The 115,343-nt window shown below is 37.7% G+C and carries 117 protein-coding genes and 1 riboswitch (2 of these 118 only partly in view); of the genes, 86 read left to right on the top strand and 31 right to left on the bottom strand.

Annotation, left to right across the window (positions count from 1 at the left end):
• From DKG77_RS09925 to DKG77_RS09895, 7 genes are all read right to left on the bottom strand, one after another.
• Window positions 1-150, bottom strand: partial view of a Riean_0653 family protein gene (locus DKG77_RS09925; RefSeq protein ID WP_109662607.1) — the 5' portion only. Its footprint begins 369 nt before the window's first position; only the first 150 of its 519 coding nucleotides appear in the window; it begins with the start codon at window positions 148-150; its stop codon lies beyond the left edge, outside the window.
• Window positions 151-529: 379 nt separating this feature from the next.
• Window positions 530-1,345, bottom strand: coding sequence for a mechanosensitive ion channel family protein (locus tag DKG77_RS09920; RefSeq protein ID WP_109663725.1), 816 nt, complete (start codon window positions 1,343-1,345; stop codon window positions 530-532).
• A gap of 145 nt (window positions 1,346-1,490) precedes the next feature.
• Window positions 1,491-2,030: a DUF4252 domain-containing protein gene (locus DKG77_RS09915; protein ID WP_109662605.1), complete on the bottom strand. Its 540-nt coding sequence runs from the start codon at window positions 2,028-2,030 to the stop codon at window positions 1,491-1,493.
• Between the two features lie 104 nt (window positions 2,031-2,134).
• A complete protein-coding gene (locus DKG77_RS09910) occupies window positions 2,135-2,677 on the bottom strand; it encodes a DUF4252 domain-containing protein (protein WP_109662604.1) in 543 nt (180 codons plus the stop codon).
• A gap of 6 nt (window positions 2,678-2,683) precedes the next feature.
• Complete coding sequence (locus DKG77_RS09905) at window positions 2,684-3,226, bottom strand: DUF4252 domain-containing protein (RefSeq protein ID WP_109662602.1); 543 nt, start codon at window positions 3,224-3,226, stop codon at window positions 2,684-2,686.
• Window positions 3,227-3,236: 10 nt separating this feature from the next.
• Window positions 3,237-3,656 (bottom strand): hypothetical protein, encoded by a 420-nt coding sequence (locus DKG77_RS09900; protein ID WP_109662600.1) that lies wholly within the window; start codon window positions 3,654-3,656, stop codon window positions 3,237-3,239.
• A complete protein-coding gene (locus DKG77_RS09895) occupies window positions 3,643-4,152 on the bottom strand; it encodes an RNA polymerase sigma factor (RefSeq protein WP_109662598.1) in 510 nt (169 codons plus the stop codon). The genes DKG77_RS09900 and DKG77_RS09895 overlap by 14 nt, the downstream gene beginning before the upstream one ends.
• A gap of 211 nt (window positions 4,153-4,363) precedes the next feature.
• Here DKG77_RS09895 and DKG77_RS09890 point away from each other — a divergent pair, with 211 nt between their 5' ends.
• On the top strand, window positions 4,364-5,806 hold the full coding sequence (locus DKG77_RS09890) for a S41 family peptidase (RefSeq protein ID WP_109662596.1): 1,443 nt from the start codon (window positions 4,364-4,366) through the stop codon (window positions 5,804-5,806).
• Window positions 5,807-5,853: 47 nt separating this feature from the next.
• Here DKG77_RS09890 and DKG77_RS09885 read toward each other — a convergent pair whose 3' ends face one another.
• Window positions 5,854-6,792 carry an ABC transporter substrate-binding protein gene (locus DKG77_RS09885; protein WP_109662595.1) on the bottom strand — a complete coding sequence of 313 codons (939 nt, stop codon included), beginning with the start codon at window positions 6,790-6,792 and terminating at the stop codon, window positions 5,854-5,856.
• A 17-nt stretch (window positions 6,793-6,809) separates the two neighbouring features.
• A complete protein-coding gene (locus DKG77_RS09880) occupies window positions 6,810-8,672 on the bottom strand; it encodes a TonB-dependent receptor plug domain-containing protein (RefSeq protein WP_109663723.1) in 1,863 nt (620 codons plus the stop codon).
• Window positions 8,673-8,745: 73 nt separating this feature from the next.
• A riboswitch (cobalamin riboswitch) is annotated at window positions 8,746-8,976 on the bottom strand.
• A gap of 55 nt (window positions 8,977-9,031) precedes the next feature.
• Between DKG77_RS09880 and DKG77_RS09875 the strand changes: the two genes are divergently transcribed.
• The 6 genes from DKG77_RS09875 (at window position 9,032) to DKG77_RS09850 (ending at window position 14,343) form a co-directional block, all read left to right on the top strand.
• Window positions 9,032-10,189, top strand: coding sequence for an ABC transporter substrate-binding protein (locus DKG77_RS09875; RefSeq protein ID WP_109662593.1), 1,158 nt, complete (start codon window positions 9,032-9,034; stop codon window positions 10,187-10,189).
• Window positions 10,190-11,221, top strand: coding sequence for a FecCD family ABC transporter permease (locus DKG77_RS09870; RefSeq protein ID WP_109662592.1), 1,032 nt, complete (start codon window positions 10,190-10,192; stop codon window positions 11,219-11,221).
• Window positions 11,221-12,000: an ABC transporter ATP-binding protein gene (locus DKG77_RS09865; protein WP_109662590.1), complete on the top strand. Its 780-nt coding sequence runs from the start codon at window positions 11,221-11,223 to the stop codon at window positions 11,998-12,000. Before DKG77_RS09870 ends, DKG77_RS09865 begins: the two co-directional genes overlap by 1 nt.
• An 83-nt stretch (window positions 12,001-12,083) precedes the next feature.
• On the top strand, window positions 12,084-13,427 hold the full coding sequence (locus DKG77_RS09860; protein ID WP_109662589.1) for a DNA recombination protein RmuC: 1,344 nt from the start codon (window positions 12,084-12,086) through the stop codon (window positions 13,425-13,427).
• A 3-nt stretch (window positions 13,428-13,430) separates the two neighbouring features.
• Complete coding sequence (locus tag DKG77_RS09855; RefSeq protein WP_109662587.1) at window positions 13,431-13,796, top strand: 6-phosphogluconate dehydrogenase; 366 nt, start codon at window positions 13,431-13,433, stop codon at window positions 13,794-13,796.
• A 1-nt stretch (window position 13,797) separates the two neighbouring features.
• On the top strand, window positions 13,798-14,343 hold the full coding sequence (locus tag DKG77_RS09850) for an acyl-CoA thioesterase (protein ID WP_109662586.1): 546 nt from the start codon (window positions 13,798-13,800) through the stop codon (window positions 14,341-14,343).
• On the opposite strand, the gene pgl is transcribed toward DKG77_RS09850, so the two are convergent.
• A complete protein-coding gene (gene pgl, locus DKG77_RS09845; protein WP_109662584.1) occupies window positions 14,340-15,053 on the bottom strand; it encodes a 6-phosphogluconolactonase in 714 nt (237 codons plus the stop codon). The two genes, DKG77_RS09850 and pgl, sit on opposite strands and share 4 nt — an antisense overlap.
• Before the next feature lie 24 nt (window positions 15,054-15,077).
• Window positions 15,078-16,610 carry a glucose-6-phosphate dehydrogenase gene (gene zwf / locus DKG77_RS09840; protein WP_109662583.1) on the bottom strand — a complete coding sequence of 511 codons (1,533 nt, stop codon included), beginning with the start codon at window positions 16,608-16,610 and terminating at the stop codon, window positions 15,078-15,080.
• Between the two features lie 184 nt (window positions 16,611-16,794).
• Between zwf and gndA the strand changes: the two genes are divergently transcribed.
• From gndA to DKG77_RS09735, 21 genes are all read left to right on the top strand, one after another.
• Window positions 16,795-18,204 carry an NADP-dependent phosphogluconate dehydrogenase gene (gene gndA, locus DKG77_RS09835; protein WP_109662582.1) on the top strand — a complete coding sequence of 470 codons (1,410 nt, stop codon included), beginning with the start codon at window positions 16,795-16,797 and terminating at the stop codon, window positions 18,202-18,204.
• Window positions 18,205-18,234: 30 nt separating this feature from the next.
• Complete coding sequence (locus DKG77_RS09830) at window positions 18,235-18,741, top strand: hypothetical protein (protein ID WP_109662581.1); 507 nt, start codon at window positions 18,235-18,237, stop codon at window positions 18,739-18,741.
• A gap of 46 nt (window positions 18,742-18,787) precedes the next feature.
• Window positions 18,788-19,363: a Crp/Fnr family transcriptional regulator gene (locus DKG77_RS09825; RefSeq protein WP_109662579.1), complete on the top strand. Its 576-nt coding sequence runs from the start codon at window positions 18,788-18,790 to the stop codon at window positions 19,361-19,363.
• 66 nt (window positions 19,364-19,429) lie between these two features.
• Complete coding sequence (locus tag DKG77_RS09820; RefSeq protein ID WP_109662577.1) at window positions 19,430-19,870, top strand: carboxymuconolactone decarboxylase family protein; 441 nt, start codon at window positions 19,430-19,432, stop codon at window positions 19,868-19,870.
• Between the two features lie 115 nt (window positions 19,871-19,985).
• The gene (locus tag DKG77_RS09815; RefSeq protein ID WP_109662575.1) at window positions 19,986-20,681 is read left to right on the top strand and encodes a helix-turn-helix transcriptional regulator; all 696 of its coding nucleotides are present in this window, start codon (window positions 19,986-19,988) and stop codon (window positions 20,679-20,681) included.
• A 73-nt stretch (window positions 20,682-20,754) separates the two neighbouring features.
• Window positions 20,755-21,081 (top strand): hypothetical protein, encoded by a 327-nt coding sequence (locus tag DKG77_RS09810; RefSeq protein WP_109662573.1) that lies wholly within the window; start codon window positions 20,755-20,757, stop codon window positions 21,079-21,081.
• A gap of 26 nt (window positions 21,082-21,107) precedes the next feature.
• The gene (locus DKG77_RS09805; protein WP_109662572.1) at window positions 21,108-21,611 is read left to right on the top strand and encodes a YdeI/OmpD-associated family protein; all 504 of its coding nucleotides are present in this window, start codon (window positions 21,108-21,110) and stop codon (window positions 21,609-21,611) included.
• A gap of 127 nt (window positions 21,612-21,738) precedes the next feature.
• Complete coding sequence (locus tag DKG77_RS09800; RefSeq protein ID WP_109662570.1) at window positions 21,739-22,062, top strand: ArsR/SmtB family transcription factor; 324 nt, start codon at window positions 21,739-21,741, stop codon at window positions 22,060-22,062.
• Window positions 22,059-22,520: an SRPBCC domain-containing protein gene (locus tag DKG77_RS09795; RefSeq protein WP_243414904.1), complete on the top strand. Its 462-nt coding sequence runs from the start codon at window positions 22,059-22,061 to the stop codon at window positions 22,518-22,520. Before DKG77_RS09800 ends, DKG77_RS09795 begins: the two co-directional genes overlap by 4 nt.
• A gap of 147 nt (window positions 22,521-22,667) precedes the next feature.
• The gene (locus DKG77_RS09790) at window positions 22,668-23,258 is read left to right on the top strand and encodes a hypothetical protein (RefSeq protein WP_109662566.1); all 591 of its coding nucleotides are present in this window, start codon (window positions 22,668-22,670) and stop codon (window positions 23,256-23,258) included.
• A gap of 95 nt (window positions 23,259-23,353) precedes the next feature.
• Window positions 23,354-24,205, top strand: coding sequence for an ABC transporter ATP-binding protein (locus tag DKG77_RS09785; RefSeq protein WP_109662565.1), 852 nt, complete (start codon window positions 23,354-23,356; stop codon window positions 24,203-24,205).
• Entirely contained in the window at window positions 24,189-24,941 is a 753-nt protein-coding gene (locus tag DKG77_RS09780) for a hypothetical protein (protein ID WP_109662563.1), read from the top strand. The genes DKG77_RS09785 and DKG77_RS09780 overlap by 17 nt, the downstream gene beginning before the upstream one ends.
• Before the next feature lie 2 nt (window positions 24,942-24,943).
• A complete protein-coding gene (locus tag DKG77_RS09775) occupies window positions 24,944-25,312 on the top strand; it encodes a GntR family transcriptional regulator (RefSeq protein ID WP_109662562.1) in 369 nt (122 codons plus the stop codon).
• Complete coding sequence (locus DKG77_RS09770) at window positions 25,299-25,859, top strand: GIN domain-containing protein (RefSeq protein ID WP_109662560.1); 561 nt, start codon at window positions 25,299-25,301, stop codon at window positions 25,857-25,859. The genes DKG77_RS09775 and DKG77_RS09770 overlap by 14 nt, the downstream gene beginning before the upstream one ends.
• A 55-nt stretch (window positions 25,860-25,914) precedes the next feature.
• Window positions 25,915-26,355 carry a hypothetical protein gene (locus DKG77_RS09765; RefSeq protein WP_133248444.1) on the top strand — a complete coding sequence of 147 codons (441 nt, stop codon included), beginning with the start codon at window positions 25,915-25,917 and terminating at the stop codon, window positions 26,353-26,355.
• Between the two features lie 42 nt (window positions 26,356-26,397).
• Window positions 26,398-26,664, top strand: a complete 267-nt coding sequence (locus tag DKG77_RS09760) for a hypothetical protein (RefSeq protein WP_109662557.1) — start codon at window positions 26,398-26,400, stop codon at window positions 26,662-26,664.
• A gap of 31 nt (window positions 26,665-26,695) precedes the next feature.
• Window positions 26,696-27,382, top strand: a complete 687-nt coding sequence (locus DKG77_RS09755; RefSeq protein ID WP_133248443.1) for a DUF4386 domain-containing protein — start codon at window positions 26,696-26,698, stop codon at window positions 27,380-27,382.
• A gap of 31 nt (window positions 27,383-27,413) precedes the next feature.
• Entirely contained in the window at window positions 27,414-28,247 is an 834-nt protein-coding gene (locus tag DKG77_RS09750; RefSeq protein WP_109662554.1) for a DUF2306 domain-containing protein, read from the top strand.
• 135 nt (window positions 28,248-28,382) lie between these two features.
• Window positions 28,383-29,000: a DUF7151 family protein gene (locus DKG77_RS09745; RefSeq protein ID WP_109662553.1), complete on the top strand. Its 618-nt coding sequence runs from the start codon at window positions 28,383-28,385 to the stop codon at window positions 28,998-29,000.
• 78 nt (window positions 29,001-29,078) lie between these two features.
• Window positions 29,079-30,152 (top strand): TMF family protein, encoded by a 1,074-nt coding sequence (locus tag DKG77_RS09740; protein ID WP_109662551.1) that lies wholly within the window; start codon window positions 29,079-29,081, stop codon window positions 30,150-30,152.
• Between the two features lie 202 nt (window positions 30,153-30,354).
• Complete coding sequence (locus DKG77_RS09735) at window positions 30,355-31,179, top strand: hypothetical protein (RefSeq protein ID WP_109662549.1); 825 nt, start codon at window positions 30,355-30,357, stop codon at window positions 31,177-31,179.
• A gap of 9 nt (window positions 31,180-31,188) precedes the next feature.
• Here the strand turns inward: DKG77_RS09735 and carB are convergent, their stop codons facing one another.
• Together carB and rpmH are read right to left on the bottom strand one after the other, a co-directional pair.
• Entirely contained in the window at window positions 31,189-34,041 is a 2,853-nt protein-coding gene (gene carB, locus DKG77_RS09730) for a carbamoyl-phosphate synthase large subunit (RefSeq protein WP_109662548.1), read from the bottom strand.
• A gap of 102 nt (window positions 34,042-34,143) precedes the next feature.
• Window positions 34,144-34,302: a 50S ribosomal protein L34 gene (gene rpmH, locus DKG77_RS09725; protein ID WP_082433296.1), complete on the bottom strand. Its 159-nt coding sequence runs from the start codon at window positions 34,300-34,302 to the stop codon at window positions 34,144-34,146.
• 154 nt (window positions 34,303-34,456) lie between these two features.
• Here rpmH and DKG77_RS09720 point away from each other — a divergent pair, with 154 nt between their 5' ends.
• The 3 genes from DKG77_RS09720 to DKG77_RS09710 all read left to right on the top strand — a co-directional run bounded on the left by DKG77_RS09720 (window position 34,457) and on the right by DKG77_RS09710 (window position 36,426).
• On the top strand, window positions 34,457-34,972 hold the full coding sequence (locus DKG77_RS09720; protein WP_109662546.1) for a hypothetical protein: 516 nt from the start codon (window positions 34,457-34,459) through the stop codon (window positions 34,970-34,972).
• 185 nt (window positions 34,973-35,157) lie between these two features.
• Window positions 35,158-35,739: a Crp/Fnr family transcriptional regulator gene (locus DKG77_RS09715; RefSeq protein ID WP_109662544.1), complete on the top strand. Its 582-nt coding sequence runs from the start codon at window positions 35,158-35,160 to the stop codon at window positions 35,737-35,739.
• Between the two features lie 63 nt (window positions 35,740-35,802).
• Entirely contained in the window at window positions 35,803-36,426 is a 624-nt protein-coding gene (locus tag DKG77_RS09710) for an FMN-dependent NADH-azoreductase (RefSeq protein ID WP_109662542.1), read from the top strand.
• A 92-nt stretch (window positions 36,427-36,518) separates the two neighbouring features.
• Here the strand turns inward: DKG77_RS09710 and DKG77_RS09705 are convergent, their stop codons facing one another.
• Together DKG77_RS09705 and DKG77_RS09700 are read right to left on the bottom strand one after the other, a co-directional pair.
• Window positions 36,519-37,478 (bottom strand): lytic transglycosylase domain-containing protein, encoded by a 960-nt coding sequence (locus DKG77_RS09705; protein WP_109662540.1) that lies wholly within the window; start codon window positions 37,476-37,478, stop codon window positions 36,519-36,521.
• Between the two features lie 34 nt (window positions 37,479-37,512).
• Window positions 37,513-38,190, bottom strand: a complete 678-nt coding sequence (locus DKG77_RS09700; RefSeq protein ID WP_109662538.1) for an alpha/beta fold hydrolase — start codon at window positions 38,188-38,190, stop codon at window positions 37,513-37,515.
• Window positions 38,191-38,352: 162 nt separating this feature from the next.
• Between DKG77_RS09700 and DKG77_RS09695 the strand changes: the two genes are divergently transcribed.
• Window positions 38,353-38,646: a GNAT family N-acetyltransferase gene (locus DKG77_RS09695; RefSeq protein WP_109662536.1), complete on the top strand. Its 294-nt coding sequence runs from the start codon at window positions 38,353-38,355 to the stop codon at window positions 38,644-38,646.
• A gap of 46 nt (window positions 38,647-38,692) precedes the next feature.
• Here the strand turns inward: DKG77_RS09695 and mtaB are convergent, their stop codons facing one another.
• From mtaB to DKG77_RS09675, 4 genes are all read right to left on the bottom strand, one after another.
• The gene (gene mtaB / locus DKG77_RS09690) at window positions 38,693-40,021 is read right to left on the bottom strand and encodes a tRNA (N(6)-L-threonylcarbamoyladenosine(37)-C(2))-methylthiotransferase MtaB (protein WP_109662534.1); all 1,329 of its coding nucleotides are present in this window, start codon (window positions 40,019-40,021) and stop codon (window positions 38,693-38,695) included.
• 248 nt (window positions 40,022-40,269) lie between these two features.
• Entirely contained in the window at window positions 40,270-41,055 is a 786-nt protein-coding gene (locus DKG77_RS09685; protein WP_109662533.1) for an SDR family NAD(P)-dependent oxidoreductase, read from the bottom strand.
• 11 nt (window positions 41,056-41,066) lie between these two features.
• Window positions 41,067-41,528 (bottom strand): SRPBCC family protein, encoded by a 462-nt coding sequence (locus DKG77_RS09680; RefSeq protein ID WP_109662531.1) that lies wholly within the window; start codon window positions 41,526-41,528, stop codon window positions 41,067-41,069.
• A 23-nt stretch (window positions 41,529-41,551) separates the two neighbouring features.
• Window positions 41,552-41,842, bottom strand: coding sequence for a DUF1330 domain-containing protein (locus DKG77_RS09675; RefSeq protein WP_109662529.1), 291 nt, complete (start codon window positions 41,840-41,842; stop codon window positions 41,552-41,554).
• Between the two features lie 101 nt (window positions 41,843-41,943).
• Between DKG77_RS09675 and DKG77_RS09670 the strand changes: the two genes are divergently transcribed.
• Complete coding sequence (locus tag DKG77_RS09670; protein WP_109662527.1) at window positions 41,944-42,369, top strand: winged helix-turn-helix transcriptional regulator; 426 nt, start codon at window positions 41,944-41,946, stop codon at window positions 42,367-42,369.
• Window positions 42,370-42,394: 25 nt separating this feature from the next.
• Here the strand turns inward: DKG77_RS09670 and DKG77_RS09665 are convergent, their stop codons facing one another.
• Both DKG77_RS09665 and DKG77_RS09660 read right to left on the bottom strand, forming a co-directional pair.
• The gene (locus DKG77_RS09665; protein ID WP_109662525.1) at window positions 42,395-43,570 is read right to left on the bottom strand and encodes a GlmU family protein; all 1,176 of its coding nucleotides are present in this window, start codon (window positions 43,568-43,570) and stop codon (window positions 42,395-42,397) included.
• A gap of 81 nt (window positions 43,571-43,651) precedes the next feature.
• Window positions 43,652-43,921: a type B 50S ribosomal protein L31 gene (locus DKG77_RS09660; RefSeq protein WP_109662524.1), complete on the bottom strand. Its 270-nt coding sequence runs from the start codon at window positions 43,919-43,921 to the stop codon at window positions 43,652-43,654.
• Between the two features lie 163 nt (window positions 43,922-44,084).
• On the opposite strand from DKG77_RS09660, the gene DKG77_RS09655 reads away from it, so the two are divergent.
• Window positions 44,085-44,603 (top strand): DUF4199 domain-containing protein, encoded by a 519-nt coding sequence (locus DKG77_RS09655; protein ID WP_109662522.1) that lies wholly within the window; start codon window positions 44,085-44,087, stop codon window positions 44,601-44,603.
• Between the two features lie 42 nt (window positions 44,604-44,645).
• Entirely contained in the window at window positions 44,646-45,593 is a 948-nt protein-coding gene (locus DKG77_RS09650; RefSeq protein ID WP_109662520.1) for a glycosyltransferase family 2 protein, read from the top strand.
• On the opposite strand, the gene DKG77_RS09645 is transcribed toward DKG77_RS09650, so the two are convergent.
• Entirely contained in the window at window positions 45,590-48,229 is a 2,640-nt protein-coding gene (locus tag DKG77_RS09645; protein WP_109662518.1) for a T9SS type B sorting domain-containing protein, read from the bottom strand. The two genes, DKG77_RS09650 and DKG77_RS09645, sit on opposite strands and share 4 nt — an antisense overlap.
• A 152-nt stretch (window positions 48,230-48,381) precedes the next feature.
• Between DKG77_RS09645 and DKG77_RS09640 the strand changes: the two genes are divergently transcribed.
• From DKG77_RS09640 to DKG77_RS09595, 10 genes are all read left to right on the top strand, one after another.
• Entirely contained in the window at window positions 48,382-50,088 is a 1,707-nt protein-coding gene (locus DKG77_RS09640; protein WP_109662517.1) for a phospho-sugar mutase, read from the top strand.
• Window positions 50,089-50,092: 4 nt separating this feature from the next.
• Window positions 50,093-51,919 (top strand): ABC transporter ATP-binding protein, encoded by a 1,827-nt coding sequence (locus DKG77_RS09635; RefSeq protein ID WP_109662515.1) that lies wholly within the window; start codon window positions 50,093-50,095, stop codon window positions 51,917-51,919.
• A 49-nt stretch (window positions 51,920-51,968) separates the two neighbouring features.
• A complete protein-coding gene (locus tag DKG77_RS09630; protein ID WP_109662513.1) occupies window positions 51,969-52,511 on the top strand; it encodes an RNA polymerase sigma factor in 543 nt (180 codons plus the stop codon).
• A 102-nt stretch (window positions 52,512-52,613) separates the two neighbouring features.
• Window positions 52,614-53,054 (top strand): hypothetical protein, encoded by a 441-nt coding sequence (locus DKG77_RS09625; RefSeq protein ID WP_133248442.1) that lies wholly within the window; start codon window positions 52,614-52,616, stop codon window positions 53,052-53,054.
• Window positions 53,044-53,493: a hypothetical protein gene (locus DKG77_RS09620; RefSeq protein ID WP_243414902.1), complete on the top strand. Its 450-nt coding sequence runs from the start codon at window positions 53,044-53,046 to the stop codon at window positions 53,491-53,493. Before DKG77_RS09625 ends, DKG77_RS09620 begins: the two co-directional genes overlap by 11 nt.
• Before the next feature lie 110 nt (window positions 53,494-53,603).
• The gene (locus DKG77_RS09615; RefSeq protein ID WP_109662509.1) at window positions 53,604-53,954 is read left to right on the top strand and encodes a DUF6515 family protein; all 351 of its coding nucleotides are present in this window, start codon (window positions 53,604-53,606) and stop codon (window positions 53,952-53,954) included.
• Window positions 53,955-54,142: 188 nt separating this feature from the next.
• Window positions 54,143-55,228, top strand: coding sequence for a GNAT family N-acetyltransferase (locus DKG77_RS09610; RefSeq protein WP_165819377.1), 1,086 nt, complete (start codon window positions 54,143-54,145; stop codon window positions 55,226-55,228).
• A complete protein-coding gene (locus DKG77_RS09605) occupies window positions 55,218-56,453 on the top strand; it encodes a GNAT family N-acetyltransferase (protein WP_109662505.1) in 1,236 nt (411 codons plus the stop codon). Before DKG77_RS09610 ends, DKG77_RS09605 begins: the two co-directional genes overlap by 11 nt.
• Window positions 56,454-56,488: 35 nt before the next feature.
• Window positions 56,489-57,946 carry an MBOAT family O-acyltransferase gene (locus DKG77_RS09600; protein ID WP_109662504.1) on the top strand — a complete coding sequence of 486 codons (1,458 nt, stop codon included), beginning with the start codon at window positions 56,489-56,491 and terminating at the stop codon, window positions 57,944-57,946.
• Window positions 57,903-58,892 (top strand): alginate O-acetyltransferase AlgX-related protein, encoded by a 990-nt coding sequence (locus DKG77_RS09595; RefSeq protein WP_243414901.1) that lies wholly within the window; start codon window positions 57,903-57,905, stop codon window positions 58,890-58,892. Before DKG77_RS09600 ends, DKG77_RS09595 begins: the two co-directional genes overlap by 44 nt.
• Window positions 58,893-58,940: 48 nt before the next feature.
• Here the strand turns inward: DKG77_RS09595 and DKG77_RS09590 are convergent, their stop codons facing one another.
• Together DKG77_RS09590 and DKG77_RS09585 are read right to left on the bottom strand one after the other, a co-directional pair.
• The gene (locus DKG77_RS09590; protein WP_165819376.1) at window positions 58,941-59,915 is read right to left on the bottom strand and encodes a GNAT family N-acetyltransferase; all 975 of its coding nucleotides are present in this window, start codon (window positions 59,913-59,915) and stop codon (window positions 58,941-58,943) included.
• 145 nt (window positions 59,916-60,060) lie between these two features.
• The gene (locus tag DKG77_RS09585) at window positions 60,061-61,092 is read right to left on the bottom strand and encodes a WD40/YVTN/BNR-like repeat-containing protein (protein WP_109662499.1); all 1,032 of its coding nucleotides are present in this window, start codon (window positions 61,090-61,092) and stop codon (window positions 60,061-60,063) included.
• Between the two features lie 73 nt (window positions 61,093-61,165).
• Here DKG77_RS09585 and DKG77_RS09580 point away from each other — a divergent pair, with 73 nt between their 5' ends.
• A complete protein-coding gene (locus tag DKG77_RS09580) occupies window positions 61,166-62,380 on the top strand; it encodes an RsmB/NOP family class I SAM-dependent RNA methyltransferase (protein WP_109662497.1) in 1,215 nt (404 codons plus the stop codon).
• A gap of 4 nt (window positions 62,381-62,384) precedes the next feature.
• On the opposite strand, the gene DKG77_RS09575 is transcribed toward DKG77_RS09580, so the two are convergent.
• Entirely contained in the window at window positions 62,385-63,989 is a 1,605-nt protein-coding gene (locus DKG77_RS09575) for a zinc-binding metallopeptidase family protein (protein WP_109662495.1), read from the bottom strand.
• 162 nt (window positions 63,990-64,151) lie between these two features.
• Here DKG77_RS09575 and DKG77_RS09570 point away from each other — a divergent pair, with 162 nt between their 5' ends.
• The 8 genes from DKG77_RS09570 to DKG77_RS09535 all read left to right on the top strand — a co-directional run bounded on the left by DKG77_RS09570 (window position 64,152) and on the right by DKG77_RS09535 (window position 72,537).
• Window positions 64,152-65,060, top strand: a complete 909-nt coding sequence (locus DKG77_RS09570; RefSeq protein ID WP_109662494.1) for a helix-turn-helix domain-containing protein — start codon at window positions 64,152-64,154, stop codon at window positions 65,058-65,060.
• An 88-nt stretch (window positions 65,061-65,148) separates the two neighbouring features.
• Complete coding sequence (locus tag DKG77_RS09565) at window positions 65,149-65,910, top strand: SDR family NAD(P)-dependent oxidoreductase (protein ID WP_109662492.1); 762 nt, start codon at window positions 65,149-65,151, stop codon at window positions 65,908-65,910.
• Between the two features lie 133 nt (window positions 65,911-66,043).
• Window positions 66,044-66,553, top strand: coding sequence for a DinB family protein (locus DKG77_RS09560; RefSeq protein ID WP_109663719.1), 510 nt, complete (start codon window positions 66,044-66,046; stop codon window positions 66,551-66,553).
• Between the two features lie 149 nt (window positions 66,554-66,702).
• Window positions 66,703-70,371, top strand: a complete 3,669-nt coding sequence (gene purL, locus DKG77_RS09555; protein WP_109662491.1) for a phosphoribosylformylglycinamidine synthase — start codon at window positions 66,703-66,705, stop codon at window positions 70,369-70,371.
• Between the two features lie 29 nt (window positions 70,372-70,400).
• Window positions 70,401-71,060 carry a DinB family protein gene (locus DKG77_RS09550; RefSeq protein WP_109662489.1) on the top strand — a complete coding sequence of 220 codons (660 nt, stop codon included), beginning with the start codon at window positions 70,401-70,403 and terminating at the stop codon, window positions 71,058-71,060.
• Window positions 71,061-71,062: 2 nt separating this feature from the next.
• A complete protein-coding gene (locus DKG77_RS09545; protein ID WP_109662488.1) occupies window positions 71,063-71,518 on the top strand; it encodes a GNAT family N-acetyltransferase in 456 nt (151 codons plus the stop codon).
• Window positions 71,519-71,529: 11 nt separating this feature from the next.
• Complete coding sequence (locus DKG77_RS09540) at window positions 71,530-72,117, top strand: Crp/Fnr family transcriptional regulator (RefSeq protein ID WP_109662486.1); 588 nt, start codon at window positions 71,530-71,532, stop codon at window positions 72,115-72,117.
• Between the two features lie 57 nt (window positions 72,118-72,174).
• Window positions 72,175-72,537 (top strand): DUF4406 domain-containing protein, encoded by a 363-nt coding sequence (locus DKG77_RS09535; RefSeq protein ID WP_109662484.1) that lies wholly within the window; start codon window positions 72,175-72,177, stop codon window positions 72,535-72,537.
• A 23-nt stretch (window positions 72,538-72,560) separates the two neighbouring features.
• Here DKG77_RS09535 and DKG77_RS16990 read toward each other — a convergent pair whose 3' ends face one another.
• Window positions 72,561-72,710: a hypothetical protein gene (locus DKG77_RS16990; protein ID WP_165819375.1), complete on the bottom strand. Its 150-nt coding sequence runs from the start codon at window positions 72,708-72,710 to the stop codon at window positions 72,561-72,563.
• Between the two features lie 266 nt (window positions 72,711-72,976).
• On the opposite strand from DKG77_RS16990, the gene DKG77_RS09525 reads away from it, so the two are divergent.
• Window positions 72,977-74,749, top strand: coding sequence for an AMP-dependent synthetase/ligase (locus DKG77_RS09525; RefSeq protein ID WP_109662481.1), 1,773 nt, complete (start codon window positions 72,977-72,979; stop codon window positions 74,747-74,749).
• Between the two features lie 260 nt (window positions 74,750-75,009).
• On the opposite strand, the gene DKG77_RS16985 is transcribed toward DKG77_RS09525, so the two are convergent.
• A complete protein-coding gene (locus tag DKG77_RS16985; RefSeq protein ID WP_165819374.1) occupies window positions 75,010-76,626 on the bottom strand; it encodes a BspA family leucine-rich repeat surface protein in 1,617 nt (538 codons plus the stop codon).
• Between the two features lie 150 nt (window positions 76,627-76,776).
• Between DKG77_RS16985 and DKG77_RS09515 the strand changes: the two genes are divergently transcribed.
• Genes DKG77_RS09515 through DKG77_RS09500 form a run of 4 tightly spaced genes read left to right on the top strand, consistent with a single transcriptional unit; the run spans window position 76,777 to window position 82,670 of the window.
• The gene (locus DKG77_RS09515; protein WP_109662480.1) at window positions 76,777-77,226 is read left to right on the top strand and encodes a MarR family winged helix-turn-helix transcriptional regulator; all 450 of its coding nucleotides are present in this window, start codon (window positions 76,777-76,779) and stop codon (window positions 77,224-77,226) included.
• Window positions 77,227-77,239: 13 nt separating this feature from the next.
• Window positions 77,240-79,645: a 3-hydroxyacyl-CoA dehydrogenase/enoyl-CoA hydratase family protein gene (locus DKG77_RS09510; RefSeq protein WP_109662478.1), complete on the top strand. Its 2,406-nt coding sequence runs from the start codon at window positions 77,240-77,242 to the stop codon at window positions 79,643-79,645.
• A gap of 1 nt (window position 79,646) precedes the next feature.
• Window positions 79,647-80,837 carry an acetyl-CoA C-acyltransferase gene (locus DKG77_RS09505; protein WP_109662477.1) on the top strand — a complete coding sequence of 397 codons (1,191 nt, stop codon included), beginning with the start codon at window positions 79,647-79,649 and terminating at the stop codon, window positions 80,835-80,837.
• Between the two features lie 21 nt (window positions 80,838-80,858).
• Window positions 80,859-82,670 (top strand): acyl-CoA dehydrogenase family protein, encoded by a 1,812-nt coding sequence (locus DKG77_RS09500; protein WP_109662475.1) that lies wholly within the window; start codon window positions 80,859-80,861, stop codon window positions 82,668-82,670.
• A gap of 69 nt (window positions 82,671-82,739) precedes the next feature.
• Here the strand turns inward: DKG77_RS09500 and DKG77_RS09495 are convergent, their stop codons facing one another.
• A complete protein-coding gene (locus tag DKG77_RS09495; RefSeq protein WP_109662474.1) occupies window positions 82,740-83,981 on the bottom strand; it encodes a hypothetical protein in 1,242 nt (413 codons plus the stop codon).
• A gap of 81 nt (window positions 83,982-84,062) precedes the next feature.
• On the opposite strand from DKG77_RS09495, the gene DKG77_RS09490 reads away from it, so the two are divergent.
• On the top strand, window positions 84,063-85,499 hold the full coding sequence (locus tag DKG77_RS09490) for a pyridoxal phosphate-dependent decarboxylase family protein (RefSeq protein ID WP_243414900.1): 1,437 nt from the start codon (window positions 84,063-84,065) through the stop codon (window positions 85,497-85,499).
• Here the strand turns inward: DKG77_RS09490 and DKG77_RS09485 are convergent.
• Window positions 85,492-87,291, bottom strand: a complete 1,800-nt coding sequence (locus DKG77_RS09485) for a glycoside hydrolase family 15 protein (RefSeq protein WP_109662470.1) — start codon at window positions 87,289-87,291, stop codon at window positions 85,492-85,494. The genes DKG77_RS09490 and DKG77_RS09485 overlap by 8 nt on opposite strands.
• 99 nt (window positions 87,292-87,390) lie before the next feature.
• Between DKG77_RS09485 and DKG77_RS09480 the strand changes: the two genes are divergently transcribed.
• The 13 genes from DKG77_RS09480 (at window position 87,391) to DKG77_RS09420 (ending at window position 102,653) form a co-directional block, all read left to right on the top strand.
• Window positions 87,391-89,598, top strand: a complete 2,208-nt coding sequence (locus DKG77_RS09480; RefSeq protein ID WP_109662469.1) for a bifunctional alpha,alpha-trehalose-phosphate synthase (UDP-forming)/trehalose-phosphatase — start codon at window positions 87,391-87,393, stop codon at window positions 89,596-89,598.
• Window positions 89,598-90,785, top strand: coding sequence for a nuclear transport factor 2 family protein (locus DKG77_RS09475; protein WP_109662467.1), 1,188 nt, complete (start codon window positions 89,598-89,600; stop codon window positions 90,783-90,785). The genes DKG77_RS09480 and DKG77_RS09475 overlap by 1 nt, the downstream gene beginning before the upstream one ends.
• 110 nt (window positions 90,786-90,895) lie before the next feature.
• Window positions 90,896-91,393 (top strand): VOC family protein, encoded by a 498-nt coding sequence (locus DKG77_RS09470; protein WP_109662465.1) that lies wholly within the window; start codon window positions 90,896-90,898, stop codon window positions 91,391-91,393.
• A 9-nt stretch (window positions 91,394-91,402) separates the two neighbouring features.
• On the top strand, window positions 91,403-92,737 hold the full coding sequence (locus tag DKG77_RS09465) for a M28 family peptidase (RefSeq protein WP_109662464.1): 1,335 nt from the start codon (window positions 91,403-91,405) through the stop codon (window positions 92,735-92,737).
• 16 nt (window positions 92,738-92,753) lie between these two features.
• On the top strand, window positions 92,754-94,376 hold the full coding sequence (locus DKG77_RS09460; RefSeq protein WP_109662462.1) for a M1 family metallopeptidase: 1,623 nt from the start codon (window positions 92,754-92,756) through the stop codon (window positions 94,374-94,376).
• 18 nt (window positions 94,377-94,394) lie between these two features.
• Window positions 94,395-95,201, top strand: coding sequence for an arginase family protein (locus DKG77_RS09455; protein WP_109662460.1), 807 nt, complete (start codon window positions 94,395-94,397; stop codon window positions 95,199-95,201).
• A complete protein-coding gene (locus DKG77_RS09450; protein ID WP_109662458.1) occupies window positions 95,198-95,974 on the top strand; it encodes a hypothetical protein in 777 nt (258 codons plus the stop codon). The genes DKG77_RS09455 and DKG77_RS09450 overlap by 4 nt, the downstream gene beginning before the upstream one ends.
• Window positions 95,975-96,019: 45 nt before the next feature.
• Window positions 96,020-96,946: a carbon-nitrogen hydrolase family protein gene (locus DKG77_RS09445; protein WP_109662456.1), complete on the top strand. Its 927-nt coding sequence runs from the start codon at window positions 96,020-96,022 to the stop codon at window positions 96,944-96,946.
• A gap of 2 nt (window positions 96,947-96,948) precedes the next feature.
• Window positions 96,949-97,992 carry a zinc-dependent alcohol dehydrogenase family protein gene (locus DKG77_RS09440; protein WP_109662455.1) on the top strand — a complete coding sequence of 348 codons (1,044 nt, stop codon included), beginning with the start codon at window positions 96,949-96,951 and terminating at the stop codon, window positions 97,990-97,992.
• 3 nt (window positions 97,993-97,995) lie between these two features.
• Window positions 97,996-98,577 (top strand): YdeI/OmpD-associated family protein, encoded by a 582-nt coding sequence (locus DKG77_RS09435; RefSeq protein ID WP_109662453.1) that lies wholly within the window; start codon window positions 97,996-97,998, stop codon window positions 98,575-98,577.
• The gene (locus DKG77_RS09430) at window positions 98,574-100,001 is read left to right on the top strand and encodes an amidohydrolase family protein (protein WP_109662452.1); all 1,428 of its coding nucleotides are present in this window, start codon (window positions 98,574-98,576) and stop codon (window positions 99,999-100,001) included. Before DKG77_RS09435 ends, DKG77_RS09430 begins: the two co-directional genes overlap by 4 nt.
• A gap of 10 nt (window positions 100,002-100,011) precedes the next feature.
• Window positions 100,012-101,400, top strand: coding sequence for an amidohydrolase family protein (locus tag DKG77_RS09425; RefSeq protein WP_109662450.1), 1,389 nt, complete (start codon window positions 100,012-100,014; stop codon window positions 101,398-101,400).
• A gap of 5 nt (window positions 101,401-101,405) precedes the next feature.
• Complete coding sequence (locus DKG77_RS09420; RefSeq protein WP_109662449.1) at window positions 101,406-102,653, top strand: metal-dependent hydrolase family protein; 1,248 nt, start codon at window positions 101,406-101,408, stop codon at window positions 102,651-102,653.
• 74 nt (window positions 102,654-102,727) lie between these two features.
• On the opposite strand, the gene DKG77_RS16980 is transcribed toward DKG77_RS09420, so the two are convergent.
• Both DKG77_RS16980 and DKG77_RS09415 read right to left on the bottom strand, forming a co-directional pair.
• Complete coding sequence (locus DKG77_RS16980) at window positions 102,728-102,892, bottom strand: hypothetical protein (RefSeq protein ID WP_165819373.1); 165 nt, start codon at window positions 102,890-102,892, stop codon at window positions 102,728-102,730.
• Between the two features lie 65 nt (window positions 102,893-102,957).
• Window positions 102,958-103,152: a hypothetical protein gene (locus tag DKG77_RS09415; protein ID WP_133248441.1), complete on the bottom strand. Its 195-nt coding sequence runs from the start codon at window positions 103,150-103,152 to the stop codon at window positions 102,958-102,960.
• A gap of 208 nt (window positions 103,153-103,360) precedes the next feature.
• Here DKG77_RS09415 and DKG77_RS09410 point away from each other — a divergent pair, with 208 nt between their 5' ends.
• From DKG77_RS09410 to DKG77_RS09345, 13 genes are all read left to right on the top strand, one after another.
• Window positions 103,361-106,573, top strand: coding sequence for a WD40/YVTN/BNR-like repeat-containing protein (locus DKG77_RS09410; RefSeq protein WP_109662445.1), 3,213 nt, complete (start codon window positions 103,361-103,363; stop codon window positions 106,571-106,573).
• Entirely contained in the window at window positions 106,570-107,271 is a 702-nt protein-coding gene (locus tag DKG77_RS09405; protein WP_109662444.1) for a DUF2490 domain-containing protein, read from the top strand. Before DKG77_RS09410 ends, DKG77_RS09405 begins: the two co-directional genes overlap by 4 nt.
• A gap of 9 nt (window positions 107,272-107,280) precedes the next feature.
• On the top strand, window positions 107,281-108,501 hold the full coding sequence (locus tag DKG77_RS09400) for a bifunctional alpha/beta hydrolase/OsmC family protein (protein ID WP_109662442.1): 1,221 nt from the start codon (window positions 107,281-107,283) through the stop codon (window positions 108,499-108,501).
• A gap of 453 nt (window positions 108,502-108,954) precedes the next feature.
• Complete coding sequence (locus DKG77_RS09390) at window positions 108,955-109,536, top strand: superoxide dismutase family protein (protein WP_109662439.1); 582 nt, start codon at window positions 108,955-108,957, stop codon at window positions 109,534-109,536.
• Window positions 109,537-109,613: 77 nt separating this feature from the next.
• Entirely contained in the window at window positions 109,614-109,832 is a 219-nt protein-coding gene (locus DKG77_RS09385; protein WP_109662437.1) for a (4Fe-4S)-binding protein, read from the top strand.
• A 3-nt stretch (window positions 109,833-109,835) separates the two neighbouring features.
• Window positions 109,836-110,135, top strand: a complete 300-nt coding sequence (locus DKG77_RS09380) for a GNAT family N-acetyltransferase (RefSeq protein ID WP_109662436.1) — start codon at window positions 109,836-109,838, stop codon at window positions 110,133-110,135.
• Between the two features lie 72 nt (window positions 110,136-110,207).
• Window positions 110,208-111,515: an MFS transporter gene (locus DKG77_RS09375; RefSeq protein WP_109662434.1), complete on the top strand. Its 1,308-nt coding sequence runs from the start codon at window positions 110,208-110,210 to the stop codon at window positions 111,513-111,515.
• A gap of 75 nt (window positions 111,516-111,590) precedes the next feature.
• Window positions 111,591-112,064: a nuclear transport factor 2 family protein gene (locus DKG77_RS09370; protein WP_109662433.1), complete on the top strand. Its 474-nt coding sequence runs from the start codon at window positions 111,591-111,593 to the stop codon at window positions 112,062-112,064.
• Between the two features lie 41 nt (window positions 112,065-112,105).
• A complete protein-coding gene (locus tag DKG77_RS09365; protein WP_109662431.1) occupies window positions 112,106-112,477 on the top strand; it encodes a VOC family protein in 372 nt (123 codons plus the stop codon).
• A gap of 50 nt (window positions 112,478-112,527) precedes the next feature.
• Entirely contained in the window at window positions 112,528-113,055 is a 528-nt protein-coding gene (locus tag DKG77_RS09360) for an RNA polymerase sigma factor (RefSeq protein WP_109662429.1), read from the top strand.
• 3 nt (window positions 113,056-113,058) lie between these two features.
• Window positions 113,059-113,853, top strand: a complete 795-nt coding sequence (locus DKG77_RS09355) for an anti-sigma factor (protein ID WP_109662427.1) — start codon at window positions 113,059-113,061, stop codon at window positions 113,851-113,853.
• An 84-nt stretch (window positions 113,854-113,937) separates the two neighbouring features.
• Window positions 113,938-114,942, top strand: coding sequence for a bifunctional helix-turn-helix transcriptional regulator/GNAT family N-acetyltransferase (locus DKG77_RS09350; protein WP_109662425.1), 1,005 nt, complete (start codon window positions 113,938-113,940; stop codon window positions 114,940-114,942).
• A gap of 36 nt (window positions 114,943-114,978) precedes the next feature.
• Window positions 114,979-115,343: the 5' portion of an RNA polymerase sigma factor gene (locus DKG77_RS09345; protein WP_109662423.1), read on the top strand. It continues 910 nt past the right edge of the window; the window shows 365 of its 1,275 coding nt (coding positions 1-365); the start codon lies at window positions 114,979-114,981; its stop codon lies beyond the right edge, outside the window.

Genomic DNA, 115,343 nt, shown 5'->3' with positions numbered 1-115,343 from the left:
AAAAAACGGTTTCCCATTGATCAGGCAAGCAAAGGTGTTCTCGCCGGTCTGGGTTATGGGCGGGAGAGCATCCACGGGATTTACGGGTTGGTCGTCGTTGCTACAGGCCTGTAGGGCCAATAGACATAGGGTAATCAGTAATTTTCTCATTTTCAAGTAGATTAAAGTTTATTGATTTGGGGGATTTGTCTTAATTATATTATATGTTATCCAATTGCATTCATGATTTCTTAAATAAACAAACAGGTTGCCAACTGGTCTGTGAGGTAAGAAAAAAAAGTCCTTACCCAAGGAGGTTGAAAATGAGAGGTTGAAAAATTTTCAATGAGGTTATCTGACTAGCAGGCTTGAAAATTAATGGCCTTATTGTTGGAACCTGAAAGAAATCCCTAAAGGCTTTAGATGTTTAAATGTAGTATTTTTATTGTTATGGTAAAGTCCTCAATCTAATTTATGCAGTTTTTTTACATAAAAAATGCCCCAAAGTAAAGATTGGGGCATCAATTTGTTTTCCGGTTTTTTGCTTCCTCTAACCCTCCTTGTGTATTTCAACAGAATGTGGATAAGGAATTTCTATTCCAGCTGCATCCAACGCTATTTTTGAGTTTTCGTACGTAGCAAAATACACATCCCAATAATCTTCTGGTTTGCAAAACGGACGTACGGCAAAATTTACAGAACTATCTGCCAACTCCATAACATTAACAGAAGGTGCAGGGTCTTGCAACACTTGAGGATTGGATGTTAAAACATTCATTAACACTTCTTTCGTTTTTTTGATGTCCTCATCATAACCAACACCGATCACAGTGTCTACACGAATCCTACCTTCGGCTGTATAGTTAACAATGTTCCCATTTGCCATGGCTCCGTTGGGCACTATGGCAAGTTTGTTTTCTGGTGTTGTAAGCTTAGTGGTGAAAATTTCAACCTCCTTTACTACCCCCAAAACTCCTTGGGCTTCGATTAAGTCGCCAATGCGATAGGGTTTAAAAATCATGAGCAGAACTCCACCGGCAAAGTTGGAAAGAGAGCCTTGCAGTGCCAAACCAATTGCCAAGCCAGCCGCTGCTATGACCGCGGCAAAAGTGGTTACGTCCACTCCCAGTCTTGAAATTACAATGATGATCAAAAACACTTTTAGTGACCAAGAAATTAGATTTAATAAGAATCGTTGCAAGGATTCGTCATACTTGCTTTTGGACATTACTTTACCTGTGGCGCGAGTAATCTTTTTGATTATCCATGAGCCTACAATATAAATGAGAATTGCTGTAACTAATTTGGGGCCGAACTCTTTGGCCAATTCCAATCCGTAGTTCATCCACTCTTGTGCTTTTTCCATAGTTTTCAATGATTTGTTAGTGTTCTTGTTTTGAGACACTAAGATAAAAATTAGGTCACAAAATTTCCTGAACCGAAAAGTTTTAAACAAAAAAATCCTGAACAACCTAGATTGTTCAGGATTTACTATTTGGATGGTTTGGTTGTTATCCCTTTAGAAAAGCCCCAATTTCACCTAATCCCTCTCCATTATAATCAGACTTCTGAATAGCTTGCATTAGTTGCACTATATGTGCAGGATTCATATCCTTTCCTAAAACTCTGACTAAGGCAAAGCCTTTGTCCTTGCTATCGCCATAAATGATCACCTCATCAATGGCAGTTTCATCTCCCAAATATTTTATCACTCCTTTTCCGTACTGTGAATTAATTTTCATCAATTCTACAAACTCATCATCTTTAAGGATTTCTTTGACCTTTATTTTCTCAGCCTTGTATTCAGCTACATTATCTGCCGTTTTCCTAAATGCCAGGAGGTTAAACTTCTTCAATGATTCAATAGCTTTTGATTGGGTGTCTGATAGATCCACTCCATCCATTTTCAAGATACTTGCAGGAACATCCAATGCGATAAAATTTGGATTTTCCGAGTTGTCCACATAATACTCTTGTAAACTCTGCTGAGAGGAACAAGATGCAAGTAAGATCGTACCTGCAACCAATATGCTTTTAATAATATTCTTCATCTGTTCTATTTTTTGATTGATTTCTTTTAATGGTGTTTAGCTATTGGTCATCTTGTTGCTCAATTTGTTACAAAATTTTACGGACCTTAACCGCTACCAAAAATTTATTGTTTCTTCACCTTCTTCAATCCCTTATGAAGCTTCATTTTATTGGTCAATGTTCCAACCTTGGCAAGGTCAATATTACCCGTCATTGTCAATAAAACCGTTTCAAAATGGAAATCTGAATGTTTGTTCTTCTTTTCTTCAATTCCCGTTGCAAACATCAGTAATTCTTCTACATGATCATCATCCTTTCCATACTTAACATAAAACTTAAGGTTAGTGTCTCCATCTTTCACCTTCATCAGCTCTTCCAACTTTGATGATCTTACATACTGTTTCATTGTAGTTGCCATATCTGCAGCTGCTCCTTCATCTTCAGAAAGAAATATTTTAATGTTGTTGATATTCCTTGCGATTTCAACAAATTCTTGATTTTCTGGATCCGAATCATTTTCCATCATTTTAGAAACAATGTCCAACATCCCTTTGTTAATGGTCACTGATCCTATCCTATCAGAATCTTCAAACTTATCGAATATGGACTGTGAATTTCCTAAAAAGGGAGCACAAGCGCATAGTATAATTATCAGTAGTTTTTTCATGGCGCTCTAGTTTCCTTTTTTACCTGCCTTGTTTAACTCCTCAGGCAAATTCATTTTGTTGGTCAACGAATTGATCTTATTTAAATCAATATCTCCCGTTAAGGAAAGTAGTACTGTTTCAAATTTTCTTCCGTCCGTTTCAACATCTTTCAAACCAGTAATAAACATTAACAATTCGCTTACATGGTCATCATCTTTACCTTGCTTGATATAAAACTTTACATTGGCATCCTTATCCTTCACGCGCATTAGTTCTTCCATTTTTGAAGACTTTAGGTAACTGCTTACAGAAGACTTCATATCGTCTCCAATCTGTTTGTTATCCGTAGTGAACACCTTTAGGCTTTTAAGACTGCTGGCAACATCCATAAAATCTTGTGCCTCAGCATCATCCACCTCTACATCTATTTTTGCCAATAGGTTGAACATGCTCTTGTTGACCACCACAGAGGTAACATCATCCAAATCTTCGTACTTATCGAACAAAGACTGTGAAAACCCTGTAAGTGGCAGTACTGCCATTAATAATATTAAAATATACTTTTTCATTTTTTACGATTTAATTATTGTTATAAATTTTTTGTTTTGCTGTTTCAAACTCTTGCAAGTAGGCAACCTTTTCCGTTCCTTTTCCAAAATTTGTTGCTAAGAGTTCAAAAGCCTTTTTAGTTTCTTGGTATGCGTATTTAGCTTTTTCTCTTTCTTGATACTCATTACCAAAATAAATGCCAAAGGTCAATACTGCTACGGCCGCTACGGAAATCCATTTATAATAGTTCTTTCTAGGTTTTAATGGAACCTGCTTCGTATACCGTTCTTCCTTGGCGTTGGAAAAATAACTGAACATGGGTTTATATTGCTCTAGATGTGTTGCTACACTTTCTTGAGAAAAATAAGTTTGCAGTTCTTTTTCTTCGGCAACTGTTGTAGTTGCCTCAAAATACTTTTCCAATAATTTTTCTATGTTATCCAATTCCATAGCTATGTTTTTTTACTAATTCTTGTCTTACTACTTTTCTTGCTCTAGAGAGTGCTACGCGCACCGCTGTTGGTTTCATATCGAGCAACTCACATATCTCCTCAAACTCGTATTGTTCAACATCTCTCAGTTGTAATACCATTTTTTGTTGTTCTGGAAGCTCATCCATAATTCTTTCCATCCACTTAACACTGTCTTCTGCTTCTAGTTGCCGTTGTAAAGAAGTGCTTTCATCACTGTAATTGCTATGAACCAACTTTAAATTACTGGCTTGCTTGGATTTTAATCTGTCCAAACAGAAATTCTTCGTCATGGTCATTGCGAAGGCCTCAACATTCTTATACTGTTCCATGGTTTCATTCTTTGACCATAGTTTTAGCAAAATTTCCTGAGTGGCATCCTCTGCTTCTTCCTTAGAAACCAACAACCGTTTAGCCAGTCTATATAGTTTGTCCTTAAAGGGCATTACTACATTTAAAAATTCGGCCTGTTTCATTTGGTTTTCTTAGTTGTTTATAAACTATTTAAGTTCGTCTACATAATCACGACGACACATATCGAATTTTGTTACAAAAAATTTGAATTCTCCACTTATGTATCTATTTTGTAGTCCAAAATTGTAAGAATTTAAAAAATCATACCACCAACCTACTACACTTTCCTAATTATATGGAATGATAATTGATTGCTCTTATTAAAATTTAGCTATGAAAAAATACTTATTTCTATTTGTTGGACTTGGAATTTTACTAAACTCTTGTAAAAGTGATGATGACGCAAATATACCCACTGATGTTGTTGTACAAAACTTTATGTGGCGTGCTATGAATCTATGGTACTTCTGGCAAGGTGAGGTTCCCAACTTAGCAGACAACAGATTCTCCTCTGATGCTCAATACAACGAATTCCTGGAAGCAACCCCTGATCCTTTGGATTTTTACAATAGTATTCAATTTACTGAAGATAGATTTAGTTTCTCAAATGAGGATTACACCACATTGGTCAATGGCCTTAATGGAATATCTAAAAGCAACGGTCTCGAGTTTGGATTAGTGCGCTTTGGCAGTGGAGATGATGTTTTTGGTTATGTGCGTTACATTATTCCAAATTCGGATGCCGCAACCAAAGACATTCAACGGGGCGATATTTTTACCCGAGTTGATGGTCAGCAATTGACCGCTGCTAATTTTGGAGATTTATTATTTGGTGATAACGATACTTATGTGTTAGGGCTTGCAACAATTAGTGGTAACACAATTAGCGATTCTCAGGAGGAAGTTAGCTTAACTAAATTTGAAGGGGTAACAGAAAATCCAGTGCTCGTTGCCAGTACATTGGACATCAGTGGCCAAAAAATTGGGTACATCATGTACAACGGTTTTACACGTGGTTTTGATGAAGAGTTGAACAATGCTTTTGGCCAATTTATTGCAGATGGTGTTACCGACTTGGTTTTAGATATGCGCTATAACCCAGGCGGATCGGTGAATTCTTCTAGATTACTGGCCAGTATGGTTTACAGTACAAATACCAATGAACTTTACATAAGACAACGATGGAATGATAAAATACAATCGCAATTCAGCGCATCTCAGCTTGAAGATTACTTTGCTGCGACCACCAATGATGGTAGTGCTATAAATACGCTAAACCTAAATAGGGTATATGTAATTGCCACCAATAGTTCTGCTTCTGCCAGTGAGTTGGTCATGAACGGTCTTGCTCCCTATGTTGATGTTATCCATATAGGCGAAACGACACGAGGTAAAAATGAATTTTCCATAACTATGGTGGACGATCCGGATAACGACTACATTTTTAATGCTCAAAGGGAAAATCAAATAAATCCTGAAAACAGTTGGGCCATACAACCTTTGGTGGGCCGGAACGAAAATGCAGATGGCTTTTTTGATTATACAGATGGTTTGGCTCCAAATATTTTTCTTGCCGAGGATTTTGGCAACTTAGGGGTTTTGGGCAATCCTTCAGAACCACTTTTGGCAAGAGCCATTCAGGAGATTACAGGGGTAACCGCTAAAGCAAGCTTTACCCCGAAAATGACAGGGAAAGTGCTTATGGGGTCAGAAATGGCAAAGCCTGGCAAAGACAATATGTTTTTGGACAAACCCATCAAACTAAATTACAAATAAAAAAAAGCGGCTTAATGAGCCGCTTTTTTTATTTGTAGGAATCAGTCTTATTGTTGAACTACCTTTATACTAAATGGTCTATACTTTTCAGAAAGCCTTTTAGGAACTTCCAACACATCTGGGTGAAAAAGACCTGCTAACAATTCTATGCCATCTACCAAAGTATTGGCCGAGGATTGGGTAAACATATCAAAATCCGCAATAAAAACGGTATTTTCCTGAACCGCTTTTAAATTGTTCCAGCCTTCCTTTTTGGTTAAAATGTGCATTTCTTCCAATGTACGCTCCACGGTAAATCCACAAGGAGCAATAACCAAGATCTCAGGGTCATACTTTACTATTTTATCCCAAAGCGTTACAATACTGTCCCCTGAAGGATTGGAAAGCATATCTATACCTCCGGCATACGCTATTTGATGCGGAATCCAATGACCACAGTTAAATATTGGGTCCAACCATTCCATTAGCATAATCCTTTTGGGCAATGCCTTTGCTTCTCGCAGTTTGTCTATTACCGTATCAATACGTTTGTACAATCCATTCAAATAAGTGTATGCTACTTCCTCCTTGCCCATTGCTTTAGCAATGGTAATTGCAGATTGAAAAACATCTTCCAACGATTCTGGGCTAATGGAAATCAACTCCGGTTGTTTTTCCAGGTTAGCTACCGCTGCAGCGGTACATGCAGTATCAATTTGGCAGATATCGCACATGTCTTGTGTGAAAATGATATCTGGAGAAATTTGTTCCAAAAGTGGTTCATCCACATAGTACAAATCTTTTCCCTGATGTTTACTAGCAGAAAAAAGCGCATCTATTTCTTGGCTTGATAAGTTTTTTCCTTCCAAAATGCACCGTACAACTGGTTTTTTCTCCTTTAACGCTTGTTGCGGACATTCAAAAGTGACTCCATATAAATGCCCATCCAGACCCATATCATAAATCATCTGGGTAACAGCGGGCATAAAAGAGCAAACCTTCAACATAACAACAAGTTAGCCAATTATAATTGGAGATTAAACCCTGCGCTAATGTTTCTACCTCTGGTAGTAAACCCGATTACTTCGGTAAATTCCTCGTTCAATAAATTGTTGCCATTTATAAAAAGCTTCAGTTTGTTGGGCATTAACTCATGTTCTACGTACAGATTCACCAATGAAAAAGCTTCTAGCGAAACATCTGTGAAACTGCTAAAATCTGTATCAATCCTGTCTCCAGTGTAAGCATAATTAAGTGAGATGTTGGTGGTGTTGCAAACTTGATATCCCAAAGTAAGGTTCACTTTATGTTTTGGAATACGAATAGCATTATCACCTTTACGCTCCGTAAATGTATAGTTGGCATCCAAAGTAAACTCCTCAATTGGAGACCAAGATGTCTCAACCTCAAAACCATTCGCATCAATTTCATCTGCAACGTTGATGCTGGTAAAGTTTTGGTCAAAACCAATGGTGTTCTTTTCATTTCGGTCAAAATAAATGGCGCTTATCCTAAGCTTATCATTTACAAAATACTCCACCCCACCTTCAATTGTTCTATTCTCCTCAGGTTCCAGTTCTGGATTAGCACCAAAATCTCCAAATAGTTGAATCAAATTGGGTGTGATGTAAGATGTGGCATACGAACCTAAAACTTTTACATACCCATTATCTGTTGAAAAAGCATAAGACGGATTAAGATTGTATACAAAGTGGTTTCCATATTCCGAGTGAGTATTGAGCCTTACCCCGGTATTTAGGTTAAATCCAAAATCTGATACATATACCAAATTGGCATAAGGATCTAGAATGGTAAAATCTGCTTCACTGGTAAAAACAGCTTTATCCTTAATATAGTTTACACCCAATATGGTATGCCATTTTTCATCAAAAATGTATTTGTTATAGATATCGAAAACAAAATTCTCGCCATCAGAAATGCTCTCGCCAAAAGTGCTTTTAGAATCGGTTTCATAATCCGTATATGCTGTATTTACGTGAATCGACCCCTTTGTATATTTAAATGCTGTTGAAAGGCCCACTCTATCTTGACTTACTTTGGAACGATTGGGTGCCTCTGCTAAAGCTGCATCAAACTCATTATTGATTTTTGTTTGATTGCCATAAAGGGACAATTCAAAATTCTTGGAGAATTGATATCCAAACTTTACATCAGTGCTAAAATGTGAAAAAGTATCCTCTTCATTTTCTGGAGTTACTGCGGCAGAAAGCCCACTGGAATAACGATTGGAAAAACCAACACCATAAGAAAACTTGTTTAATGTTCCATTTACTGAAGCAGCATTGGTAAAACTCCCCAGGTTGTAATTTTGATCTTCGGAGGTTTGATTGGTTCCAACCGTTGATTGAAAATTCCCAGCAATCTTCTCCTTGGTGTTTTTCTTTGTGGTAATGTTGATAACTGCAGTAGCTGCATTGGTTCCATACAAAGTACTCGAGGCACCTTTTATAATCTCAATAGATTCAATGTTGGCAGTGGAAAGTAGTCGTAAATCATATTCCTGCGAGAACGAAGACGGGTCGGAAACACGCACACCATCTACAATAACCAAAGCTTGTCTGCCCCTACCACCTCTGGCAAAAACTCCAAAGACAGAACCGTCCCTGCCCCTACTTCCAGCAATTTCAATTCCGCTTTTGGTATTGATAAGTTCCGCAACGGTTCTACCTTGATTTCGTTCCAGTTCTTCCGAGGAAATCTTAATAACCGTCTTACCTGAATTTTCTCGCTTTAATTCAAACCGAGAATCACTTACAACAACTTCTTGCAGCTGTTGAATTTGAATAGCATCTTGCTGCACATCTTGTGCAGAAAGACCTGTGCCTGCTAAAACTGCAGCGCATAACCATAAATGACTTTTTTTCATTTCGTTTACTTCAATAAACGGGAGAATAGTATGTCTGTACCCATACGTAAACCTTTTACCCGAAAGTTTAACATGTTTTTGTTTGAATTGGGCAGGTCTCCTGACTTGCGTCCTGCCTACTACCTTCCCGCTCTTAAATGCAGTGGTCTTGAAGTTGTGGCAAGCACCTATTATCATTGATTTTAAAAATCAATACAATCTAGGCGTAGCTTACAGTTGCGGGAACAGTTCCGGATTCTCACCGGATTCCCTTTTAATCATGCAAAGAAAACTCCCTGCATGAACCAAAATTCGGCACGAATGTAATCATTCTGTTTAATCTTTTTTTGTAAAAGTTAAATAATCTTACATTTGGGGCTATGTCCAAAAAACTGCTTTCAACGCTTCTTTTCATTACTCTGACCATCTTTTTTCTTTCCAATTGTGCAGAAAAAAAGAAGCCACTTCCTGTTGAACAAATCGAAACAAAAATTAAAATTGAACATGCTACAGGCTTCACTATAGAGCAAAATGGAAGTTTTACAGTGATTGAAGTTAAATCCGCCTGGCCCGGTTCAGAAACAAGTTTTAAGTACGCGTTGATTCCCAAAGAAAAACTGGCCACAATTACGCTTCCCAATGATGCATTTGATGCTATAGTTGCTATCCCCGTAGAAAGAATGGTAGTGACTTCGACAACCCATATTCCTTCTTTAGAGGAATTGGGAGTATTAGGTTCTGTTGTAGGGTTTCCCAATATGGACCTAATTTCATCGACCGTGGCTAGAAAACGAATTGATTCTGGATTGATCAAAGAATTAGGAACGAATGAAAACATCAATACTGAAATTGCCTTGGAATTGAACCCAGAAGTTGTTGTAGGCTTTGGAATAAATGGGGTTAATAGAGCATATGAAACACTAAAACAATCCAATATTCCTATTGTTTATAATGGTGATTGGACAGAGTCAACACCTTTGGGAAAAGCAGAATGGATTAAGTTCTTTGCTCCCTTCTTTCAAAAAGAAGCCGTTGCAGATAGCATTTTTAAAGGGATTCAAGAATCCTATAACAAAACCAAACTTTTAGCTAAAAAGGCGACACAAAAACCAACAGTTTTAACTGGTGGGCTATACAAAGATGTGTGGTACGTATCTGGTGGGGAAAGCTGGATGGGGCAATTTTTAAAAGATGCCAATGCCAAATTCCTTTGGGCAGATACTGAAGTAAAAGGAAGTATTGGATTAAGTTTAGAAGCTGTTTTAGAAAAAGGGCAACAGGCTGAATTTTGGTTTAACCCGTCTTTGCATACGTCATATACAGAATTGGAAGAGGTCAATGCACATTATAGACAATTTGACGCATTTTTAAATAAAAAAGTTTTCTCAAATGCTATAAACAAAGGAACTACGGGCGGACTTCTTTTTTATGAACTGGCCCCGCAACGTCCAGATTTGGTACTCAAAGATTTAATATCAATTCTGCACCCAGAACTTCTCCCTGATCATAAACCACGCTTTTATATGCCATTGAACTAAATGCAGCAAGCCAAATCATATCGCATTTCTTTTGTGCTGATTCTTTTAGCATTGTTTTGTGCATGGATACTAAATATCAGTTCTGGCTCTGTAACCATTCCTTTTGAAGCCATATTTTCTTCTCTATTTGGGGGAGAAGTTAAAATTGATTCATGGAATTACATTATCTGGAACTATCGCATTCCTAAAGCTTTTACCGCTATTTTGGTAGGAGGCGGACTCTCTATAAGTGGCTTATTGATGCAGACACTCTTTCGCAACCCTTTGGCAGGTCCTTTTGTTCTGGGCATTAGTTCCGGAGCAAGTCTAGGAGCAGCGCTACTTTTAATGGGTGCATCGTTCATTACCGGTCTTACTTCTTTTGTTTTTTTGAGTGATGTTTCATTGGCAATTGCGGCAAGTATGGGAAGTTTTCTTGTCCTTTTTGTAGTAACGTTAGTGGCAAATCGTATAAAAGATACCATGGCATTACTGATCATTGGTTTAATGTTTGGTAGTATTACAGCTGCCATTGTTAGTGTATTGGCATACTTTTCAACAGCAGAAAACTTGCAGCGCTTTATTTTTTGGTCTTATGGTAGTGTGGGTAATCTGTCATCACAACAAGTTATCCTTCTAGCCGCAATTGTTGGTACAGGAGTAATCCTGAGTATCCTTTCCATTAAAAAACTAAACGCATTTTTGTTAGGAGAAAACTATGCGCAAAGTTTGGGAGTTCCTCTAAAAAAATCAAGGTTGATCATTATCATTGCTACTGGCCTACTGGCAGGAGGTATTACTGCATTTGCAGGACCTATTGCTTTTGTAGGATTGGCAGTCCCCCACCTGACCAGACAAATATTTGATACCATGGAACACCGAGTTTTAATTCCATCGGTATTTCTTTATGGGGCTATTTTAATGTTATTGTGTGATACTATTGCCCAATTGCCAAATTCCGCCAATGTGCTGCCGATAAATGCAATAACTTCGCTTGTTGGAGCACCCGTGGTTATCTGGTTGTTGGTGCGAAAACGTAAAATGCTATTTTAATGTCCAACCCAAAAACCCATACCATATCAATTAATAACTTAGCAATTGGCTATACATCCAAAACCGTTGCCAAAAACATCAATTTTTCTTGTCATTCAGGTGAATTATGTGCCATTATTGGTGTAAACGGAGTAGGGAAATCAACACTGCTACGTACCCTTGGAAACCTTCAACCAGAATTATCAGGATCTATTACAATTAAAGGTGAAAATCTAGCAGATTACTCATCCCCAAAATTGGCTCAAGAACTCAGCGTAGTATTAACGGAGCAACCATCATCCAAAAATCTTACAGTTGAAGAGTTAATCGCACTGGGAAGACAACCCTATACCAATTGGATTGGCACATTATCCCCATCTGATAAAACTCTTATTCAAGATAGTTTAGCTGCATTTTTATTGAATGACCTAAGGCACAATAAATGTCATGAACTCAGTGATGGCCAACTACAACGCGTATTGATTGCAAGAGCCATGGCACAAGATACTCCTCTCATTTTATTGGACGAGCCCACTACCCACCTAGACCTGTACCATAAAGTGCAAATTCTAAAATTGCTGCAACAACTAGCGCACAATGAGCAAAAGACCATTCTCTTTACCACTCATGAAATTGATTTGGCCATTCAGTTGTGTGACAAAATTTTGATATTGGATTGTGCGGAAAACCCCTTTGGAGAACCATGCGAGTTAATTGAACAAAAACATTTTGAACACCTATTCCCTTCTGAAATGGTCGTGTTTGATGCTAAAACAGGTTCCTTTAAGGTGAATAAATAAGCTTTTAGCATTCAAAATTGTCTTCATGAGCCTATCAAAGGAAACATCGGAATCCTTTATCTTTATCCAAGGAAATTAATTCTATGAGTAGCACATTGATTTATCTAATTGTTGGGATACTGGCCATAGCCATTGGCTTGTTTTTGGGTATGTATATTCAAAAACTAAAAACAAAGTCCAATGAAAGTGTTTGGAACGAGCGGGAACAGCAATTGAAAGGCTCTATCAAAGCTTTAAATGATAAGTTGCTATCTGGTGACGAAGAAAAAAAACAGCTTCAATCTGAAAAAGAGCTACAGAGCAACCAAATTGTGCGCTACCAGGCTGATTTAGAAAACCTTCAGCGGATCAACACAGAACAAAAAGAAGAAGTAGAAAAATTGCAAGAGAAATTCACCAAAGAATTTGAAAATTTGGCCAACAAAATTCTTGATGAAAAAAGTTCAAAGTTCACTGAACAGAACCAAAAGAACATCAAACAGATTTTAAACCCACTCCAGGAAAAAATACAATTGTTTGAGAAAAAGGTTGAGGCCACCCAAAAAGAAAATATCAGCATTCATTCAGCTTTAAAAGAACAATTGCTCAATCTTCAAAACCAGAATCTTAAAATCACCCAAGAGGCTGAAAACTTGACGAAAGCCTTAAAAGGTGATAGCAAAATGCAAGGAAACTGGGGCGAACTGGTCTTGGAGCGTGTTTTGGAAAAATCTGGTCTGGAAAAGGATAGGGAGTACAGCGTACAACAAAGCTTCACCCTTGAAGATGGAAGCCGTGTTTTACCAGATGTCATCATCCATCTTCCCGATGGTAAAAAAATGGTAGTGGATTCCAAAGTTTCATTGACTGATTATGAACGCTATACCAACGCAGAAGACGAATTGAAAAAAAGGCATTTAAAGGATCATATTAATTCCCTTAGAAAACACGTAGAACAACTTTCTGCCAAAAAGTACGAGGATTTATATGAGATGGAAAGTCCAGATTTTGTTTTGCTTTTTGTTCCCATAGAACCTGCATTTGCGGTTGCAATAAACCATGACAACTCGTTGTACAACAAGGCGTTTGAGCAAAACATCGTGATAGTTACTCCATCTACCCTATTGGCCACGCTGCGAACCATAGATACGATGTGGAACAATGAAAAACAACAAAAAAATGCCATTGAAATTGCTCGACAAGCGGGAGCGCTTTATGATAAATTCGAGGGGTTTGTCACCGATTTGACCAAGGTTGGCAAAAAAATGGACGAGGCCAAAATCGAATATCGTGGAGCAATGAACAAATTGGTTGAAGGTAGGGGTAACATTGTGACCAGTATTGAAAAACTTAAAAAAATGGGGGCAAAAGCAAAAAAGTCCATTCCAGAACCTATTTTAAAACGTGCCGAGGAAGATGATTATGAAGAACCAAAACTTGAGCTGTAACCAATGAGAAAAATTCTGTTTATTGGCATTTCTGTTATTCTACTAGGGATTTCCGCCTATTTTGCTTTTATCTACTATGTTCCTTTTAGCGAAGGCTATCGTTCTGGTGAATTGATAAAATTCAGTAGAAAAGGAGTATTGGTAAAAACTTGGGAAGGGCAGATAAGTCAAGGGGTATCAGGAACGAACATTTTTTCCTTTTCGGTTGAGGATAGCCAAGAAGAAGTCATTGAACAAATGAAGGAATACCAAGGACAATATGTAAAAGTGACTTATAAGGAAAGGTATTCCACTTTTTTCTGGCTGGGCGATACCAAATACTTTATTACTGAAATACAACCTGAAACATCTCCACATTTTAAGAACTAAAATGAAAAAGTTCAAAACCGCAAAAGAATCCAACGTTTCCATAACAGAACTTATGCTTCCTTCCCATTCCAATTTTGGAGGTAAAGTGCATGGAGGGCATATTTTAAACTTAATGGATCAAATTGCCTTCGCTTGTGCCTCAAAACATTCACAGGCCTATTGCGTTACGGCATCTGTAAATCGAGTGGATTTTTTAAATCCAATTGAAGTTGGTGAGTTGGTCACTTTAAAGGCCTCTATTAATTATACAGGAAGAACGTCAATGGTTGTAGGGGTTCGCGTAGAGTCGGAAAACATTACTACAGGCAATACCAAGCATTGTAATTCCTCCTATTTTACTATGGTAGCCAAGGACAATGCTGGAAAAAACATTATTATTCCAGGTTTAATTTTGGAAAATGAACATGGTATTCGGCGTTTTGCACGAAGTTTAGAGCGAAAAGCTTCAGCCAGTTCGCGAGATAGCAAGTATGAATCGACAAATTTTAAAGTGAATGAATACTTGGAGTTTCTTGATGGACAGAATGTAAAACTGGATTTGGACTAATGCTGTCCAGAAGCAGCATCTTCATCCATAAACCAAACTAAATTTCCGGAGTTTGGATTGACCAAGGATGCAGGATATGCTTCAGACCCTTCTGTTTTTTTAATAATTGCATTTGTTTTTTCCGCTTTCCCGGCTCCAGTAACCAGAAAGGCCACCTCCTTTGCGGCATTTATTACCTTGCCATTAATGGATACTCTTTTTTGTCCCGAATCTGGATGCGTTGCAACCACACAATGGTCTTCGGAATTCCACAATTCAATTTCATGTGGGAAAATAGAGGCCGTATGGCCATCATCCCCCATTCCCAAAATAACCAAATCAAATTGTGGGATGGCATTAACCTTATCCAAATTTATTTCTAGCAAATTGGAATAGCGCATGGCCTCCGAGACTGGATCATTTTCACCTAAAACACGATGAATGTTTTGTTCAGGTACATCTATTTTGGAAAAGAGATGATCCACAGTCATTTTATAATTGCTTTCATTATCTGTTGGAGGCACGCAGCGTTCATCTCCCCAATAAAAATGGATTCTGTCCCATTCAATTTTAGAGGAGAATTCTTCAGCCAGTACATCAAACACAATTTTGGGGGTGCTCCCACCAGAAAGTGCAACATGAAACTCTGACTTTCCTTCAACCATCTTGGCAAAATATGCCGAAAACTGTTGAGCTACTTCGTTTTTATCTTTATATACTTTTATTTCCATATTAAAATAGTAATCACATAGAGATTAACAGATTACACAATAGCCAGGGTCATCCGCTAAATTTGAACTCGGATTTCGCCAAAAACCTAAATCATCTATCAGTTCATCCGCATTTTCGGGGCCCCATACACCAGCTGCATAACCATACATTCTAACATCCTTTCCGTTCTTCCAGTAGTTTAAAATAGGGTCAACAAACTCCCATGCTGCTTCTACTTCATCCGCCCTAGCATACAATGTGGCATCACCTTGCATAGCATCCAGTAAGAGTCGCTCGTAGGCTTCCATTACATAGGTCTGCGCCAAACTGGAATAGTAGAAGTCCAAATTGGCCCGTTCTACTTTAAATCCTTGCCCTGGCACCTTTACTCCAAACTTAATCAGAACTCCTTCATCTGGCTGAATTCGGATAATCAACTTGTTATCCTTGTTATTTACACCAGAATCCTTGAAAATTTGATGGTGCGGTGATTTAAAATGAATGATCACCTCAGTTACCTTGGTGGGCATCCGTTTTGCAGTTCTCACGTAAAAAGGAACACCTTCCCATCGCCAGTTATCCACAAAAAATTTGATGGCGGCATATGTCTCAGTCGTAGAATTTGGGTCAACCCCATCCTCTTCTCTATAGCCTTTTACCTTTTCCCCATTAATCTCTGAAGCTACGTATTGTGCACGAATTGTATTGTCAAAAAAGGTTTTCTCATCCTTCATGATTCTAAGGGACTTCAGCGCCTTCACTTTTTCGTTTCTAATTTCCTCCGGTTGGTCTCCAATAGGTGGCTCCATTACCACCAAAGAAACTATTTGCATTAAATGGTTTTGGAACATATCGCGCAGCGCACCCGATTTATCATAATAGCCTCCTCTTTTTTCAACACCTACACTCTCTGCGTTGGTAATCTCAACATGATGAATATAATTTCTATTCCAAAGTGGCTCAAAAATACTGTTAGAGAATCTTGTTACCAGAAGGTTTTGTACGGTTTCCTTGCCCAAATAATGATCAATTCTATAGATCTGTGGTTCTTTAAAATATTGCTGAAGGCCAGTGTTCAACTTTTTGGCGGTCTCCAAGCTATATCCAAAAGGCTTTTCCACGATAACCCTTTTCCACCCCTCCTCTTGACTGTTAAGCCCTACATCTGCCAAATTCTTGGCAATTGGCTCATACAAACTTGGCGGAGTGGACAAATAGAACATATAATTGTTATCCGTACCGTTTGCAACATTCAGAGTGCTTATACGTTTTGCCAAACTGGTATATTCGGCGGTATAATCACTGCCCAAATCTTCGTAGAAAAGCCTGTCTGCAAATCCTTTTATATAGTTTTCCTTAAGGTGCTCAATCTTTGCCTTTAGGTATGGACTTTGGTAAACTACCTTATTACGAAACTGTTCATCCGTAAGGTTACTTCTACTTGCGCCCAAAACCACAAAGTTTTTGGGCAGTTGTTTGGCCACATATAAATTAAACAAAGCTGGGATGAGTTTTCTTGCAGTTAAATCTCCAGAAGCTCCAAAAATTACGAGCATTTGGTTGTTGGTCTTTTTCATAAATTCTTAGTGTGCTTGTATGAATGGCTCAAAAAACCCACATTTAAAGTGCTTTTTCTTAAAAAACAATTTAACCTGTCCATTTAATTTTGAGCATAACGAATATAACGTTTATTTTAGGTTCGGAATTCAACAAATAGCTTACTTAGCGTTGACTTAACAAAAGAAAGGAAAAACAAAGAACATGGTAAACACATATGATTTTGGTCTCGTAGGCCTTGGGGTAATGGGACGTAATTTTATTCTTAATGTTGCAGATAATGGTTTTACCGCCTTTGGTAATGATTTAGATGAAGAAAAAGTAAATGCGCTTATTGAAGAAGGAGGAAATGAGGAAAAAGTAAATGCCACTTCGAGTGTTGCCACTTTTGCACAGGGGCTCAGTACACCCAGAAAAATAATGCTGCTCGTTCCGGCGGGCAAAGTAGTTGATATTGTTATTGACAATCTACTTCCGCATTTAGACAAGGGAGACATTATTATTGATGGTGGAAATTCCTTTTTTACAGATACAGACAGAAGAGAAGCCTACTTGCAAGAGAAAGGTATTAACTTCTTTGGTGCCGGGGTCTCTGGTGGCGCAAAAGGTGCCCGAAAAGGCCCAAGTATTATGCCAGGAGGTTCCAGAGATGCCTACCAGCATGTAAAACCCATTTTTGAAGCGGTTTCTGCTAAATATAAAGGTGAACCCTGTGTTGCATATCTAGGCCCAAAATCTGCAGGGAACTACGTAAAGATGGTTCATAATGGTATTGAATATGGATTAATGCAATTGACATCAGAGATTTATGACCTTTTAAAAAAAGCCGGGGATTTAACCAATGAAGAATTGCACCGGACCTACGCATCATGGAATGCAGGGCGATTGCAATCGTTTCTAGTTGAAATTACTTCGGAAATCTTTGAGCAAAAAGACGATTTGGGTGATGGGCATTTAGTTGATAAGATACTGGATAAGGCAAAACAAAAAGGCACAGGAAAATGGACCTCACAAAATGCAATGGATTTAGGTATTCCCGTCCCTACCATCGATGTTGCGGTAAGCATGCGTGAAATTTCCGCGCTGAAAGAAGAAAGAGTAAAAGCAGATGAGCTTTATGGGCGACCTATACCGGAATCTGTAGTCAAGAAAACTTTGGTGAACAAGGCGGAAAGTGCGCTCTACTTTGCCTTTATCATCACCTATGCACAAGGTATGCATCAATTGGCAGATGCTTCAAAGGAATATGGATATGAACTGGAACTGGGTGAAATTGCCAAAATCTGGCGAGCAGGTTGTATTATCCGCGCTGCGCTTTTAGCGGACATTACGCAAGCGTTTAAAGCTGATGCTGGATTACAAAACTTGCTCCTCTCCCCTTCTTTTTTGGATAAAGTACAAGAAACTGTAGGTGCCACACGTGAGTTAGTGGCTTATGGCGCAACAAACGGTATCCCGTTACCTGGACTCTCCAATGCCCTTACCTATTTTGACGCTTACACCAGTAGCAGACTGCCTTTAAACTTGATACAAGCGCAACGCGATTACTTTGGTTCTCATACCTATGAACGATTGGACAAAGAAGGAATTTTTCATACGGAATGGGAGGATTGAGTTGAGATAATTTTTAATACAAGTTAATACATGGAAAACAACCTGTGTCCTGAATGTAAAAATGACAACAATGAACCTAGAGATGTTTGCATGTATTGTCAGTTCCCATTTAAAGGAAGTGAAAAAGAAAAAGCAGTCCATATTGGTGCTTTTATAAGTAAACAGGGAATCATTACGGATTCATCTGATTCTATAATAAAAAGTAAAAAAATACTTTTTGCAGTCTCCGCAGTGAACATCGTTTTTTTAATTGTAAGCTTTTTTCTTGGAAATAAGTTGAACCTCGATTTGGCCCTCACATTTTTAATAACCTTGATAATTTTTTTGTGTGGACTTTTTATTGAGAAAAACCCGCTCCTATTAACCATAGTCCCTTTGTTCCTAATAGTTGGGATAATGATATTGAATACTATGCTTGATCCTTCATCATTTTTTAATGGATTGGTTATCAACCTAATTATAATAGGGTCTTTAGTCTATAGTGTGATTCTCATTCAAAGTGCAAAAGCATTCAAAAAAAAATATAGGACCGGTTAGTTAACTCCTCCAATTATGAATTTCTACCATATTGATTACATGAAAAATGTCAAAACAACTATTTCACCACATTAATAAGTACGTAGCAATAACTGAAGAAGAGTTTCAAACCATGTTTCCTTTTTTTGAGCTCCGTACATTAAAGAAAAAGGAGCTTCTTGTTGAAGCTGGCTCTGTTTGTAACCAAAACCATTTTGTGTTGGACGGCTGCCTGCATATGTTTTTTATAAATGACAAAGGCACAGAGCGTACGATACAATTTGCTATTGAAAACTGGTGGATGACGGATGATTTGGCCTACCATAATCAAACCGTAACGGATTTTTCCATTCAGGCGGTTGAAAACACGCGACTCCTTGCCATTACTCATGACAAACAAGAGCAATTATTAAAGGAATTTCCGCAGCTTGAAAAATATTTTCGTACCATCTATCAAATCTCTTACGGCGCTGCATTGGTTAAAATGAAGTATTTATTCGGCCTTACAAAAGAAGAAATCTATTTTCATTTTACAACACAGTTCCCACAATTTGCCCAGCGCGTCCCCCAATATCTAATTGCCTCATTTTTAGGTCTTACTCCCGAATATGTAAGTGAAATAAGAGCCAAGAAGCGTTCTTAAACGGGTTTAAGTTTTTTGAGGATCGATACACATAGTTTTGTATCAGAAATCAAAAACATAGTACAAATGAGTGAAAGAATTCAAATCGACGCAACGGAACCTTTAGCCTACAAAGCCATTTTTGGTTTAGAGGATTATATGAATCAAAGTGGATTGAGCAAAATGCATTATGAGCTTATTAAAATTAGAGCTTCGCAGCTAAATGGGTGTGCTTTCTGCATAAATATGCATACAAAAGAAGCCTTAAAAAATGGCGAAAGCCAACAACGTCTTTTCTTATTGGATGCTTGGCGAGATGTTGATGTGTTTACAGAAGAAGAAAAAGTTATTCTCCAAGTTACAGAAGAGGTCACAATGATCCATAAAAATGGCCTGACCGATGAAACATATCAAAAAGCCATTGAAAAGTTTGATGAGCACTACTTTTCACAAATAATAATGGCCATTAGTGTCATAAATGTTTGGAACCGAGTTGCAATAAGCACCCATAAACCGCTTTGGGATTAAATGGTAAATGTGAAGCTGAAACGGTTTGGAAAAAATCCAGACCGTTCTTTAACCGTATCTCAGTATTTTTAAAAATAAAACGTCTAGCAATACGCCAAAGCTCCAGCACAAAAAAATGAACAGACTCACAAGAATTACGGCCATATTGGTTAAACTGCAGTCCAAACGCGTAATCACCGCAAAGGAAATAGCTGCTAGTTTTGATATTAGTTTGCGTACCGTTTACCGAGATATAAAAACACTACAAGAGTCAGGAGTGCCAATTGGATCTGAGGCAGGTATTGGGTATTTTATTGTGGATGGTTATAACTTACCCCCTGTCACAATTACAGAGGAAGAAGCAAATGCACTGGTCACAGCTGAGAGGTTTGTCCATCAAAATGCAGAAAGTTCTATTATAAAAAATTATGCCTCGGTTTTGACCAAAATAAAGTCAGTTTTAAAAAATGGACAAAAAGAAAAGGTGGAGTTACTGGAAAGTAGGATAATCCATCATCATAAAAATGGGGGATCGCCCACTAGCAAGTTTCTATCAGAAATCCAGAAAACAATAACCTCTTTTGGTTTACTGGATATCACCTATCATACCATATACAATGATAAGGTAACCAAACGTAATGTAGAGCCGTTGGGGCTTTACTTCAATGACGATTCTTGGATTTTGATTGCCTTTTGCCGCCATAGGGAAGAGATTCGTAACTTTCGATTAGATAGAATTCTAGAATTGAAAACGCTACCCTCCACTTCTGAAAAAGCTAAGTCGTTCAGTCTACAAGAATACTTTAATTCGCAATTGGAAAATTATTCTTGATACTACTGACATAGGGTTGACACCCATCTACTTTATCTTTATTTCGTAAGTAAAAAATCACAACCATCAAAAGATGAATAGAAACAGACCGCTGTTGGAATGGGCTCCTTTTACCATCAAAAAAGGAATTACCGAGGATGATCTAATGAAAGCTTCAGAAGCGCTACAAAAGGATTTTCTCCAAAATCAAAAAGGTTTTGTAAAAAGAGACTTACTCGAAAAATTTGATAGAAACTATATAGATTTAGTGTACTGGGAAACCATTGAAGACGCAAAAAATGCTTTAGAAAATGCGGAAAAGAACCCAGCCTGCCTTGCGTATTTTAAACTTATGGAAGAAGTAGATCAATCACAGCCAGAACAAGGCGTTTCTCATTTTGAAATACTTCGGAGCTATTAAGGCCAGTAATCAAATCTCCTGAAAAAGTGAAAAAGGAAAAGGCACTTGTAAATGAAGAATACCTACTTCAAAAATTTCCAGGTAAAGGAGGATGGACCTACGCGGCCATTCCAGAGGTTCTCCAAAGTAAAAACACTCCATTTGGATGGGTAAAGGTCAAAGGCTCCATAGACGACCATCCACTAAAACAATACAAGCTTATGCCAATGGGAAATGGGCAGCTCTTTCTTCCCGTTAAGGCTGCAATTAGAAAAAAAATAAACAAAAGAGAAGGTGATTATATAAAGGTGATACTCTACGCTGACAATTCTTCTTTTGAAATTCCAGATGAAATTCTAGCATGCTTTAAAAATGAACCCAAGCAGGTTCTAACAACTTTTAATTCCTTAACCGAAGGCAAACAAAAAACGTATATAGATTGGATATATGCTGCCAAATCTGATGAAACCAAAGCAGCCCGTATTCTGAAGATGATGGATCGGTTGACAAAAGGTTTAGGCTTATACGACCAGGAGGTTGAGGTTCCGTAACTTCGGTAAAGCACTTTTTTAATTACATTTTACCGCCTTTCAAGCACAGCTCAAATGGCTTTTTAAAAAACATTTGTGTAATCAATTGGTTACACTTATATTTGTAACCAATTAGTTACATATTAGTATGAGACGAGATGTTTTTCAAGCAATAGCAGATCCAGTACGCAGAGAAATTATACAGATATTATCCAAGGAAGCGCTAACAGTAAACACTGTTGCCGAAAAATTTGATGTAAGCAGGCCAGCCATATCAAAGCATTTAAAAATATTGGAAGAATGTGGCATTGTAACTTTTGATCAGCAAGGGCGAGAACGGTATTGCATGATTCAGCCCAAAAAACTTATTCCCGCTTTTTTATGGATAGATCAGTATAGAGATCTATGGGAAGAAAAGCTAGATTCTTTTGAAAATTATCTAATCCAATTACAGAATAAAAAACAAAAATGATGAGTAAAGTAAACAATCCCAAAAACAGAACCTTGACCTTAGAAAGAACTTTTGAAGCTCCCATTGCATTGGTATGGGAGGCATGGACGCAACCAGAGCATGTTGCACAATGGTGGGGTCCAAAAGGGATGGAAACCAAAGTACTGGAACATGACTTTAAAGTTGGCGGAAACTGGAAATATGTTATGCGAATGCCAGACGGTAACGAATTTATTGCAGACGGAGTGTATTCGGAAATAGTCATGCACAAAAAAATAATATCCACTGCAAACTTTAAACCTATGACTGAGGGAGTGGAAATACAAGCAATCTTTAAAGCAGATGGTGATAAAACCCATTTTACCTTTAATTGTGTGCATGAAACCGAAGAATACTGCAAACAACAAGAGCAAATGGGCTTCTACAATGGTTGGGGGTCAGTTTTTGAAAGGCTTCATGAATTTTTACAGAACAGTTAAAATACAAGCCCCTGCCATAGGGGCTTTTTTAATGGAACATTTCATATCTTTTGGTGTTTTTGTGAAAGGCTTTTAAAAATTCAAATAAACCCGATTACAACATTGCGTAGCAATAATCGTTTTCATAATCAACAACCAACTTCCAACATGAAAAAACTCTTCGCCATTCTGCTTCTAACCATTTTAGGTTTTTCCTTGACCTCCTGTATAGATTTCAAAGTAAAAGAGAAAGAAGGCACTTCTGATATCGCAAATTTCAATCAGGTAGAAATAAACGATGAATATCAAGTAAGCCTTCCAAAGTATATGCGAAAAACATCAGATCTTAATGATGATGCCTCTTTGCAATATCAGAATGTTTTTAAAGAAACGTATGTTATAGTCATTGATGAATCCAAAGACGAATTTGTTGAAATTTTTAAAGATTTGGACGAGTATAATGACAACTACTCCATCGCGGAGAACTACCGGGATGTTCAATTGCAACTATTTGCTGAAAGCATGAACATAGAAAAAGAAACCACTCCCGTAAGTTTGGACATCAACGGTCTGGATGCCCAAATGGTGGAAATTGATGGTAAAGTTGAAGGTATTGAGGATAAAATCTGCTATTTCCTCTCTTTTATTGAAGGCGATAAAAAGGTTTATATGGTCATGGCATGGACCATGGTAAGTAGAAAAAATACCTACAGAGCCGACTTTGAAAACATAACCAAGTCCTTTGCGCTGATCAACTAAGTACACTTCAAAATCATTAACTTTTTAAAAAAATATTTGGTAGAATAGAATTTTTGAATACATTTGTAGTGTTCTAGTTATCTAATACACTATAAATGTTAACCGTCAGACAATTAAGTTTTAACTACCCCAACAGCCGTCCGGTCCTCAAATCCATTGACTTGGATTTTGAAACAGGTAATATTTATGGGTTATTTGGTAAGAATGGCGAAGGCAAAAGCACCCTGATGAAGATTATGACGGGATTGCTCTTCCCTAAATCAGGCACTTCCACTCTGCATGGAGACAACGTGAAAAAACGCAATGCAGAATCTTTACAACACGTGTTTTTTGTCCCCGAGGATTTTGAATTGCCCAGTTTGTCCATCGCTACTTTTGAAAAGGTACAATCACCTTTTTATCCGAAGTTTTCCAAGGAAAAGTTCTACGAACTCATAGAAGAGTTTAAACTTTACCCCACCAACATAATTTCAAAACTGTCTTTTGGACAGAAGAAAAAAGTGCTTATGGCATTTGGATTATCTACCAACACCAAAGTACTCCTATTGGATGAGCCAACCAATGGTTTGGATATTCCATCCAAAAGTCAGTTTAGAAAAGTTATGGCTTCCGCTGTTGATGAGGGGAAATGTATCGTTATTTCCACCCATCAAGTGAGAGATTTGCATAGCCTAATCAATCACGTAGTTATTTTGGACAATGCCAGTGTGATTTTTGACCAACCTTTGGAAACCGTTTCAGAAGGTCTTTGGTTTGGAAAAGCCTCCAATCCCGATGAGTCTTCCATTCTTTATTCTGAATCCTCTTTTGGAGGCAAAACTATTTTGGCAAGAAATGATATGGAAGAAACCGAAGTAGACCTTGAGCTCTTATTCAATGGCGTGTTGAGCCAACCGAACAAAATAAATGCAATTCTAAAAGATTTCCATCATGGCCCAAGAGTTTAGTTTGCCAAGAATTGGCCAGTTTATAAGACGTGATTTAACCATTCATAAAGGAACTTTTGTAACAGGCCTTTTGGTCTCTGCCGTGCTACTCTTTTTATTTTGCACACTAAACATGGTTTGGGATAAAAAGTTGGCATTGGAAGAGTTCTTTGGCATTTTTGGGGTTTTCTATATCCCCATGGGAGTTTTGTTCACTTTCTCGCTTTTTAAAGAGTTCAACGATACCAAATCAAATCATTTATACCTGTCTCTTCCTATATCAATACCGGAAAGGCTTGCTGCCAAATGGTTTACATTAACAGTAATTTATACTGCCGTGTTTTCATTGTTGGCAATACTCGTTGGCATGTTGGCCATTACCGTGGGCACCGTAATTTTTAGCGCGGACTTTAATGTACTATCAATCTTTACCGAACACTATTGGAATGTGATAAAAGTATATTTTGTTATTCAACCTATATTTTTGGTTGGGGCCATCACTTTTACAAAAAACAGAATTGGGAAGACCGTATTATCCTTGGGTTTACTTGCCCTAGTTTTCTTATTGTTCAATTTTATCCTTTTTGCAATATTTAATCACAGTTATGGAGTTTTTTCAGGTAATGCCATAGGTTCTGATGCAATTGATAATGTTGGTGAAGATTTTTCTATGATGGGCAAATGGTTTTACGGCTTAATATTCGGACCCATAATGCTTGTCGTAGCCTATTTTAAAATGATTGAAAAGGAGGTGTAAATATGGATTTTGATAATGGCAAACCTATTTACCTGCAGATCGTGGACTTTTTTTACGAAAACATTCTGATGAAACGCTGGATGGAAGATGAACGAATTCCATCTGTACGGGAGGTTGCAATGATGGTAGAAGTAAATCCAAACACCGCCATACGTGCCTTCAATCATTTGCAAGATCTAGAAGTGATTTACAACAAACGAGGGATTGGATACTTTGTATCTGAGGATGGATACACAAAAGTATTGGACATTAAAAGAAGGGAATTCATGGAACAAATGCTACCTGATGTTTTCAAAAAAATGACCCTTTTGAATATTTCCATGGATGATTTGAAAAACACATACAACCAACAAGAAAATGAAAAAAAGTAATCTTATTCTATTGAGCGCATTGGGTGCTTTGCTCTTTTTTTCTTTGGCGTTCCAACTGTCTGTTCACAGCTATGTTAGAAAAGCAGACGCCAACAAAGTTCCAACAAAAATAATTGTTGAAAATAGGGAAGTATCTAGTTTTAATGGTATTTCAGTTAATAGTAGAATTAAAGTCTTATTCAAGCAAACAGATGTTCCTAGCCTAACCGTTGAAGCGCCAGATCATCTTATCGATTCTATAAGCACTTCTGTCTTAAATGAAAAATTGGTTATTGAAATTATCAAAAAAATGAATAGAAAAGACAGCATTACCATTCGTGTTAACAATCCAGAACTCGTTTTATTAAAGTTGGGGTCAGAGGCGCATTTTAAAACCGTGGGTAAGATATCTGGAGAGGAATTAAACCTAATGTTCACAGATGAAAGCTCAGCAGATATGGAGCTATCTTATGATTTTTTGAAACATGAGAACACATCAACCGGTATAGTAAACATTAAAGGAAAAATCAATCATGTTGAATTTAGCAATAAAAACGAAGAAGAATAAAACAGTTGAATAATCAATAAACGAACAATCATCATCAATCAAAAAACGAACAATCATGAAATCAACCACAAAAGAAAAATCGCGGAAAAAACTTTCCAAGTTTCGATTGCTGCTCATGAGAGGGCTGTATTTACTCACATTTATTGGACTTGCGTTTCAAGCATGGGAGTATATACTTTTTCCAGGTGAACCTATCGATTACATCACAGGTATTGCCTTTAGTTTTTGGGCCTCCTATGCCACCTTGATGGGCATAGGGATCCGTTATCCAGTAAAAATGCTACCCTTAATTTTTCTGCAATTGGCATACAAGGCCACTTGGGCCCTTGGCATTTATTTACCAATGAAAAAAGCATCTTTGGTAACACCAGAAGCAGAGTCTTTCTTCTGGATTTGTGTGACCGCGGTCGTCTTGGACATTATCGTTATTCCTTGGAAATACGTCTTTAACAATTATATAGTCCCCTTTTTTAAATTTAGAACAGTTTCCGTTTAAGGGAGTTTTTAGTCATCAATCATCATCAAAAATCAAACAGTCATGAAACAACAAAAAAGCATCTATGCAGGTGCCTCAATACCAAGAATTAGCTCCAAACCAGTCTTTCCCTTACTAGTAGGTCTTCTAACCCTTGCCATAGTTATACTCTCAAGCATTTACAATAAGAGAAAAAGAGATACAGCATTTGCATATCAAGAAACAAGAAGGGCTTTAAATCTTTTGACATCAAATATGACTAAAGGAGTTGAAAAGATGGCTTATTTAAAAGAATTTGAAGTTGCAAAACAGAAAATTTACAGCTACTAATAAAAGAAAAACAATTAAAAAACGAACAATCATGAAATCAAATCAAAAAACAGGCAGAACTGTTGGCTTTTTATTGCTGTTAATAATGGCCTTAGGAATTCCATCTGTAGTGCTAAGAGGATTATCCACTTCAATGGTAACATCCCCGGATTTTTTAAATGAAATTTTTCAAAATTCTTTTCAAATGAGAATTGCGGTTCTCTTGGATATACTTACCAGTGCGCTTTGGCTGCTTATTGCCTTATTGCTCTTTCCAATCATAAAAAAGTACAAAAACAGTTTTGCCCTATGGTTTTTTGGCATCTGGCTCGTACAATTTGCAGTTATTATATTCAGTAATATCAGTCACTTGAGTCTGTTGTCTTTAAGTAAGGAGTTTGTTATAGCTGAAGGAGCGGATACCGGATATTTTTCCACTCTGGGACTCTTACTCATAGAAGAGTATTTTTGGGCACATTTTATGAGTTTGATGCTCTTTGCTACTGCAGCTTTTTCCCTCTACTACTTTCTGTTCCAAACTAAACTTGTTCCCCGGTTTTTGTCTGTCTGGGGCATGGTAGCAATCTCTTTGGTATTCTTGGCAAGCTGGCTTAACATTTTTGAGGTAAACACCAGCTTTTACTTCTATTCCCAAAACGGAATATTTATGGTCGTCTTTATGGGGTGGCTAATAGCAAAAGGTTTTAATCCAAACGAAGCTATACCCAAAGAGGGATAGCCAACTTTTCATCAATCACAAAAAAACAATCATGATTACAAAAACGAATAGAATCGGGACCGTTGGACCAGAAAGAACATGGCCCTCTAGAATGTTGAACTTTTCAGCACAGCTTTGGTTTATCGTAACAGTTCTGGGCATGTGGATTTTTGCCTTCTATGTTGCTTCCTTTTATGGAGGTGCCGCCATTGATGGAGACTTTATGAAATGGAACCGAGTCTTACCACATGGCTATGTTCAAGGACAAACTATGGGAAATTTGGCGGTTGCCATTCACTTACTGTTGGCTGTCATTGTAATGGTGGGCGGGCCAATACAGTTTGTTCCACAGCTTAGAAAATATGCCCCTGCCCTCCATAGATTAAACGGTCGCTTTTACATTACCGCAGCTTTTATTATAAGTTTGAGCGGTGTTTACATGGTAATTTCCAAAGGAACCATTAGCGGTCTAGTTGGTGATATTAGCGTAAGCATCAATGGGATCTTGATAATGCTTTTTGCATATCTAGCGATACACAATGCCATTAAAAGAAATATAAAAGCACACCAACGTTGGGCACTTAGATTATTTCTTGTTATGGCAGGAGTTTGGTTCTTTAGAATAGGATTAATGTTTTGGCTATTTATAAATAAAGGCCCTGTTGGTTTTGATCCAGAAACATTTAGAGGTCCTTTTCTTGTTTTTTTAGGATTTGGTCAGTATTTAATTCCTATTGCCATTCTTGAACTTTATTTTCTTGCTAAAAAAAAGAATACCAACACAACCCAAGTTCTAATGTCGCTGGGATTGCTCTTATTTACTGGTATTACGGCAGTAGGTATTTTTGCAGCTACCATGGGCATGTGGTTGCCTAGGATTGGTTGAAGCTAATGTTTAACTTACCATATAGAAAATTCGATGCATTTTATCTATTATTTTACACTTTACCACGCTAAACCAATATCTTATTAAAATGGTTTCCTACTTTTGCTCTTAGCGAGTTTAAGAGATTAGAAACCTATGAAAAAGTTTAGTTTATCCAAAAAAGTTAGCTTACTAGCAATCATTATGATTTCCTTTATGGCATGTAGTCCTGAGGATGGCACTGATGGGACCAATGGCACAAATGGAACCAACGGAACAAATGGAACAGATGGAACGGATGGCCTAAACAGTTTAATTACGACACTTATAGAACAACCTGGAGGCAACTGCACCAATGGAGGGTTTAAAATAGAGGTCGGTATTGATTTAAATGATAACGGAGTATTAGAAGTTTCTGAAGTGGATTCATCTGAATTTCTTTGTAATGCAGATGCCACCGGACTTTCCTATTTATCGTATGTGTCTTTACTAAATCAAACCGGCACAAATGATCCTCAAAGTTCCGTGCTGGAAAATACACTTGAGTTAAATATTGTCTGGACAAGGGAATCTCAAGGAAAATATGTTGGTGCATTGGATAGCACAATTGATATTGGAAAAACAGTAATCTTTTATACAACTCCTACTACCCATACAGGGGTAAGAGGTGAAATTGTAGGAAATAATCAAGTACGAATAGAATTACAAAATGGCATTAATGCCTTTGCAGATGATTTTACCAATTTATCATTTGAGCTAAGAGAATACGAATAACAGTACTTTCTATTTGGGCTTAATTACATATGTTCTTCAATTATTAGATTTAATAGATAACCTTTTGGCATTTAGGTAATGAAAAAAACATTTTTATTTAACATCTCCGTTTTCTTTCTCTTTAGCATTTTCACTTTTGGGCAAAATTCCTTTCCTGCATCCGGCAATGTAGGCATTGGGACCTTGACTCCTGAGTACAATTTAGAAGTTGTTGGTTCTATTAATGCTACCGAACTTCTTCTTAACGGAACAACATTACAGAATTCTCCATGGAATACTTCTGGGAACAACACATTTTATAATATAGGAAACGTTGGGATAGGGACAAACAATCCAAACTTCAATCTTGACATAGCAGGGTCTCTTAACGCTACCAGTATCTTTTTGAACGGATCGGCCATTGAAGGTCCGGTATGGAGTTTAAACGGAAATAATTCGTTTTATAACACTGGAAATGTTGGAATAGGAACAAACACCCCGAATTTTACTTTGGATGTGGATGGATCTCTCAATGCAACCAGTATCTTTTTAAACGGATCGGCCATTGAAGGTCCGGTATGGAGTTTAAACGGAAACGATTCGTTTTATAACACTGGAAATGTTGGAATAGGAACAAACACCCCGAATTTTACTTTGGATGTGGATGGATCCCTCAACGCTACTAGCATCTTTTTAAATGGATCTGCGGTCCAAAGTTCTCAATGGGTCACTACGGGAAATGATGTTTCTTATAGTTCCGGAAATGTGGGTATAGGCATAACAACCGTTCCCACAGGATATTCCTTAGCTGTAGTTGGAAGTATCATTTCTGAAGGAATTACAGTAAAATTACAGAGTGATGGATGGCCAGATTTTGTGTTTGAAAAAGACTTTCTGTTGCCAAGCCTACGGAGTATTGAAAAATATATTCAAAGAAATGGTCACCTTCCCAATATACCAAGCGCAATAGAAATTGGCAGGAACGGGATTAATTTGGGGGAAATGGATGCTCAATTACTTCAAAAAATAGAAGAACTAACCCTTTATACTATTCAGCAACAAAAGGAAATTGATGACCTTAAAAATGCTAATCAAGCTCTAATTGAACAAAATGAGCTAGTTAAAACTCTTACCAAGCGGATAGAAAAGATGGAGGAATCCTTAAAAAATTAAGTGTTTAAAACTCAAAAGTGCTTTGATCAGGAGTCGTTTATATCAATTGAAAGCATGAGATTTTGAGTGTTTCCAACTGCACCAATTCCTTGTTCTTCAAAATAAAAGAGCCATTCAAAATTTAATTGAATAAGCTTGGTTTTTGACAATCTGTATACTTTACTGACCTCTATTTCGTTATTTATCAGAAAATCAACAGATTATGAACAAGAAGCACTATTTTAAGTATCTGCTTTTGACACTCTTAGTTTTTGCCTGTTCTACAGATAATATAGAACCTCTATTATCCAATGAAGAATCTTCAGAAGAAGAAAGTGAAAACAATCCAAATCCTGAAGACACTAATAATGACTTTACAACTGACAGCTTTGACGGAACCGGAGATTTAGTTGATTACATTACTAACAATTCAACAGCTTTGCCGTTAGTGAATAGGACAAATGGAAGATATAGGGCTGAGCTAACCGATAACACAGATAACGTAACACTCCATTTCAATGATGAGCAAGGAAGGTTGGATGCGAAATTACTGAATTTTCCTTTTGAATTTATTGCCAGAAATATTGGCATTGGCACTTTGAATGATTCTCAAATTGCACCAAACCCTTTGAATTCACTTTATATATTTTCTGGAGTACAAGTTCATGTGGAAACTCTTGATTCCTTCAATTCTGCACATGTAGTTGTTGGTCATAGAGGTAACACCTATTTTACTATTGAAGGTAAAAATACAGTTGATGGCAACTCCTCTGTCAATGATATTGGTGCCAATACTGTTCCAGATGGTAGGGCTGACATCAGAATAGTAGGTAATCAAGACCAAACTATCGCAGTATATTGGCAAAACCCAAACCTAAACTATGAAACAGAGATGGATAGCTGGCAGCTATACAACGAAACAGGAAATCTTCCAGGTATTGCACCCACTTTTGAAAGCAATGTATATGTAGGACTCATAACCTATGCATTTGGCACAAATGGAATCCCATTTGTTGGCACTTGTGATGCGATTCAAATTATTAACTGACCACTACTTTTATTTACTTAAATACATTTTTCTTCGGGAATATAAGTTATAGAATTCATCGTCTTTTAGACTATCTATAAATAGGATGCTTTCCCCTGTACTTTTCATTTCTGGACCAAGGTTCTTATTGACGTTTGGAAACTTGTTAAAAGAAAAAACAGGTTGTTTTATGGCATATCCATCCAAATGTGGTTTAAAGTCAAAATCTTTAATTTTCTTCTCGCCCAGCATCACTTTGGTTGCAAAATTTACGTAAGGCTCTCCATACGCTTTTGCAATGAATGGTACCGTACGAGAAGCCCTTGGGTTTGCTTCAATTATGTAAACCATATCATCTTTAATGGCAAATTGAATGTTGATTAGACCAACAGTATTCAATTCTAAAGCAATTTTATGCGTATGGTCTTTAATTTGTTGCATTACAAACTCTCCTAGATTGAATGGTGGTAATGTGGCATTTGAGTCACCAGAGTGTATTCCACACGGCTCAATATGTTCCATTATACCAATGATGTAGACTTCTTCCCCATCACATATTGCATCTGCCTCTGCCTCAATAGCTCCATCTAAATAATGATCTAGCAGTAATTTATTGTTTGGGATTTTTCCCAATAAGTCAATAACATGGGCTTCCAACTCCTCTTTATTGATGACAATCTTCATCCCTTGTCCTCCCAATACATAAGAGGGTCTTACCAAAAGAGGGAAATTTAGTTCATCTGCAAGTTCCAAGGCTTCATCAGCAGTTTCTGCAACACCAAATCTTGGATACGGAATGTTGTTGTCCTTTAAAAGGGTGGAGAAACTTCCTCTATCTTCTGCCAAATCCAAAGATTTAAACGTGGTTCCTATAATATTGATGCCGTATTTATCTAGTTTCTCTGCAAGCTTCAATGCGGTCTGTCCTCCTAATTGAACAATTACACCTTCGGGTTTTTCATGACGGATAATGTCATAAATATGTTCCCAAAATACAGGTTCAAAATAAAGTTTATCCGCTGTGTCAAAATCGGTTGACACCGTTTCGGGGTTACAGTTGATCATGATAGTCTCATAACCGCATTCCGCAGCGGCCAAAACCCCATGAACACAACAATAGTCAAACTCTATACCCTGACCTATTCTATTGGGTCCAGAACCCAACACCACAATTTTCTTCTTATCGGTTACTTCGCTGTCATTGGCAACATACCTTGTACCATCTGCGGTTTCTATTTCTTCCTCAAAAGTGGAGTAATAATAGGGTGTCATGGCCTTAAACTCTGCAGCGCAGGTGTCCACCAATTTATACACTCTGTTAATGCCAAGGTTGGTACGTTTGCTATGCACTTCGCTCTCATAACAATCCAACATGTGGGCTATCTGCCTATCAGCAAAGCCTTTCTGCTTGGCCTCCAATAAAAGAGTCTTTGGTAAACTCTCTACTGTGTATTTTGAAATTTCCTGTTCAAGAAAGTGTAGTTCTTCATATTGCTTTAAGAACCACATATCTATTTTCGTAATGTCGTGGATTCTTTTAAGCGAAATCCCTAGTTGAATGGCATCATAAATAACGAATACTCTATCCCAACTTGGAACTTTCAATTTATGAATTATTTTGTCGTAATCCGTATAACCTTTGCCATCGGCTCCAAGACCATTGCGTTTTATTTCTAACGACTGCGTTGCCTTGTGCAGGGCTTCTTGAAAGGAACGACCGATACCCATTACCTCTCCCACTGATTTCATCTGAAGCCCTAAGGTCCTGTCTGACCCTTCGAATTTGTCAAAGTTCCATCTTGGGATCTTTACAATAACGTAATCCAAAGTAGGTTCAAACAAAGCAGATGTGGATTTGGTAATCTGGTTTTCCAACTCATCCAAAGAATAGCCAATAGCCAGCTTAGCCGCTATTTTTGCAATGGGGTATCCTGTTGCTTTTGAAGCTAAAGCTGATGATCTAGATACCCTAGGATTGATCTCAATGGCTATAATATCCTCTTTTTCATCTGGACTTACGGCAAATTGTACATTACATCCCCCGGCAAAATCACCAATACTGCGCATCATATGTATCGCCATATCCCGCATACGCTGATAAGTACGATCTGAAAGTGTCATAGCCGGAGCTACGGTAATGGAATCCCCTGTGTGAATTCCCATTGGATCCATATTTTCTATGGCACATATGATAACCACATTATCATTTTTATCTCGAAGCAATTCTAGTTCATATTCTTTCCAACCCATCAAAGCCTTGTCAATCATTACTTCATGGATAGGTGAAACCTCCAGTCCATGACTTAACAAGTCATCAAAATCCTCTGGATCATAAACAATGGACGCCCCTGCCCCACCAAGTGTAAACGAAGCTCTTATCACCAATGGGAACCCAAACTCCTGTGCAATTTCTTTCCCTTTTAAAAATGATGTTGCCGTTGCCTGCGGTGCCATGCCAATGCCAATTTTGAGCATGAGCTCTCTAAACTTCTCCCTATCCTCAGTAATATTGATCGCATCAATATCAACCCCAATAATTTCAACACCAAAGTCTTCCCAAATACCTTTTTCATCAGCCTCAATACAAAGGTTCAGGGCCGTTTGCCCTCCCATTGTTGGTAACACTGCATCGATATTGGGGTGTTTTTTTAAAATCTCAATAATCGATTTTGTTGTTAATGGTTTTAGATATATATGGTCCGCCATTACTGGGTCGGTCATAATAGTAGCTGGATTGCTATTGATCAAAATGGTTTCAATCCCGTCTTCGCGAAGCGAACGAAGGGCTTGGGAACCAGAATAATCAAACTCACATGCCTGGCCAATGATGATGGGGCCAGAACCAATAATCAAAATGGATTTAAGATCTTCTCTTTTTGGCATTCTATATAGGGTTACTCGTTTACAAATTTTTCAAAATTAGGTCAAAAAAAAGGTGCTAAACTTGAAAAAGTAGCACCTTTATTAAAAAGTTATTTACAGTCATTATTTTTTATGACGTGGTTCTGATGAGACAGTTAGTTTTTTTCTTCCTTTTGCTCTCCTTCTCGCAAGAACTTTTCTACCATTGGCAGTCGCCATGCGCTCTCTAAAACCATGTTTGTTTCTTCTCTTTCTTTTTGACGGCTGATACGTTCTTTTCATTTCTTACGGATTATAAAAAAGCCAAAAGACTTTCTGAAATTCTGGGCGCAAATATACAAAGAGTTTTTACTTTGACAAGCACTAAAAGAAAATATTTAAATTAGTTTTTAGTACTTTTGCCTCCTCTTAATTTAAGGTAAAATCTCTACTACATATGTTCAACAAAAATATAAAACTTGTTATAGCCGTTCTAATTATTGCGTTTGCAGTTTATCAATTTATTGAAGGCTACATTGGCAATGGCATAGCGTTGATTTTTTTATCTCTGGTATTCATTTTTCTTTATTTTAGAAATGAACTTATTCTTTTGTCCTTTCTAAGAATGCGTAAACAAGATATGGAAGGTACCCAAAAGTGGTTGAGCAAAATAAAGAATCCAGAATCTGCATTGATCAAAAAGCAACAAGGGTACTATAATTATTTACATGGCATTATTTATTCCCAGAAAAACCTGACCCAAGCGGAAAAGTATTTTAAAAAGGCACTGAAATTAGGTTTGACCATGGATTATGATGTAGCCATGGCCAAATTGAGTCTTGCAGGTATTTCCATGCAAAAACGCAGAAAACGCGAAGCTACACAGCTGTTGAAGGAAGCAAAAAAGCTGGATAAAAACAATATGCTTACCGAACAGATCAAGATGATGCAGCAGCAGATGAAGAAAATTTAAGCTTTTACGCGCTTCTTTCGTTTATTATCTCTTCTTCAAATGTTAATTTCATCCAATGTATCAAATTGATGGATATACCCATCAAGTCAACCTAGCATTTCAAAATAAAATCCTTTAACTTCACTTGTCGTTGGATATAATTCATTTAAACGAATTCATGTCCTTTAAAGTTGGCAACAATTTGAATGAAAGAACAACTAACCAATTCAATTTCAAAATACATTAAGTTAAGTTCTGAAGAAGAAAATTTAATTGAGACTTTTTGGGCAGAGAAAACCCTTCAAAAAGGGGATTATCTTTTAAGAAATGGAGAGACTTGTGGAACTGATAATTTTGTTGTTAACGGAACATTGAAGGCTTTTTATATAAACCCAGAAACAGGAAAGGAAGAGATCCTATATTTTGCAATTGAAAATTGGTGGGCAACAGATATTGAAAGTTTTCAAAAACAAAGCCCTTCGATTTACAACATTCAAGCCATTGAACATACCACACTGCTACAAATCCGCTACGACTCTTTTCAAGAAATGTTGAAGCAAATCCCGAAACTTGAGCGCTTTTTTAGAATTATCCTTGAAAATTATCTTGGGAGTTTACAGAGGAGAATAATCTTAAATAACATTCTTGATGCAGAACAACGATATATGGATTTTTTGAAAAATTACCCGAAAATTTCGGAGAAAGTGCCAAATTATTTAATTGCATCTTATTTAGGAATTACTGCCGAATTTTTGAGTAGAATCCGTAAAAAAATCAAAGCATCTTAAACTACATCAATTTTTTTTCCTTTCTCAATTCGGAACTTTGTTTCATAATCAAAATTTAAGACCATGAACAAAGTTTTAATCATCAATGCAAGTGTAAGAAAAGAGAAATCTCACAGTAGAAAACTAACGGAACTTTTTGAGGATAATTGGAAAAAGAAAAATCCTAACGACAATTTTACTCATCGAGAAGTTGGGTTAGAGGAAATCCCGCCCATAAATGAAAAATGGATTGCAAGCGCATTTATCAAACCAAATGAAAGAACAAAAGAAAACCAGTCGGGTGTTGAGTTTAGCAATGAATTAGTTAAAGAGTTTAAGGAACATAATATTTATGTTTTGGGAACGCCAATGTACAATTGGTCAATTCCCAGTGGATTAAAATCTTACATCGACCAACTTATGAGAATCAATGAAACTTGGAAATTCCGTTCAGGCGAGCCAGACGGAGATTATGTTGGAATTCTTGAAAACAAAAAAATGTTCATTCTGTCAAGTCGTGGAGACACAGGCTATGGGGAAAACGAGAAAAACGAACATATGAATTTCCAAACAACCTACTTGAAATTTGTTTTCGGGATTATGGGAATAAAAGACATTTCTATAATTTCATTGGACAATGAAGAGTTTGGTGGAGAAATATTTGAGAGCTCTAAAAAAGAAATCTACCAGAGGATTGAACAGATTTAAAAAACTGTGTTGCCCACAACATGTAGTTAATTGTTTGTTCTGTGTGTACTCGGAAAATCCTGTGTTTAAAACAAAAAATGGTCAGGCAAAAACTACTGCCCAGGGCTGGTGTTGCGGTAATACCCTTTGTTAGGGATTTCAATCACATACTTTTTACCAGAGGCATTGTTTAAGTGAGGTTCTCTCAGCCAAGGATTGTGTCTTTTTAAAACCTTGTAGTTGATTTCATATTCGTGAGCAAAATCCGCCCAACTGCCCACAGCAGCATCTACTTCCACAGAAAAAGTGGGCACTGCATTATAAAAATCATCCTTTTCAACAGCAAAACCGTACTTGTCAGGATTGGAAATAATCTCTTTTATCGCCAAAATTCTAAAAACGTACCGTCCAGTTTCCTCTCCTAATAACAGATCATAGTAATCATCCGCTTTCTGAATGTTCATATATTTTCGGATGCCACCAGGACCGGCATTGTACGCTGCGGCAGTCAACGTCCAGCTACCAAAGCGTTTTTTCCATTTTTTAAGATAGTCACACGCTACTTGGGTAGATTTTTCAATATGATAGCGTTCATCAACATTGGAGTTCACCTCTAGTCCATACTCTTTGCCTGTTGCCTTCATTATCTGCCAAAATCCTGTAGCACCGGCATGAGAAACAACATTCTGTAAGCCACTCTCAGCAACTGCCAAATATTTAAAGTCATCTGGGATTCCATTTTTTGCCAAAATTGGTTCTATAATAGGAAAGTATTTATTAGCACGTTTCATTAACAACAAAGCGTTGGATTGCCAATAGGTATTCACCAAAAACTCTCTATCTACCCGTTCCATGATTTCAGGGTCCTCAAAAGGCACCTGCTCTCCTGCAAAATTTAAATCTTCTGGAATCTCAATAGCACTTATTTTATATCCGTCCGAGATGTTTTTTTCAGTATCAGCAGCTCCATCATTTTCCACCTTATGCTCTGGACCAGACTGAACCGCGAAAATAAGACTGCCAATTACTACTACTAATCCAATAGCTGCTAAGATATTTTTAATATGTTTCATGCCAAATCTCTTAAATGTATGTTATGTAAAGATACTATATAGAACTACCTTCTTCTAAAATAATTGCAGGCAGGTTCTCATTAAACCACTTTGCCCTATGAATTATCATGGCATGGGTGCCGTTTTTGACCGTAATACAATCTTTAATATTGGTTATTGGGAACACAGTATCTCTTTCACCTTGAATATGAACAAGGTTTTTAGGTGCATTGGCCTGTTCCCAGTTTACAATGTTATCTATGGCCCAATCTATATACCGCTTATCTCTAATGGAAAGGTATTTTTCATAGAGTTCTATACGTTTGGTTACTGTTTCGCCAAAGGCATACTTGGCCAAGAGTTCCACATTGTTCACCAAACCTGTTGGGAGTAATTTGTGCACTTTGGTATATTTTGCAAAAATCATTCTTTTAGGTAACTCAGTGCTTTTTTTTACACAAGAGACAGCTATTATTTTGGATACTTTTTTATGCTTTGCTATCTCCTGAGCTAAAAGACCTCCAAATGAAACCCCTAACAAAACGGGGTTCTCATGAGTAATCTTTTGTATCATTTCTTTGGCATAGGCTTCCAAGGTCATTCCTTTGTCAGGTATAAACCATTCTAATTTGTGGCTTTCAAAGGTTTCCGGAGGTAATCTAATTGCATCAAATATTGATGAGTTGGCGGCCATTCCTGGTATAAGGTATACATGTATTTTGTTGTCGGGCATTTCTCACCGAATATCGATTAGGCTAGGAAATTAACAAATTTTTGACTAATTTTGTGTCCCTTTTGCAATTAGCCCCGCTTAATATTACATATGCATCTTAAATGGGAACAATAAAATTACCACTTCGGTAATTAGACAGTGTCAATTTTAAAATAATTCTATATGACAGAAATGGAAGTTAATGACAATAGTTTCTTGCGCCAATTTGAAACTAAGTTGAATGGGCATTTAGCTAAAATTGAGTACTCTTCACAAGAACGCAAAGTATTTTTAACCAAACTTGTAATTCCTGAAGAAATTACACAAGAAGGCTTTAAAGAAACTTTTATCAAAGCCGTTTTACATCAGATACAAGAGAAAAACCTTAGGGTTGTTCCTACTAGCCCGCACATTGCAGGCTTTTTGAGAAAGAACAGACAGTATAAAGAGATGCTTCCGGTTGGAATACGCATCTAACTAAAAAACTGATTTTTTTAAAACCTCTCAATTGAGAGGTTTTTTTTTATGCCAAAACTTTTTCTGGAACAAATTTAAAACGAACCAATCCGTCTTCATCAATTCTGGTGAGCTCCACTTTATGCAATTGGTTAATCAATTCTGGATTCCATGGTGCCTTTACCTTTACATAGTTTTCCGTGAAACCATGAATGTACCCCGACTTATTTTCGCCTTCAAACAAAACAGTGCGCACACTTCCAATTTGACTCTCATAAAATGCTCTTCGCTTTTTTACAGAAAGTCCACGTAGCATTTTACTGCGTTTGTTCCTAATGTTTTTTGGAACCACATCTTCCATTTCTGCTGCCAAGGTATTGTCACGTTCTGAATAGGTAAAGACGTGCAAATAGGAAATATCCAGCTCGTTCAGGAAATGATAGGTTTCTAAAAAATGCTCATCTGTTTCCCCTGGAAAACCAACAATAACATCTACTCCAATGCAGGCATGTGGCATAGCTCGCCTAATTTGGCTTACCCTATCAACATATAGATTGGATAGATACCTGCGCCGCATCAATTTTAGAATAGCATCACTCCCGCTCTGCAAGGGAATATGAAAATGTGGCACAAACGAATTGCTTTTGGAAACAAAGTCTATTGTCTCATTTTTTAAAAGATTGGGTTCAATAGATGATATTCTTAAACGATGAATTCCTTCTATTTCATCCAAAGCTTTTACCAAATCCAAAAAAGTGTGTTCGTGCTTTTTGTTCCCAAACTCCCCTTTGCCGTAATCTCCAATATTGACTCCGGTAAGCACAATTTCTTTAATGTTCTTAGCGGCAATTTCTGTTGCATTTTGCAGCACATTTTGTAAGGTATCGCTACGAGAAATACCTCTGGCCAATGGTATGGTACAGTACGTACATTTATAATCGCAACCATCCTGTACTTTTAAAAATGCCCTGGTCCTGTCTCCAATGGCATAACTTCCAACATAAAAATCGGCATCCTCAATTTCACAAGAATGGACTTCTCCCCTATCATTTTTGGTAAGGTCGTTTAAGTAATCCGTTATTTTAAACTTTTCCGTAGCACCCAATACTAAGTCTACACCATCAACGGCGGCCAACTGCTCTGGTTTTAGTTGTGCGTAGCATCCAACAGCGGCTACAAAGGCATCTGAATTGCTTTTTTGCGCTTGCTTTACAATCGTTTTAAAACGCTTATCTGCATTTTCTGTAACGGAACAAGTATTAATCACATAAATATCCGCCTTTTCCGAAAAGTCCACACGATCAAAACCTTCTCCTTCAAAACTTCTCGCTATGGTAGAAGTTTCGGAGAAATTAAGCTTACAGCCCAATGTATAAAAGGCAACTTTCTTGTTCATGGACACATCCCTGATTTTAAGGGGTGCAAAGTTACTAAATTGATTTGAGGTTTGGTAGCAAGAAAGTCTTACACAATAAACCTCTCTTACTAAACGAAAATTGATTTTTAAACAATGATATCATCTCTGATCATAGTTCTTCTCTTTAGAACCTGTTTCAGAATTAATGCTAAAAGGTATCCTATAGGTTATGAAACCATAATTCACTCTGCCAATTAACAGATCGAATTATATACTTTTTTCAACTATTATTCTAATATGTGTCCCACGGATTGGTTTAAGATAGTTCCAGTCATGTAATTTGCTAATTCAGATGCCGCCAACACCACTACGTTTGCTGTATTCTCTGTGGAAGGAAGTTTTTTCATAGCTGTTTTATTTTCCACTATAAATTGCTGCATTTCATCTCTGCTCATTCCCATATTTAACCCCATGGTGGCAAAAGTATAGTCAATTGTAGGGGAGTCTGGCATTGCCTCTGTTCTTACCCCAATTACCCTTACACCTTCTGCACCCCACTCGTTAGCCAAACTTTTTAGCAAACCTTCAGTAGCTGCATGGGACGCCGTTAATGCGGGACTCCATGGAGAGCCTACCTTAGCCAAGGTAGATGTAATGAAAATAATAACTCCTTGTCCTTGTTTAGACATAATTGGGTAGGCGGCTTTAGCGGTAAGAAACTGGCAAGCGGTAGTAGATTTCAAAGGCATCATAAATTGCTCTAAGGATACTTCCATCGCAGGTTTTCCGTGATTATATTCTGCGGGATTTGAAGCACTTAAATTAATTACAATATCTACATTTACATTCTCCTTTTTAAACCAGTCAAAATATTCCAAAACAGCAGCCTCATCTAAAGTATCCAGCTTCCGTACTTGACCTAATTCCGATTCCTCGGCAAGGCCCTCTACGTTAATATCGGACATATAAATAGTGGCTCCTTGCATTTTTAATGCCTTTGAAACTTGCTTTCCCGTAGCTCCTTTAGCCCCAAAAACAAGTGCATTCTTGTTTATTAGTAATTGATTGTTCATATAATTGAGTATTAATTTTTAGTATTAACCAGGTTCGGGATTCCAGTTCCTGTTTCTAAATATTGTTTAAGGCTATTGACTATAAAGTGGGTCCATCCGGCATTACAAATCTCATAGCAATTTAAATCTGGTGTCAATCCTTTGTGAGTAAACGAGAGTTGTACCATATTGTCCTTCTGTACTTTACACACAAATATTATCTCACTATTAAGCCACTCCTCTTTAATGCCTTTAAGCCCTGAAAACGAGTGGTTTGCATAAATGCACTTCCAGGTTACATGGCTAAATTCCCTCAGTTCTGAAATCACAAACCGCCATTCTGTATTCTCTTCAAAAAAGACAGAAAACTCACTCCCAATTTTATTTGCCATTTTGTTATCTACATTTCCCCACCACTTGTTGACATCTGTTGTTATTGCCTTAAAGACTTTTTCATTTGATGTTTTAACGTTAATTGTTTTTTTAAAATCCATATTCAAATAGTGTTAATTTAGTTTTAAGCATATTCTGGAGCTATACATACCCAGCCATATGTGGTGTTTTCATATAGTTTTTTATATTCCTCATACTCCTTAGAATTATAAAATTCATCAGCATTGTCAACAGATTTAAATTCTATGACTATAACAACTTCTAGTGGTGCTCCCAATAAAGTTTTAGCTTTTGGTGTTGCCACTAAAAATTTTCCGTTAAACTTTTTCAGCATTTCATTGATCGTTTTTACGGGAGGGATGTAATTCCTCTTATCTATTACAGTGTAATTTTCAATTAGATAACCTCTGTTCATGAGTCTGAATTTTCATGTATATTTGACTAGTTGCAAAAAACAACTTCTCAAATATATCAAACTAATTTCATTTTGCAACTAGTTTTAATATAAAACTTGATATGAAAGAGCTAAAATCATCATGCCCAATAAATCAATACCTTGAAGTCTTTGGGGATAAATGGACCCTGTTGATAATCAGGGATATCATGTTTGATGGAAAACGGTACTTTAATGAAATTAGGGAGTCTGATGAGAAAATTGCCAGTAACATTTTAACCGACAGGCTTAATAAACTGGAGGAATCAGGAATTATTATTAAAACAAACGACTCCAAGCACAAACAAAAAAATATATACACATTAACCAAAACAGGTATTGACTTAATGCCTATTATGATAGCAATGTCATTATGGAGTTTAAACCATAGAAAAGTTTCTGAAAAAGATAGAATACATGTCTCAGAACTTGTAAAAGGAGGCAAAAAATTACAGGACAAAATGAGCGCAGCCCTTTTAAAAGAGTATGAAGCTGTTACTAAAAACTAGATTACATGTTTGCGTAAAAACTCCTTTAATAATTCCTCCACTTTTTGGTCAATTCAAATACATGCTCTAAAATACGGGCTTCTTTTTCATCAAACTTCACCCCTCTTCGCTCCATCATTACCGCTGCTGCCTCAAAAGCCTTTTTGGGCATATATGTGGTAAACCCAGAAGCGCCCCCCCAACTAAAGCTTGGTACAAAATTTCTTGGGAAACCAGGAACATATATATTTGAATTTACTCCAATTACCGTTCCCGTATTGAGCATTGTATTTATTGCCGTTTTGCTGTGATCACCCATCATTAGTCCACAAAACTGTAAGCCCGTATGGTCGAACTTTTCTGTGGCATAGTTCCATAAACGTACTTTGGCGTAGTTGTTTTTTAAATTGGAGTTGTTGGAGTCTGCTCCTATATTGCACCACTCGCCCAATACTGCATTTCCTAAATAGCCATCATGGCCTTTGCTTGAATATCCAAAAATAACCGAGTTGTTGACCTCACCACAAACCTTTCCGTAAGGACCTATGGTGGTTGGACCATACATTTTAGCTCCCATTTTCACTATGGCGTTCTCGCATAGTGCCAAAGCTCCTCTAACAAGGCAGCCTTCCCAGATCTCTGCATTTTTGCCAACATATATTGGTCCATTAGAGGCATTTAGAATACTATGCTCCACTTTTGCGCCTTCTTCTAAAAAAATGTTTTCTGGAGCGATCAATCTGTTCGTCTCAGAAATTGGAGCACTTTTTCTGTTCTTGGTAATTAAATCAAAATCTGCCTGTAATGCCTCCCCATTCTTAGAAAAGATATCCCAAGTGTTCTCAACGGTAAATATATCTCCTGTACTATTTACAATTGCGTATTTAGAAAGGTCAATATCATTTTTTGGATTTTTGGTATGATATGCCACCACTTTATCCTCATAAAAAAGAGCTTCTCCCTCTTTTAAAGAACCAATGGCTTCCAAAAGTTGCGGGTTAGGCAGATAGGATGAAATAATAACAATATTCTCTGCCGCTTCCACCATTGGGTATTTCTCTGATAAATAAGCTTCTGTCCTAAAGCTAACCGTCGTATTCAGATACTTTTCCCATTTTTCCTTTATGGTCAAAATTCCTATCCTTATTTCTGCAACTGGCCTTGTAAAGGTAAAGGGAAGCAAAGATTCTCTTTGTGGTCCATCAGAAAGTATATAGTTCATGGTTATAGTTTGAATGGTGTAAAAATAAAAAACGCCCCTGACAATTATCAGGAGCGTTCTATATTATTAAGAGAAATCTGCTTATTCTTCGCTTTTTTCCTCTTTGCTGAATTTCTTGTATTTGTTTTTGAACTTATCAATTCTACCAGCTGTATCAACCAATTTGGTTTTACCTGTATAATAAGGGTGAGAAGTTCTAGATATTTCCAATTTTACCAAAGGATACTCAACACCATCAACAGTGATCGTCTCTTTTGCTTCAGCAGTAGATTTTGTTAGAAATACATCATCATTTGACATATCCTTAAAAGCTACCAATCTATAATTTTCTGGGTGTATACCTTTTCTCATCGTCTTAAAACTTAAATCTCAGAATTTTCGAGGTGCAAATTTAATAATTTCTTTGATAATCCCAACTTAAAAAACGTAAAAAAGAAAAAATCTACCTTTAAGTGTAACAAAACATTTATGTTGCTCACTAACAAACTACAATCAACAACAAAATTTTTACAAAATGGAAGAAAATCAACCAAAAACAGGGAAATTTTCCCTTAACTACGGATTAATCCTAGGAGGTTTAAGCGTGGTCTTTGGCATTATGCTGTTTACACAGGAACTGCACACTTCACAAAGTCCTGCGCTTATGATTATTGGAATTGTAATGGCCGCGGTTGTTACTTTTATAGGTATTTCAAATTTTAGGAAGGCTAATAAAGGGTTTTTGACTCTAAGTGAAGCCTTGAAAATTGGTGCTGGCATTGCGTTAATATCTGCAATCATCGCAATAGTATACAATCTTGTCCTAACAAACGTTATTGACCCCGACACACCTTCTAAAATTATGGATGCGCGTTTAGGACCTGCTTTGGAAAGCGGGGAGATCACACAAGAACAATTTGACCTGCAAAAAGAGCAGAGCATCAAATTCTGGTGGATGGGCTATCCTTTTATTTTGATAATAAATGTAATTATCGGACTTGTTTTAGGTCTAATCACTGGTTTAATTCTTAAAAAAGCCAAACCAGCATACTAAGACAAAAAATGCTATTTTTGAAAGGAATTCCAGAAATAATCAATGCAGATTTCCATTGTAATCCCTTTACTTAACGAGCAAGAATCCTTAATAGAACTCCATGATTGGATTGCAAAAGTTATGCAGTCCAATCGTTTTTTATATGAGGTCATTTTTATTGATGACGGCAGTACAGATGGTTCTTGGCAAACTATTACGGAACTCGCTTCAAAAAATGATAACGTAAAAGGGATTCGGTTCTTGAAAAACTTTGGAAAATCCCAAGCTTTGCATGCAGGCTTTAAATCTGCACAAGGAGATGTGGTCATTACGATGGATGCAGACCTACAAGACAATCCAGAGGAAATTCCAGAACTTTATGAATTGATCAAAGAAGGTGGTAACCATGTTGTTTCTGGTTGGAAAAAGAAACGCTACGACTCCATCATAACCAAAAACATGCCCTCAAAACTTTTCAATTGGGCGGCCAGGAAAACATCGGGCGTAAAACTTCATGATTTTAATTGCGGACTTAAGGCATTTAAAAAGGATGTTGTTAAAAATATTGAGGTATCAGGAGATATGCACCGGTATATTCCTGTCCTTGCAAAGAATGCCGGTTTTTCCAAAATCACTGAAAAAGTTGTGCAACATCAAGCGAGAAAATATGGAACCACCAAATTTGGTGCAGAGCGCTTTATCAATGGCTTTTTAGATTTAATTACCATTTGGTTTGTTTCAAAATTTGGAAGACAACCAATGCATCTTTTTGGTGCTTTGGGAGTGCTCATGTTCACAGTTGGACTAGGGTTCGCCATTTATTTGGGCGTGGACAAATTATTTTTGAACCCAACAGGACGTTTAATCACACAACGGCCACAATTCTATATTGCACTTACTGCAATGATAATTGGAACACAGTTTTTTTTAGCCGGTTTTTTAGGGGAAATTTTGGTGCGTTCCAGAAAAGCAGGTGAAAATTATAAAATAAGCAATAGAATAAACCTTTAGCGTTTTAACGCAAAGTACCCTGTAATTGTTCTGCCTTCTTCCAGTTCTAGTTTGTACCAATAGTCATCTGAAGGAACAGGCGAGCTGTTTAAGTTCCCGTCCCAGCCAATTTGGGCATTGTTAAACCCACCAACATACTTACCATATCTATCAAAAATACTGATGTTAAAGTTTGGAAAAAACTCTGCATTGGAAAGTGTCCATATATCATTAAAACCATCACTGTTAGGAGTAAAAAAGGTAGCCAAGCCACCTACTATTATTGTTTCCTTTAATATGGAGCAACCTAAATCCACAAAAACATCATAGATCCCAGGTTGAACGTTTTTAAAAAAATTGGAAGATTGAAAAGTATTTCCTGCATCAATAGAATACACCACATCATCTTGTTCAACCTCCATATTTATGCGAACTTCATTGTTCCTTCTAAAATCGAGTACATCTATTTTTTTGATTTTATTTTCACTTGAGTTTTCAACAATAAAAGTTTGCTCAAATTCACAAACCGAATTGGAAAAAGTTACTGTATACTGCCCCAATTCTTCTACCACAATATTTTGTTGTCCCACCACATTTGTGGACCATTCATAGTTATCATATCCTTCTGGTGCCATAAGTTCAATTTCTCCATTGCAAAGGGCCGTTGTGACCGTATTTTCAAAATCTGGAACAACAACTAGGTCTATGTCTAATTTTCCAATAAATTCACAAGCATTGTCTTCTTCTATTCTAAAATAAAAAGCTCTTTCATCAAATGGGCCAAAAACTTTGTCTTCCAGTGGCAATTCATTTAACTCTAACAAAGCATCTTCTTCTGAACTAAACAAATAGATCTCATCGCTACTAGGAAAATCATTTTTTAGAAAATCCCAAGCTAAGGTAACATCAACAATAAGTGCTAAACCAACTTCTTCATCTGCACATACCGTAATTGAATCATAAAGCCCTAAGTCTGATAATGGTTGAACTTCCAGTATTATCTCTACAATGGTAAAGCACTCGGCATTCTCAAAGGCCCTGGCATATATGACCTGTCCATTTACAGTATTCTCATAAGCCAAAGGATCAAGCTGATTTATATTGTTTTGAGCATCGGATAAATTATCAAAAAATAGCCCTCCAATGTCAGGATTGCCATTTGCATACAAAGCAATGGCCTCTGTTAAGTTCAAAGATGATATTCCGTCATCTGCGCCATCTATATCGCATTGAACCAAGGTAACCGCGTTCAAAACATTGGGGATTTCCGCAATCTCCACAAACTCTATAAATGTTTTTGAAGGACCACTAAGAAAATCTACTTCAATTGTAACAGTATATACCCCTGGCCTACTAAAAACATGGGTTGGATTAAGGTTATTTGAAAAATTCGCTGTTCCGGAAAAGGGATCTCCAAAATCCCAATTTACCGATGCAATATCACCGGAAGAATCAGTTGTGAATGTTGTTGTATCTCCTTCGCAAAAATTTTCGATTGTCACTATAGTTTCAAACAATGATTGGATAAAAGGTGGCAGCCCATAAGTAGATGACCTTGGCCCCAAATCGACCCCATATAACCTAAAGTCACAATTTATCCCATTTAGGTTAGGTGTTCTTATAACAGAAAGGTTAGAATTTGGCACGGCATGATAAATTTTCTTATCAATTCCTATTTGCAAAGCACCTGAAATTTCTACCCCGACTTCATCTGGAAACCTTTGAACTATATATTCCGAGGCTGTAATATTTGCGGCATCCAAATCAAACTGCACAATGTTGACTTCATTAAGGGATACTCCTCCTCCGCTTGTTTCAATATTCTTTCCACTTGCATATAGTTTTGAAGAATCTGAAGAAAACTCCACTCCGTAGTAGACTCGCTGGTCCCCTATGTCATTTGGATTGCTCACAATGCCCGTAGATGTGTCAAAATCAAATAAATAAAGACTTGAAGCGTATGTGGGCGAAAGAATGGTATGGGCAATTGCTATGCGTTCTCCATTAGGAGAAACCTTAAGAGCGCCTCTAATATTGTCCATGTTATCTATCATAGGGCCAATGGTAGATACCACTGGAGTAGAATTAACACCGGTTCCATCTACTCTGTATGCATAAAAGCTATTTCGGAATTGGGTTATTACCCAGTAAAAATCTCCTGTAGATCCTAAAACGGCAGAAACCTTTTCTGACCCTTCCGTTAATAAGTTAGCATTCTTTGTTGTTATGTCTCCTCTACCACCGTCCAAAGACATATTCACTATTGAATAATTAAAACCATTTGGACTGTTCAGCTTATAGGCCAATGCATCATCTGGCGTGAAAATATAATAGATGTTAGGGTTGACAGGATTGGGAACCACCAAAGCTGATTGGGTGGTAGAGAAACTACCCCCTAATCCAACACCATTGGGCATAACTTCATGAAACCGATTCCAAACGGAATTTCCTTCCGTATAAAAAAGTAGATTACCATCAGAGTCCGAAAATGCCTCACAACCTTCGGCAGTTCGTATTTGACCGTCGAATAAGGGTTCTGGAGTACCAGAATTAAAATTAAGACCCGCAAAAGTCCCAAAATACCAATTTGAGGCTTCTCTTTGACAAAATACATTAGTAACAAAAAGGAATATTAAAATAGCTATCAATCCCCTCATAGCCTCACAAAGTATAGAAAATCACCAACAATTCATAAGAATTTGGGCATAGGAGGTACTTTTTTTGCTGAAACGCGGTAAAAACACCTTTGTGCTTCACTAATTTAGATATTCTAATGTAATTTTATGCCCAACTAAAATACTGTGATTCTATGAACTCCATAACCGCCGCAGCTCAAACTTGGCTAACCGATTTTTTTGATTCTGAAACCAAAAAAGAGATTCAACATCTTATTGAAAATGACACAGAAGAACTAAAAGAACGTTTCTACAAAGATTTGGAATTTGGTACAGGAGGAATGAGGGGCATGATGGGCGTAGGAACAAATAGAATCAATAAATATACCTTGGGGAAAAATACCCAAGGCTTAGGAAATTATCTAAAGAAAATATATGCCTCTGAAGAAGTTAAAGTTGTAATTGCCTATGACTGCCGACATAACTCGGACACCCTTGCACGAACAGTTTCTGAAATTTTATCAGCAAATGGCATTAAGGTTTTCTTGTTTTCAGAGCTACGAACTACTCCGGAGCTGTCCTTTGCCGTAAAACATTTGAATTGTCATGCAGGAATTGTACTGACCGCCTCCCATAACCCACCGGAATATAACGGCTACAAAGTATATTGGACAGATGGCGGACAAATTGTACCGCCTCAAGATGGAGAAATCATTGCAGAAATCAATTCCCTTTCTTTTGAGGACATCAATTTTGAAGCTAATGAAAGTCTGATCAAGCTAATTGATAAAGATGTTGATGAAGCCTTTTTTAAAGCATCGGTTAGTAAAGGAAGTTTTGGCGCTAAAGAAAAAGACAATTTTAAAATTGTGTTTACCTCACTTCATGGAACTTCTATAACTGCCATTCCAGAAGTTTTAAAACGAGCTGGATACAAGAACGTTACGATCATTGAAGAACAGGCTAAGCCTGACGGGGACTTCCCCACGGTGAAATCTCCAAACCCGGAAGAACCTGAAGCACTTGAAATGGCAATTAAAAAAGCCGAGGAAATTGGTGCCGATATGGTAGTGGGCACAGATCCAGATAGTGACCGATTAGGGATTGCTGTAAGAAATCTAGAAGGAAAAATAGAATTGCTCAATGGAAACCAAACAATGGTGTTGATGACCAAATTCCTTTTGGACAAATACAAGGAAAATGGTTTTAAGGGCAACGAATTCATTGCAACTACAATTGTTTCCACACCAATGATGGAGCAAATGGCCAAAGCCTATGGAGTTGAATTTAAAACTGCCTTGACCGGGTTTAAATGGATAGGCAAAATGATCAAGGATTTTCCAGACTCTACCTTTGTTGGAGGTGGAGAAGAAAGTTTTGGGTATATGGTAGGTGATTTTGTGCGTGACAAAGATGCCGTGACCTCTACCCTGTTAGCTTGTGAGATTGCTGCAGATGCAAAAGCAAACGGCAGTTCTTTTTATAAAGATTTAATAGACGCTTACGTCAGCTTTGGTTTTTACAAGGAAAAATTGATTTCCTTGACCAAAAAGGGAATTAGTGGTGCTGAAGAAATCAAACAAATGCTGATTGATTTTAAAGAAAATCCAGTGGAATCGGTACAAGGTTCAAAAGTGGTCTGGATTGAAGATTACAACACTTCTGTTGCTAAAAATGTCCTGACTGGAGAAGAAAAAGAAATAGACTTACCAAAATCCAATGTATTGATCTATGAAACCGAAGACGGTACCCGAATAGCAGCTAGGCCCAGTGGTACGGAACCTAAAGTAAAATTTTACATTAGCACAAATACCAAATTAGAAAAAGCGGAGGATTATAAATCCGTAAATTCGCAGTTGGACATCAAAATTGATGGCATCCTTTCCGAACTGAATTTATAGGTGAATGAATTACTTTAAAAAGATTCTCCAGTTTGCGAGACCATATCGCAGATACGGCTTTTTGAATATATTTTTTAATATTCTTTATGCGCTCTTTAGCGCACTCTCTTTTGCAGCATTGATTCCCATGTTGGATGTATTGTTTAAGCCAGAGCAGAAGGTTTTGGCAGAACCCACATATAAAGGGTTTTCCAGTTCAAAGGACTATCTGCAGGATTATATTAACTACCATGTTACCCAGTATTCTGGTGATGATGATATGAAAGGCTTGGTTTTGGTCATAGGATTGGTCTTAGTCCTTTTCTTGCTCAAGAATGCCTTTAACTATCTGGCCATGTACTTCATAACTTTCTTGAGGAATGGGGTTTTAAAAGATGTCCGCAATAAGATGTATCAGAAAATAGTGGATTTGCCCATATCGTATTTTTCTGAGAAAAGAAAAGGAGATGTTATAGCAAGAATAACCTCGGATGTATTGGAAATTCAGCACTCCTTCCTTTCTATCCTCGAGTTGATTGTTAGGGAACCTTTAACCATTGTATTCACAATTTTAATAATGTTTGGAATTAGCGCCAAGCTTACCATTTTTGTGTTTGTTTTTATTCCTATAGCAGGAATGATCATCTCTAGAATAGGAAAATCACTCAAAAAACAATCGGATAAAGTTCAAAAAGAACAAGGAGAGTTTCTTTCTATAGTTGAAGAAACACTTGGGGGTTTAAGGGTAATCAAGGCGTTTAATGCTGAATCGAAATTTTTTAGCACCTTTAAAAACTCTACGAATCGGTTTTTTAAGTTTTCCAACTCTTTGCTGAATAGACAAAATTTAGCCTCTCCCACTGGAGAATTCCTTGGGATTTTGGTCATTGGGGTATTACTTTGGTTTGGGGGGAAAATGGTATTGGTAGACAAGACCCTGGACGCTTCCTCCTTTATTGCCTATATGGGCTTGGCGTACAATATTCTTACACCTGCCAAGGCAATCAGCAAAGCTTCTTATGGCGTGCGCAAAGGAAATGCAGCTGCTGAGCGGGTTTTGGAAATATTAGAATCTGAAAATCCAATTGCTGACAGTAAAGATTCAATTGAAAAAACAGATTTTACAGAAGATGTCACCATAAAAGACATATCCTTCAAATATGAAGACGACTATGTTTTGGAAGGTTTCAATCTCAAAGTCAAGAAAGGACAAACTGTAGCACTTGTGGGGCAGTCAGGTAGTGGAAAAAGTACCATAGCCAATTTGGTAACCCGTTTCTACGATGTAAATGAAGGGGAGATTTTAATAGATAATACAAATATTAAGGATATCACTAAAAAATCGCTCCGTGGATTAATGGGGCTGGTGACCCAAGATTCTATTTTGTTCAACGATACCGTAAAAAATAATATTGGTCTAGGCAAAGAAGGTGCCATCGAAGATGAAATCATAGCTGCTGCCAAAGTTGCAAATGCCCATGATTTTATTAAGGAACTTCCCAATGGGTACGATACTAATATAGGAGATAGCGGAAATAAGCTAAGTGGTGGTCAAAAACAACGCCTTTCCATTGCAAGGGCAGTGTTAAAAAACCCACCTATCATGATTCTCGATGAAGCCACGTCAGCATTGGATACTGAAAGCGAACGCTTGGTACAAGATGCTTTAGAAAAAATGATGCAAAACAGGACTTCCATAGTAATTGCGCATCGTCTTTCTACCATTCAAAATGCAGATTCCATAGTTGTGCTCAGCAAAGGAAAGATTGTTGAACAAGGTACCCATGAAGAACTCATGAAATCTAAAAAAGGTTATAAAAAACTGGTTGAAATGCAGTCTTTTACTGTGTAATTAAACCTTTTCATAAAAGTAGAGTCAAAGCACAAAATTGTAAAAACAATTGATTGCTGAGGAAGCCTTAGTCAACAAACTAAAAGAAAAAGAAAGCCAAGCAAAGGCCTTTGAAGTGTTGGTCAACACTTACAAAGAACGTTTGTATTGGCATATTCGTAGAATAGTTTTAGACCACGATGATACCGATGATGTGCTCCAAAACACCTTTATAAAGGTGTACAAAAACATTGATGGTTTTAAAGGTGACAGCAAGCTGTACTCATGGATGTATCGCATTGCCACCAATGAATCCCTTACCTTTTTGAAACAGAAATCAAAAAAAATGGGGATAAGTAATGAGGAATTAAAAACATCTTTGGTGGAAAATTTACAATCCGATGTTTATTTTGAAGGTGATGAAATTCAGTTAAAATTACAAAAAGCTTTGGCTGCTCTTCCAGATAAGCAAAAGTTGGTTTTTACAATGAAATATTTTCAAGAAATGAAGTACGAAGAGATTTCCGAGGTACTGGAAACATCTGTAGGGGCCTTAAAAGCCTCGTATCATTTGGCAGTTAAGAAAATTGAAACGTATCTTAAGGCAAATTAAACCTTTTAAATATTTAAAGGTCACAGTAATATAATGAAAGAGAGCCACAAAAATAAATTCAAAACCCCTGAAGGTTACTTTGACAGTTTCCATGAGCGGCTCATGGACAAAATTAATGAAGAAGAAACTGTACAGGGAGAATCCATAATTCCAAAATCTGATGGCTTTAGTATACCAGAAGGGTATTTTGATGCTTTTAAAGTAAAAACAAAAGAGGTCAAGGTTGTTCAACTTAAATTGTCCAAAAAATACTATTATGGTGCTGCCGCAATAGCAGCAATATTTATTTTGATTTTTGGACTAACCTGGAAAGCAGATATACCAATAACATTCGAAGATTTGGCCAGTGCAGAAATAGATGCGTATTTTGAAAGCACAGAACTTGATATGAGCACTTACGAAATAGCAGAAGTAGTGTCCCTGAACAGTCTCGAAGCAAATGATGTATTGGACAATGCCCTAGAAGATGAAAATATCCTTGAATACTTAGATGAAAATGTGGACAACATTGAGGATTTAAATTTAGATTACAATGACTATTAATAAAAGACTACTCATACTATCCATTCTTATGATGAGCGCAACCTTGTTTTATGCCCAAGGCCCTGGAAGGGAACGTATAAAAACATTAAAAGTAGCATTCATTACAGAAAGATTGAGCCTAACAAGTGAAGAAGCACAACTGTTTTGGCCTATTTATAACGAACATGAAAAAATATTGGAAGGCATTCGAAGAAATGAACGAGTAGAATTGAAGTCCCAAGCCATACTCCTTGAAAATATGTCTCAGGAAGAAACTTCTACCCTATTGGACAAGTATATTGCAATGCACAAAAAGAAATATAATGCAGAACAAGATTTTATAGCGGAAATTAGAAAAGTTGTCCCTCCAAAAAAAGTGTTATTGCTATTAAAAGCAGAAGAAGATTTTAAAAAGCGATTATTACAACAATATAGAAAACGTAAAATGGGTGGTGGATAAAACCAAAACTCGATGAAATAAATTAAAAAGGAGCCTTTTGGCTCCTTTTGTGATTAAACCTTCTTCCAACACTAAAGTCATACTACTAGAAAATCATTAAAACAAATAGTATGAAAACTTTAAAAACAATATTGGTCACAATTACTCTTTTAGGTGCTATTACGGTTACAAACGCACAACGAACAGTTGTTCGCGTATACCCAAAACACGGTACGGTCGTAACAAAAGTCACTAAACCTAAAGTAGTTGTCCATAATAAAACCAATTTCTATTTCGCAGATGGAGTGTGGTACAAGGCACGAAACAAAAAATATGTAGTATGTGCTGCTCCAGTAGGAATAAAAGTAAGAAGACTCCCTAGAACCCGAAAAGTTGTTCTGGTCAATGGAAGAAAACTATATAAGTACAAGGGTATTTGGTATAAGAAATCAGGAAGGCATTTTGTAGTTGTCAACGTTTAGTTGGTTTGGTTATTTTAGTTAAAAGGGTGACGATAAAATCGTCACCCTTTTATATTTTAATCAACCAGTTGGTGATTTCATCGATTTTTTGATTCCTATCAACTCATTTATTCATACATATGACATTTGTCATAGCGTCCAAAATCTTCACCTGCTATTTTGCTCGCACATTCTCAAAACAAAAAAGCATGAATGTTGTAAAAGATAGAAAGACCTGGGGAGAATTGGTTGGACAATGTGAGGGAACTGATTTTTACCATACGTATGATTATCACCAAATCTCAAAAAAAAATGGAGAACGGCCGGCCTTGATTGAATACAACGATGGTGATAGGCGTATTGCCCTACCATTGCTCATAAGGGATATTGAAGGAACCCATCTCAAGGATGCAACTTCTGTCTATGGTTATGGTGGGCCTATTGGTAAAAATATTGACTCACAGTTCAATAATTGGGATTTTGGAAAAAAGTTGGAGGAGTTTTTAAGGGACAACCAGATTGTATCCGTGTTTTCCAGATTACATCCGTTTGTTTCGTATCAGAGTTCAATTTTGCAAGGAATAGGAAAAATAGTTTCCCATGGAAATGTGGTAAATATTGATTTGACCAAAAACTTAGAGCAACAAAAACAACAATACAAGAAAAGACTTAAAACATACATTAACAAAGAGGCAAAAGAATATGAAATAATCGATGGCTCTTGCGACAACTGTCTTGATATTTTTATTGGAACATATTGTGAAAACATGAAAAGGGTAAAGGCAAAATCCAGTTATTTTTTTGGAAAGGAATACTTCTATGAACTGTTGGCAAGTCCTCAAATAAACGCGGAACTTAAAGTGGCTAAACACAAGCAGACAGGTGATTTTGCTGGAGGAGCCATTTTTACAAGAAATAATGGAATAGTACAATATCATTTGTCCGGGGTCAAAGCCCAATATTTTCATCTTAATCCTATAAAATTGCTCATAGATCATGAAAGGATCCAAGCCACAAAAGAAGGGTATACCTATTTCAATCTTGGCGGGGGACTTGGGGTCCATGATCAGGACTCTCTTTTTTATTTCAAATCAGGATTCTCAAATGATTATAGAAAATTCTGTTCATGGCAATATGTTGTAGATGAAAAAAAATATCAAGAACTACTAAAGCAGAAACAAGCTTTGGATGCCATGGAAATAGACAAGAACTCGTGTTTTTTTCCATTATATCGCCAAGGAACAAGTACCGAAATAGAAATATCTAAAATAAATTGTTTAGGAAATGACCGATAACCCATTCACCTCGGAAACATTTACTGACATTTGGTTCAATAGCTTTGGAAAAAATGGTTCTATAATAAGTATCCCCGGTATTAAAGACATGGCTTTTTATAAGGAACATTCAGGGCTATTCATCAATATTGGAAAAACGCATACCAAAGGTGTTCGTTATTCCAATGAAAACATTATTTCCCTGCAGGGAAAAACTTGTTTGATATATGATGTTCCCTCTTATTTAAACTGCCCAACAACATTGCCTGTAAAAGGGGGCAAACTTAAAAAAATTGCTCAATACCCTGGTTTTTTGATAGAGCTAAGCCAATTTGCCAGTTTGCAGGATTTCATGCATCGTAAGTTTAAAAAAAACAGTAGATACAAACTCAAAAAGTATAGCCGAAAACTTGAAGAATGTTTTGATATTAAGTCAGTTATGTATATTGGTGAGATGGACCGGAATAGGTTTGACGAAATCTTTGAAAAATTCAGGGTTTTGCTTGAAAAAAGATTCCAGAGAAAGGGAGAGCACAATAACAATTTAGATAAGGAAGAATGGAACTTTTACAAACAGGTGGCCTACCCAATGGTTCAAAAAAAAGAAGCGGGCCTCTTCGTAATCTTCGACAGGAATGAACCCATTGCAATTACTCTAAACTATTTTTCCAAGGACATCATTTTTGACGCTATAACCGTTTTTGATACAGATTATGCCAAATTCCATTTGGGGTCGGTCAACATTATGTACTTAATTCAATGGGGAATAGAGAACAAATTCAAAACGCTGGATTTTTCTAAAGGATATTTTGATTATAAGGTAAGATGGGCCACCAGACAATATGATTTTGAATACCATATTCTATATGATCCAAAATCACTTATGTCTACCATTAGGGCAGCGGTGATGAGCAATTTCTTTACACTAAAACAATATCTTAGAGAGAAGAACTTGAATCTACTACTGAACAAAATCCACTTTCTATTTTACAACGGAAAACCAAACATTGTCAATACAATTGATTGTATTGACAGAAAGTTTCTGTTTAAAGATTTTGATATGAAAAAAAATGTTGCCAAGACAAAAATTAATGGATACGGACCAGAAATAAAAAAAATACTTTTTGAATTTTTATACCTCTATGGTGAGGCTGCCAAAGATGTTATTGTCTTCAACATCTCCGATGTTGGAAAACAGTACCTATTTCAAGGAAAAAAAACTATTAAGAAAGTGTTTCTTTATTAAGTTTTAAGTGTACATACTCATGAGATGCTAACAATATGCTCTTCAATTCTGTAGAATATCTGCTTTTTCTTCCAACCATTTTTGTGTTGTATTGGGTCGTTGCCAAATTTGGCAATCTAAAAATCCAAAACGCATTGATTTTGGCAGCCAGTTATATTTTTTATGGTCTGTGGGATTGGCGCTTCCTCTTCTTGATCCTTGCAAGCACCTTAGTAGATTACATGATGGGGTTGGCCATTTATAAGAAGAAACAAGAACAAAAATCAGGTAGGTTTTTTCTATGGTGCAGCATACTTTTCAACATTTCCCTTTTGGGCTTTTTTAAGTATTACAACTTCTTTGTAGATGCCTTTGTTGATATGGTTGGCCTATTTGGCTATCCTATAAAAAGCACCTGGACCTTGAGCATTATCCTTCCCGTGGGTATTTCATTCTATACCTTTCAGACCATGTCCTATTCATTGGACATTTACTACAAGAGAATAAACCCTACCAAGAGTTTCCTGAACTTCGCAACCTTCGTTGCCTTTTTTCCACAACTAGTTGCAGGTCCCATTGAAAGGGCTTCTAATCTATTGGGGCAAATGACCAAAAAGCGAACCTTTAAGTATAATCAAACCGTGGAGGGTTTAAAACTTATTCTATGGGGATTGTTCAAAAAAATGGTCATAGCCGATGGAATAGCACCCATGGTAGATGATATTTTTGCGAATTACGGTACTTTTTCCGCTTCAACCTTGGCTTTGGGGGTAACCCTGTTCAGCTTTCAGGTATATGGAGATTTTTCTGGTTATTCTGACATTGCCATTGGTACAGCCAAATTATTTGGGATTGAATTAATGTCCAATTTCAAGTTTCCAAATTTTTCAAGAAATGTAGCGGAATATTGGCAGCGTTGGCATGTTTCCTTGTCCACTTGGTTTAGACATTATCTCTACATTCCGCTGGGGGGGTCTAGGGTAAGTAAGTTAAAATCAGTACGTAACATTTGTATCATATTCTTGGTGAGCGGCTTCTGGCACGGGGCAAACTGGACTTTCATCTTTTGGGGAGGTTTTCATGCCTTGGCCTATATACCTGTTTTTTTGATGGGCAGAAATACCATTTACAAGAATAGTGTAGTGGCACAAAACTCCCTCTTACCTTCATTTAAGGAAGTAGGGCAATTGTTTGCCACTTTTGCCATAGTCACCTTTTCCCGTATTTTTTTTAGGTCAGAGTCTTTAACGGATGCTTTTGTTTTTATTAAAAGGTTGTTTGCGCAATTTACATGGGAACCTTACCACCATCCGATGGGGTATAGATTAGTTGATTATTTTGTGCTTTTAGCATTTTTTGTTGTTTATGAGTTCTTGATACGAAGGGACGAACGTAGCCCTTTCAAGTTCAAATCCCGTGTAGTCCGGTTTTGTGCCTACACACTGGTCATATTCTGTATTTTGTTGTTTTATGATGACGGTATGGACCGTTCATTCATCTATTTTCAGTTTTGATATGGTAAAGCTATTCGTAAAATCACTGGTGTACATTTTCCTTATTCTGTTGGCTTTGGAACTCTTGGTAAGAGTTTTTCATTTGTACCCGGAAGATTCCCCTCGCTATATTGATAATCATGGAGTTGAAAAGCGAGTGCCTCATTTTAGAGGTTATAGCGTAACCGGCAATAGAAGGCAGAATTTTTCGGAATATCGTATCAACAATCAAGGATTCAATTCATACAGGGAATTTACCCCTAGCCACTCAAAAAACGAACTAGCCTTGATAGGGGATTCATTCATTCAAGGATTTCATCAGAATTACTACAATTCAATCGGTAAAAAGATAGAGAACCGCACGGATGAAATTGAGGTGTATGAATACGGTTATGCTGGATGGGACTTGGCCGACCAACTCCACTTGATACATGCTTATTCAGATGATTTTGAAAAAATAGACAAAATCATAATCTATGTAAAGTATCCTATGGATTTTCAAAGACCTGATTACGTGCCAAACATAAATAGAATAAGAACCCTAAATTCCACTACATTTAAAATTAGGGACAATATTAAGTTGCTTTACTATGCCTCCCAAATAGGTATTCTAGATCCGGTTAAAAATATCATAATCGCACAGCAGGACACAAAAAATAATACCAACCAAAGCAAAAAAGCCGACCAGGCTACAAATAGGGAATTGGACAACATTTACATTGAGAACTTTGAAAAGCTTCTAAAAAAATATCCATTGGATAAAACCAAAACCAGTCTTTTATTGGACAAACGGCATACTTCACCCACATTTATCAGTTATTGTGAAGAAAACGGTATCGATATCATAGATTTTGGATTTCGGTTTGAACAATCCAAGAGGCCAGTAACTTTGATTTACGACAAGCATTGGAGCAATCATGGAAGAAGTCTAGTGGCACAAAGTATTGTGAGTCACCTTAAACTTTAAAAAAATTAAAATAACTAGAAATGTTGGGTTACCATATTTTAAGAAAAATCAACTACTGCTTTGCGGGTTCTTCCAATCGAAATTTTTAAGCTTTTTGGACATTCTTCGAAACAGATATTTATCCATACTGAATTTTTTGCCAGGCAGCCCTCTATCCCTCAAAAACTGTCTTAATTCCAACTTTCCCGCCATGAAACACATTTTTGCAAAAGCTATTACAGAATTGTGCTTATAAAAAAGATGGTGGTGATAAAAATACTCTAAATTGGACCATTTCATTTTATAATAAGTTTGACCCATCAAAAAATCAAAGACTGAAATATTGTTGGCCAATAACCACTCCAACCGCTTAACCATGCATATATCTCCTATATAGTAGTTTTTATAATCTGAGTTAAATACCTGTATGTATCCAAATGATATATCTTCCAAGTAAAAATCAAGGGCTATGGCAATAGGCTCTTCCTCACGATAAATTACAAATAAGGAAGCCTCCTTTCTCATAATCTTTGGGTAAACCATTTCGTAGTGCTTTTTCCACTCTAATAAATAGCGATTATGGATTCTTTTTTCATCAAATCTTTTTTGTAGTAAAATATAAAACTGCTCAAACAGAAAATCATAATGTGACTTATCTATCTCACCATAATAAAATATATAAGAAATAGCATGGCGAAACTCCAGTTGTCTTTTTTTTGCATTTATATTTCTGACAGTTTTTTTACTGAAGTTATCCTTTAAATAGTCCAAATGGTTTTCGTAACCAGATAAATTACATAAAAAACCTTTGTATTGTCTTACCCTTTTCATTTTAAGGTTTTTACCTTCTTTTCTAACCTCAATATCCAAGTAATCTGGAATGTCAGTCACCAATACATGACTTGAGTCTTTTAACTGAATATCAATCCAAGGCAATGAGGTGAGTTCTTTATTAGAAACCGTATTGCGAATGGGGTTGTAATAAAATGGGGGTAGTTTGCGCTTTAAAAAAAGATTGAAAACAAAACCAGAATCATGGGACATATCCGAGTTGTTTGGCAAATAAAAATAGTGCAAGAAATTGACAATCAATGCAAGTAACATGGGATAATGGCACATTGATACAGTAAAAATACACCTAATTAAAGATGATGCTCATGAGAATATCAAATGAATAAAAACGCTTTGCTTATTTAAAACCCAACCTTGAAATCTTGTTTTTCCCAGCTGCATAAGCTATTGAATCATTCAAAAAACGAATAGTATAAAAGCCTTCCTTACTTAATTCCTTCCATGTTTCACCTTGATTATTAGAATATGAAATCCCAGTAAATCCAACTGCAATCATGCTTTTTCCATTTGTATTTGGAACAAACTGTATACAACTTTTATAACCTGGTTTTTGCTCATCCGCAATAAGCTTCCACGTTTTTCCACCATCAGCAGTTATTATTTTGTTTTTAGAATTTGCAGCTGGTTTTAAATAGTCCCCTCCTATTCCAAATCCTAAGTTTTCATCATAAAAATCAATCGAATAAATACCTTTCGTTGGTTCTTTGCTCAATATTGGTGTTTGCTGGACCTCCCAAGAATTGCCTTTATCTGCAGAAAAATAAACTGTGCCGGCAGTAGAAGCCACCCATGCCTTATCACCCATAATTTCAATATTGGTATTACTTGCTGCAAATGCCCCTTCGCCCTCTTCCGCTTTTGGTAGCATGTTACAGGAGAGTTTTGCCCAATTAGTTCCTCCATTTCTTGTTATAATGATGGATAGACATCCTTCCATGTTATCACCAATAGCTATACCTTCCAAATCGTTCCAAAACTTCATGGCATCATAGAAAACGCCTTCACCTTCCTCCTTATAAACTAACTTCATATGACCTTCATCGCCAGTTTTATACAACAAAGCTGGACTTGCAACGGAAAGCATAAAAAAGTCATTTTTTGTGTGTGCTATTGCTCTAAATTCTGGAATTATGGTATCAAATTTTTGAATATTGGCACGAACTTTATTTGTCCTGGTATCAACAGAACCATAGATTCCATTGCTTCCTGCAAATGCGAGGGTTTGCTTGTCCAAAAATTCTATGGCCCTAATACTTACGGAATCTGTGAAAATGGTCTCTATTTCAACTTTAGAAAAATTCTTGTTTTTCTCCTTTGTAGAGCAGCCAACGGCCAACAATACGATAATCAACAGTACATGGTATTTCATTCCAAATGGGTTTCTTCAAATGTAATCGGAATCATATAAGAAACCATACCTTTGCAATCCTAAAATTTTAAGGATGCGTTTACATAGAAATCTTGTCTTTGCCGTTATCGATGCCTTGAACCTAATCTTTAATGAAAAGGAGTATGCGGATAAGGTCATTGAAAAAGTATTGCGATACGATAAACGCTGGGGGGCTCGTGATAGAGGCTTTATTGCCGAAACCACTTATGACATCGTCCGTTGGAAACGCCTGTACACTGAGATAGCAGAAGTACATGAACCTTACTCAAGGCCTAATTTATTTCGATTGTTTGCAGTATGGTGCGTTCTAAAAGGTATTAGGCTACCGGATTGGAAACAGTTGGAAGAAACCCCAGAAAGACGCATTAAAGGAAGGTTTGATGAATTGTCCAAAATAAGAAAGTTCCGAGAATCAGTACCGGATTGGTTAGATGAGTTAGGAGAACAATCCCTTGGAAATAATCTATGGACCAAAGAAATTGCAGCACTGAACAAACAGGCAGAAGTAATTCTAAGGACAAACACGTTAAAAATCAAGAAAACGCAACTGCAAACAATTCTTGCCGAAAACGAAATTGAAACGGTAGCCATTGATGGATATCCGGATGCTTTAAAATTAAAAGAGCGCAAGAATGTATTTGTTACAGAGGCTTTTAAAAATGGCTTCTTTGAAGTACAGGATGCCTCTTCTCAATTAGTGGCGCCATTTTTAGAGGTTGAGCCAGGTCAACGGGTTATTGATGCCTGCGCAGGTGCTGGAGGTAAAACCTTGCATTTGGCATCACAAATGGAAAACAAAGGACAACTGATTGCTTTGGATATTTATGAAAGTAAATTGAAAAAGTTAAAAATACGCACAAGACGAAACGGTGTTCATAATGTGGAAACCAGGGTAATTGATTCCACTAAAGTTATTAAAAAACTGCATAACAGTGCAGATAGGCTTTTATTGGATGCACCCTGTTCCGGATTAGGGGTTATTAGAAGAAATCCAGATTCGAAGTGGAAATTGGAGCCTCAATTCATTGACAGGATTATGGGCGTGCAACAAGAGATTCTGCAGAGCTATAGCAAAATGGTTAAAAAGAGTGGACAAATGGTCTACGCCACCTGTTCTATACTACCGCAAGAAAACACTGAACAAGTAGCTAAATTCTTGGCCTCCGAAACAGGTGAAGCGTTTGAATTGGTCAAAGAACAAAACATTTACGCCTCTGAAAGAGGTTACGATGGGTTCTATATGGCCCTGTTAAAAAGAAAAGGCTAACACCCTACTCTTTTAGTGTTGGGTATTCCACACCTAGTTGCTCTAAATACGAATCATATTTAGTTTCATCATAATAGAACTTTTCAAGGGCTGTTCTAAACTGGTCCTGTTTGTCTTTATTTAGATAAATCGGAGGCATATCGTCCTCAGAAATCATAGGTTCAAATTTGGTCTCTTTGGTCTGTTCGTTGTTAAAATAATCCCAGGCCTGCTTTAAAAGCTCTGGCTTGAGCAGAAAGTCCATAAGGGTCATCGCCTCTACTTTTGCACCAGCCACTACGCCTTTATGCGCTATTGGCGTTGCCATGGCAATGGCATTGCTCCAATGATGGCCCTGTAAGCCAGGGATATTAGAAGGAAAACGCATAGTGACCGTTGGTACTTTCCATGAGATGTCACCAATATCATCAGATCCGCCACTAATAGGGTTTACCACCGGCAAGCCAATAGTGTCCAACTTCATGGCCAGCCCTTCAATTTTTTTAGAGTTAACCTGCTTTTGTACCGCCTTGGCCAAGGTTTGATCAGCTTCAGACCAGTTGGGCAAACCTACTTTTTTAATATTGCTGTACATGGTTTCGGCAATTACCTTATTAAAATGTCTTGGCCAAGCAGCGCCCAAAACTTTAGATTTCATAGTGGTGCCCGTCATTAATGCAGCTCCTTTTGCCATATCATTGGCAGTAGCATACATGTCCATAATCCCTTCATATTTAATATCTCTAAAGTAAAACCATATCGATGCCTTTGAAGGCACTACATTGGGTTGGTCACCAGCGTCCGTGAAAATAGAGTGCGAACGACGAAGCGGATGTAAATGCTCACGTTTATAATTCCACCCAATATTCATCAGTTCAGCTGCGTCCAATGCACTACGTCCTCGCCATGGTGAGCCCGCGGAGTGAGCCGCTTCACCTTCAAAAGAATATTCTACGGAGATAAGTCCAGTGCCACGCGCTGGCCCATAGCTTACACTTAAATTATTGCTTACGTGAGTAAAAATACACATGTCAATATTATCAAAAAGACCATCGCGTACATACCATGCCTTGGCCGCTACCAGTTCTTCCGCAATTCCGGGCCAAACAATTAATGTGCCGCCAATTTGCTCACGCTCCATGATTTTCTTAACTGCCAAAACAGCCGAAATATTCAGGGGAATACCAGAATTATGTCCTTCCCCATGTCCCGGTGCACCTTCAACCATAGGTTTATGATAGGCAACTCCAGGATATTGTGATGCTTTAGGAATACAATCAACATCACTGCCAATTGCAATCACAGGTCCTTCACCATTACTCCATTTTGCAAACCATGCAGTAGGAATACCAGAAATGGAATTTTCAACGACAAATCCATTCTCTTGCAGAATACTGGTAAGGTATTTGGAGCTTTCAACTTCTTGAAAACCAAGTTCAGCAAAGCTAAATATTTTGTCTACCATTACTTGGGCCTGCTTTTTGTCCGCCTCTACAAGGGCTGAAACCTCAGCTTTAAGTTTGGTGATTTTAGATTTAGAGTACTTCTTTTGGGCATAAACGGACAATGTACTTGTTGAAAAAACAAATAAAATCAATAGACCTTTTAAAACGTGATGATTAAATTTCATAGGGTTGGGTTTGAATTAGCAAACTATCCTTCTAATGTACTAAATATTAGAAAAGCCTGAATTGTTCCACCACAATTATTTAATTTGAAAAACGTATCGCCTATTAGTGGCACTAAGAATACGATAATTAATTCTATTCTTTGATTTTTATAAATTTGTTTTATGGAAAAGAAAAAGACCTTAGCAAATTTTTATTCTGAATCTGGTAATCAAGTACCAGAAAGCCTAAAATCTGGAATCGGTCATTTTAATGTATTTGTACTAGATGAATTTGCTGGCCCCAAGGCAAAACCAATGCCCTTTAACCGTAGAGAGTATTTTAAAATAAGTTTGGTCACAGGTAAAAGCAGGGTCCATTATGCAGACAAGATTGTAAAGGTTGATAAACATGTGCTTGTTTTTTCCAACCCCCAAATTCCATATAATTGGGAGCAAATTGATGAGCAATTGACCGGTTATTTCTGTGTGTTTACTGAGGCATTTTTTCACCAGTTTGGGAATTTGTTAGCCTATCCTGTTTTTCAACCAAATGGATATCCTGTTTTTGAATTGACAGATGATCAGGTAAATTCATTTGTACCTGTTTTTAAACGTATGTTCTCAGAAATAAGCTCTGATTATGCCTATAAATATGATATTCTTCGAAATCTGGTTTTTGAACTGATTCATGCTGCAATGAAATTACAACCCGCTAATCTTGCTTCTAACCTACATTCCAATGCTTCAGAGCGTATTTCATCTTTGTTTGCCGAATTGTTGGAAAGACAGTTCCCTATTGAAAGTCCAAATCAACAAATGCAATTGCGTTCGCCAGCAGATTTTGCACAACAATTGGGAGTTCACATCAATCATTTGAACCGGGCATTAAAGGATTCTGTACAGAAAAATACCTCAACCTTAATTGCTGAAAGAGTAATTCAAGAATCTAAGATTCTAATACGGCACACCAACTGGAATATTTCTGAAATTGGGCATTCTCTTGGTTTTGAAGAAACTGCACATTTCTCAAACTTCTTCAAGAAACACACATCACATTCCCCTCTTACATATAGAAAGATAGAAATTGTTTGATTTTTACAAGTATTGGATTGTTGTTCGCAATTAAATCCTGATCATAGCAAGGAACTTTGTGGTATTCATAAATTAAAACGAAAATCACATGAATACTACGAAAATTGCATTGATAACAGGAGGTAGTAGAGGGCTAGGCAAAGACATGGCTCTTAACATTGCTAAAAAAGGTTTGGATGTTGTGATTACCTACAACTCCAATAAAACAGCAGCACAAAATACCTTGACTGAAATAAACGCATTGGGTGGTAAGGCCGTTGCAATACAATTGGATACCCGCAAAGTGAGTGCCTTTGGAGATTTCAAAACAGAACTTCTTCAAAAATTAAAAAATGAGTTTAAAACGGATAAAATTGATTTTTTAATCAACAACGCTGGTTTTGGATACAACGCCTCCATAGCTGAAACAACGGAAGAAAGCTTTGATAACCTAATGAATGTACACCTAAAAGGTGTCTATTTCTTGACACAAACCCTGCTAGACACCATTAACGAAAATGGAGGAATCATTAACATCTCCAGTGGATTGGCGCGCTTTTCTTTTCCAGGATACGCGGCCTATGCAATTATGAAAGGCGGGATTGAAGTATTTACGCGCTATCTGGCAAAAGAGCTGGGTGAACGCAAAATAAAAGCCAATACGGTGGCTCCTGGAGCCATTAATACTGATTTTAACAAAGAACGCTTTGAACAAGCCCCACAAGTAGTGGACATGATTGCATCACTGACCGCGCTGGGACGTATTGGGGAAAGTGATGATATTGGCAGTGTAGTCGCCTTTCTGTGCACTGAAGATGCCAAATGGGTGAATGGACAACGAATAGAAGCTTCTGGCGGGATGTTTGTCTAGCATCAAATTTATCTTTATTTCTAAAGCCCCTTTTTGGGGCTTTTGTTTTAGAAAATGTAAGAGTTTCTTACTTTAGATGTCAATTGTTGTGTGTTATGCAGAAGCAATAAGCTATTTTAAAAGAACACGAGCTATGGAGCAAATTAAATGGTTTGAACGAAAATTTGATTTTTCATTCGAACAGAACATTTTTCCATCAATTATTGAAAGAATGAAAGGGACTCCAATGCGGTTGACTTCTGTGGTAAAAGAAGTCCCATTGGACCTGCTTGAGTCAAAACCGGATGATACTTGGTCCATAAAAGAAAATATAGGTCACCTGATTGATCTAGAGCCATTATGGCAAGGAAGGCTAGAAGACATATTAAACCATGAAAAATATTTAAGGCCTACGGATTTGGACAACAAACAGACCGATTTCGCGCAACATAATTCCAAAGACATAAATGAGTTGCTAGCCAATTTTGAGCAAATTCGAAAAATGACTTTAGAAAAACTATCTGAATTATCCGAAGAGGATATTTATAAAATGGCTTTGCATCCTAGACTGGAAAAACCCATGAGAACTATGGATTTGTTTCTGTTTGTTGCTGAGCATGACGATCATCATCTCTCAAGAATAACGGAAATAAAAGACACCTAATGCAGAAACTCACAAAATGATACTCATTAATGAGTGGTTCACGAATCTATCAACACTTCTCGGTTAACAACTCCCTTATACTATAGATTAAAATTCAAGCTAAACTTGTAAATTTGCACTTTCTTAATCCGTTCAACAACTAGGCTGATATGATTCATTTCTTTGGAGATGTGGCGACAAAAGTGTTCGCAGTCCAAACCGCTCAAGAAATTGCACCAAAAGACATTGAAAAACTAACATGGTTGTTTGGCAACCAACCTAAAATAAACACGGCGTCTCTTGACGCCTTTTTTGTTGGCCCTCGCGCAGCTATGGTGACTCCCTGGAGCACAAATGCTACAGAAATTACCCAAAACATGGGAATTCAAGGAATCATCAGAATTGAAGAATTCCATGCCGTTAAAGAAGCCCATGTTGATTACGACCCTATGCTCCTTCAAAAGTATAAAGGCCTTGATCAAGATATTTACACCATAAACATTACTCCTGCGTCTATTTTAGAGATTGAAGATATAGCAGGTTATAATGCTCAAGAAGGTTTGGCATTAAATGAAGATGAAGTGGGTTATTTGGAAAACCTATCCAAAAAGCTGGGGCGTAAGTTGACAGATTCTGAGGTTTTTGGTTTTAGCCAAGTCAATTCGGAACATTGTCGCCATAAAATTTTTAATGGCACTTTTATTATTGATGGGGAAGAAATGCCTTCATCACTCTTCAAATTAATTAAGAGAACATCAGAAGAGCATCCCAACGATATTGTTTCTGCATACAAGGACAATGTGGCATTTATAAAAGGACCAAAAGTGGTCCAGTTTGCACCAAAAAGCGCCGATAAACCAGATTTTTATAAAGAAGATGAATTCGAATCTGTTTTATCCATCAAAGCAGAGACCCACAACTTCCCCACAACAGTAGAACCTTTTAATGGGGCCGCTACAGGTTCTGGAGGGGAAATAAGAGATCGCTTGGCCGGTGGCAAGGGCTCTTTACCTCTTGCGGGTACCGCTGTGTACATGACTTCCTATTCCAGATTAGAAGAAAACAGGCCTTGGGAAAATGGAATGCCAGAACGGGAATGGTTGTACCAAACTCCAATGGATATTTTGATAAAGGCATCAAATGGTGCATCTGATTTTGGGAACAAGTTTGGACAGCCCTTGATCGCAGGTTCTGTGCTCACTTTTGAACACAAAGAAGAAGCACGCCGACTAGGGTTTGACAAAGTGATCATGCTTGCCGGAGGAGTTGGATATGGCAAAGCAGAGCAAGCCTTAAAAGACACTCCGCAAAAAGGAGACAAAATTGTCATTCTTGGTGGTGACAATTACCGTATTGGGATGGGCGGAGCAGCCGTATCAAGCGCTGATACTGGTGAGTTTAGTTCTGCAATAGAATTGAATGCAGTACAACGTTCCAACCCTGAAATGCAAAAAAGAGCCTCCAATGCTATCCGAGGAATGGTAGAAAGTCATGACAATCCTATTGTTTCTATTCATGATCACGGGGCAGGTGGTCACCTCAACTGTTTATCAGAATTAGTGGAGGAAACAGGAGGTAGAATCAATACCGATAAACTTCCTGTTGGGGATCCAACATTATCCGCAAAAGAACTCATAGGAAATGAATCCCAAGAACGAATGGGATTAGTAATTGGAGAAGAAGATTTAGGTCTACTAGATAGAATTGCCGCTAGGGAACGTTCACCCATGTACAATGTAGGTGAGGTAACCGGAGACCATCGTTTTACTTTTGAGTCACAGAAATCTGGTGAAAAACCAATGGATTTGGAGCTATCCGATATGTTTGGAAGTTCCCCAAAAACCATAATGGATGATAAAGTAGTCCAAAGAGATTATGATTCCCTTGCGTATACTCTAGAAAATTTCCATGATTATTTGGAAAATGTATTACAACTAGAGGCCGTTGCTTGTAAAGATTGGTTAACAAACAAGGTTGACCGCTGTGTAGGTGGGCGTGTAGCCAAACAACAATGCGCAGGCCCATTACAATTGCCATTGAACAATTGTGGTGTAATGTCCATGGATTTTAAAGGAAAAGAGGGTGTTGCTACCAGTATAGGGCACTCCCCTATATCAGGACTGATAAATCCTACCGCCGGAAGTAAAAATAGTATTGCAGAAGCTTTGACCAATATAGTCTGGGCTCCATTAAAGGATGGTCTGCACTCTGTTTCTTTATCTGCCAATTGGATGTGGCCCTGTAAAAATGAAGGCGAAGATGCCAGATTGTACGAGGCGGTAAAAGCAGTATCTGAGTTTTCCATTGAATTGGGCATTAATGTTCCAACGGGAAAAGATTCGCTTTCCATGAAACAGAAGTACAAGGATGGTGATGTTATCTCTCCTGGTACGGTCATCATTTCGGCTGCAGGAAATTGTAATGATATTACCAAAATTGTAGAACCAGTTCTTCAGAAAGACGGTGGGGACATTTACTATATCAATGTTTCAAAAGACGACCATAAGTTAGGCGGTTCTTCATTTGCCCAAATTCTAAATGAAATTGGTGACGAAGCCCCTTCCGTGCTTGATTCTGCTTATCTAAAAGTGGTTTTCAATGCTATTCAGGAGTTGATAAAAGAAGGCCAAATCCTAGCAGGGCACGATATTGCTTCCGGAGGGTTGATCACCACACTACTGGAAATGTGTTTTGCGGATACACAATTAGGTGCCAATCTGGACCTATCAAAACTTGGAGAAACAGATATCATCAAACTATTATTTTCAGAAAATGCTGGAATCGTATTTCAATCCAAAGACGCATCAATTGAAAAAATTCTTCTGGACGCCGGAATAGACTTTAAAAATATTGGTTCAGTAGTTTCCAAAGACTTGTTGAGCATTAAAAACAATGGAATAGAAATAGGACTCAATGTTACCTCTCTCCGCGACACTTGGTTCAAGACTTCTTTCCTTCTGGACAATAAACAGACCGCAAATGGATTGGCCAAGGACCGTTACGATAACTATAAAAATCAACCTCTAGTATATAATTTCGCTAAAAGCTTTACTGGTGAATTGCCATCTAGAGTTCAATTAGAAGGTGGGCGACCAAAAGCAGCTATTTTGCGTGAAAAAGGAAGTAATTCTGAACGGGAAATGGCAAATGCCATGTATTTAGCTGGTTTTGATGTTAAGGATGTTCACATGACCGATCTAATATCAGGTAGAGAAACATTGGAAGATATTCAGTTTATTGGTGCGGTAGGTGGTTTTTCCAATTCTGATGTGCTAGGAAGTGCCAAGGGTTGGGCCGGTGCTTTTAAATATAATGAAAAAGCCAACAAAGCGCTAAAAGATTTCTTTGCAAGACCGGACACTTTATCTATTGGAATATGTAACGGTTGCCAGTTGTTTTTGGAATTGGACATGATAAATCCAGAGCATGAAAAACTTTCCAAAATGACTTATAATGCTTCTGGAAAACATGAGAGCAACTTCACTTCTGTAACAATTCAAGAGAACAGCTCGGTGATGCTTTCTTCATTAGTGGGCACAACACTCGGTGTTTGGATTTCTAATGGTGAAGGGAGATTTAACCTTCCGCTTTCTGAGAAAAACTATAGTATTGTTGCTAAATATGGATATGAAGGATATCCTGCCAACCCAAACGGCAGCGATTACAACACCGCCATGCTATGTGATAAGACTGGAAGGCATTTGGTAACCATGCCGCATATAGAGCGTTCCACTTTCCCTTGGAACTGGGCATATTATCCAAAGAACAGGAATGATGTTGTATCCCCATGGTTAGAGGCTTTCGTGAATGCAAGAAACTGGGTTGAAAAGAATTCGTAATTTACAGATTCTAATCAACCTCCAAAAAGATGAAAGACCAACAAAAGAAAGTAGACAGAAGAAGCTTTATTAAAAAGTCTTCTTTATTGACCATAGGGGCTTTGGGCACGACAAGCTTAATGGCTGCTCCACATTTACAACCATTACCAAGTTTTACAGAGGATAGTGATTTAAACATCTTTGGACCTAAGGAGGGCTACACTCCCCAACTGGGAACTTTGGTTTCTATGATGAATTGGATGAGATATGTAATCTTAAGGCCAGTGCAAGGTATGAGCGTATCTGATTTGGATTATTTGGTAGATGACAATGCAAATAGCATAGGTGCCATGTTGATGCATCTGGCGGCCACCGAACGTTTTTATCAAATTCATACGTTTGAAGGTAAAACTTGGGGGGATTGGTCAAAAGAAGATTCGGATAAATGGTCGGTAGCATCTGGATTAGGTGATAAAGCCAGAAAAGAAATAAAAGGAAAACCTTTGGAATATTACCTGGAGGAAATGACCAAAGTAAGGGAATTTACCCTAGCAGAATTTGCTAAACGTGATGATGATTGGTTAATGGCCGTTGATAATAATTTTCCTTGGGGGCCAACCAATAATTATTGTAAGTGGTTTCATGTGTGTGAACACGAATCCAATCACAACGGACAGTTTAAGTTTATTAAATCCAGAATTACCTCCTAATCTTGCAGATTCGTAAAGCTAAAAAAGAAGATGTTTCCCTAATTGTGCAAATGATTGCCAACGATAAATTGGGAAAGCTTCGTGAAGATTATAGGTTACCACTGCCAGAAAAATACCTACAAGCTTTTGAGAACATAAATAATGACCCAAACCAAGAATTAGTAGTGATTGAAGATGAATCTGGAAACGTTATTGGAACATTACAGCTAAGCTTTATTCAGTACTTAACGTATCAAGGAGGGATTAGAGCTCAAATAGAAGCCGTTCGTGTGCATGAAAATTATCGTGGAAAAGGTATTGGCAAAATCCTATTTCAATGGGCCATAGAACAGTCTAGGTCCAAAGGCGCTCATGTAGTACAATTGACTACTGACAAAAAGCGACCCGATGCCTTGGAGTTTTACAGGGTATTAGGTTTCGTAGATTCCCACGAGGGAATGAAACTACATCTTACCTAAACACAGGACTTATGAGTTTTGAAGCAATATTGCAAAATGTTTCAAAGCATATAGCGCTTAACAACGAAGAAATAAAAGTGTTCACCTCTCATTTAATTGAAAAAAAGTTAGATAAAGGGCAAATTATTCTAAGTCAAGGTGCTTTTTGCGGCACTATATCCTTTATAAAGCAAGGGATACTTCGTGCTTATTTCTTGAATCCGGAAGGTAGGGAAACAACTATTATGTTCGGTATAAAAGATTGGTGGATAACCGACATGTATGCCTTTACAAAAGAAAAGAAAAGTATGCTCAGTATTGAGGCTTTGGAATCATCTACCGTACTTCTATTAAGTAAGGTGAATTTTGAAATTTTACTGCAAGAAATCCCAAAATTTGAGCGGTTTTTTAGAATTCTAATGCAAAACGCTTACATCCGCGAACAACAAAGAGGTTTGGAGAATTTATCTCTACCTGCCAAAAAGAAGTACGAAATATTCATTGAAAAATACCCTTCAATAGCGTCAAAACTCAATCAAAAACAAATTGCATCTTACTTGGGGATTACTCCAGAGTTTTTAAGTATGTTAAAAAGTAGCGGTAAATCATACCTCGATTAAACTACTTTATTTTTTCTTCTGTAATTGTTGGGTTTCTTTACAAAAAAAAATACAACCATGATGATATTAATTGCTGGGCCGTACCGGAGTGGTACAAATAATGACCCAGAACTCATGAGGAAAAATCTTGAACATCTAGAATCCGCTGCACTACCCCTTTTTAGAATGGGACATATGCCGATCATAGGAGAATGGTTAGCGTTACCTTTATTGAAATTGGCTGGTGCAAAAGAGCCCGGTGATGATGTTTGGCAAGAAATTCAATATCCCGCTGCACATAGAATGCTACTAAAATGTGATGCTGTGCTTAGGCTAGAAGGCGAGTCTAAAGGCGCGGATAACGACGTTAGAGTGGCAAGAGAAAATGGACTGAAAATTTATTACAAACTTGAAGATGTTCCCATTGCCAATACTAAATAGAAACATCTAACCAAGCCCAAAAGTTAATTGATAAACGGATCGGAGAATTTCTCATCAGCTATAAAAGTTTCATCTCTTAATGTACACAGGAAGTCTTCCAAAGCCTGTTTATCCGCATCAGTAAGGTTTAATCGTCTTGGATTTCCATTATTCAATTGCAATTTATTATCCAAAGTAGGACTAGCTTGAACAGGAAAGTTGAAATTGTCTAAAAAACAAAACAAACACTTTGAAATCACATCTCATATTTTGGGGGTTTAAATGAAAAAGTGATTTTCTACCTATGCTTTGGGTGTTTGTTGTTATTTAGATGAGCATTATTTAAAAAACTTGTACCCCCAAAAGGTTTTTTAATAATTGATGACTGTTTTAATTGAAAATTCAATTTTATAATCCCGCTTCCTTTCCCTATTTTGCAATTACTTTACAGAAACTTACTATGCAAACAGTTACCAGACTTTTTGATTTTCCATATTATCAATTGGAAAAATTCCCCCTTGAAAAATCACTTGTTACCAAATATGATGGCAAATGGGTAGCCACTTCTACAAAAGATTATATTGATCAAGCCAATACAATTAGTAGAGCCCTTTTAAAATTGGGGGTAAAACCAAACGACAAGATTGCCGTAATTTCCATGAACAATAGAACAGAATGGAATATCATGGATATTGGTATCCTACAAATAGGTGCTCAAAATGTACCCATATATCCGACTATTTCTGCGTCAGATTACGAATATGTACTAAACCATTCTGAAGCCAAATATTGCTTTGTTTCATGCAATGAAGTATTGGAAAAAGTATTGGAAGTCACCCCAAGACTAAAAAAATTAAAAGATGTTTACTCTTTTGATGGTCTGTCCAATTGTAAAAACTGGAAAGAGGTATTGGAATTGGGAGCGGATGATTCCAATCAAGAGGAGGTAGAAAAGCTAAAAGCAAATGTAAGGCCAGAAGATCTGGCCACATTAATATATACCTCTGGAACAACAGGACGGCCAAAGGGAGTTATGCTATCCCATAATAATCTGGTAAGTAACGCCATAGAAAGCTCTAAACGATTCCCCATTGTGGATGGAGAAACCAAATCGTTAAGTTTTTTACCACTTTGTCATGTGTATGAGCGTATGCTTATTTATCTGTATCAGTTTAGAGGGGTAACGATTTACTATGCAGAATCTTTAGAGACCATAAGTGACAACCTTAAAGAAACAGCTCCACATGTGATGACAGCAGTTCCAAGGCTGTTAGAAAAAGTATATGATAAAATCATTGCTAAAGGTGCAGCCCTAAGCGGCATAAAGAAGAACCTTTTCTTTTGGGCAGTAGAAGTAGGTCTAAAATACGAGCCATATGGAAAAAATGGCTGGTGGTACGAAAAGAAATTAGGTTTAGCCAGGAAATTGATTTTTAGCAAGTGGAAAGAAGGTCTAGGAGGAAATCTTGCACTTATAGCTTCAGGAAGTGCAGCCTTACAGCCAAGGTTGGCACGAATTTTTAATGCTGCCGAAATGGGTGTCATGGAAGGCTATGGCCTAACCGAAACTTCGCCCGTGGTTTCCGTGAACGATATGCGAGAAAATGGTTTTAGAATTGGTACCGTAGGAATTCCCATTGACCGAACCGAAGTTAAAATTGCAGAAGATGGTGAAATCTGTATTAAAGGCCCGCAAGTAATGATGGGCTATTACAAAGATTCAGAAAAGACAGCAGAAGTAATTATAGACGGTTACTTTCATACGGGTGATATAGGTGAGGTGGATGCTGATGGATTTTTAAAAATTACGGACCGTAAGAAAGAAATGTTCAAAACTTCTGGCGGTAAGTATGTAGCACCGCAATTGCTTGAAAACCGTTTTAAGCAATCCCGTTTTATTGAGCAGATCATGGTAGTGGGCGAAGGTGAAAAAATGCCCGCAGCACTCATTCAGCCAAATTTTGAATTTTTATTTGAATGGGCCGAACGCCATAAAATCACCTTTGGGGAAAACTCTGATATTATTTTAAATGAGCGGATAATCTCTAGAATACAGGAGGAAGTGGACTTGGCCAATGAAGAATTTGCGAAATGGGAAAAGATAAAGCAATTTAGGTTGACACCAGATGTTTGGAGCGTTGATGATGGCCACCTGACACCTACAATGAAGTTGCGAAGAAAAATTGTTAAAGAGAAATACCTAGATTTATACAATAATATTTATGGGCATTGAGACAAGGCAGTGAACAATTAACCATGTTCAAACTTCTATTGTTTTTTGACATATAGAGGTTCTGTCAACAAAATCCATATACGCCACATGTTTCCTTGGTAAATAACATTATTGATTTTGGGTTTGGGTGCTATGACCTTTCTTGATAAGGTAATCCATAACTTGCATACAGACCATTAAAAAACCGCAAGACCAATGGTCTTGCGGTTGTATAGCTTGGTTAACTATATTTAGTATGTTGGTTTTGTGTTGTCAGGCCATCAATTACAGGTTTCCTCAAAGGTGGCCCCAACAAATTCCCAGTTATAATTTACGTCAAGTGCAAAAGCGGCAAGAAAGGATTCTTCCCCACAAGAGGTGAGCCCTTCCAGCCCAAGTTCAATATCGTTGGGCCCATTGTTCTGCTGTACAAAGGCGTGCCACCCAATAAGCGTGGCATTAAGGTTCTGAGGGGACATGCCGCTATTGTCCAACATATTAATCATTTTCGCGCCGGTCAAGCTCCCAATGTTCCAGGACCCCAGGTCTTGGTCAAAGGAACTGGCGCCTTTAAACATGACAATCATATTCGTCACATTACTGGTGTCCCAACCGCTGATGTCCCCATTAAAAGAGTGGGCCTTAAAGAACATATACGACATGTTCGTCACATTGCTGGTGTCCCAACCGCTGATGTCTCCATTAAAAGAGTGGGCAGCATTGAACATAAACGACATATCCGTCACATTGCTCACATCCCAGTTGCCAATATTCCCATTAAAAGAGTTGGCGTCATCGAACATACTAAACATACTTACCACATTGGAGAGGTCGGGCACATCTGTGGCATTGTAGACCATGTTTGTACAGCCAGAAAAAGCAGCATACATTGTCTCCCATTGGATGCTGCCCCACTGCTCTATGCTTGCTAAAAATAACGGGGTAGCACCTGAATCACCCAACATTTCCATGCCAGGGAAAATGCCCTGTATGGCCACGGTATAGGTGCCGTCTGTTTCATAGGTGTGCTGAATGACACCAGTATCAATAGTGATATCCTCAACGGTGCCATCTCCCCAGTCCACGGTAAAGTCAAAATCAAAATTATCGCCTTGCCCCATAGCGATCTTTATCTCTACTCCCGCTTCCGCGTTCCAAGTCGTGATAAAGGAGGCGGGGTCCTCGGCCAGGGTATCGATCACATTGATTACCTCAATGGTCACCTGCACCTCAATTTGGTGGGTGCCATCGCTCACGGCAACCGTGATGGTGTGCTCTTGGTCGGTCTCAAAGTCAAGGGTCTTGCCCTCTGCCAAGCTGAGCTCCCCGGCACTGGTGATCTCAAAGAGATCGTTGTCGTTTACAGCAATAGAAAAGGTAAGGGAGCCATCATCTGTGGCAGCTACCGTTCCGATCGCCTTGGCGTCGGCAATGTTCTCTTCAGCCTCAAAGGTCTGGGCCTCTGCCACTGGGACAGCATTGGAATTTGTAACGTTAACGGTAATGGTGGCCTCGGCACTGTCCGTGCCATCGGAGACACCAATGCCCAAGGTGTGTATTGCCTTGGTGGAAAAATCCAATACCTTACCACTGGCAAGGCTAAGTGCGCCTGCATCTGTAATCTCAAAAAGTGCGTCACTGTTGGTGACAATGGTAAAGGTAAGGGCATCCTCATCGGCGTCAGCGGCCTTTACCGTTCCGATCACCACGGTATCGGAGATATTATCTTGAGCGGAGAACACCTGTGCGCTAATCACTGGCGCGCTGTTTTTTGGTGTAGCCGGACCATCGTCCTTGCTACATGATACGATGGCCAATACAAAAATGACCATGTAGAGCAATTCTTTTAGTTTCATAATATGTTTTATAAAAGTTGTTGAAACTGCAATTTGCTTCAATCTCAAAGAATTAATCCAGACAAATTGATGGATACTTTATTTGAATTGACCAATAGATAAGGAGCCATCCTAAAGATTTTGGGAGATGTTTAAAATTTATTATGCATGCATAATAAATTTTCATATATTTGATGTCACCAAACCTCTTCTATGAAAGATTTAACCATTGACTATGCTTTAAGGGCCACATGGCAAGCTGTTATTAAAATGTATAACGAGGAAGCCAGAAATTATGGGCTTACAATGGCAATTGGTTTCACGCTATTAAGTATCGATCCAAAAAAAGGTACTCCAAGTACAGCTTTAGGGCCAAAAATGGGCATGGAAGCAACCAGCTTATCCAGAATATTAAAAAGTATTGAAGAGAAAGGATATATTCAACGCAAACCAAATCCAAAAGACGGCAGAGGTGTTTTAATCCATTTAACTGCTTTAGGGCTGGAAAAACGAAAGGATTCCAAAGATGTGGTATTGCGTTTTAACGAAGTGGTGCGAGAGCATGTATCTGATGATGATCTGTTAGGATTTTTCAAAACTGCTGACATAATCAACAGACTTATCTTGGATAAGAAAGTATACATAAAAACTACTGCTAATTAATCTAAGTTTATAAATGAAAAGGCATATCAATAAAGTTGCCGTTATCGGTTCTGGTATAATGGGAAGTGGCATAGCTTGTCATTTTGCCAATATTGGTGTCGAGGTTTTATTGCTCGATATAGTTCCTAGAGAACTAAACGAAAAAGAAAAAGCAAAGAAGCTAACCATTGATGATAAGGTTGTTCGTAATCGATTGGTCAATGATTCTTTGACAGCAGCATTAAAATCAAAACCCTCACCTATCTACCATCAAAAGTTCGCTAATAGGATTACCACGGGAAACCTTGAAGACGACATCTCAAAAATTAATGATGTAGATTGGATAATTGAAGTGGTTGTAGAGCGATTGGATATCAAAAAACAAGTTTTTGAGAACTTGGAAAAATATCGCAAGCCCGGTACTCTAATTACTTCGAATACATCAGGTATCCCAATTAAATTCATGAATGAAGGAAGAAGTGATGATTTTAAAGAACACTTCTGTGGAACACATTTCTTTAATCCTGCTAGATATCTAAAACTTTTTGAAATTATTCCCGGCCCTGATACGTCTCTGGAAGTATTAGACTTTTTAAACGGTTATGGAGAACAGTACTTAGGAAAAACCTCCGTTGTTGCCAAAGACACCCCTGCTTTTATAGGAAATAGGATTGGTATCTTCAGTATTCAAAGTCTGTTCCACGCTGTTAAGGATTTGGGAATGACAGTTGAAGAAGTTGATAAACTTACCGGTCCCGTCATTGGAAGGCCAAAATCTGCAACCTTCCGTACGGTAGACGTCGTAGGTTTGGATACGTTGGTGCACGTTGCAAATGGAATCCATGATAACTGTAAGAAGGATGAGCGTATTGAATTGTTCCAATTGCCCGATTTCATAGATACCATGATGAAAAACAAATGGTTGGGCAGTAAATCCGGGCAAGGTTTTTATAAAAAAGTAAAAGGCGACAACGGAAAAAGTGAAATTCTAACACTGGATTTGGATACGATGGATTATCGTTCTAAAAAGAGTGCCAAGTTTGCCACATTGGAACTTACCAAAACCATAGATAAGGTTGTTGACCGTTTTTCGGTCTTGACGTCAGGAAAGGATAAAGCCGGAGAATTTTATAGAAAAAGTTTTGGGGCACTCTTTGCTTATGTTTCGCATAGAATTCCAGAAATATCAGATGAGCTTTACAAGATAGATGATGCCATGAAAGCAGGTTTTGGCTGGGAACATGGACCTTTCCAAATCTGGGATGCTGTAGGATTGGAAAAAGGTTTGGAATTTATTAAGGCCGAAGGTCTTGAAGCAGCCTCTTGGGTTGGTGAAATGAAAGAGTCGGGTATTGACACTTTTTACTCCGTTAAAGATGGTGCCACTTATTTTTATGATATTCCCAAGAAGGCGATAGAAAAAATTCCAGGCCAAGATGCATTTATCATATTGGACAACATTAGAAAATCCAATGAAGTCTTTAAAAATACTGGTGTAGTCGTTGAAGATTTGGGTGATGGAATCCTAAATCTGGAATTTCAGTCTAAAATGAACACCATTGGAGGCGATGTTTTAGCTGGATTGAATAAAGCAATTGATATTGCTGAAAAAGATTTTCAAGGGTTAGTAGTTGGCAACCAAGCGGCCAATTTTTCTGTAGGTGCCAACATTGGTATGATTTTCATGATGGCAGTGGAACAGGAATATGATGAGCTGAACATGGCCATAAAGATGTTCCAAGATACCATGATGCGAATGCGATATTCATCCATTCCAACAATTTCTGCTCCACATGGTATGTGTCTGGGTGGAGGTTGTGAACTTTCCATGCATGCGGATAAGGTAGTTGCTGCAGCAGAGACTTATATAGGATTGGTAGAGTTTGGTGTTGGGGTTATCCCTGGCGGTGGTGGTTCCAAAGAAATGGCACTTAGGGCATCGGATACGTTTAGAAAAAATGATGTTGAGCTGAATATCCTTCAAGAATATTTCTTGACCATTGGTATGGCAAAAGTGTCCACATCTGCTTATGAAGCTTTTGATTTAGGAATTCTTCAAAAAGGCAAAGATATAGTGGTTGTAAACAAAGACAGACAAATTGCTACAGCAAAGGCACATGCCAAACTAATGGCAGAAGCTGGTTATACAATGCCTCCTAAAAGAAAGGATGTAAAGGTTCTTGGAAAACAGGCTTTGGGAATGTTCTTGGTTGGAACAGATTCCATGGAAGCAGGACATTACATTTCGGAACATGATAAGAAAATAGCCGATAAGTTAGCTTATGTGATGGCTGGTGGAGATTTATCCGAAGCCAGTTATGTTTCTGAACAATATCTTTTAGATATTGAACGAGAGGCATTTCTTTCCCTTTGTACTGAGAGAAAAACATTGGAAAGGATTCAACATATGTTGAAAACAGGCAAACCTTTAAGAAATTAGAATGAAGACAGCATATATTGTAAAAGCATATAGAACAGCAGTGGGCAAGGCACCAAAAGGGCTGTTCAGGTTTAAAAGACCAGACGAGTTGGCTGCCGAGACCATTGAGCATATGATGAAGGAGCTTCCTCAGTTAGACAAGAAAAGAATTGACGATGTCATTGTAGGAAACGCAATGCCAGAGGCTGAACAAGGCCTCAATATGGCTCGCTTAATTTCTCTAATGGGTCTAAATATTGACGATGTTCCCGGAGTTACCGTAAACAGATATTGCGCATCAGGGTTAGAAACAATTGGTATTGCTACTGCTAAAATTCAATCAGGTATGGCAGATTGTATTATTGCCGGGGGAGCTGAAAGCATGAGTTATATTCCAATGGGTGGTTACAAGCCTACCCCAGACTATGCGACAGCAAAAGATGGCCATGAAGATTATTATTGGGGCATGGGTTTAACTGCAGAAGCAGTATCTCAACAATTCAAGGTTTCTCGTGAAGACCAAGATGTATTTGCCTATAGCTCTCATATGAAAGCCTTAAAAGCCCAAGAGGAGAATCGGTTCCAAGATCAAATTGTTCCTATTGATGTGGAACACACTTTTGTCAATGAAGCGGGTAAAAAGGAAACCAAAACATATACCGTTAACAAGGATGAAGGGCCAAGAAAAGGTACCAACATCCCAACACTCAATAAACTTCGTCCTGTTTTTGCGGCAGGCGGAAGCGTAACTGCAGGAAATTCTTCGCAAATGAGCGATGGTGCAGCATTTGTAATGGTCATGAGTGAGGAAATGGTGAAAGAACTCAATCTGGAACCCATTGCGCGTTTGGTAAATTATGCAGCAGCCGGAGTTGAACCAAGAATTATGGGAATAGGTCCTGTAAAAGCTATTCCAAAAGCGTTGAAACAAGCCGGTATGAAACAAGGTGATGTGGACCTAATAGAATTGAATGAAGCATTTGCTTCACAATCCTTGGCCGTTATAAGAGAATTGGACTTGAACCAAGAGATTGTAAACGTCAATGGTGGTGCTATTGCACTTGGGCACCCTCTTGGTTGCACCGGAGCAAAACTTTCCGTGCAACTGTTCGATGAGATGCGTAAGCGAAATATGCAAGGAAAATATGGAATGGTAACCATGTGCGTTGGTACAGGACAGGGCGCAGCGGGTATCTATGAATTTTTGAATTAGAATGAATAAAATAGTAATGCTATGAGTACCGAGACCCTAAACAAAGACATCCTACGAGGAGGCCAGTTTCTAGTAAAAGAAACCAGTTGCGAAGATATTTTTACCCTCGAAGACCTGAACGAAGAACAAAAAATGATGCGCGAAAGCACCAAAGAATTCGTGGATAGAGAACTTTGGGCTCATTGGGAACGATTTGAGAAAAAAGACTACGCCTATACCGAAGAAACCATGCGAAAAGCTGGTGAATTAGGCTTGCTCAGCGTTGCCGTACCAGAATCATATGGTGGTATGGGAATGGGTTTTGTTTCCACAATGCTGGTATGTGACTATATATCTGGTGCCACAGGCTCCTTTAGCACTGCATTTGGCGCTCATACAGGTATTGGCACCATGCCAATCACCTTATATGGAACAGAAGAGCAAAAACAAAAGTATGTTCCAAAATTAGCTTCTGGTGAGTGGTTTGGGGCTTATTGCCTAACAGAACCTGGAGCGGGCTCTGATGCAAATTCTGGAAAAACCAAAGCTGTTCTTTCTAAAGATGGCAAACACTATTCCATTACAGGGCAAAAAATGTGGATTTCCAATGCTGGCTTCTGCAACGTTTTTATAGTTTTTGCCAGAATAGAAGATGATAAAAACATTACTGGCTTTATAGTTGAAAATGATCCTAGCAATGGCATTACCCTTGGCGATGAGGAAAAGAAGTTAGGAATTCACTCCTCTTCTACCCGCCAAGTATTCTTTAATGATACAAAAGTGCCTATTGAAAATATGCTTTCTGAAAGAGGAAATGGTTTTAAAATAGCCATGAATGCTCTTAACGTAGGTAGAATTAAACTAGCCGCTGCTTGCTTAGAAGCACAAAGACGTGTTATCAATGAAGCAACCAAGTATGCAAATGAACGCGTTCAGTTTAAGACACCTATAATAAATTTTGGAGCTATTAAAGCCAAAATCGCAGATATGGCTACCAATGCTTATGCTGATGAATCTGCTTGCTACCGTGCTGCAAAAAATATTGAAGATAGAATCTTAATAAGAGAAGCAGAAGGAAATACGCACCAAGAGGCAGAACTTAAAGGCGTTGAGGAATATGCAATTGAGTGTTCCATACTTAAGGTGGCAGTTTCAGAGCATGTACAGGAAACAACGGATGAGGGAATTCAAATCTTTGGTGGAATGGGCTTTAGTGCAGATACTCCAATGGAATCTGCATGGAGAGATGCCCGCATATCCAGAATCTATGAAGGAACCAATGAAATAAATAGAATGTTGGCGGTTGGTATGCTGGTCAAGAAAGCAATGAAGGGCCATGTGGATTTATTAGGCCCTGCTACTGCCGTTGGCGAAGAGCTGATAGGTATTCCTTCTTTTGATGCACCAGATTTTTCTGAACTGTTCGCAGAAGAGAAAGATTTAATTACTAGATTGAAAAAAGTTTTCTTAATGATAGCAGGAAGTGCCGTTCAGAAATATGGCCCTAGCTTGGAAGACCACCAAATGTTGTTGCTATCAGCTTCTGATATTTTAATTCAAGTATATTTGTCAGAATCCACTATCTTACGCACAGAGAAAAATGTGAAAAGATTTGGAGAAGAGTCTCAATCTACTCAAATTGCAATGTCCAAGTTAAATTTATACAGAGCTGTGGACATCATCAACCAAAAAGGTAAGGAAGCTATTGTTTCTTTTGCTGAAGGTGATGAGCAACGTATGATGCTTATGGGATTAAAACGCTTTACGAAATATACAAATCAGCCCAATGTCGTTGCACTGCGCACGCAAATCGCGGACAAAGTAGCTGCGGATAATGGGTATACCTTTGACTAATTCAAATGATGCTGAAACAAAGCTGATTTGGAAACCGCTCCCCTTGGAGCGGTTTTTTTATCTTTTAATTTACCAAAGAGCATATCCCAAAGAAAGGTTGATGCGAGATAATTTATCTTCAATGAATCGAGAATTATCTAAAACATTTTGATTCGCCAATATACCCAATCTTAAATATATTCTTTTGTTATAGCTATATCCCAAACCAAATGAACCTCCCAATCTGTCATCAAAACTAGAACCTATTTCCTCTGTAGATGTTGATCCAGTAATATTTGAGGTAGTTATTTCGTTGATTATAGAATTTGAATAGATATTTGCTGCTAATGCTAAATCTATGAACAGACTACTCTTTTCTGCTAATTCAAAATAGTATCTGCCTCCAAATGAAACCTCAATAATGGAGTAATCGGCTTCAAAAGCTCTTTCATTTGCTTCGTTCGAAGGGAATACAAAGGTATTTCCAACTTTTGAAAACTGCGTAGATAAAAACACTGATGCTTTCTTGTAGCCAAAATATGGAAAGAAAGCTTCTAACTCTCCCCCAAATTTGGCAACAACCTCATCTTCAAAACTAAAGGTCGTAGGTGGGTTTGTTGTCTCGGCTTCATAGTTATTTTGCTGCATACCTGCCCAAACCTTAATAGTCACGGGAAAATTGGCTTTTTGTTTAGCTGTTCTTTCAAGTACCACATAACTCTTATCACTTGAGCATTGATTTAGGTACTCAAAATATTTTATCATTGATTTCCTTCTGTATTCGGTTTTCTGAATAATCGGTTGGTTACCACATTCAAAATCTTTAACTAGTTGTGTTCTGAAAATATTGTTTTCTTTAATTATCAAATTCTCCAAAACATATTTTTTATACAACAGAGGTTTGATGGCCCCGCCATCCTTGCTATATAAATAAACAATACCATTGTTATCCACAAACCAAAAAAGAGAAGCGTTTCCCTTAACTATATTTTGTACAAATGTCGTTTTTTGCGACAGCTCGGGATCAGGACTTAGTTCTTTCTTCTTTAATTTAGATTGTGTAATAGGAAAGTCACCGGAGACTCTCATAAAAACTCCTTCATCACCAATTTTAAACTCTTTACAGTTTTTAACGGTAAACGATTTAACTTCAGAGCTCTCATTTAGCTTATAAAAAACCTCTTTTGGTGAAAAAAGCCACTTTTCATTTTGAATAAGACATTCCAATTTGTTATCATTATCATCTATAAAATAACCAGGTTCAAAATCTCTTTGTCCCGATGCGGATATAGAAATAATTATAAAAAAAAGTACAGTAATTAGGTTTTTCATTTTAAGCATTTAAAAGTTTACATAAAAATCGCTCTTTATAGTTAATTTCAACAAGTTTTGTAGTAAAAAGAATATATGAAAATGATATTAGAAGATCTTTACTCATCAAAAGATTTCAAGCAAATAGGTCATGAGCTTATTGATTTGTTTGCAGATCACATTCAAAACACCACATTAGGGACTAATCCAAAAACCATCCGCTGGAATGAGCCAGATAAAGAACTTAGTTTCTGGGAAGACTATCTTGAAAACGAAAAAGAACAAGACTTTTTTGAAGAAATTCTGAATAGAACCACCCATATTCATCATCCAAAATATATGGGGCATCAAGTGGCACCCACGCTTCCCATTACCGCATTGACCGCTATGGTAAGTTCATTGCTCAACAACGGCATGGCGGTATATGAAATGGGCATGTCCTCCAATGCAATTGAACGTATTGTTACTGAAAAACTTTGCGAAAAAATTGGTTATGGCCAGCAATCGTCTGGGTTTTTAACTTCTGGCGGTACTCTAGCCAATCTTACCGCTTTGCTTTCGGCTAGAAAAGCAAAAGTCGCTCATGATGTTTGGAATAATGGGCATACCGAGCCTTTGGGAATAATGGTTTGCGAGGAAGCACATTATTGCGTGGATAGGGCGGCGAAAATTATGGGATTGGGCGAAAAAGGAATCATAAAAGTGCCAGCTGATGAAAATTTTGCCATGGATACCAACAAAATGGAAATATGCTATCAAAAAGCGAAATCAGAAGGCATTAACATTTTTGCTATAGTTGGCAGTGCTCCTTCCACTGCCACTGGAGCCCATGACAACTTGGAAAAAATTCAAGAATTTGCACAAAAGAACAACCTATGGTTCCATGTAGATGGTGCCCATGGCGGTGCCGCAGTATTTTCTAAAAAATATAAAGGATTATTAAAAGGAATTGAACAAGCAGACTCTGTTGTCATAGATGGCCACAAAATGTTATTGATGCCTGCCATTACAACTGCCTTGCTGTTCAAAGAAAATAGCCATGCTAGACATACTTTCAGCCTAAAAGCCGACTATCTTATGGATGCGCCAGAAGAGGATGAATGGTTCAACAGCGGTAAAAGAACTTTTGAATGCACCAAAAACATGATGGCCATGCATTGGTACATCATACTAAAGTTATATGGAGAAAAGGTGTTCGATGAATTTATTACCCGTCAATACGATTTGGCAAAGGATTTTGCCACAATAATTTCTAATGAACCATATTTTGAATTGGCCACCCCACCAATGTCAAACATTCTCTGTTTCAGATATATTGGCACACATCTTTCTTCTAATGAATTGAACATCCTCAATCAAGCTATTAGACGAGAGTTGTTGGAAGATGGTGAGTTTTACTTAGTGCAGACCAAATTAAACGGAAAACATTATTTACGCACTACGTTGATGAACCCGTTTACCTCAATGGAACATTTGAATTTGCTTTTGGAAAAAATTAAAAACAAGGCGGAAAAATTACTGGTCAAAAAAACTAACTAATAGATTCCAATATCTTTTCTTCACTTTTCTTTCTAGAAAAATTAATGGCACATTCAATTAGCGCCAAATGTGAATATGCTTGCGGGAAATTCCCTAACAATCGTTTTGTCTTAAAATCAATGTCCTCGCTAAAAAGTCCTAAATGGTTACTATAACTGAGTAAACGTTCAAAATGCGCTAAAGCTTTTTCCTCCTCTCCTATTTTGAACAAACTGTTAATGAACCAGAATGTACAGATAGTGAAAGACGATGATGGAAGTCCAAAATCATCTTCATTTTTATATCGATAGAGCAGTCCATCGTTACTTAGATCTTCTTCAATTGCTTTTACAGTGCTTACAAATTTAGGGTCTTTTGCATGAATAAATCCATAGGATTCCATCAACAAAACAGAAGCATCCAAATGGCTGGAACCATAAGACTGAACAAAGGCGTTCATATCACTGTTCCATGCATTTTCATGGATATCTTCTTTCATTTCTTGTTCTAAAGCGGTCCATTTTTCAATTTTTCGATCTTTTCCAAAAATCTTGGCCACCTTTATAGCTCTGTCCATGGCTACCCAACATAATACTTTTGAAAACGTAAAATGTCTGTCTTCTCCCCTAAACTCCCAAATTCCCTTGTCCGGTTCTCTCCAGTGTTTACTAACAATCCAAACAATACCTTTGGTAATGCTCCATAGTTCCTCCCCATTCTCAATATCGTTGCTAAACTTGGCCAACTGCTCATAGATAACATCCATTAAAATACCATAAATGTCATTCTGTTTTTGCTTATACGCTGCATTTCCTATCCGAACCGGTTTGGAACCTTTGTACCCATCTAGGTGATCCAAAGTCTTTTCGGTAAGGTTCTTTTCTTTATTAATACCATACATGATTTGGAGTTTTTCATCCTTATCCGGCATTAGATCAATAATGAACTGTAAATATCTTCTAGCGGAATTTTTGTGCCCAAGCTCAGAAACCACTTTGATTACCATAGATGCATCCCTGATCCAACAGAATCTGTAGTCCCAATTACGCACTTCACCAATGGTTTCGGGCAAAGACGTAGTGGCAGCGGCCAATACTGCCCCAGTTTTATCATATGTAAGCATCTTCAGCGTAATGGCACTCCTAACAATTTCTTTGTTGAATTGTTTATAGTTTGGAGTTCTGTCAACCCAGTCCAACCAATATATTTTGGTACGCTCCAACTCTAGAGACATTTTCTCTGTTGTTGGTTTTAAAATCTTTTCGTTATAACAAATTAAAAAATACCCATCTTCTTTAAGCGTTATCTCTTCTCCATTTAAGACCTTGTTTTTATCAAATGAGGTGTAAAGAAAAAGTGTGTCAAATTTTTTCTTACTGGTAAGGCTTACTATAAAGTTTGTCTTGGCGTGATTGGTGGTATGTCCTTGGGCGTACTCCAATTTAGGATCGTAGTTCACATTAAATTTTGGGGCTCCCGAAATGTGTTTTACATAGCGAACAATTTCTGGCGGAGCATTATACTTTCCCGTTAGCTTGTAATACCTAGGCATAAAGTCATGCACCTCAAAGGTATTTTCGCCATCAGAATATCTAGTAACCAATATTGCGGTGTTTCTATGGTATTCTTGATGTATTTCGTAATTGTATTTTGCATTGATCTCAAAACTCCCACCGTTCTTATCATCTAACAGTTTTGCAAAGACAGAGGTTGAATCGAACTGAGGTAAACAGCACCAGTCCAAAGAACCAGTATTGGAAATTAAGGCAGCGCTTCTGCAGTTTCCAATTATTCCGTAATTTAGGTTATCCATAGTAAGGATTTGTATTTCTGTTGGTTATTGTAGGTTTTTACTTATAATAAATCGAAAAAATAGGAATTTTATTACATTTTTGTCCTAAAATCACCTTTCATGAGTAAAACTATAATTATTTCCAATAGGCTGCCAGTACAATTACAAATAAGTGATGGCGGCCTAACCGCTATTCCAAGTGTCGGAGGTTTGGCAACAGGAATGAAATCTGTTCATAGCGGAGGAGAAAGCTTATGGATCGGTTGGTCCGGACTTACGGATGAAGAGACACCAGCTGCTCTAGAAGGTGAAATAGACAAAGCTCTAAAAAACCATGACTGCGCAAAGGTCAATCTTACAGAAAAAGATATTGAAGGGTTTTATTTTGGGTTTAGCAATAGAACCATATGGCCTCTATTCCATTATTTTTTAGAGTACTCCGAATTCGAGCTTGAGTTTTGGAATTCTTACAAAACGGTTAACCAAAAGTTTGCAGACGCCATTATAGAAAAATCCAATGAAGATGATACTATTTGGGTCCACGATTACCAACTAATGTTAGTGCCCCAGATGGTAAAAGAAAAGCGCCCCAATACCTCTATAGGCTACTTTTTACACATACCGTTTCCGTCATATGAAATTTTTAGAACGCTGCCTTGGAGGGAAGAAATTTTGGAAGGGTTATTAGGTTCTGACCTTATCGGTTTTCACACCTATGATTATGAACGACACTTTTTGAGTTCAGTAAGAAGGTTATTGGGGCTGGAAGTGAGTTTTAATGATATTCATTTAGACAATCGTGTAATTAAAGTTGATTCCTTTCCCATGGGAATTGATTATAAAAAATTTAAGGATGCTGCGATTTCACATTCAAAAAATACACATGAAAAACGAAGTGATTTTCAAATAAAATTAGATGACCACAAAGCTTCGGCTCCAGACACTAAGTTAATCCTGTCCATTGACCGGTTGGACTATAGCAAAGGAATTGCAAAAAGAATTAACGCCTTTGAATATTTTTTGAACAAGTACCCGGAATACAAAGAGAAAGTACGCCTAATTATCTTGGCAGTTCCTTCTAGATCAAATGTTCCCCAATATCAATTGCTTAAAAAGGAGATTGATGAATTAGTTGGCCGTATAAATGGAGAACTGTCAACAGTCAACTGGACTCCCATTTGGTATTTCTACCGTTCCTTACCATTTGAAAACCTTATTGACCTCTATACCTCTAGTGACATAGCTTGGCTAACCCCCTTACGCGATGGCATGAATCTAGTGGCCAAAGAGTATGTGGCCACACGCATAGATAAAACCGGAGTGCTTATTTTAAGTGAAATGGCCGGTTCTGCCTATGAAATGAACGAGGCTCTTTTAATCAACCCCAACAATTTTGAACAACAAGCAGATACGTTGAAAAGTGCTATAAACATGCCTAAGGAAGAACAAATAGCACGTAATATGTTCCTTCAAAATAGGTTAGAACGTTATAATGTTGAAGTATGGGCAAATGAATTCATGAATTCACTTAATCAGAAAAGAGAAGTCATCGATACTTTTATCTCACAAAAAATGTCCAAAAACATTCTTGGTGAAATTGACAACCAATATTCAAAAGCAAAAAAAAGACTCTTGTTCTTAGATTATGATGGAACCTTGGTTGGGTTTCATAAAGACCCCCAAAAAGCTTCCCCAGATGAGGAACTGTACGAACTTCTAGATAAGCTGCATAAGCAAGAGAACACAACGTTGTTCCTTATCAGTGGAAGAGACAAACAAACTTTTACTCAATGGTTTGTACCAAAAGGTTATAATATGATCGTGGAACATGGCGTATGGATTTCCAGAGGTGGTGAAGAATTCAAACTTCTGGAAAAAGTTAAGGGAGAGTGGATGGAAAAAATCAGGCCCGTTTTAGAATCGTTCGTAGACAGGACACCTGGTTCTTTTATTGAAGAAAAGAATTATTCCATGGCTTGGCATTATCGCAATACGGATCCGGATTTTGGCACAAAAAGAGCTACAGAGTTAAATACCGTTTTAACCAGCCTAATAGGCAATGATGATATAAGCGTGCTCAATGGCAACAAGGTAATGGAAGTAAAAAGCAGCAATGTTAACAAAGGCAGAGCCTCGGTGCGTATTTTAGGAGAGGACGATTACGATTTCGTCTTTGCCATTGGTGATGACTGGACAGATGAATTTATGTTCCAGGAGCTCCCAGATTCGGCAGTTACGGTCAAAGTTGGGCTTAGAAAAACTCAAGCTAAATATCATGTTGAAAACACCAAAAGAGTAAGAGAACTGCTAAAAAGATTTGTAGAGTAATGACAACCAGGTTTTTAGTTATATGTCTAACGTTCATTTGTGTATCCTTAAATGGCCAGGTAAATACTGATGTCTATCTTTTTGATTTACAAATAAATAATGGAGATCCCGTGTTATCAAATCCAAAGAATATATCAAACAATGAAGGATATGACAATCAACCATCATTTTTAAATGACAATACTGTTTTATTCGCATCAAACCGTGAAGACCAAACAGATATTTTAAGGTTTAATATATTAGAAGGAAGCACTACATCTTGGATATCAAATACTCCCACCGGCAGTGAATATTCCCCATTAAAAATTCCCAATAAAAATGCTATCTCGGCGATTCGCCTAGACTTGGATGGATTACAAAGATTATATGAATATGATATCACTACAGGAGAATCAGAGCTAATTCTTGAGGATTTAAAAATAGGCTATCATGTATGGTACAATGACCATATACTGGTTGCAACTGTATTGGTGGAAAACCGCATGGATTTGGTTGTGAGCAATCTAAAGGACAATACCAACTTCACTTTTCAAAAAAATGTTGGACGTAGCTTATGGAAAATTCCAAACTCAGATTTAGTAAGCTACATCAGTAAGGAAAATAAAGCTTGGGAAATAAAATCCTTAAATCCGATTACCGGTGCAACCAAAAAAATTGCCAATACCTTTAGAGGTTCTGAGGACATTTGCTGGTTAAATGATAGTACAATTATTGCTGGAGCCGGAAAATCTCTTATTAAATTCGATACGGAATCTGGAATAGAGTGGGATCTAATAATGAATTTTGAACAGGAAGAAATAAACAATATTACCCGGATTGCCATAAATAAAGCAGGAAATCGTTTAGCTTTTGTGGCAGAAGAATCCCCAGCTAACATTGTTCAAAAACAACTTGATGCATATAACGCAAGAGACATAGAAGGCTTTATGAATGCATATGCTGAAAACATAAAACTCTACGAATACCCCAATAGTCTATTCTTGGAAGGGCAGGACAAGATGAAAGAAAGTTACAATTCCTATTTTGAAAACACTCCAGACCTTCATTGCGAATTAAAAAACCGGATAATCATAGGAAATCGAGTTATTGATGAAGAATATATCACCGCAAATGGTGTAAATTTTAGAGCAGTGGCCATATATGAAGTAGAAAATGGTAAGATTATCAAAGCTACCTTTTTACAATAATTCTTTATGTTGTTTTTCCAGTAATTTCTTTTTAAGTTTTTCAAGATTCTTGTTAGTTGTTTTTGTTACTTTCATAGGATGAAATTTAAACAGGTATAAATCATAAAAAGATGAAAAATATACTTCTTATCAGTTTGCTCTTAGTGGTTGGCATAGGCCAAGGTCAAACTGAATTTGACAAGTCTTTTGTTTCAATAGGTGTAATTGTCTCTGATTTGGATTCAGCTTTGGATTTTTATACCAATATTATTGGTATGAAAGAGACAGGAGGGTTTAATGTAAATGAAGAATTTGCTAGAAAAACAGGCCTTACTGGAGGGGTTCCTTTTGATGTAAAAATCCTAAAACTCCAAGATGACCCAAACGCCACGGAATATAAGCTAATGTCTTTTGGTAATGAAAAAAATACATCTGAAACACATATCCAAGAGCGAAACGGGATGAGGTACATTACCCTGTTTTACAAGTCTACGGTTGAAGTACTCAATCGTTTAAAAGCCAATAATGTAAAACTGCTCGGAGAAACACCTATTAAGCTAGCAGATGGCAGAAGCTTTATCCTAGTGCAGGATCCAGATGGCACTTTTATTGAACTAATTGGTAATTAAATTTTAAAAATGAGGAAACTTTACACATTGCTAGCAGCATTATTTTGTATTTCAACTCTTTTGGCACAAACGGATACCCGTTTGTATGACATCGTGAATGCAGTTTCTGCTGACCGAATTGAAAAGGATGTAACCACTCTGGTCAACTTCGGTACACGCCATACTTTGAGCGATACGGTTTCTCAAACGAGGGGAATTGGTGCTGCCAGACGTTGGATAAAATCTGAATTTGAGAAAACCTCAGCGAATTGTAATAACTGTTTGGATGTTTTTTATCAAAAGGATCTGGTAAAAAAAGGAGACGGAAAACGTATCGTCAAAGACGTTTGGGTAGTAAACGTTTTAGCTGTGCAGCGTGGCACAAAATATCCAAATAGGTTCATAATTATGAGCGGAGATATCGATTCTCGGGTAAGCAATCCAAATAATTTTACATCAGAATCTCCTGGAGCAAATGATAATGCCAGTGGTATGGCAGGAACCATTGAAGCAGCTAGGGTGTTATCCAAATATCAATTTGAAAGTAGTATCATTTATGTAGGACTGTCCGGTGAAGAACAAGGCCTCTTTGGTGGAAAAGGATTGGCTGCTTATGCCAAGGAAAAAGGCTGGGATATTGTTGGAATCATCAATAACGATATGATTGGTAATATATCAGGAGTAGATGGTGTTGTAAGCAACAGGGATTTCAGAATTTTTTCAGAACCCGTACCGCCAACAGAAACCGAAGAGCAACGAAGAGCACGACGCTTTTATGGTGGTGAAGTAGATGGAATTTCACGTCAATTGGCTAGATATATTCATAAAACCACGAAAACCTATATGCCAGAAATGAATCCGATGATGATCTACCGCTTGGATAGATTTGGAAGAGGAGGTCATCATAGGCCTTTTAACGATGCTGGTTTTGCAGGTGTAAGAATTATGGAGTCCCATGAAAACTATACCCAACAGCATCAAGATATTAGAGTTGAAGATGGTATTGCTTATGGCGATGTACTTGAGCATGTAAATTTTGAATACGCTAAAAAACTAACAGCCGTAAATGCAATTAACCTGGCTTCTATCGCTTGGGCTCCCCCCGCCCCCTCTACAGTGGAGATTGGTGGAATAGTAGAACCCTCGGCTAAATTAAAATGGAACAAGGTCGATGGAGCTGTAGGATATAAAATTTATTGGAGAGATACCACTTCTCCAACTTGGGACAACCATAAATATGTTGGAGATGTTACTGAGCATACTTTGGAAGGCATTGTTATTGACAATTTCTTTTTTGGTGTTGCAGCAATTGGCAAAGATGGTCATGAAAGTTTAGTTGTATTCCCCAATAAGATTTTTAGATAATCATACCTTAATCCAAATGAAAAAACATACGCTACTTATTCTCCTTGTTTTAGGCCTATCATTTAATGTAAATGGTCAAAACTTTACCAAGCAAGACACTTTAAGAGGGAGCATTACTCCAGAACGTGCTTGGTGGGACTTGAACTATTACAATTTAAACATTAAAGTACAACCGGATAACCAATCCATCGCGGGGTACAACATTATCAGGTATAAAGTTTTAGAGGAATCCAATGTTATACAAATCGATTTACAAGAACCTTTAAAAATTGATGCGATATCGCAAGACAAGAAAGACCTGGATTATACTTCCCATGGTTCAGCACATTTTGTTCATTTAAAGAAAAAACAAATCCCTGGGGAATTCAACGAGTTGTACGTGCAATATTCAGGAAATCCCAGAAAAGCAAAAAGAGCGCCATGGGATGGTGGTTTCTCATGGAATAAAGACGAAAACGGCAATCATTTTGTTGCTACATCTTGTCAAGGTTTGGGAGCAAGTGCATGGTGGCCCAATAAGGACCATATGTATGATGAAGTAGATAGCATGCGCATTGCCATTGATGTTCCAAAAGATTTGGTAGCTGTGGCCAATGGTAGATTAAGGGAAGAATATCTTTATGATTTTGGTGGATACAAACTATACGATTGGTTCGTGTCAAATCCAATAAACAATTATGGCGTAAATGTAAATATTGGGGATTACGTTCAATTTGGCGAAAAGTATGATGGAGAAAAAGGCACATTAGATGTAGATTATTATGTGTTAAGAGACAATTTGGAAAAAGCAAAAGAGCAGTTTAAACAAACTTCCATGATGCTGGAAGCTTTTGAGCACTGGTTTGGCCCCTACCCTTTTTACGAAGACAGTTTTAAACTAGTGGAAGTTCCTTACTTGGGCATGGAACACCAAAGTTCGGTTACTTATGGGAATAAATACCAAAATGGTTATTTAGGTAGAGACTTGTCTGGCAGCGGCTGGGGGTTAAAGTTTGATTTTATCATTATCCATGAAGGCGGCCATGAGTGGTTTGCCAACAACATTACATATAAAGATGTTGCAGATATGTGGATTCACGAAGGGTTTACGGCTTATTCTGAAAATCTTTACCTAGACTATCATTATGGAACCAAAGCAGCATCAGAATACGTAATAGGAACCCGTGCAAACATTCAAAACGACATCCCCATAATAGGCATCTACAACGTTAACAAAAAAGGCTCCGGAGACATGTACTACAAAGGAGCCAACATGCTGCACACCTTAAGACAACTTATTGAAGATGATAAACTATGGCGCCAAATCCTGAGAGGTTTAAACGCCGAGTTCTATCACCAAACGGTGACCACCGAACAGATTGAAAATTATATCAGCAATAAAACGGAAAAGGACCTATCTGCCTTTTTCAACCAGTACTTAAGAACCACTATGATTCCAAAATTGGAATACAAGTTGGAAGGAAAATCCATTACCCATCGCTATGTAGATGTTGTAGAAGATTTTGATATGCCCATCAGAGTTTTTACAAATGGAAAAGAACAATGGCTGTTTCCTAGCAAAGAATGGAAAACAGAGACATTGCAAAGCGAAGAATTAACTCTAGATGATAATTTTTACATCCTGTATCAGAAAATTTGAATTCAACCGTATGTTATTATGAAAATCTATTTTCCACAATGGCAGGGTGCTGGATCAGGTAAGAAGATAGAATCAGGTGCTTTCGCTGTTTTGGAATATTTGAAAGACCCCGATTTTGTTCAAATTCCACTCTCTGGTATTCCTGCAGGGGAAAATGGAGTCCAAAAATTTCAAATCAACAATTACGAAGCCATTCATCAACAGCTGCTTCGGTTTAAACAATTTCTAGCATCGAAAAAACCCAAAACCACTGCTACCATTGGTGGTGATTGCGGTCTTGAAATTGTACCGGTATCCTATTTAAATGAGCAATACCCAAATCTAGGTGTTATTTGGTTTGATGCACATGCCGATATCAATAGGCCATGTGATTCAGCAAGTTGTAATTTTCATGGCATGCCCCTAAGAACTTTGTTGGGAGAAGGAGAACCCAATATGAACAATTTAATGTTTAGCACATTGGACAGTTCGCAAATCCATTATGTGGGATTACGGGACATTGATAAGGCCGAAAAAAGTAGATTGGATAGCGGAAACATTTATCATCCAAGGAAATTGAATATTACAGAGCTTGTTTACACATTACAATCCAAAAACATAAAGAATCTCTATTTACATTTTGATTTTGACTGCTTGGAGCCAACAGATTATGACAAGACCTATTATCGAGTACCTGATGGTTTATTGATAAAGGATGCTGAGGAATGTATTTCTGAACTAAAAAGCAGTTTTAATTTGGTTGGAACAAGTGTTTTAGAATCAACCACCGCAAACATTGAAGAATTGAGACCTATTGAGAACATCATAAACCTGTTGATGCAATGAAGAGATGTATAATCTGTGCCTTAGCAACAGTCCTTTTAATTAGTTGTGGTCAGAAAGACCAGAAGCCTCTAAAAAATGAAGTGTTGATACTTGGTACCATTCATGGTGGACATTTGACCGATAGTGTTTATAATCTTCAGTATTTGAGGAAGCTTGTAAAAGAAATTAACCCGGATTTTATCCTAGCGGAAATTCCTCCAGATAGGTTCCAAGCTGCTATTGAAGGTTATACGAGGGATGATAGTATTTCGGAACCAAGGGTAATGCGTTTTCCAGAATATGTAGATGTCATTTTTCCGTTGACAAAGGAAATGGATTTCGAAATTATCCCAACTGCAGGTTGGACAAAGCCCATGGCTGATGAAAGAAGTGCAAAACTGTATGCAATTAGCCAAGATACAAGCAGAACAGCCGATTGGGCCGCCTATACCGAAGCCAATGAACGTTCAGATTCTGTTTATCGAGCCACTGAAAAAGTGAATAACCCATATTTTATTCATACAGATACCTATGATAGTATTCAGGATATTTCACTACAGGTCTACAACAGACTTTTTAATGTGGAATTAGGTCTTGGAGGTTGGGATAACATCAATATTGCGCATTATTGGAATATTGAAAAGGCGTTGGAAAAACACCGTTATTCTGGCAAACGCTTTTTAATAACCTATGGTGCCGGGCACAAGAGCTGGTTTGTGCGGGAGTTGAGAAAGAGGGATGATATTAAGCTTATAGAAATGGAGCCTTTTTTAAAGGCTATTGAACAAGAATAATCAAAAGATAATAGTTAAGACTTTTAGCATCTAAAACAAACTCTTATGAAGGTAAAAGTAGCACTCATACAAGAAAATCCTGTTTTCTTTAATAAGCAAAAAACCTTTGAAAAGCTAGCTGATTTAACTAGGAAACATGCTGCGGAGGGTTGTAATTTAATTGTCTTCCCTGAATCTTTTGTTCCAGGTTATCCCAGGGGGTTCACGTTTGGGGCCACAGTTGGTAGTCGCTCCTTAGAGGGCAAAGAATTATATGCCAAGTACTATGAAAATAGTGTCTGTTTAGAAGGTGATGACCTTGAGTTTTTAGAAAAACTCTCCAAATCACAAAATGTATATCTGGTTATAGGAATAACCGAAAGACTAAAAGTTAACGGAAGCCTGTATTGTTCTATGGCGTACTTTTCACCTTCTTCAGGCTTGTTGGGTGTACATAGAAAAATTAAACCAACTGGAACAGAACGAATTATTTGGGCAGAGGCTTCAGGAGAATCTTTAGTAAGTTTTGACACTAAAATTGGAAAATTGGGCGGTCTCATCTGTTGGGAAAACTATATGCCCATGGCTAGAATGGCAATGTATCAAAAAGGAGTGGAAATCTATATTGCTCCTACAGCTGATTCCAGAGACGAATGGACAGCAACCATGCAACATATTGCTTTGGAAGGTAGGTGCTTTGTGTTGGGTTGCAATCAATTCTATACCAAATCCATGTATCCCGCTGAATACCAACATTTAGTAGAAAATGAAAAGGAAGATATATGTCCTGGGGGGAGCATTATCGTGTCTCCTACGGGAAAAATTATTGCTGGACCCCTCTTTGGTCAATCTGGATCATTGATAGCGGAGCTAGACCTGGAAGATATAACACTCAGTAAATTGGATTTTGATGTTATTGGACACTATTCTAGAAATGATATTTTTAATTTGAACGTAATTGGTCAGCCAAATATGATAATAGAAAAGAAATAGTCGTGAAAGCATTGATTTATGAAACTTTTCAAGGGGATTTAAACCTTAAGAATGTTCAGGACCCGACTCCTTTTGATCACAGCGTGATACTTAAAACAGAGGCAACTGGGATTTGTCGCAGCGATTGGCACGGTTGGATGGGACATGATCCCGATATTGTCTTGCCCCATGTTCCAGGTCATGAATTGTCTGGAACCATTGCTGCTTTAGGCAAAGGTGTTAAAAACTTCAGTATCGACGATAGAGTAACCGTTCCCTTTGTATGTGGTTGCGGCTTATGTGAGCAATGTAACTCAGGTAATCATCAGATCTGTGACAATCAATCACAGCCCGGTTTTACGCACTGGGGCTCTTTTGCCGAATATGTCCGTATTGATCATGCGGACACCAACTTGGTAAGGCTTCCTGAAGAAATAGATGATATTACCGCTGCTTCCTTAGGCTGTCGGTTTATTACGGCATTTAGAGCGGTAGTGGCCCAAGGAAACATACATGAAGGGCAATCTATAGCAATTCATGGTTGTGGTGGAGTTGGACTTTCAGCCATTATGATAGCCAAGGCATTTGGAGCAAACGTGGTTGCAATAGATATCAATGAGGATACCTTGAAACTTGCTAAAGACTTAGGTGCTTCAAAGGTAATAAATGCTTCTACATCTTCGGATGTTATTAAAGAAGTGATATCGCTCACGAATGGTGGGGTTCATGTATCTTTAGATGCCCTGGGTAGCTCTGTCACTTGCCAAAATTCTATAGACAGTCTTAGAAAAAGAGGAAAGCATATTCAAGTAGGGCTAATGACGGGCAATCACCAATATCCAAAAATACCTATGGATAAAGTTCTTGCCAACGAACTCGAAATTATAGGCAGCCACGGAATGCAAGCACATAAATACCCCGAGATGATGACGCTCATCAAAGAGGGAAAATTAAAACCTCAAAAATTGGTCGAAAAAACCATTCCATTATCAAAAGCAGGAGAGGTTTTAAAGGAGATGAATCAGTTTAACAATAGAGGAATGACCATTATCAATTCCTTTAATTAGCACATGAAGGAAGCAATAGAGATATACTTTAAAAATGATGAAGAATGGAGAGTTTGGTTACATGCAAACCATCAAACTTCTAATGGAATTCATGTAATTATGTACAAGATTGAGCATGATATGCCAAGCATGCGCTGGGAAGAAGCAGTGCGAGTAGCACTCTGTTACGGTTGGATAGATAGCACCGTCAAAAGTTTGGGTAATGGTAAGCGTAGACAGTATTTCTGCCCTAGAAAACCAAAAAGTGTCTGGAGTAAAGTGAACAAAACCCATTTAGAAGAACTAATAGCTTCTAATTTAATTCATGAAAGTGGACTTAAAGTAATTCAATCAGCAAAAGAGAATGGTTCATGGACCGCTTTGGATGATGTGGAAAATGGAGTAATCCCCAATGATTTAAAAGTTTCTTTTGATAAAAACCCCAAAGCTTTTGAAAATTTTCAAAATTTTACCCGCGGACAACGTAAAAGCTATCTGTACTGGCTCCATCAAGCAAAACGGGAAGAAACCAGACAAAAAAGAATTGCAGAAATCATAGATCTTTCAGCCAATAATGTTAAAACCAGAAATTCAGGAAGTAGATGAGAAATAGTATAAATATTAGTGCTTACCCCTTATTCGTCATGCTGTTTCTAATGGGGTGTCAGAACAAAAGTCCAAAGCAGTCGATAAATATGCTTATTGCCAATGCTAATGTCATACATCTGGAAACAGGAGAGATTGAAGTTCAAGATATTTACATTGCTAATGGACGAATAAAAGCTCTTGCCACCGCTGGTTCCGATACAAATTATAAGGCAGAAACCACTGTGGATGCTACTGGAAAATTCATGTTACCTGGTTTTTGGGACAATCATACACATTTACGAGGAGGGGATTCGCTCGTTGCAAATAACAAGAACTTTTTAAAGCTTTTCATCGCTAATGGCATTACCACCATTAGGGATGCTGGCGGCGACCTTACCTCCTCTGTCATGGAGTGGAAGCAAGAAATTGCTGATGGAAATCTAGTTGGTCCTACAATATTCACTTCTGGACCAAAAATAGATGGCCCTGGTGCTACATGGGCAGGCTCTTTAGAAGTTGAAAATGAAGATGATATTGCCACAGCCTTAGATTCCTTGGAAAAACTTAATGTGGATTTTGTTAAACTTTATGACAGTAGAATTTTGGGAGAACACTATCTCAAAACCATAAAAGAAGCAGAGGCAAGAGGTTTGATTGTATCAGGACATATGCCTTTCACGGTAACACTTGATGAAACGGTAGATGCGGGGATAGACGCCATAGAACATCTATATTACATCATGAAAGGCTGTGCCAACAATGAAATCGAGATTACAGAAAAGCTGAAAACCAAGGAAATCGGGTTTTGGCAAGCCATGCCAGCTCTAATGACTGGTTATGCAGATAGTAAGGCTCAAAAAACTTTTCAAAAACTTAAAGAACATAATGTTTTTGTAGTACCTACGCTGCATATAGGTAAGACTTTAAGTTATTTGGATGAAGTTGACCATTGGAATGATGCCTATTTAAAATATATAGGGCAAGGGATTATCAAAACCTATCAAGGACGGATAGATCGAGCATTAAATGCATCAGAAAAAACAAGAACGGACCGAAAAGATTTAGACACCTTTTTTGGCCAACTTTGTAAATCTTTAAATGATGCTGGTGTAGACCTTTTAGCTGGGTCAGATAGTGGAGCTTACAATTCCTATACCTATCCAGGAATTTCATTGCACGGAGAATTAAAAGCCATGGTAGATAATGGGATTTCCCCATTGGAAGCCCTTAAGACATCTGCGCCAAATGGAGCCAAGTTTTTAAACAAGAGTGGGGATTTTGGAAGTATCTACAAAGGAAAGGTAGCTGACCTCGTTCTTTTAGATGCTAATCCATTGGAAAAAATTGAAAACACTCAAAAAATATATGCCGTACTAAAGGGAGACAGGCTCTTCAACAAAGAACAGCTTGCTACCCTTTTAAAAGCATCCGAAATCAATTAAAAATAAAACTATGTTTAAAAAAATCACCCTTTTCCTAGTTTCATGTGTTCTCGTTAGCTCGTGCCAGGAAAAATCGAAAAAAGAAGAAATAAGTTCCACCCTTATTCTTATTTCTAAAGCGAACATTGTTAATGTAAGAACAGGAGAGGTCAAAGCTGGTCAAAACATTTTTATAGACTCTGGACGAATAAAGGAAATCAACGCAATAGAAATAGATGACGTATCAAAATACAAGACAGTCATCAATGCAGAAGGTAAATATGTTATTCCCGGAATGGCAGAAATGCATGCACACATTCCACAACCACCCACTTCCAAAGAACGCTTGGAAGATGTATTGTTTTTGTATTTGGCCAATGGGGTAACTACAATCCGTGGTATGTTGGGGCATCCAGACCATCTAGTACTTAGGGAAAAGGTACAGAGTGGAGAGGTATTAGGTCCAAGAATTTTTACTTCGAGTCCTTCACTTAACGGCAATTCTGTTAAAACAGAGGAAGAGGCAATAGAAAAAGTAACGGCTTACCAAAATGAAGGTTATGATTTTCTAAAGATTCATCCCGGTATTCAGCGCAACGTTTTTAATCAGGTTGTAAAAACAGCCAATGAAGTAGGAATTCCGTTTGCGGGTCATGTTCCTGTAGATGTGGGCATTCGTCATGCGTTAAAAAGTAAATATGCGTCAATTGATCACGTAGATGGGTTTTTAGAAGGCCTTGTACCAGAATCAAAAAACGTGGATCCGACCAGTAATGGTTTTTTTGGCTACAATTTTACTCCTTTGGCTGACACCACAAAAATTGAGGAGTTGGTACAGCTATCAAAAGACAATAAGGTATGGATCGTTCCAACACAAAGTTTGTTTGAACGATGGTTTTCCCCAGCTGATGTAGATACCCTATTGGCAGAATCAGAAATGAAATATATGCCCAAGTCTACTTTGGAAAACTGGAGGCGAGTAAAAATACAGACCTTGGAAAGCTCAGGTTTCAACACCGCCCAATGGGAACAATTTGATGCTATTCGCAAGAGCCTCATTAAAAAACTTCAAGACAACGGTCATGGCATACTCCTAGGTTCTGATGCTCCCCAATTGTTCAATGTGCCAGGTTTTTCTATACAACATGAAATGCAAGGTATGGCTGCTGCCGGTATGAATCCTTTGGAAATATTACAATCCACAACCCTAAATCCTTCCATGTTTTTTGAGCTAGAAAACACTTTTGGTGAAGTAAAAAAAGGCGCTGATGCAGATTTGGTGCTGTTATCCAAGAATCCAATGGATGATATTAAAAATTATACCGAGGTTTTTGGAGTGATGGCACATGGAACATGGTTATCTGATATAACCATCGAAAAAAGATTAAAAGAAATTGCTGAAAACGCAAGCAAAAACTAAACTATATGAGAACTATTTTTTTTATTCTTTTATTCCTAGCGATGGTGCCAGTCAAAGCTCAACTTTTATTGGTTCCCGATCAAGTTTTTGATGGTGAGATACTGCATTCCAATTGGGTGGTATTGGTAACAGAAAACCGCATCACTTTTGCTGGCCCAATAGCAAGCTTGAAAAATTCGCGTTCCTATGAAAAAAAGGAACTTAAAGGAATGACCTTAATGCCCGGAATCATTGAAGGGCACTCCCACCTATTGTTACATCCATACAATGAAACCGAGTGGAATGATCAAGTGTTAAAGGAATCTCCTGTTGAAAGGGCCATTAGAGGAGTTGTCCATGCTAAAAAATCTCTGATGGCCGGTATTACGACCATGCGGGATCTAGGTGCTGAAGGAGCTGGTTATACAGATGTTTATTTAAAAAAGACCATAGAAGATGGGATAATCCCGGGGCCCCGTTTATTGGTAGCGGGTCCTGCCATTGTAGCTACGGGAGCATATGGCCCTAAAGGGTTTCATGATGGTGTTACTGTTCCGTTGGGAGCAGAACCTGTAAGTGGAAAAGCAGAAGCAATTAGAGAAGTACGCACACAGTTGGGCAATGGTGCAAACTTTATAAAAATATATGCAGATTATCGTTGGGGGAAAGATGAACCCTCTCAACCTACCTTTTTACAAGAAGAAATTGATGCAATGGTAGCCACTGCAACAAGCGCAGGACGCTATGCCATAGCCCATGCCAGTACACCAGAAGGAATGCGCCGTGCCATTTTAGGAGGAGTGGAAACCATTGAACATGGAGATGGTGGCACAATGGAAATCTTTAAAATGATGAAAGAAAAAGGAGTTGGCTTATGTCCTACCCTTGCAGCCGGTGACGCAATTGAGCGTTACAAAGGATGGAAGAAAGGAATGGAACCCGATACTGACCGAATCTCTAAAAAGAAGAAATCATTTAAACTGGCTCTGGAATCTGAAGTGGATATTGTTTTTGGAGGTGATGTAGGAGTATATTCCCACGGAGAAAATTATCGGGAGATGGAACTCATGGCTGAGTATGGCATGCAACCCTTAAAAGTGCTGCAATCTGCTACTTCTGTAAATGCCCGTATCTTTCATTTAGATGAATTGGGGCGCATACAAAAGAATTTCCTTGCAGACCTTATCGCCGTGGAAGGAAACCCGATTACAGACATTAAAAAAATGCGCAAGGTTACTTTTGTGATGAAAGATGGAGTGGTATATGAAGATTAAAGGTTTGTATACTATACTTAGCGGTTTAGTTTAAATGGTTTAATTACCAATTGTCTTTGTAAACTCCTGCCATTTCAAAATATCTCCATTAATTGGATAGGTAATTGATTTTTTAACCCAGTTACTCCACCACCAACTGCTCCTAAAATGGTTCCAAAAACACCTAGACCAACTGTTTGGGCACTTGAAGATAAAAAGTCGTTTTCATCTCCAGCAATCGCTCCAACAATCACCCCCAATGATGCCCCGCCAACTGCGCCAACTCCAACACTGTTTCCTATAGATCTTTTGGTTTTAATAATTTCTATGTTTTTGCATCCACCTCTCTAAATATCTGTCTTAGTTTCAATGTAAGAACCGTATCGGAAATTGCATGTATTTTTCCCTTCGCAATCTTGTTTCCTTCCAAATCAAAAACTCTTAGGAACATGCTTTCATTGTCTTGACCGCAAATACCGAAACAACAAAACAATGAGATTGTAAAAATCAAAGCTTTCATTTTCATAATCTTAGCAAGGTTAAAAAATTAATGGGGGGAACAGTATTCAGTGTGAGCCATGAAGTTTCACAATAAAGTAAAAATATAAAAAATCTAAAAATCAGATACTTACAAGCTTTCACTACTTCTAATGAAGGTAGCCTTAACAACTCCTTAAGAAATCCACTTAGGGTTTTTGGTATCTTTAGGCGACTAATTAATTCTTAAAATGAAACACCTTTACACGCTATTGATGCTCTTGGCATCCATTCCTTTTTTTGCGCAAGAATTCTCCATGGATTTAGTCCAGGATATGAAACCCCGTAACATAGGCCCGGCAGGCATGAGCGGAAGGGTAACCTCCATAGATGTTGTCCATTCCAACCCTGATGTGATGTACGTGGGTACGGCTTCCGGTGGTCTATGGAAATCCACTTCTGGCGGTATTAAATGGGAACCCATTTTTGACAAAGAAGTTACCGCGTCCATTGGCGCAGTTGCCATTCAACAATCCAATCCATCCGTAATTTGGGTGGGGACCGGGGAAGGCAACCCCAGAAACAGCCTTAACGGTGGCTATGGCATCTATAAATCTCTTGATGGGGGTAAAACATGGAAATCCATGGGCCTTGAAAAAACCAGGCATATCCATCGTGTAATCGTTGACCCTACCAATCCAGATATAGTCTATGTTGGTGCCATTGGTTCACCTTGGGGAATTCACCCTGAGCGTGGTGTCTACAAAACAACTGATGGCGGAAAAAGTTGGAATAAAATTCTATTTGTCAACAATAAAACAGGTGCTGCTGATTTGGTAATGGACCCTTCCAACCCAAATAAGATAATTGCAGCCATGTGGGAACATAAGCGTGATCCTTGGTTTTTTAAATCTGGAGGAGAAGGAAGTGGTTTGTACATTACCCATGACGGTGGAGATAGTTGGAAAAAAATTACTGAAGAAGAGGGTTTTCCAAAAGGAGAATTGGGTAGGATAGGAATTGCCATTGCCAAAAACAAACCCAACATTATTTACACTTTGGTAGAAGCAAAGAAAAATGCTCTGTATAAATCTGTTGACGGTGGGTTTAAATGGGAAAAAGTCAGCGATAAAAACGATATTGGAAACAGGCCTTTTTATTATTCGGATATTTTCGTGGACCCTGAAAATGAAAATAGGGTCTATTCTGTTTTCACCTATGTAAATGTTTCTGAAGATGGAGGTAAAAACTTTAAACAATTAATGCCCGCTTACCAAGTAGATAATGGTGTGCACCCTGATCACCATGCATGGTGGATACATCCAGAAAACGGACAATTCATGATTGATGGGAATGATGGAGGAATGAACATAACCAAAGACGGTGGAAAAACATGGCGTTTTATTGGAAATTTACCCGTCGCACAATTCTATCATATCAGTGTTGACAATGAATACCCCTACAATGTTTATGGCGGTATGCAAGACAATGGTTCTTGGAGAGGTCCGGCTTATGTATGGCGTGCCCAAGGTATACGCAACAGCTACTGGCAGGAAATTGCTTTTGGTGATGGTTTTGATGTTGTTCCGGATTTGGATAACAACCAATTTGGCTACGCAATGAGTCAACAAGGCTTTGTTTCGCGTTACGATTGGAAAACCGGGAACAATTATATTGTTCGCCCAACTCCTCCAGATGCAACAACCAAGCTTCGGTTTAACTGGAATGCGGGTATTGGGCAGGACCCTTTTGATAATGGCACTGTTTATTTTGGAAGTCAGTTTGTACATAAATCGACCAATAAAGGGTTGACATGGGAAGTTATTTCACCAGATTTAACCACTAATGATAAGGAAAAACAAAAACAGAGTGAAAGTGGAGGTCTTACGATGGATGCTACAGGGGCCGAAAACCATTGTACCATTTTGGTTATTGAGCCATCCGCAGTGGAAAAGGATATGCTTTGGGTGGGCACAGATGATGGTCGGGTACACTACACACAAAATGGAGGAGCAAGTTGGACGGAAGTAACATCCAACATTAAAGGATTACCGGCGGGGAGCTGGGTTCCACAAATAAAAGCCTCTAAAAAGAACAAAGGCGAAGCCTTGTTAATTGCCAACGATTACAGAAGGTTCAATTACACTCCATATGCCTATCGCACCAAAGATTATGGAAAGACATGGACCCGAATAGTAGATGGAAACGATGTGGAAAGTTATGCCCTTTCCATTGTTGAGGATACCGAAAATCCTAACCTTTTATTTTTAGGGACTGATGATGGTTTGTACGTTTCCTTTAATGCCGGCAGTTCATGGCATAAATGGACCGAAGGTTTCCCAACTGTTTCTACCAAAGATTTAGCTATTCAACCAAGGGAACATGATTTGGTAATTGGTACGTTTGGACGTGCCGCCTGGGTTTTGGATGATATTCGTCCACTTAGGGCATTGGCAAGTAATCCATCCATACTACAGAAAGAAATCAGTCTATTTAAAAGTCCAGATGCTTACCATGCAGCTTACCAACAGGCCACGGGAAGTCGTTTTGGAGGTGATGCCCTCTATAATGGAGAGAATAGAAAGTCAGGAGCAATGATCACCTATTATTTGAAAGAAGGTAGCAAAGCAACCAGTAATAAAGAAAAAAAGGATGAGGAAGAGGATGCCCCTGAGGAAAAAGATGATAGCAAAAAGGAAAAAACTAAAGATTCTATTTTCTTCAAATTTTATGAGGGGGACCGATTGATCCGTACGCTCAAACACAAAACTCCTAAAAAAGCCGGTTTCCACAGAATTTATTGGGGCCTTGATGAAAAAGGGCCGGACAGACCCGCAAGAAAAATCAGTAAAAGTAAAACCGAGCAAGGTGGAATTGATGTAAAACCAGGTACGTACAAAGTAAAAGTACATTATGGTGAGCTCGTAGATTCTACTTCGGTAACGGTAAAAACGGATCCAAGGCTTCAGACATCACTAGCCTCTATTAATGAAGTATATACAATGGGGAAAAAGTTGCAGGACTACACCCAAACTGCTGCTGATGCTGTAAAACAATTGGTAAAAAGCAAAGACTTGGCCAATAGATTTCAGAAGGAAATGAAGGATTTGGACAAAGAAAAATATAAGGATCAAATAGAGGAATCAACTAAAATTGTAAAGCAAATTGATTCTATAGTGGCCTTGTATTTAGGAAAAGAAGATAAACGGCAAGGGATTACCCGCAACCCTGAAATCAACGTGATGCAGCGCTTGAACACTGCTGGGTTTTACACTCAAACAAGAAAATCCGGAGTTACAGAAACAGAAAAAAATCTTATCAAATTTGCTGAAGATGAGTTAAAATCGGCTTTGGGAAAAACCAATAATTTCTTCAGTGAAACATGGAAACCCTATCGTGAAGCCGTTGAAGCTTTGGATTTATCTCCTTTTAAAGAAACAGAAACTTTTAGCATAAATCAATGAGAAAGGTATTAAACACATTGGTCTTATTGACCATAATAGTTCAGATGAACGCCCAACAAGCAGGAGAAGATGAGCTGGGTGCTTGGTATATGTATTTTGGAACCAATAAAATAGCAGAACGTTTCAGCATTCATACTGAAGCGCAATTCAGGTTTTATGAAACTACAAGTAATTTTAATCAACTGCTTCTGCGTACTGGTCTAAATTATCACATCAATTCAAATGCCATAGCAACGGGAGGGTATGGTTATATCTCAACAGATGGTACTTTTTTGGAATTTCCAGGAGAAAGAAACAGCAAAGAGCATCGAATATTTGAGCAGTTTATTCTTAAGAATAAAGTATGGGAATTACTTTTTGAACATAGGTACCGACTTGAGCAGCGCTTTTTGGATTTTGGAACTAGAAATGAGACACAACACAGGGCTCGATATCGCATTCAGGTAACATTGCCACTTACGGATATCTTCTTTTTAAATTTTTATGACGAGCTGTTTATCAATTTGCAAAATGATCTTTTTGGACAAAATCGGCTATATGGAGCGCTTGGTATTCATATTACAGAAAACAGCAGTGTGCAATTAGGATATTTGCGAAACCAGTTCAGTAATGCTGTTTTTGATCGCTTGCAGATAGGATTCTTCTATAATCCCGACTTAAGGGGTGTGTTTAAAAAGAAAAAAAACACCTCTAAATAAGACAATAGTATGGCTCTCCAAAAAGTTACATTTCAAAATGCCGAAGGACAAACGCTGGTAGGGCGTTTAGAACTTCCCGTTGATAGACATCCGCATAATTATGCTGTGTTTGCGCACTGTTTTACATGCAATAAGAATTTGCTTGCTGTAAAAAACATAGGCAAGGCGCTAACTTCCCATGGTTTTGGTGTGCTGCGTTTTGATTTTACTGGTCTTGGAGAGAGCGAAGGTGATTTTGCCGATACTAATTTTTCAGGCAATGTGGAGGATTTAGTAGCGGCCGCAAAATATCTTGAAGAGAATTATGAATCCCCCACCCTAATCATTGGCCATTCGCTAGGTGGTGCCGCTTCCATCTTTGCTGCGGGTGAAATTGCATCCATAAAAGCTGTTGCAACCGTTGGCGCCCCTTCAAATCCAGTTCATGTAAAACATTTATTAAAAAGTGGAGTTGAAGAAATTCAGTCCACCGGAAAAGCTATAATCAATTTAAGCGGCAGGGATTTTACTATCAAAAAGCAATTTTTGGATGATTTAGAGACCAAATCATTGCCAGAAACTGCGAAAGCATTGCGCAAACCCCTTTTAATTATGCATTCCCCACAAGATGACACTGTGGGCATTAGAAATGCAGAGGAGATTTATATTTCTGCCCATCATCCTAAAAGCTTTGTTTCCCTAGATGGGGCGGACCATTTATTGTCCAGGAAAGAGGATTCCGTCTATGTGGGCGAGGTAATTTCTGGATGGGCCAAACGCTATGTGGATGTTTCTGAAAAGGTAGATTCTAAGCTGAGGACAAAGCACCAAGTAGCTGCTAGTTTAGATGGTGAAGACGGTTTTACAACGCAAATGAAGGTTGGAAATCATTATATGATTGCAGATGAGCCTATCTCTTACGGAGGTAACGATTTTGGTCCATCACCCTACGAGCTTGTTTCTGCAGGTCTTTCTGCATGTACGGTAATGACGATTCAAATGTATGCCAGAAGAAAAGGATGGGTCGTGGATAATGTTGAAGTACATACCTCCTACAGCAAATCGCACGCTGAAGATTGTGAGAACTGTGAAAGTGATCAAGCAAAAATTGACACCTTTCACCGTGAAATTAAATTAAAGGGAGATTTGGATGACAAACAAAAAACCAGAATAATGCAAATTGCCGATAAATGTCCCGTACATAGAACGCTGCATAGTACAACCCAGGTTATTACTAATCTTGTGCCATAGTAAATATCTATGTTTCTTTAACTAAAGACGCATATGTAGAATATCAAAATAATCCAATTCCAATTCAATTGCAGACCTTTGAATTTTACGTAAAGATTTCAAGTAATTGTATTGATCTATAACCCCTTTAAACCTATCCCTTTTAAGGCGATGATAACCTTTGCAAAAAGATTTTTTCTTTTTGCAGTATCTAAGGAATTCAATATAATTTAAAGGCTCACGAACCAACATAAACTATCTTTTGGATACCATTTAATGGTTTCAGATTATTATATATGATAACGATTTTAAAGAAAGATTAGTATTCCATACTGTGTAACACATTGATTTTAAATCTTATGTACCCCAAAACAAGACCCACCTTACAGCACCTATTTACTATCATGAGCGAACAAAACTATTGACACCTCTTTAAATAATCTGTACCTTAGACAAAACCTAAAAATACTTACAATGAAAAAAAATATCGCACTTCCTTTGGCGCTCATACTAATTACCGCTTTAAGTTGCAAGCAAGCCAAAAAAGAGGCGGAAGCTACTTCTGAGGAAGTTATCGAAAAAGTTGTTGAGGAGGTGGTTGAAGTTAAATCCATCAAGTTTTCAATGGAGCCAAAGAGTGATAGTGGTGTTAGTGGGGAAGTGACCTTCACAGAAGAAAATGGAACTGTAGTGATGAAGGCAATGCTTTCTGGTTTAACAGAAGGTGAGCATGCGATTCATATTCATGAAAAAGCGGATTGTTCATCAGCAGATGGAAAATCTACAGGTGGACATTGGAACCCAACGTTCCAACCACATGCCAAATGGGGAGCGGATGATGGTTATCACAAAGGTGATATTGGTAATTTTGTTGCAGATGCCGAAGGCAATGCGATAGTAGATTTTGCAACAAAAGAATGGTGCATTGGCTGTGATGATGATACTAAAAATATTGTGGGCAAAGCGGTCATCGTTCACCAAGGAGTGGATGATTTTACCTCTCAGCCCAGTGGTGCTGCCGGAGCGCGTATTGCCTGTACAGGAATTATACAATAGACTTCTAGAAGAGCTACCTAAAAAGTAGCTCTTCTTCCTTATCGGTATTTTATGTTAGTAGATTAATCTTTTTATAAATGGAAATAGTAAAAGAGTATTCAAACGGGGAGATTTCTGTAATCTGGAAACCAAAACTTTGTGAGCATGCAGGTATTTGCGTTAAAATGCTTCCCAAGGTCTACAATCCTGCAGAAAAGCCATGGATAAAAGCTGAAAATGCAACTACCCAAGAACTGAAAGCTCAAATTGGCCAATGCCCCTCTGGAGCTTTAAGTTATCGCCAACACAACGCCTAAACCATGAACTCTGAATATCTACTTGTCGACAATGTTCAAGCAAAGCAATTTCAGTTTGTCATGGGTGAATCTATTGCAAAAATCGAGTATATAAAAGCCAAAGAAAAAATCTATCTTACCCATACTGAGGTGCCCAAAGATTATGAGGGAAAGGGAATTGGATCAGAACTAATTAAACAAGCACTGGAATATATTAAAGTGCGAGACTTGACATTGATCCCTCTCTGCCCTTTTGTGGCAATGTACATTAAAAGATACCCTGAATGGAAAACGCTGGTCCTAAAGGGAATCAACATAGCATAAACAAATTACTTTCTTTTTCCTTTTGATCCATTCTAAAGGGCAAACAATTACTTTTGAGGCCGAAAACCAATCATGGCCCAATCCAAAAAATCCAGTTTTATTGAACCTTCAAAAAGTCCTATTTTTTATGGCTATGTTATTTTGGTCGTTGGCACCATTGGAGTGTATTGTAGTATTCCTGGACAAACAATAGGCGTATCTGTTTTTACCGACCCCGTAAAAGACGCTTTGGGCCTAAGCCGTAACCAATTCAGTAACGCTTATATGATCGGAACAATTGTCAGTTCTATGGTTATAGGAAGGGCAGGCGTATGGTTCGATAAATATGGGGCCCGATATGTCGCTTTTTTTGCAACGTTAACTTTGGCAACAACTCTTTTTCTATGTTCCTGGTCCGTACAAATGAGTGAATTCATCAAAAATACATTGAACAATAATACATGGTGGATTCCTTTTTTACTGATGACGTGCCTTTTCTTTTTACTGCGATTTGCAGGTCAAGGGGTATTAACAATGGCTTCTAGGAACATGATCATGATTTGGTTCGATAAGAACCGTGGCAAAGTAAACATGTTCAGCAGCGTTGCACTGTCGTTTGGTTTCTCCTCCTCCCCTATTTGGATAAATACAATAATTGACATCAAGGGTTGGGAACTGGCTTGGAGATATTTTGCGATAGGGTTAATTCTTTTTAGTGTGCTGGTTTATCTATTTTATAAAAACAAACCTGAGGAACATGGGCTTTTACCTGATGGTGACAAGGCACGAACAACTCCAGAAGAAAAAAGAGGGAAGTTGGCTAATAAACAATTTACGCTAAAAGAAGCAATGAACACGCGTTCCTTTTGGATGTATGGATTAATGTTGGCCTTCAACAGCTTTTTCATCACAGGACTTACCTTCCACATCGTATCTATTTTTGCCAGTGAGGGTTTTCCTAAAGCCGATGCCATTTCTATCTTTTTGCCCGGTTCCGTTGTAGCCGTTAGCGTGTCCACAATTTTCAACTGGTTAAGTGACCGTCTTCCTTTAAAACTTTATCTCTATCTAATGTTGATTGGAGGTATTTTGGCTTCAGTTGGTTTTTTGTTTTTGGCGAGTCCAGTGGGCGTACCCTTTTTAATAGCTGGTTTTGGTATCATGGGTGGTTTTTTTTCAGTTTTGAATGCTATTGCATGGCCTCGTTTTTATGGCCGTGATCATTTGGGAGCCATTACGGGTAAAGTAATGAGTTTTCTCATTTTGGCCAGTGCCTTGGCCCCATCCATTTTTAGTCTTTGCTTTTCAACTTTCAATTCATACAGTCTAGTTGGCTATCTAGGTTTGGCTTTTCTGGTCTTTCTGGTATTTGGGAGTTTGAAAGCCAATAATCCACAATGAAACCTTCCAAGACTTAGAGCATGGTTACAAGGTTTTATTTTCTTAAGTTTATGATACTCTGAAGGCAATCATAAAATGAATTCTTACAAGTTACCATTTGCATACATCTTTATCTTCACGCTAAGCTTAGCATGCGAAACCGAGCCCCAAAAGTCTAAAGAAGAACAAAGACAGGAGTTAATAACTACAATAGATAAATTTAACACGGCTTTCGCCAATAGCGAAATATCAGTATTAGAGTCTATGATCACAGATAATTATAGACATACAAACGGAACGTATGAAGCCATTGACAAAGAAACATGGCTTCAATATTTAAAAAAGAGACAACAAGAAATTGAAACTGGTATTTTGACCATCAATAGTTATGAAATGAGTCAGCTTAATGTTGAATTTCATGATAACACAGCAATTACCACTGCCAAAGTAATCACATCCATTACAAAAAACGATGAATTAACTAAAAATGAATACCGTGTCACCAATATATGGGTATATAAAAATGGTACTTGGAAAAGGGCTGGTTTTCATGATGGAAAAATACAATAGGGCACAATAACATCCACCATAATATCTAAAAACAAAATAATATGAAACTAGGTGCATTTTCTATAAGTCTGTCAGTAAAAGATCTTCAGGTTTCCAAAACCTTTTATGAGAAAATGGGATTCGCCGTTTTTGCCGGTGAAATGGAACGAAACTATCTCATTATGAAGAATGGTAATGCCCTTGTTGGACTTTTTCAAGGTATGTTCGAAAACAACATTCTAACCTTTAACCCAGGCTGGGATGAAAATGCACAAACGTTGAAAGCTTTTGATGATGTTCGTGACATTCAAAAAAATCTAAAAAAAAGTGGGGTAATACCAACATCCGAAGCCGATGAAACTACTACTGGACCTGCTAGTTTTGTAGTGGTAGATCCAGATGGCAATACCATTTTAATTGATCAACATGTTTAGAATTATGGTAGAATTCAACGATACCTTTTTATATCTTTGGCCGATTAACTATGAAAGTAGACGACCTCATACTCCAATTTCAGAAAAAGGATAAAACCGCCTTTGAAAAGTTGTACAATATGTATGCTGAAAATATTTGTGGGGTCATCAATACCATAATTAAAGATGCCGAACGCTCCCAAGAACTTTGTCAGGACGTTTTCATTAAGATATGGGACAAGTCTGATAATTATGATGCATCAAAAGGGCGTTTCTTTACTTGGATTTTGAACATAGCGCGTAATACGGCAATCGATGAACTGCGCTCTAAAACCCATAAAAATCAAAAGAAAAACCTACCTGTTCATTCTTTCGTAGGTATCTATGAAAATAGTGAGGATTTAAATGGTAAAATTGATACAATTGGACTCCAATCACTTATAAAAGGACTAAAGGACAAATGCATCCTTTTGATAGATTTGCTTTATTTTAAGGGGTATACGCAAAAAGAAGTTTCTAAAGAATTAAAAACGCCTATCGGCACTATTAAAACACGTCTGAGAAGTTGTATTTCCGAGTTACGGAAAAACATAAGATAATAAATGGATATTGAGAAGTACATAGCATCCGGAATTTTAGAACTCTACATTGCTGGAGCACTTAGTCCTGAAGAAAATTTGGAGGTGCAGCACTATGCTATACAATATCCTGAAGTTCAAAAAGAAATCGAAGCCATTGAAGCAGCTATGCTGCAACTAACCAAAACGGTTTCTCCCGGGCTGCCCAATGATGGTTTTAAGAAATTGAAACCAGAACTCGATGATGTAATTCCGTTCTTGCCAACAGCTTCTGAAAAGAAAACTCCATGGAGCAGCTATCTAGGGTGGGCCGCTTCTCTGTTGTTGGCGGTTGGACTTTTGTGGGTATATCTGGAAAACAATAATCTGAAATCCGAAATAGAAATAACCAATCAAGAAAAACAAAGTCTGGAAGAGGTTCTCTCAGGAGTACGAAATGATGTAGTCAATCAAGAAACGTTGCTTCAGGCATTACGTGATAAAAATGTTACCGTGATAGATTTAGGCGGGCAAACAGTTGCCCCAAGGTCGTATGCCAGGGCTTATTGGAACAAAGAAGAAAAAAACGTCATCATTGATGCCCAAGGTCTACCCGAACCTCCAGAAGGATATGCATATCAAGTATGGTCTTTAAAACTAGATCCATTGACCCCAACTAGCATAGGCCTCTTAGAAGATTTTGTAACAGATAACAATAAATTGTTTACACTTACCAATCCTAACGAAACCGAAGCTTTTGGGATTACGCTAGAACCTGAAGGGGGTAGTGACACTCCTAATTTAGAACAGCTATATACACTGGGCGCAGTTGGCCCCTGACACTTTTTTCTTAACCAATTGATAAAGTATGAATGCAAATCGTAGATTTTGAATTATATTTACGTAACTAGTTACGTAAATATAATGAATAAGGATTTTCTCCCAGAATTGCGCCATTTAGGCTTTACTGCTCGTATAAAACGATTAAATGAAAAAATAGTCTCTAGTACAATTGACCACTACACCGGTTTAAATTTAAAAATTGAACCTAATTGGCATGTAATCTTTTTGCTTTTAAAACAAAGAGGAAGACTAACAGTAACAGAAATAGCAAATGCTTTAGGTTTTTCGCACCCAGCAATGATAAAAATAACACGTAAAATGAAGGGTCAAGGTTATCTTGAGACTTTTAAAGATGAAAAAGACGGTAGAAAAACCCTTATTCAACTTTCTAAAAAAGGTAAAAAAGCGTTGCCTGCCCTAGAAAAAGAATGGGACAGAATTCAAGAAGTATTAAAGGAGGTCGTAAAAGATGATTTTCTTGAAAAACTGACTCAATTAGAACAAGAATTACACAAAAAGAGCTTTAAGGAACGTTACAGCAAGCGTTTTAATCCAGAAAAACATGATAAAACATTCATAATTAGGAACGCAAAGTCGTCAGAGTTCAAAGAAATAGGAGCATTAATGGTCAGCGTATATTCCAAGTTAGAGGGGTTTCCAAAAGTGCATGAGCAGCCACAATATTATAACGCTCTTGCGAATATTGGAGATTTTACAAAGAAACCCGATTCAGAACTTTTAATTGCAGTATCACCAAGTGGAGAAATCTTGGGAGGTGTTTTGTACTTTGGCGACATGCAATATTATGGCTCTGGAGGGACCGCAACCTTAGAAAAAAATGCCTCGGGCTTTAGGCTTCTTGCGGTCAGTAATTCTGCAAGGGGATTGGGAGTAGGAAAAGCGCTGAGTAAAACTTGCATTGCCAATGCTAAAAAGAAAGGCCATAAACAGGTTATCATCCATACTACTGATTTTATGAAAATTGCTTGGGGCATGTATGAAAAGCTTGGTTTTAAAAGCTCTAAAGATTTGGACTTTAAACAAGGAAATCTTCAAGTCTATGGGTTTAGACTAAAACTGAAGTAAATTAGCTTCAGAATTTTTTTAAACGCCGTTTTGAACATGAACAATTCCGATTTAGCCAAAAGTCATGAGCTGACCTCCCATTTTTTCAGAAATGAATATGGGAAGCTTGTTGCGGTCATTACAGGTTATTTAGGAACGGAAAATGTTGAAACAGCAGAAGATATTGTGCAAGAAGCTTTGTTAAAAGCTACGGAGCACTGGGAAATGCGTGGTATCCCTGACAACCCCAAAGCCTGGCTGTACACCACAGCAAAGAACATTACTTTAAACATTCTTAAACGCAAAAAATACCATCGCGATTACGCTAACACTGTCAAAAGCTCAGGCCTGGACGAAGCGTTTTCTTTTTCTGAAGAAGTCATAGAGGATAGTCAACTAAAAATGATGTTCTCCTGCTGCCA

It is taken from the genome of Flagellimonas aquimarina (assembly GCF_003149745.1).
GTDB lineage: Bacteria > Bacteroidota > Bacteroidia > Flavobacteriales > Flavobacteriaceae > Flagellimonas > Flagellimonas aquimarina.
Note: the sequence above shows the minus strand (reverse complement) of the source record. Positions and strands in the feature narration are given on the sequence as shown.

Bases quoted from the DNA above. Each gene is read 5' to 3' on its own strand.
- DKG77_RS09495 (WP_109662474.1), bottom strand. From the start codon at position 83,981: ATGAAAAACCTAATTACTGTACTTTTTTTTATAATTATTTCTATATCC.
- DKG77_RS09355 (WP_109662427.1), top strand. From the start codon at position 113,059: ATGGATATTGAGAAGTACATAGCATCCGGAATTTTAGAACTCTACATT.
- DKG77_RS09360 (WP_109662429.1), top strand. From the start codon at position 112,528: ATGAAAGTAGACGACCTCATACTCCAATTTCAGAAAAAGGATAAAACC.
- DKG77_RS09475 (WP_109662467.1), top strand. From the start codon at position 89,598: ATGACAACCAGGTTTTTAGTTATATGTCTAACGTTCATTTGTGTATCC.
- DKG77_RS09705 (WP_109662540.1), bottom strand. From the start codon at position 37,478: ATGAAACATATTAAAAATATCTTAGCAGCTATTGGATTAGTAGTAGTA.
- DKG77_RS09915 (WP_109662605.1), bottom strand. From the start codon at position 2,030: ATGAAGAATATTATTAAAAGCATATTGGTTGCAGGTACGATCTTACTT.
- DKG77_RS09550 (WP_109662489.1), top strand. From the start codon at position 70,401: ATGAAAGACCAACAAAAGAAAGTAGACAGAAGAAGCTTTATTAAAAAG.
- DKG77_RS09420 (WP_109662449.1), top strand. From the start codon at position 101,406: ATGAGAACTATTTTTTTTATTCTTTTATTCCTAGCGATGGTGCCAGTC.
- DKG77_RS09370 (WP_109662433.1), top strand. From the start codon at position 111,591: ATGAATTCTTACAAGTTACCATTTGCATACATCTTTATCTTCACGCTA.
- mtaB (WP_109662534.1), bottom strand. From the start codon at position 40,021: ATGAACAAGAAAGTTGCCTTTTATACATTGGGCTGTAAGCTTAATTTC.
- DKG77_RS09460 (WP_109662462.1), top strand. From the start codon at position 92,754: ATGAAAAAACATACGCTACTTATTCTCCTTGTTTTAGGCCTATCATTT.
- DKG77_RS09470 (WP_109662465.1), top strand. From the start codon at position 90,896: ATGAAAAATATACTTCTTATCAGTTTGCTCTTAGTGGTTGGCATAGGC.
- DKG77_RS09410 (WP_109662445.1), top strand. From the start codon at position 103,361: ATGAAACACCTTTACACGCTATTGATGCTCTTGGCATCCATTCCTTTT.
- DKG77_RS09485 (WP_109662470.1), bottom strand. From the start codon at position 87,291: ATGGATAACCTAAATTACGGAATAATTGGAAACTGCAGAAGCGCTGCC.
- DKG77_RS09830 (WP_109662581.1), top strand. From the start codon at position 18,235: ATGGAAAACAACCTGTGTCCTGAATGTAAAAATGACAACAATGAACCT.
- DKG77_RS09680 (WP_109662531.1), bottom strand. From the start codon at position 41,528: ATGGATTTTAAAAAAACAATTAACGTTAAAACATCAAATGAAAAAGTC.
- DKG77_RS09715 (WP_109662544.1), top strand. From the start codon at position 35,158: ATGAAAGAACAACTAACCAATTCAATTTCAAAATACATTAAGTTAAGT.
- DKG77_RS09595 (WP_243414901.1), top strand. From the start codon at position 57,903: ATGATGACGGTATGGACCGTTCATTCATCTATTTTCAGTTTTGATATG.
- DKG77_RS09660 (WP_109662524.1), bottom strand. From the start codon at position 43,921: ATGAGAAAAGGTATACACCCAGAAAATTATAGATTGGTAGCTTTTAAG.
- DKG77_RS09750 (WP_109662554.1), top strand. From the start codon at position 27,414: ATGATTACAAAAACGAATAGAATCGGGACCGTTGGACCAGAAAGAACA.
- DKG77_RS09745 (WP_109662553.1), top strand. From the start codon at position 28,383: ATGAAAAAGTTTAGTTTATCCAAAAAAGTTAGCTTACTAGCAATCATT.
- DKG77_RS09610 (WP_165819377.1), top strand. From the start codon at position 54,143: ATGAATGTTGTAAAAGATAGAAAGACCTGGGGAGAATTGGTTGGACAA.
- DKG77_RS09825 (WP_109662579.1), top strand. From the start codon at position 18,788: ATGTCAAAACAACTATTTCACCACATTAATAAGTACGTAGCAATAACT.
- DKG77_RS09575 (WP_109662495.1), bottom strand. From the start codon at position 63,989: ATGAAATTTAATCATCACGTTTTAAAAGGTCTATTGATTTTATTTGTT.
- DKG77_RS09515 (WP_109662480.1), top strand. From the start codon at position 76,777: ATGAAAGATTTAACCATTGACTATGCTTTAAGGGCCACATGGCAAGCT.
- DKG77_RS09820 (WP_109662577.1), top strand. From the start codon at position 19,430: ATGAGTGAAAGAATTCAAATCGACGCAACGGAACCTTTAGCCTACAAA.
- DKG77_RS09785 (WP_109662565.1), top strand. From the start codon at position 23,354: ATGTTAACCGTCAGACAATTAAGTTTTAACTACCCCAACAGCCGTCCG.
- DKG77_RS09920 (WP_109663725.1), bottom strand. From the start codon at position 1,345: ATGGAAAAAGCACAAGAGTGGATGAACTACGGATTGGAATTGGCCAAA.
- DKG77_RS09390 (WP_109662439.1), top strand. From the start codon at position 108,955: ATGAAAAAAAATATCGCACTTCCTTTGGCGCTCATACTAATTACCGCT.
- DKG77_RS09615 (WP_109662509.1), top strand. From the start codon at position 53,604: ATGAAAACTTTAAAAACAATATTGGTCACAATTACTCTTTTAGGTGCT.
- DKG77_RS09650 (WP_109662520.1), top strand. From the start codon at position 44,646: ATGCAGATTTCCATTGTAATCCCTTTACTTAACGAGCAAGAATCCTTA.
- DKG77_RS09755 (WP_133248443.1), top strand. From the start codon at position 26,696: ATGAAATCAAATCAAAAAACAGGCAGAACTGTTGGCTTTTTATTGCTG.
- DKG77_RS09450 (WP_109662458.1), top strand. From the start codon at position 95,198: ATGAAGAGATGTATAATCTGTGCCTTAGCAACAGTCCTTTTAATTAGT.
- DKG77_RS09445 (WP_109662456.1), top strand. From the start codon at position 96,020: ATGAAGGTAAAAGTAGCACTCATACAAGAAAATCCTGTTTTCTTTAAT.
- DKG77_RS09350 (WP_109662425.1), top strand. From the start codon at position 113,938: ATGAATAAGGATTTTCTCCCAGAATTGCGCCATTTAGGCTTTACTGCT.
- DKG77_RS09480 (WP_109662469.1), top strand. From the start codon at position 87,391: ATGAGTAAAACTATAATTATTTCCAATAGGCTGCCAGTACAATTACAA.
- DKG77_RS09435 (WP_109662453.1), top strand. From the start codon at position 97,996: ATGAAGGAAGCAATAGAGATATACTTTAAAAATGATGAAGAATGGAGA.
- DKG77_RS09670 (WP_109662527.1), top strand. From the start codon at position 41,944: ATGAAAGAGCTAAAATCATCATGCCCAATAAATCAATACCTTGAAGTC.
- DKG77_RS09720 (WP_109662546.1), top strand. From the start codon at position 34,457: ATGTTCAACAAAAATATAAAACTTGTTATAGCCGTTCTAATTATTGCG.
- zwf (WP_109662583.1), bottom strand. From the start codon at position 16,610: ATGAAAAAGACCAACAACCAAATGCTCGTAATTTTTGGAGCTTCTGGA.
- DKG77_RS09540 (WP_109662486.1), top strand. From the start codon at position 71,530: ATGAGTTTTGAAGCAATATTGCAAAATGTTTCAAAGCATATAGCGCTT.
- DKG77_RS09505 (WP_109662477.1), top strand. From the start codon at position 79,647: ATGAAGACAGCATATATTGTAAAAGCATATAGAACAGCAGTGGGCAAG.
- DKG77_RS09580 (WP_109662497.1), top strand. From the start codon at position 61,166: ATGCGTTTACATAGAAATCTTGTCTTTGCCGTTATCGATGCCTTGAAC.
- DKG77_RS09910 (WP_109662604.1), bottom strand. From the start codon at position 2,677: ATGAAAAAACTACTGATAATTATACTATGCGCTTGTGCTCCCTTTTTA.
- gndA (WP_109662582.1), top strand. From the start codon at position 16,795: ATGGTAAACACATATGATTTTGGTCTCGTAGGCCTTGGGGTAATGGGA.
- DKG77_RS09380 (WP_109662436.1), top strand. From the start codon at position 109,836: ATGAACTCTGAATATCTACTTGTCGACAATGTTCAAGCAAAGCAATTT.
- DKG77_RS09385 (WP_109662437.1), top strand. From the start codon at position 109,614: ATGGAAATAGTAAAAGAGTATTCAAACGGGGAGATTTCTGTAATCTGG.
- DKG77_RS09585 (WP_109662499.1), bottom strand. From the start codon at position 61,092: ATGAAATACCATGTACTGTTGATTATCGTATTGTTGGCCGTTGGCTGC.
- DKG77_RS09365 (WP_109662431.1), top strand. From the start codon at position 112,106: ATGAAACTAGGTGCATTTTCTATAAGTCTGTCAGTAAAAGATCTTCAG.
- DKG77_RS09875 (WP_109662593.1), top strand. From the start codon at position 9,032: ATGTCCAAAAAACTGCTTTCAACGCTTCTTTTCATTACTCTGACCATC.
- DKG77_RS09850 (WP_109662586.1), top strand. From the start codon at position 13,798: ATGAAAAAGTTCAAAACCGCAAAAGAATCCAACGTTTCCATAACAGAA.
- DKG77_RS09635 (WP_109662515.1), top strand. From the start codon at position 50,093: ATGAATTACTTTAAAAAGATTCTCCAGTTTGCGAGACCATATCGCAGA.
- DKG77_RS09430 (WP_109662452.1), top strand. From the start codon at position 98,574: ATGAGAAATAGTATAAATATTAGTGCTTACCCCTTATTCGTCATGCTG.
- DKG77_RS09900 (WP_109662600.1), bottom strand. From the start codon at position 3,656: ATGGAATTGGATAACATAGAAAAATTATTGGAAAAGTATTTTGAGGCA.
- DKG77_RS09765 (WP_133248444.1), top strand. From the start codon at position 25,915: ATGAAATCAACCACAAAAGAAAAATCGCGGAAAAAACTTTCCAAGTTT.
- DKG77_RS09735 (WP_109662549.1), top strand. From the start codon at position 30,355: ATGAACAAGAAGCACTATTTTAAGTATCTGCTTTTGACACTCTTAGTT.
- DKG77_RS09490 (WP_243414900.1), top strand. From the start codon at position 84,063: ATGATATTAGAAGATCTTTACTCATCAAAAGATTTCAAGCAAATAGGT.
- DKG77_RS09880 (WP_109663723.1), bottom strand. From the start codon at position 8,672: ATGAAAAAAAGTCATTTATGGTTATGCGCTGCAGTTTTAGCAGGCACA.
- DKG77_RS09740 (WP_109662551.1), top strand. From the start codon at position 29,079: ATGAAAAAAACATTTTTATTTAACATCTCCGTTTTCTTTCTCTTTAGC.
- DKG77_RS09665 (WP_109662525.1), bottom strand. From the start codon at position 43,570: ATGAACTATATACTTTCTGATGGACCACAAAGAGAATCTTTGCTTCCC.
- DKG77_RS09400 (WP_109662442.1), top strand. From the start codon at position 107,281: ATGGCTCTCCAAAAAGTTACATTTCAAAATGCCGAAGGACAAACGCTG.
- DKG77_RS09795 (WP_243414904.1), top strand. From the start codon at position 22,059: ATGATGAGTAAAGTAAACAATCCCAAAAACAGAACCTTGACCTTAGAA.
- DKG77_RS09525 (WP_109662481.1), top strand. From the start codon at position 72,977: ATGCAAACAGTTACCAGACTTTTTGATTTTCCATATTATCAATTGGAA.
- DKG77_RS09870 (WP_109662592.1), top strand. From the start codon at position 10,190: ATGCAGCAAGCCAAATCATATCGCATTTCTTTTGTGCTGATTCTTTTA.
- DKG77_RS09510 (WP_109662478.1), top strand. From the start codon at position 77,240: ATGAAAAGGCATATCAATAAAGTTGCCGTTATCGGTTCTGGTATAATG.
- DKG77_RS09590 (WP_165819376.1), bottom strand. From the start codon at position 59,915: ATGTCCCATGATTCTGGTTTTGTTTTCAATCTTTTTTTAAAGCGCAAA.
- DKG77_RS09535 (WP_109662484.1), top strand. From the start codon at position 72,175: ATGATGATATTAATTGCTGGGCCGTACCGGAGTGGTACAAATAATGAC.
- DKG77_RS09890 (WP_109662596.1), top strand. From the start codon at position 4,364: ATGAAAAAATACTTATTTCTATTTGTTGGACTTGGAATTTTACTAAAC.
- DKG77_RS09885 (WP_109662595.1), bottom strand. From the start codon at position 6,792: ATGTTGAAGGTTTGCTCTTTTATGCCCGCTGTTACCCAGATGATTTAT.
- DKG77_RS09905 (WP_109662602.1), bottom strand. From the start codon at position 3,226: ATGAAAAAGTATATTTTAATATTATTAATGGCAGTACTGCCACTTACA.
- DKG77_RS09770 (WP_109662560.1), top strand. From the start codon at position 25,299: ATGAAAAAAAGTAATCTTATTCTATTGAGCGCATTGGGTGCTTTGCTC.
- DKG77_RS09780 (WP_109662563.1), top strand. From the start codon at position 24,189: ATGGCCCAAGAGTTTAGTTTGCCAAGAATTGGCCAGTTTATAAGACGT.
- DKG77_RS09655 (WP_109662522.1), top strand. From the start codon at position 44,085: ATGGAAGAAAATCAACCAAAAACAGGGAAATTTTCCCTTAACTACGGA.
- DKG77_RS09810 (WP_109662573.1), top strand. From the start codon at position 20,755: ATGAATAGAAACAGACCGCTGTTGGAATGGGCTCCTTTTACCATCAAA.
- carB (WP_109662548.1), bottom strand. From the start codon at position 34,041: ATGCCAAAAAGAGAAGATCTTAAATCCATTTTGATTATTGGTTCTGGC.
- DKG77_RS09865 (WP_109662590.1), top strand. From the start codon at position 11,221: ATGTCCAACCCAAAAACCCATACCATATCAATTAATAACTTAGCAATT.
- DKG77_RS09415 (WP_133248441.1), bottom strand. From the start codon at position 103,152: ATGAAAGCTTTGATTTTTACAATCTCATTGTTTTGTTGTTTCGGTATT.
- rpmH (WP_082433296.1), bottom strand. From the start codon at position 34,302: ATGAAAAGAACGTATCAGCCGTCAAAAAGAAAGAGAAGAAACAAACAT.
- DKG77_RS09640 (WP_109662517.1), top strand. From the start codon at position 48,382: ATGAACTCCATAACCGCCGCAGCTCAAACTTGGCTAACCGATTTTTTT.
- DKG77_RS09895 (WP_109662598.1), bottom strand. From the start codon at position 4,152: ATGAAACAGGCCGAATTTTTAAATGTAGTAATGCCCTTTAAGGACAAA.
- DKG77_RS09560 (WP_109663719.1), top strand. From the start codon at position 66,044: ATGGAGCAAATTAAATGGTTTGAACGAAAATTTGATTTTTCATTCGAA.
- DKG77_RS09800 (WP_109662570.1), top strand. From the start codon at position 21,739: ATGAGACGAGATGTTTTTCAAGCAATAGCAGATCCAGTACGCAGAGAA.
- DKG77_RS09685 (WP_109662533.1), bottom strand. From the start codon at position 41,055: ATGAACAATCAATTACTAATAAACAAGAATGCACTTGTTTTTGGGGCT.
- pgl (WP_109662584.1), bottom strand. From the start codon at position 15,053: ATGGAAATAAAAGTATATAAAGATAAAAACGAAGTAGCTCAACAGTTT.
- DKG77_RS09500 (WP_109662475.1), top strand. From the start codon at position 80,859: ATGAGTACCGAGACCCTAAACAAAGACATCCTACGAGGAGGCCAGTTT.
- DKG77_RS09855 (WP_109662587.1), top strand. From the start codon at position 13,431: ATGAGAAAAATTCTGTTTATTGGCATTTCTGTTATTCTACTAGGGATT.
- DKG77_RS09565 (WP_109662492.1), top strand. From the start codon at position 65,149: ATGAATACTACGAAAATTGCATTGATAACAGGAGGTAGTAGAGGGCTA.
- DKG77_RS09710 (WP_109662542.1), top strand. From the start codon at position 35,803: ATGAACAAAGTTTTAATCATCAATGCAAGTGTAAGAAAAGAGAAATCT.
- DKG77_RS09695 (WP_109662536.1), top strand. From the start codon at position 38,353: ATGACAGAAATGGAAGTTAATGACAATAGTTTCTTGCGCCAATTTGAA.
- DKG77_RS09860 (WP_109662589.1), top strand. From the start codon at position 12,084: ATGAGTAGCACATTGATTTATCTAATTGTTGGGATACTGGCCATAGCC.
- DKG77_RS09625 (WP_133248442.1), top strand. From the start codon at position 52,614: ATGGACAAAATTAATGAAGAAGAAACTGTACAGGGAGAATCCATAATT.
- DKG77_RS09570 (WP_109662494.1), top strand. From the start codon at position 64,152: ATGGAAAAGAAAAAGACCTTAGCAAATTTTTATTCTGAATCTGGTAAT.
- DKG77_RS09775 (WP_109662562.1), top strand. From the start codon at position 24,944: ATGGATTTTGATAATGGCAAACCTATTTACCTGCAGATCGTGGACTTT.
- DKG77_RS09605 (WP_109662505.1), top strand. From the start codon at position 55,218: ATGACCGATAACCCATTCACCTCGGAAACATTTACTGACATTTGGTTC.
- DKG77_RS09405 (WP_109662444.1), top strand. From the start codon at position 106,570: ATGAGAAAGGTATTAAACACATTGGTCTTATTGACCATAATAGTTCAG.
- DKG77_RS09645 (WP_109662518.1), bottom strand. From the start codon at position 48,229: ATGAGGGGATTGATAGCTATTTTAATATTCCTTTTTGTTACTAATGTA.
- DKG77_RS09815 (WP_109662575.1), top strand. From the start codon at position 19,986: ATGAACAGACTCACAAGAATTACGGCCATATTGGTTAAACTGCAGTCC.
- DKG77_RS09790 (WP_109662566.1), top strand. From the start codon at position 22,668: ATGAAAAAACTCTTCGCCATTCTGCTTCTAACCATTTTAGGTTTTTCC.
- DKG77_RS09465 (WP_109662464.1), top strand. From the start codon at position 91,403: ATGAGGAAACTTTACACATTGCTAGCAGCATTATTTTGTATTTCAACT.
- DKG77_RS09375 (WP_109662434.1), top strand. From the start codon at position 110,208: ATGGCCCAATCCAAAAAATCCAGTTTTATTGAACCTTCAAAAAGTCCT.
- DKG77_RS09455 (WP_109662460.1), top strand. From the start codon at position 94,395: ATGAAAATCTATTTTCCACAATGGCAGGGTGCTGGATCAGGTAAGAAG.
- purL (WP_109662491.1), top strand. From the start codon at position 66,703: ATGATTCATTTCTTTGGAGATGTGGCGACAAAAGTGTTCGCAGTCCAA.
- DKG77_RS09700 (WP_109662538.1), bottom strand. From the start codon at position 38,190: ATGCCCGACAACAAAATACATGTATACCTTATACCAGGAATGGCCGCC.
- DKG77_RS09425 (WP_109662450.1), top strand. From the start codon at position 100,012: ATGTTTAAAAAAATCACCCTTTTCCTAGTTTCATGTGTTCTCGTTAGC.
- DKG77_RS09620 (WP_243414902.1), top strand. From the start codon at position 53,044: ATGACTATTAATAAAAGACTACTCATACTATCCATTCTTATGATGAGC.
- DKG77_RS09600 (WP_109662504.1), top strand. From the start codon at position 56,489: ATGCTCTTCAATTCTGTAGAATATCTGCTTTTTCTTCCAACCATTTTT.
- DKG77_RS09675 (WP_109662529.1), bottom strand. From the start codon at position 41,842: ATGAACAGAGGTTATCTAATTGAAAATTACACTGTAATAGATAAGAGG.
- DKG77_RS09760 (WP_109662557.1), top strand. From the start codon at position 26,398: ATGAAACAACAAAAAAGCATCTATGCAGGTGCCTCAATACCAAGAATT.